The 115,343-nt window shown below is 36.3% G+C and carries 106 protein-coding genes, 1 other RNA gene, 1 pseudogene, 1 CRISPR repeat array, 1 riboswitch and 1 other annotated feature (1 of these 111 running past the window's edge); of the genes and pseudogenes, 91 read left to right on the forward strand and 17 right to left on the reverse strand.

The features are described 5' to 3' along the window. From ACG72T_RS08435 to ACG72T_RS08490, 12 genes are all read left to right on the forward strand, one after another. The coding region (locus ACG72T_RS08435) for a hypothetical protein (protein ID WP_395265768.1) at positions 1-191 on the forward strand (191 nt) is incomplete at its 5' end. Between the two features lie 37 nt (positions 192-228). Further along, complete coding sequence (locus tag ACG72T_RS08440) at positions 229-3,036, forward strand: MucBP domain-containing protein (RefSeq protein ID WP_395265769.1); 2,808 nt, start codon at positions 229-231, stop codon at positions 3,034-3,036. Positions 3,037-3,540: 504 nt separating this feature from the next. Further along, a complete protein-coding gene (locus ACG72T_RS08445) occupies positions 3,541-3,924 on the forward strand; it encodes a type III toxin-antitoxin system ToxN/AbiQ family toxin (RefSeq protein ID WP_395265901.1) in 384 nt (127 codons plus the stop codon). Between the two features lie 1,990 nt (positions 3,925-5,914). Then, positions 5,915-6,400 carry a hypothetical protein gene (locus ACG72T_RS08450; RefSeq protein WP_395265772.1) on the forward strand — a complete coding sequence of 162 codons (486 nt, stop codon included), beginning with the start codon at positions 5,915-5,917 and terminating at the stop codon, positions 6,398-6,400. Positions 6,401-6,492: 92 nt separating this feature from the next. Further along, the gene (locus ACG72T_RS08455) at positions 6,493-7,278 is read left to right on the forward strand and encodes a DNA methyltransferase (protein ID WP_395265773.1); all 786 of its coding nucleotides are present in this window, start codon (positions 6,493-6,495) and stop codon (positions 7,276-7,278) included. 1 nt (position 7,279) lies between these two features. Continuing rightward, complete coding sequence (locus ACG72T_RS08460) at positions 7,280-8,734, forward strand: hypothetical protein (RefSeq protein ID WP_395265774.1); 1,455 nt, start codon at positions 7,280-7,282, stop codon at positions 8,732-8,734. Between the two features lie 315 nt (positions 8,735-9,049). Then, complete coding sequence (locus ACG72T_RS08465) at positions 9,050-9,442, forward strand: DUF956 family protein (protein WP_395265775.1); 393 nt, start codon at positions 9,050-9,052, stop codon at positions 9,440-9,442. A gap of 142 nt (positions 9,443-9,584) precedes the next feature. Beyond that, positions 9,585-10,118 carry a hypothetical protein gene (locus ACG72T_RS08470; RefSeq protein ID WP_395265776.1) on the forward strand — a complete coding sequence of 178 codons (534 nt, stop codon included), beginning with the start codon at positions 9,585-9,587 and terminating at the stop codon, positions 10,116-10,118. A 221-nt stretch (positions 10,119-10,339) separates the two neighbouring features. After that, positions 10,340-11,218: an ABC transporter ATP-binding protein gene (locus tag ACG72T_RS08475; RefSeq protein WP_395265777.1), complete on the forward strand. Its 879-nt coding sequence runs from the start codon at positions 10,340-10,342 to the stop codon at positions 11,216-11,218. Between the two features lies 1 nt (position 11,219). Next, the gene (locus tag ACG72T_RS08480; protein ID WP_395265778.1) at positions 11,220-11,981 is read left to right on the forward strand and encodes an ABC transporter permease; all 762 of its coding nucleotides are present in this window, start codon (positions 11,220-11,222) and stop codon (positions 11,979-11,981) included. After that, positions 11,978-13,093 carry a sensor histidine kinase gene (locus tag ACG72T_RS08485; RefSeq protein ID WP_395265779.1) on the forward strand — a complete coding sequence of 372 codons (1,116 nt, stop codon included), beginning with the start codon at positions 11,978-11,980 and terminating at the stop codon, positions 13,091-13,093. Before ACG72T_RS08480 ends, ACG72T_RS08485 begins: the two co-directional genes overlap by 4 nt. Beyond that, positions 13,086-13,691, forward strand: coding sequence for a DNA-binding response regulator (locus ACG72T_RS08490; protein WP_395265780.1), 606 nt, complete (start codon positions 13,086-13,088; stop codon positions 13,689-13,691). The genes ACG72T_RS08485 and ACG72T_RS08490 overlap by 8 nt, the downstream gene beginning before the upstream one ends. 73 nt (positions 13,692-13,764) lie before the next feature. On the opposite strand, the gene ACG72T_RS08495 is transcribed toward ACG72T_RS08490, so the two are convergent. Continuing rightward, complete coding sequence (locus tag ACG72T_RS08495; RefSeq protein WP_395265781.1) at positions 13,765-13,905, reverse strand: hypothetical protein; 141 nt, start codon at positions 13,903-13,905, stop codon at positions 13,765-13,767. 259 nt (positions 13,906-14,164) lie between these two features. On the opposite strand from ACG72T_RS08495, the gene ACG72T_RS08500 reads away from it, so the two are divergent. Continuing rightward, positions 14,165-14,905 carry a lysostaphin resistance A-like protein gene (locus tag ACG72T_RS08500; protein WP_395265782.1) on the forward strand — a complete coding sequence of 247 codons (741 nt, stop codon included), beginning with the start codon at positions 14,165-14,167 and terminating at the stop codon, positions 14,903-14,905. Positions 14,906-15,046: 141 nt separating this feature from the next. On the opposite strand, the gene ACG72T_RS08505 is transcribed toward ACG72T_RS08500, so the two are convergent. Further along, complete coding sequence (locus tag ACG72T_RS08505; RefSeq protein WP_395265783.1) at positions 15,047-15,775, reverse strand: DUF5067 domain-containing protein; 729 nt, start codon at positions 15,773-15,775, stop codon at positions 15,047-15,049. 195 nt (positions 15,776-15,970) lie between these two features. Between ACG72T_RS08505 and ACG72T_RS08510 the strand changes: the two genes are divergently transcribed. The 5 genes from ACG72T_RS08510 (at position 15,971) to ACG72T_RS08530 (ending at position 20,660) form a co-directional block, all read left to right on the forward strand. Further along, complete coding sequence (locus tag ACG72T_RS08510) at positions 15,971-16,183, forward strand: hypothetical protein (protein ID WP_395265784.1); 213 nt, start codon at positions 15,971-15,973, stop codon at positions 16,181-16,183. A gap of 99 nt (positions 16,184-16,282) precedes the next feature. Further along, complete coding sequence (locus ACG72T_RS08515) at positions 16,283-17,161, forward strand: cation diffusion facilitator family transporter (protein ID WP_395265785.1); 879 nt, start codon at positions 16,283-16,285, stop codon at positions 17,159-17,161. 64 nt (positions 17,162-17,225) lie between these two features. Next, the gene (locus tag ACG72T_RS08520) at positions 17,226-17,900 is read left to right on the forward strand and encodes a 2,3-diphosphoglycerate-dependent phosphoglycerate mutase (protein WP_395265786.1); all 675 of its coding nucleotides are present in this window, start codon (positions 17,226-17,228) and stop codon (positions 17,898-17,900) included. Positions 17,901-18,210: 310 nt separating this feature from the next. Further along, positions 18,211-19,068, forward strand: a complete 858-nt coding sequence (locus ACG72T_RS08525) for a GRP family sugar transporter (protein ID WP_395265787.1) — start codon at positions 18,211-18,213, stop codon at positions 19,066-19,068. A 788-nt stretch (positions 19,069-19,856) separates the two neighbouring features. Then, positions 19,857-20,660 (forward strand): HAD family hydrolase, encoded by an 804-nt coding sequence (locus ACG72T_RS08530; RefSeq protein WP_395265789.1) that lies wholly within the window; start codon positions 19,857-19,859, stop codon positions 20,658-20,660. Positions 20,661-20,705: 45 nt separating this feature from the next. Here ACG72T_RS08530 and ACG72T_RS08535 read toward each other — a convergent pair whose 3' ends face one another. Further along, positions 20,706-20,981 (reverse strand): hypothetical protein, encoded by a 276-nt coding sequence (locus ACG72T_RS08535; RefSeq protein ID WP_395265790.1) that lies wholly within the window; start codon positions 20,979-20,981, stop codon positions 20,706-20,708. Positions 20,982-21,221: 240 nt separating this feature from the next. Between ACG72T_RS08535 and ACG72T_RS08540 the strand changes: the two genes are divergently transcribed. Further along, positions 21,222-21,743 (forward strand): hypothetical protein, encoded by a 522-nt coding sequence (locus ACG72T_RS08540; RefSeq protein ID WP_395265791.1) that lies wholly within the window; start codon positions 21,222-21,224, stop codon positions 21,741-21,743. Between the two features lie 65 nt (positions 21,744-21,808). Here ACG72T_RS08540 and ACG72T_RS08545 read toward each other — a convergent pair. The 5 genes and pseudogenes from ACG72T_RS08545 to ACG72T_RS08565 form a co-directional block, all read right to left on the reverse strand. After that, a pseudogene (locus tag ACG72T_RS08545) lies at positions 21,809-23,893 on the reverse strand (KUP/HAK/KT family potassium transporter). A 124-nt stretch (positions 23,894-24,017) separates the two neighbouring features. Further along, positions 24,018-26,441 (reverse strand): Xaa-Pro dipeptidyl-peptidase, encoded by a 2,424-nt coding sequence (locus ACG72T_RS08550; protein WP_395265792.1) that lies wholly within the window; start codon positions 26,439-26,441, stop codon positions 24,018-24,020. Between the two features lie 225 nt (positions 26,442-26,666). Next, the gene (locus tag ACG72T_RS08555; protein WP_395265793.1) at positions 26,667-28,010 is read right to left on the reverse strand and encodes an aminopeptidase C; all 1,344 of its coding nucleotides are present in this window, start codon (positions 28,008-28,010) and stop codon (positions 26,667-26,669) included. A gap of 15 nt (positions 28,011-28,025) precedes the next feature. Further along, positions 28,026-28,715 carry a ribose-5-phosphate isomerase RpiA gene (gene rpiA / locus ACG72T_RS08560; RefSeq protein ID WP_395265794.1) on the reverse strand — a complete coding sequence of 230 codons (690 nt, stop codon included), beginning with the start codon at positions 28,713-28,715 and terminating at the stop codon, positions 28,026-28,028. Beyond that, positions 28,716-29,018 (reverse strand): GNAT family N-acetyltransferase, encoded by a 303-nt coding sequence (locus tag ACG72T_RS08565; protein WP_395265795.1) that lies wholly within the window; start codon positions 29,016-29,018, stop codon positions 28,716-28,718. A gap of 90 nt (positions 29,019-29,108) precedes the next feature. On the opposite strand from ACG72T_RS08565, the gene ACG72T_RS08570 reads away from it, so the two are divergent. The 45 genes from ACG72T_RS08570 to ACG72T_RS08790 all read left to right on the forward strand — a co-directional run bounded on the left by ACG72T_RS08570 (position 29,109) and on the right by ACG72T_RS08790 (position 67,500). Continuing rightward, entirely contained in the window at positions 29,109-29,693 is a 585-nt protein-coding gene (locus ACG72T_RS08570) for a dUTP diphosphatase (protein WP_395265903.1), read from the forward strand. Between the two features lie 18 nt (positions 29,694-29,711). Further along, the gene (gene radA / locus ACG72T_RS08575) at positions 29,712-31,085 is read left to right on the forward strand and encodes a DNA repair protein RadA (RefSeq protein WP_395265796.1); all 1,374 of its coding nucleotides are present in this window, start codon (positions 29,712-29,714) and stop codon (positions 31,083-31,085) included. 14 nt (positions 31,086-31,099) lie between these two features. Continuing rightward, positions 31,100-32,395 carry a PIN/TRAM domain-containing protein gene (locus tag ACG72T_RS08580; protein WP_395265797.1) on the forward strand — a complete coding sequence of 432 codons (1,296 nt, stop codon included), beginning with the start codon at positions 31,100-31,102 and terminating at the stop codon, positions 32,393-32,395. Further along, positions 32,376-33,872, forward strand: coding sequence for a glutamate--tRNA ligase (gltX, locus tag ACG72T_RS08585; RefSeq protein ID WP_395265798.1), 1,497 nt, complete (start codon positions 32,376-32,378; stop codon positions 33,870-33,872). Before ACG72T_RS08580 ends, gltX begins: the two co-directional genes overlap by 20 nt. Before the next feature lie 78 nt (positions 33,873-33,950). Beyond that, positions 33,951-35,360: a cysteine--tRNA ligase gene (gene cysS, locus ACG72T_RS08590; RefSeq protein ID WP_395265799.1), complete on the forward strand. Its 1,410-nt coding sequence runs from the start codon at positions 33,951-33,953 to the stop codon at positions 35,358-35,360. Further along, positions 35,353-35,766, forward strand: coding sequence for a Mini-ribonuclease 3 (locus tag ACG72T_RS08595; RefSeq protein ID WP_395265800.1), 414 nt, complete (start codon positions 35,353-35,355; stop codon positions 35,764-35,766). Before cysS ends, ACG72T_RS08595 begins: the two co-directional genes overlap by 8 nt. Beyond that, entirely contained in the window at positions 35,747-36,514 is a 768-nt protein-coding gene (gene rlmB, locus ACG72T_RS08600) for a 23S rRNA (guanosine(2251)-2'-O)-methyltransferase RlmB (protein ID WP_395265801.1), read from the forward strand. The genes ACG72T_RS08595 and rlmB overlap by 20 nt, the downstream gene beginning before the upstream one ends. A gap of 124 nt (positions 36,515-36,638) precedes the next feature. Then, the gene (locus ACG72T_RS08605; protein WP_395265802.1) at positions 36,639-37,202 is read left to right on the forward strand and encodes a sigma-70 family RNA polymerase sigma factor; all 564 of its coding nucleotides are present in this window, start codon (positions 36,639-36,641) and stop codon (positions 37,200-37,202) included. A gap of 76 nt (positions 37,203-37,278) precedes the next feature. Beyond that, complete coding sequence (rpmG, locus tag ACG72T_RS08610) at positions 37,279-37,428, forward strand: 50S ribosomal protein L33 (protein ID WP_075887434.1); 150 nt, start codon at positions 37,279-37,281, stop codon at positions 37,426-37,428. Between the two features lie 13 nt (positions 37,429-37,441). After that, the gene (secE, locus tag ACG72T_RS08615) at positions 37,442-37,627 is read left to right on the forward strand and encodes a preprotein translocase subunit SecE (protein WP_395265803.1); all 186 of its coding nucleotides are present in this window, start codon (positions 37,442-37,444) and stop codon (positions 37,625-37,627) included. 94 nt (positions 37,628-37,721) lie between these two features. Further along, a complete protein-coding gene (gene nusG, locus ACG72T_RS08620) occupies positions 37,722-38,267 on the forward strand; it encodes a transcription termination/antitermination protein NusG (protein WP_395265804.1) in 546 nt (181 codons plus the stop codon). A gap of 119 nt (positions 38,268-38,386) precedes the next feature. Then, on the forward strand, positions 38,387-38,809 hold the full coding sequence (gene rplK / locus ACG72T_RS08625) for a 50S ribosomal protein L11 (RefSeq protein WP_025085249.1): 423 nt from the start codon (positions 38,387-38,389) through the stop codon (positions 38,807-38,809). Between the two features lie 104 nt (positions 38,810-38,913). Next, complete coding sequence (gene rplA, locus ACG72T_RS08630; protein WP_395265805.1) at positions 38,914-39,594, forward strand: 50S ribosomal protein L1; 681 nt, start codon at positions 38,914-38,916, stop codon at positions 39,592-39,594. A gap of 34 nt (positions 39,595-39,628) precedes the next feature. Beyond that, positions 39,629-39,748, forward strand: a sequence feature (ribosomal protein L10 leader region). Between the two features lie 50 nt (positions 39,749-39,798). Then, complete coding sequence (gene rplJ / locus ACG72T_RS08635) at positions 39,799-40,305, forward strand: 50S ribosomal protein L10 (RefSeq protein ID WP_395265806.1); 507 nt, start codon at positions 39,799-39,801, stop codon at positions 40,303-40,305. 41 nt (positions 40,306-40,346) lie between these two features. Then, positions 40,347-40,715 (forward strand): 50S ribosomal protein L7/L12, encoded by a 369-nt coding sequence (gene rplL / locus ACG72T_RS08640; RefSeq protein WP_395265807.1) that lies wholly within the window; start codon positions 40,347-40,349, stop codon positions 40,713-40,715. A 70-nt stretch (positions 40,716-40,785) separates the two neighbouring features. Then, positions 40,786-41,388, forward strand: coding sequence for a class I SAM-dependent methyltransferase (locus tag ACG72T_RS08645; RefSeq protein ID WP_395265808.1), 603 nt, complete (start codon positions 40,786-40,788; stop codon positions 41,386-41,388). Between the two features lie 43 nt (positions 41,389-41,431). Further along, a complete protein-coding gene (locus ACG72T_RS08650) occupies positions 41,432-41,746 on the forward strand; it encodes a hypothetical protein (protein ID WP_395265809.1) in 315 nt (104 codons plus the stop codon). A gap of 2 nt (positions 41,747-41,748) precedes the next feature. Then, the gene (locus ACG72T_RS08655; protein WP_395265811.1) at positions 41,749-42,225 is read left to right on the forward strand and encodes a nucleoside deaminase; all 477 of its coding nucleotides are present in this window, start codon (positions 41,749-41,751) and stop codon (positions 42,223-42,225) included. Positions 42,226-42,268: 43 nt separating this feature from the next. After that, an RNA gene (ffs, locus tag ACG72T_RS08660) (signal recognition particle sRNA small type) lies at positions 42,269-42,351 on the forward strand. Positions 42,352-42,434: 83 nt separating this feature from the next. After that, complete coding sequence (gene dnaX, locus ACG72T_RS08665; protein WP_395265812.1) at positions 42,435-44,159, forward strand: DNA polymerase III subunit gamma/tau; 1,725 nt, start codon at positions 42,435-42,437, stop codon at positions 44,157-44,159. A gap of 35 nt (positions 44,160-44,194) precedes the next feature. Then, positions 44,195-44,503: a YbaB/EbfC family nucleoid-associated protein gene (locus ACG72T_RS08670; RefSeq protein WP_395265904.1), complete on the forward strand. Its 309-nt coding sequence runs from the start codon at positions 44,195-44,197 to the stop codon at positions 44,501-44,503. Further along, a complete protein-coding gene (recR, locus tag ACG72T_RS08675; RefSeq protein WP_395265813.1) occupies positions 44,503-45,102 on the forward strand; it encodes a recombination mediator RecR in 600 nt (199 codons plus the stop codon). Before ACG72T_RS08670 ends, recR begins: the two co-directional genes overlap by 1 nt. A 1-nt stretch (position 45,103) precedes the next feature. Further along, complete coding sequence (locus ACG72T_RS08680; RefSeq protein ID WP_395265814.1) at positions 45,104-45,391, forward strand: YaaL family protein; 288 nt, start codon at positions 45,104-45,106, stop codon at positions 45,389-45,391. Between the two features lie 777 nt (positions 45,392-46,168). Continuing rightward, positions 46,169-46,819: a dTMP kinase gene (gene tmk / locus ACG72T_RS08685; protein WP_395265815.1), complete on the forward strand. Its 651-nt coding sequence runs from the start codon at positions 46,169-46,171 to the stop codon at positions 46,817-46,819. Between the two features lie 2 nt (positions 46,820-46,821). Next, positions 46,822-47,148, forward strand: coding sequence for a cyclic-di-AMP receptor (locus ACG72T_RS08690; RefSeq protein ID WP_395265816.1), 327 nt, complete (start codon positions 46,822-46,824; stop codon positions 47,146-47,148). A gap of 1 nt (position 47,149) precedes the next feature. After that, positions 47,150-48,103, forward strand: a complete 954-nt coding sequence (locus ACG72T_RS08695; RefSeq protein ID WP_395265817.1) for a DNA polymerase III subunit delta' — start codon at positions 47,150-47,152, stop codon at positions 48,101-48,103. A gap of 11 nt (positions 48,104-48,114) precedes the next feature. Beyond that, the gene (locus tag ACG72T_RS08700) at positions 48,115-48,477 is read left to right on the forward strand and encodes an initiation control protein YabA (RefSeq protein ID WP_395265818.1); all 363 of its coding nucleotides are present in this window, start codon (positions 48,115-48,117) and stop codon (positions 48,475-48,477) included. A gap of 14 nt (positions 48,478-48,491) precedes the next feature. Continuing rightward, entirely contained in the window at positions 48,492-49,364 is an 873-nt protein-coding gene (rsmI, locus tag ACG72T_RS08705) for a 16S rRNA (cytidine(1402)-2'-O)-methyltransferase (protein ID WP_395265819.1), read from the forward strand. Beyond that, positions 49,364-50,107, forward strand: coding sequence for an acyl-[acyl-carrier-protein] thioesterase (locus tag ACG72T_RS08710; RefSeq protein ID WP_395265820.1), 744 nt, complete (start codon positions 49,364-49,366; stop codon positions 50,105-50,107). The genes rsmI and ACG72T_RS08710 overlap by 1 nt, the downstream gene beginning before the upstream one ends. Before the next feature lie 61 nt (positions 50,108-50,168). Beyond that, positions 50,169-50,263: riboswitch (THF riboswitch) on the forward strand. A 58-nt stretch (positions 50,264-50,321) separates the two neighbouring features. Further along, positions 50,322-50,846 carry a folate family ECF transporter S component gene (locus ACG72T_RS08715; protein WP_395265821.1) on the forward strand — a complete coding sequence of 175 codons (525 nt, stop codon included), beginning with the start codon at positions 50,322-50,324 and terminating at the stop codon, positions 50,844-50,846. Between the two features lie 64 nt (positions 50,847-50,910). Further along, positions 50,911-51,633, forward strand: coding sequence for a tRNA (adenosine(37)-N6)-threonylcarbamoyltransferase complex dimerization subunit type 1 TsaB (gene tsaB / locus ACG72T_RS08720; RefSeq protein ID WP_395265823.1), 723 nt, complete (start codon positions 50,911-50,913; stop codon positions 51,631-51,633). Further along, positions 51,617-52,147 (forward strand): ribosomal protein S18-alanine N-acetyltransferase, encoded by a 531-nt coding sequence (gene rimI / locus ACG72T_RS08725; protein ID WP_395265825.1) that lies wholly within the window; start codon positions 51,617-51,619, stop codon positions 52,145-52,147. Before tsaB ends, rimI begins: the two co-directional genes overlap by 17 nt. Beyond that, the gene (tsaD, locus tag ACG72T_RS08730; RefSeq protein WP_395265905.1) at positions 52,119-53,180 is read left to right on the forward strand and encodes a tRNA (adenosine(37)-N6)-threonylcarbamoyltransferase complex transferase subunit TsaD; all 1,062 of its coding nucleotides are present in this window, start codon (positions 52,119-52,121) and stop codon (positions 53,178-53,180) included. Before rimI ends, tsaD begins: the two co-directional genes overlap by 29 nt. Positions 53,181-53,298: 118 nt before the next feature. Next, complete coding sequence (gene cas9 / locus ACG72T_RS08735) at positions 53,299-54,981, forward strand: type II CRISPR RNA-guided endonuclease Cas9 (RefSeq protein ID WP_395265826.1); 1,683 nt, start codon at positions 53,299-53,301, stop codon at positions 54,979-54,981. A gap of 2 nt (positions 54,982-54,983) precedes the next feature. Further along, positions 54,984-56,675, forward strand: a complete 1,692-nt coding sequence (cas9, locus tag ACG72T_RS08740) for a type II CRISPR RNA-guided endonuclease Cas9 (RefSeq protein ID WP_395265827.1) — start codon at positions 54,984-54,986, stop codon at positions 56,673-56,675. Between the two features lie 189 nt (positions 56,676-56,864). Beyond that, the gene (gene cas1 / locus ACG72T_RS08745) at positions 56,865-57,773 is read left to right on the forward strand and encodes a type II CRISPR-associated endonuclease Cas1 (protein ID WP_395265828.1); all 909 of its coding nucleotides are present in this window, start codon (positions 56,865-56,867) and stop codon (positions 57,771-57,773) included. Between the two features lie 11 nt (positions 57,774-57,784). Next, entirely contained in the window at positions 57,785-58,093 is a 309-nt protein-coding gene (cas2, locus tag ACG72T_RS08750) for a CRISPR-associated endonuclease Cas2 (protein WP_395265906.1), read from the forward strand. Further along, positions 58,090-59,112, forward strand: coding sequence for a CRISPR-associated protein Csn2-St (csn2-St, locus tag ACG72T_RS08755; RefSeq protein ID WP_395265829.1), 1,023 nt, complete (start codon positions 58,090-58,092; stop codon positions 59,110-59,112). Before cas2 ends, csn2-St begins: the two co-directional genes overlap by 4 nt. A 24-nt stretch (positions 59,113-59,136) precedes the next feature. After that, positions 59,137-61,088: direct repeats of the CRISPR family, unit length 36 nt; unit sequence GTTTTTGTACCTTCAAAGATTTAGAAACAGTAAAAC. Between the two features lie 264 nt (positions 61,089-61,352). Continuing rightward, positions 61,353-62,063 carry a hypothetical protein gene (locus ACG72T_RS08760; protein WP_395265830.1) on the forward strand — a complete coding sequence of 237 codons (711 nt, stop codon included), beginning with the start codon at positions 61,353-61,355 and terminating at the stop codon, positions 62,061-62,063. 100 nt (positions 62,064-62,163) lie between these two features. Next, a complete protein-coding gene (gene sufC, locus ACG72T_RS08765; RefSeq protein ID WP_395265831.1) occupies positions 62,164-62,955 on the forward strand; it encodes a Fe-S cluster assembly ATPase SufC in 792 nt (263 codons plus the stop codon). Positions 62,956-62,970: 15 nt separating this feature from the next. After that, complete coding sequence (gene sufD, locus ACG72T_RS08770; RefSeq protein WP_395265832.1) at positions 62,971-64,134, forward strand: Fe-S cluster assembly protein SufD; 1,164 nt, start codon at positions 62,971-62,973, stop codon at positions 64,132-64,134. Then, on the forward strand, positions 64,103-65,332 hold the full coding sequence (locus tag ACG72T_RS08775) for a cysteine desulfurase (RefSeq protein WP_395265833.1): 1,230 nt from the start codon (positions 64,103-64,105) through the stop codon (positions 65,330-65,332). Before sufD ends, ACG72T_RS08775 begins: the two co-directional genes overlap by 32 nt. Next, positions 65,329-65,775 (forward strand): Fe-S cluster assembly sulfur transfer protein SufU, encoded by a 447-nt coding sequence (gene sufU / locus ACG72T_RS08780; RefSeq protein WP_395265834.1) that lies wholly within the window; start codon positions 65,329-65,331, stop codon positions 65,773-65,775. Before ACG72T_RS08775 ends, sufU begins: the two co-directional genes overlap by 4 nt. Continuing rightward, positions 65,768-67,159, forward strand: coding sequence for a Fe-S cluster assembly protein SufB (sufB, locus tag ACG72T_RS08785; RefSeq protein ID WP_395265835.1), 1,392 nt, complete (start codon positions 65,768-65,770; stop codon positions 67,157-67,159). The genes sufU and sufB overlap by 8 nt, the downstream gene beginning before the upstream one ends. An 11-nt stretch (positions 67,160-67,170) precedes the next feature. Continuing rightward, the gene (locus ACG72T_RS08790) at positions 67,171-67,500 is read left to right on the forward strand and encodes a metal-sulfur cluster assembly factor (protein WP_395265836.1); all 330 of its coding nucleotides are present in this window, start codon (positions 67,171-67,173) and stop codon (positions 67,498-67,500) included. A 53-nt stretch (positions 67,501-67,553) separates the two neighbouring features. On the opposite strand, the gene ACG72T_RS08795 is transcribed toward ACG72T_RS08790, so the two are convergent. Continuing rightward, positions 67,554-68,408: a DUF368 domain-containing protein gene (locus ACG72T_RS08795; RefSeq protein WP_395265837.1), complete on the reverse strand. Its 855-nt coding sequence runs from the start codon at positions 68,406-68,408 to the stop codon at positions 67,554-67,556. 105 nt (positions 68,409-68,513) lie between these two features. After that, on the reverse strand, positions 68,514-70,436 hold the full coding sequence (locus ACG72T_RS08800; protein ID WP_395265838.1) for an ABC-F family ATP-binding cassette domain-containing protein: 1,923 nt from the start codon (positions 70,434-70,436) through the stop codon (positions 68,514-68,516). 136 nt (positions 70,437-70,572) lie between these two features. Here ACG72T_RS08800 and ACG72T_RS08805 point away from each other — a divergent pair, with 136 nt between their 5' ends. From ACG72T_RS08805 to ACG72T_RS08815, 3 genes are all read left to right on the forward strand, one after another. Next, complete coding sequence (locus ACG72T_RS08805; RefSeq protein WP_395265839.1) at positions 70,573-71,223, forward strand: redox-sensing transcriptional repressor Rex; 651 nt, start codon at positions 70,573-70,575, stop codon at positions 71,221-71,223. A 21-nt stretch (positions 71,224-71,244) separates the two neighbouring features. Continuing rightward, positions 71,245-72,213, forward strand: a complete 969-nt coding sequence (gene manA, locus ACG72T_RS08810) for a mannose-6-phosphate isomerase, class I (RefSeq protein ID WP_395265840.1) — start codon at positions 71,245-71,247, stop codon at positions 72,211-72,213. A gap of 248 nt (positions 72,214-72,461) precedes the next feature. Next, positions 72,462-73,742 (forward strand): cation:dicarboxylate symporter family transporter, encoded by a 1,281-nt coding sequence (locus tag ACG72T_RS08815; protein WP_395265841.1) that lies wholly within the window; start codon positions 72,462-72,464, stop codon positions 73,740-73,742. 76 nt (positions 73,743-73,818) lie between these two features. Here ACG72T_RS08815 and ACG72T_RS08820 read toward each other — a convergent pair whose 3' ends face one another. Then, a complete protein-coding gene (locus tag ACG72T_RS08820) occupies positions 73,819-74,445 on the reverse strand; it encodes a lysostaphin resistance A-like protein (protein WP_395265842.1) in 627 nt (208 codons plus the stop codon). A 131-nt stretch (positions 74,446-74,576) separates the two neighbouring features. On the opposite strand from ACG72T_RS08820, the gene groES reads away from it, so the two are divergent. Together groES and groL are read left to right on the forward strand one after the other, a co-directional pair. Further along, complete coding sequence (groES, locus tag ACG72T_RS08825; protein ID WP_395265843.1) at positions 74,577-74,861, forward strand: co-chaperone GroES; 285 nt, start codon at positions 74,577-74,579, stop codon at positions 74,859-74,861. Between the two features lie 51 nt (positions 74,862-74,912). Beyond that, a complete protein-coding gene (gene groL / locus ACG72T_RS08830) occupies positions 74,913-76,544 on the forward strand; it encodes a chaperonin GroEL (RefSeq protein WP_395265844.1) in 1,632 nt (543 codons plus the stop codon). An 84-nt stretch (positions 76,545-76,628) separates the two neighbouring features. On the opposite strand, the gene ACG72T_RS08835 is transcribed toward groL, so the two are convergent. Then, complete coding sequence (locus ACG72T_RS08835) at positions 76,629-76,910, reverse strand: iron-sulfur cluster repair di-iron protein, ric (RefSeq protein ID WP_395265845.1); 282 nt, start codon at positions 76,908-76,910, stop codon at positions 76,629-76,631. A 79-nt stretch (positions 76,911-76,989) separates the two neighbouring features. Next, positions 76,990-77,496 carry a 2'-5' RNA ligase family protein gene (locus tag ACG72T_RS08840; protein ID WP_395265846.1) on the reverse strand — a complete coding sequence of 169 codons (507 nt, stop codon included), beginning with the start codon at positions 77,494-77,496 and terminating at the stop codon, positions 76,990-76,992. Between the two features lie 128 nt (positions 77,497-77,624). Here ACG72T_RS08840 and ACG72T_RS08845 point away from each other — a divergent pair, with 128 nt between their 5' ends. Then, positions 77,625-78,188, forward strand: coding sequence for a hypothetical protein (locus ACG72T_RS08845; protein ID WP_395265847.1), 564 nt, complete (start codon positions 77,625-77,627; stop codon positions 78,186-78,188). A gap of 345 nt (positions 78,189-78,533) precedes the next feature. On the opposite strand, the gene ACG72T_RS08850 is transcribed toward ACG72T_RS08845, so the two are convergent. After that, positions 78,534-81,149, reverse strand: a complete 2,616-nt coding sequence (locus ACG72T_RS08850) for an isopeptide-forming domain-containing fimbrial protein (RefSeq protein WP_395265848.1) — start codon at positions 81,147-81,149, stop codon at positions 78,534-78,536. A 511-nt stretch (positions 81,150-81,660) separates the two neighbouring features. Between ACG72T_RS08850 and ACG72T_RS08855 the strand changes: the two genes are divergently transcribed. From ACG72T_RS08855 to ACG72T_RS08880, 6 genes are all read left to right on the forward strand, one after another. After that, positions 81,661-82,356 carry a DUF554 domain-containing protein gene (locus tag ACG72T_RS08855; RefSeq protein ID WP_395265849.1) on the forward strand — a complete coding sequence of 232 codons (696 nt, stop codon included), beginning with the start codon at positions 81,661-81,663 and terminating at the stop codon, positions 82,354-82,356. 135 nt (positions 82,357-82,491) lie between these two features. Further along, a complete protein-coding gene (locus tag ACG72T_RS08860; RefSeq protein WP_395265850.1) occupies positions 82,492-83,085 on the forward strand; it encodes a DUF1819 family protein in 594 nt (197 codons plus the stop codon). 2 nt (positions 83,086-83,087) lie between these two features. Beyond that, entirely contained in the window at positions 83,088-83,663 is a 576-nt protein-coding gene (locus ACG72T_RS08865; protein WP_395265851.1) for a DUF1788 domain-containing protein, read from the forward strand. Positions 83,664-83,675: 12 nt separating this feature from the next. Continuing rightward, complete coding sequence (gene brxC, locus ACG72T_RS08870) at positions 83,676-87,329, forward strand: BREX system P-loop protein BrxC (RefSeq protein WP_395265852.1); 3,654 nt, start codon at positions 83,676-83,678, stop codon at positions 87,327-87,329. A 16-nt stretch (positions 87,330-87,345) separates the two neighbouring features. Beyond that, positions 87,346-90,480, forward strand: coding sequence for a BREX-1 system adenine-specific DNA-methyltransferase PglX (pglX, locus tag ACG72T_RS08875; protein ID WP_395265853.1), 3,135 nt, complete (start codon positions 87,346-87,348; stop codon positions 90,478-90,480). Positions 90,481-90,516: 36 nt separating this feature from the next. Beyond that, a complete protein-coding gene (locus tag ACG72T_RS08880; RefSeq protein ID WP_395265854.1) occupies positions 90,517-90,831 on the forward strand; it encodes a hypothetical protein in 315 nt (104 codons plus the stop codon). 55 nt (positions 90,832-90,886) lie between these two features. Here the strand turns inward: ACG72T_RS08880 and ACG72T_RS08885 are convergent, their stop codons facing one another. From ACG72T_RS08885 to ACG72T_RS08895, 3 genes are all read right to left on the reverse strand, one after another. Then, a complete protein-coding gene (locus ACG72T_RS08885; RefSeq protein ID WP_395265855.1) occupies positions 90,887-91,975 on the reverse strand; it encodes a tyrosine-type recombinase/integrase in 1,089 nt (362 codons plus the stop codon). 514 nt (positions 91,976-92,489) lie between these two features. Next, positions 92,490-94,199, reverse strand: a complete 1,710-nt coding sequence (gene pglX / locus ACG72T_RS08890; protein WP_395265907.1) for a BREX-1 system adenine-specific DNA-methyltransferase PglX — start codon at positions 94,197-94,199, stop codon at positions 92,490-92,492. Between the two features lies 1 nt (position 94,200). Next, complete coding sequence (locus ACG72T_RS08895) at positions 94,201-96,018, reverse strand: DUF262 domain-containing protein (protein WP_395265857.1); 1,818 nt, start codon at positions 96,016-96,018, stop codon at positions 94,201-94,203. A gap of 165 nt (positions 96,019-96,183) precedes the next feature. On the opposite strand from ACG72T_RS08895, the gene pglZ reads away from it, so the two are divergent. From pglZ to alaS, 15 genes are all read left to right on the forward strand, one after another. Further along, positions 96,184-98,703, forward strand: a complete 2,520-nt coding sequence (pglZ, locus tag ACG72T_RS08900) for a BREX-1 system phosphatase PglZ type A (protein ID WP_395265858.1) — start codon at positions 96,184-96,186, stop codon at positions 98,701-98,703. Positions 98,704-98,824: 121 nt separating this feature from the next. Then, a complete protein-coding gene (locus ACG72T_RS08905) occupies positions 98,825-99,628 on the forward strand; it encodes a TIGR00282 family metallophosphoesterase (RefSeq protein ID WP_395265859.1) in 804 nt (267 codons plus the stop codon). Positions 99,629-99,641: 13 nt separating this feature from the next. Then, entirely contained in the window at positions 99,642-102,287 is a 2,646-nt protein-coding gene (gene mutS, locus ACG72T_RS08910) for a DNA mismatch repair protein MutS (protein ID WP_395265860.1), read from the forward strand. A 15-nt stretch (positions 102,288-102,302) separates the two neighbouring features. Beyond that, entirely contained in the window at positions 102,303-104,234 is a 1,932-nt protein-coding gene (gene mutL, locus ACG72T_RS08915) for a DNA mismatch repair endonuclease MutL (protein ID WP_395265861.1), read from the forward strand. Positions 104,235-104,237: 3 nt separating this feature from the next. Continuing rightward, on the forward strand, positions 104,238-104,828 hold the full coding sequence (ruvA, locus tag ACG72T_RS08920) for a Holliday junction branch migration protein RuvA (protein ID WP_395265862.1): 591 nt from the start codon (positions 104,238-104,240) through the stop codon (positions 104,826-104,828). Between the two features lie 13 nt (positions 104,829-104,841). After that, complete coding sequence (gene ruvB / locus ACG72T_RS08925; RefSeq protein WP_395265863.1) at positions 104,842-105,879, forward strand: Holliday junction branch migration DNA helicase RuvB; 1,038 nt, start codon at positions 104,842-104,844, stop codon at positions 105,877-105,879. Positions 105,880-106,624: 745 nt separating this feature from the next. After that, positions 106,625-107,662 carry a tRNA preQ1(34) S-adenosylmethionine ribosyltransferase-isomerase QueA gene (queA, locus tag ACG72T_RS08930; RefSeq protein ID WP_395265864.1) on the forward strand — a complete coding sequence of 346 codons (1,038 nt, stop codon included), beginning with the start codon at positions 106,625-106,627 and terminating at the stop codon, positions 107,660-107,662. Between the two features lie 9 nt (positions 107,663-107,671). Further along, a complete protein-coding gene (gene tgt / locus ACG72T_RS08935) occupies positions 107,672-108,814 on the forward strand; it encodes a tRNA guanosine(34) transglycosylase Tgt (protein WP_395265865.1) in 1,143 nt (380 codons plus the stop codon). Positions 108,815-108,911: 97 nt separating this feature from the next. Continuing rightward, positions 108,912-109,394, forward strand: a complete 483-nt coding sequence (yajC, locus tag ACG72T_RS08940) for a preprotein translocase subunit YajC (protein WP_395265866.1) — start codon at positions 108,912-108,914, stop codon at positions 109,392-109,394. 96 nt (positions 109,395-109,490) lie between these two features. Beyond that, positions 109,491-109,622, forward strand: coding sequence for a hypothetical protein (locus ACG72T_RS08945; protein ID WP_395265867.1), 132 nt, complete (start codon positions 109,491-109,493; stop codon positions 109,620-109,622). A gap of 165 nt (positions 109,623-109,787) precedes the next feature. Then, positions 109,788-111,227 carry a glucose-6-phosphate dehydrogenase gene (zwf, locus tag ACG72T_RS08950; RefSeq protein WP_395265868.1) on the forward strand — a complete coding sequence of 480 codons (1,440 nt, stop codon included), beginning with the start codon at positions 109,788-109,790 and terminating at the stop codon, positions 111,225-111,227. A gap of 15 nt (positions 111,228-111,242) precedes the next feature. Next, positions 111,243-112,379: a DNA polymerase IV gene (gene dinB / locus ACG72T_RS08955; RefSeq protein WP_395265908.1), complete on the forward strand. Its 1,137-nt coding sequence runs from the start codon at positions 111,243-111,245 to the stop codon at positions 112,377-112,379. After that, the gene (locus ACG72T_RS08960; RefSeq protein WP_395265869.1) at positions 112,372-113,328 is read left to right on the forward strand and encodes a bifunctional oligoribonuclease/PAP phosphatase NrnA; all 957 of its coding nucleotides are present in this window, start codon (positions 112,372-112,374) and stop codon (positions 113,326-113,328) included. Before dinB ends, ACG72T_RS08960 begins: the two co-directional genes overlap by 8 nt. Then, positions 113,329-114,675 (forward strand): DEAD/DEAH box helicase, encoded by a 1,347-nt coding sequence (locus tag ACG72T_RS08965; RefSeq protein WP_395265870.1) that lies wholly within the window; start codon positions 113,329-113,331, stop codon positions 114,673-114,675. A 247-nt stretch (positions 114,676-114,922) separates the two neighbouring features. Continuing rightward, positions 114,923-115,343: the 5' portion of an alanine--tRNA ligase gene (gene alaS / locus ACG72T_RS08970; protein WP_395265871.1), read on the forward strand. Its footprint extends 2,216 nt past the window's final position; 421 of the gene's 2,637 nt are visible here — the first part of the coding sequence; its start codon is at positions 114,923-114,925; the stop codon falls past the right edge of the window.

A 115,343-nucleotide genomic window follows, 5' to 3' on the forward strand; every position in this document is an offset into this window, starting at 1 on the left:
GTGAAGAAGAGAAAATAGATTTTCAAAGTAAGCATGAAATGTTACTAGGATTCATTTATGTAAATATTTTTTTGATTTTATTTTGTTTGACTATTTTTCTTTTTTTTGAAGTTTTAAAAGTGAACTTAGATTTTGTGATTTTAATTGGTTCAACAGTCATGATATTTGCCTGTTATATTTGGAGATTATAAAAATAAACTAAACATTTGAGCGAGGGGTAAAAAGAAGATGAATTTTAAGAAGAAACGTCTAAATAAAGCACTTGAGGACAAGACTTATCGTGTGAAATTAGTACATTCGAACAAGGGTTGGTTAACTGTAGGTTTAACATTTATTACATTGTTCAGTGCTACTATGTTAAGTCAAAAAACTGTTGATGCATCTGCTGTAAACAACGTTGCAACAGCTAATTCAACAACAAGTAGCTATGTTCAACTTTATAACAGCGTTACAAGTAATGACATGCATAAAGCAAATCGTGGCCTTGAAAATGGTACTAAATGGAAGACTGCTAAGGCTGTTAAGGGTGTAGATGGTGAGACTTATCTACTCGTAGGCGGTAATGAATACGCTAATGCTAAGCAAATGGATTTAGCTGATGAAACATCAACACAAAATCTGACTGGCGTTGTTCGCGTAGGTGAAGGTAACGGCACATATGTAAGATTATATAGAAACCCTATGACTGAGGGAGCTCAACTAGTTTCTAACCGTGCATTAGCATCAAACACTGATTGGAAGACAGACCAAAAAGTTGTTGTAAATGGGGTTACATATTACCGTGTTGCTACTGATGAATGGGTAAAAGCTAACGATGCTAACTTAACTAGTGAATCATCAAGAAGTGAGAAGACATATACAAAGAATGCACCTGATGCTGAAACTACTGAACAAGAAGGTAATGGTTCAACTACTACACCAACTGACCCTGCTGATGAAACAGCTACTGTAACTACTAAGTTTGTTGATGAAAACAACAAGGAAATTGCTGACGCAGAAACTCAAACAGCCAAAGTTGGTTCTGATGTAACTGTTAATGCTAAGACTATTGAGGGTTATACTCTTACAAATGAAGCTACTCAAAAGCAAACTGTAAGTAAGGACGGCAACACAATTACCTTTACTTATAAAGCTAAAGAAACAACACCAACTGTTGAGAAATCAGATGTAACTGTAAACTATCTTGATTCAGAAGGTAACGTTCTAAAACCTGCTAAGACTGTTTCAGCTCAAGAAGTAGGTTCAACCGTAAGTGAAGATGCACCTGCTATTGAAGGATACACAGCCGATTCTGCAACTAAGACTCTAACTGTTGCTAAAGATAACAATTCAATCACATTCACATATACTAAGAATGCTACAACACCAGTTGACCCTGTCGTTACTAAAGCTAACGTAACTATTAAAGCAGTTGACGAGAATAACAAGGCTATTGAAGGGGTACAAGATACCGTACTAAAAGACCAAGAAGTTGGTAAAGATGTAGAAGTATCCGCACCAACAGTTGAAGGTTATACAGCTACTGAAGCTACTAAGACCGTTACTGTTTCTAAAAATGGTAATACAGTAACATTTAAATATACAAAAGATACACCAGTTATTTCAAAGGCAGATGTAACAATCAAGGCAGTTGACGAAAATGGCAAAGCTATTGAAGGGGTACAAGATACTGTACTTAAAGACCAAGAAGTTGGTAAAGATATAGAAGTATCTGCTCCATCAATTGAAGGTTATACAGCTACTGAAGCTACTAAGAATGTAAATGTAGCCAAAGAAGGTTCAACTGTAACATTCACATACACAAAGAATGCTGTTGCACCTAAGACAGCAACTATTACTATTAATTATCTTGACGCAGATGGTAATGTACTACAAACTGCTAAAACTGATACAGCTGATGTAGATTCAACTTATAAAGCTGATGCACCTGAAATCAAAGGTTATACCCTAGATGGTGATGCCAGTCAATCAATTACAGTAAAAGCTGATAGTAATGTAATCAACTTTAAGTACACTAAGAATGCACCAGTTGTTTCAAAGGCTAATGTAACAGTAAATTACTTAGATGCTGACGGCAATGTATTACAATCTGCTAAGACTTTAACTGACCAAGTTGTTGGTTCAACTGTAACCGAAACAGCACCAGCTATCAAAGGTTATACAGTAGACCAATCATCTAAATCATTGGAGGTTGTTAAGGATAATAATGTAATCAACTTTACATATACAGAAGATGCACCTGTACAAACAGTTGATACATTAGCTGTTGCAAATAAGGTTATCTCATTAGTAAATAATTACAGAACTGCTAACAGTTTATCAGAACTAAATGTTGATAGTAATTTAACCGCAGGAGCTTTAGCACGTTCCCTCACTGAAAAGGGACACGTTGACGCCAGTGGCGACATCAACTCCGCTAACCACGATGAGTTTATGGCTCAAACTCAAGCAAACTTGCAACAATACGGTTCAACTAATATGGCTGAAAACTTGGCCGTCACAAACGGTTCAACTGCCGATGAAGTAGCTCAAAACTTGTTTAATCAATGGAAGGAATCACCAGAACATAATGCTACTATGTTAGATAAAGGTATGACTGACATTGGTGTAGGTGTACAACAACTTGAAAATGGTATGTTTGTAGGTATTCAAGACTTTGGTGGAAAAGCCACGACAGCCAATTGGGATACAAGCAGATTTAATACCACAACGGCTGACACATTTGGTTTAACTACAGACCAAATTAAAGACCAATTTGTCAAGAATAGTGGTTATAACTTAGGTACTAACTACTATGTATCAGACCATATCTTTAAAACAAAGAATGATTATTTAAACTTTTTGAATGCAGGATTTGATAATCCAGACCCACTGGAAGGTTCAATTTGGGACTCAGTAGGTGCTAGTGGTAAAGCCACAGGTATGTTAGTCTATGATGGTAAGGGTAACGCTGTAGGTTGGGGTCTATGTTTGATGGAAATGGATGAACCAGTTTCAACATATACAGACCAAGGTTTAACAACATGGATTAAATAATCCAATAAATTACGTTAAGTAGATGATTATTAGAAGAAGGGTTGGCCGTAAGGTCAGCTCTTTTTGTGTATTACAAAAAGAATCTTTTTAACTTTATGAGATAGGATTCTGTGACATCACTTTCAGATTGAAATAATTGTAAATAGGGTGTAGTTAGTTATAATACAATCTGTAATAGTAGTAATTAGCAGTTATTATTTACAAAATAACTTAAAGATGTTATATTATATATGCAAGAGAGGTGGAACCCTACCTGCCTAATGGTCTTTGACTAATTAGGTTATCGAATAGAAGTGGGTATGATAAATTTAGTAATAAACCACCGCCATCGTATGATGGCTTTTTTTATGGGGATAACATGAGTAAAAAACAGCGATTTAGAATTGTGAGTATAGATGATGAATACATTGATTTTTTATATTCTATAGATAATCGTGTTATGCATCAAGGTAGAAAATATGGTTATCAAACTGACCGTAATTATATAGGTGGTTTAATTACTTTATCAATAAGAAATATTTTATTCCTCTTTCAGGATATAGTCCTGAAAAGGAAGCTATGTTATGTCGTCATGCTGAACCTGTATTTCCAATTTATGAGGATGTTGATAGACCGCCATTATCGTTTCTTAGGATGGCATATATGATTCCTGTTCCTGACCATATTTATCACTATGTTATCCCTGATGGAAAAGATAAGAAAACATGGTTAATGTATAATAAGATGAATTATATAAATAAGGTGGCAAATAAAGAATTGCTTATGACTAAAGTAAGTGATGTGTATACTCAATGGATGTCTGGAGATAATAAATTAAGACGAACGTGTGTTGATTTTACAAAAATGGAAGAAGCATATAATAATTGGCTAATGGAGCATAAGAAGTAGGATTAGGTCATTTAGACTTAATCTTTTTGTTTTAGGATTATCTGGTCGAGGTATGAAAATGTATTTGCTAATTTAGGTTTATCATTTGTATGATACCAAAGGTAACGTTGTAGGTTGGGCATTATACTCAGCTGATATGGATATGGGTATTGATGAAGCAACTGCTGATGGTTTAACAACATGGATTAAATAATCCAACAAATTAACGTTAAGTAGATGATTATTAGAAGAAGGGTTGGCCGTAAGGTCAGCTCTTTTTCTTTATAAAAGAATCTTATTTAATCTCTTTAAAAGAAGATACTTACAGACATAAATCTGCATATTAATTAAAGTATGCTATTAACAATTACTCATGTTGTATGTTGCTAAGTTGAGTATTCTCGTAAGTTCACAATCAGCATTGCTAATATTTAACTGAAGAGGCTTGATAGCTTTCGTGACAAGCATTACAAGAGCATTTAAGTGTAATTATACTCAGTTAAATGAAGAGCTTGAAGAAAGCTGAAGGTTCTCATTACGAATTAATTTATCAATCTTCAAACTAAGTTTCTCATTATTAGCGACAGTCCTAAGATTCAATCTCCAATAATTTTTTTTGCGAAATTGATAATAATCTTCAACATCTCATTACGAATGACGTTAATATATAGAAGATAAAAAGTTAGCTGTTAAACAAAAACAACTAATCAAAGCAAAAATAGATAGTTCAATCAGCGATAGTGTGACCTGTATGAATAATGTGATAGTCATACAAGAGAGATTCCAAGACTGATTGATACTATCAGGTAGTATGGATTACAAGACAAAGGGGCATCCTATTATGTGAGGGTGTCTTTTTATTTGTCTTGATTCATATACTTACAGGTTAAAGAGGATAGTTACAAACATAAATTGATGCGTTAATTGAGGAGTTTTAGTAAATCAATTTTAATTTAACATATGTGACTGACGACCAGTTTTATTATTGCAAGACAGTATAATATTTTGTCTTGATTAATATGTGTAAGGTATAAAAGAGGATAGTTACAGACATAAATTGATGTGTTAGTTAAGCAGTATTAGTAAACTAAATTTAAGTTAGTATGATAGCTGAGTTATCTCTTATGTAAAATGAATCCTTCAGCAGTTCATATCTTATCGAAGAAGCTTGATAGCTTACGTGACAAGCAATACAGAAGACTTTATGTATAATTATGTTGACCATTTGAAGAGCTCTTAAACTATCAAAATGGCTCATTACGAATTAATTTATCGATACATTATTCCGATTTTCATTTCTAGCAAGACTACTAAGATTAATTATCGAAAATAATTTTGGGAAATTGATAATAATTATCAATAATGTGATACAGAAGCTGTTAATATAAAGACATTGGAAGGTTGCTGTTAAACAAAAACAGTTAATCAAAGCAAAAAAAGATAGTTCAATCCAACTGTAGGATATCAATGTAAGTAGGATGGTTAAATGGATATGATTGAAGATTGATTAGCAGTATCAATAATATGCAAGACCAACAAGGGACATCTTATGACTAAGAGGGTGTCCTTTTACTTTGCTCATATTTTAATAAAAGAGGATGCTTACAGACATAAATATGTGTGTTAATCAAACTGCTATGACGAGCCATTCTTTACCATTGTTAGGTCGACTAAAGTATTACTGATAATTTACTGAAGTGTCTTGATAACTTACGTGACAAGCATTTCAAGAGTTATTACGTGTAATTATATGTGTAAAATTGAAGAGCTTGAAGAACGTCGAAGAAAGCTACTACGATGTCCACTCAAAATAACTTAACTTAAGTTGATTAGTATCAGTTATATAAGTAGCAAGAAGAGCGCGATAGCGCCATCAATCAGTCCTCCATATTAATTATTCATCGTTAGGGAAAATGGATAACATATCAGACACACTGCTTACGAATGACGGTATCATGTTGAAGACAATTGAAGGTTGTCGAATATTAGATATCGTAGGGGGTACAGTCGTATGTTATTAACGGAAGATGAAGATTTCAATCAAGAGAATATCGATTATAAAACTACTAAGTTACAAGATGATGAAAAAGAGATTGTCAAAGTTAAGGTTGATAGTGAGGAAGCTTTAAGACTAGTGATAGAACTTTTGCAACGTACAAAGTTATCTTTGAACTTTAAGAAAATTCAAGATTTTTTAAAGTCTGATGGCTATGATATTACCGAGGGTCAAATTTTGAATATTCAGAATAAGGTTAAAGCTAATAAAGTCGAAGAATTGAAAATTACCCATGATGAGAAAGGTCATATTTTACTTATGGCAGGGTCGGTTGGTGATGTTGTATACAAACAAGTTGTGTCTAATTTTGCTAAAATCATAAGTAGTGCTGTAAGAAATATTGATGAGTTAAATGATGATGACAAACAAAAAATCATTGATATTCTGACTGAATATACTGAAATATTAGTTAAGAGGTTGAAGACTGCGAAGCAGTCTTGATAATCGTTATTTAATCTAAAAAAGAGGATACCTACAGACATTTATTATTGATATACTTATATCGATAAATAATGATTGTAGGTGTCCTTTTTATGTCTCAAATTCCAGGTAAATATATAGATAAAATTAAATGTATGAGCTATCAAGACTTACTTGAAGATATCCCAAACTCTAGTATTGACGTGCTTTTGACTGACCCGCCGTATGATATAAAAATTGCAAATTGGGATAGTGGTTTTAATCTTGAAGATTGGTTAGATACCGTACTACCCAAGATTGCGATAGATGGGATAGTTATGATTTTCAATACTAAAGCTAATATTGATAGAATCATCAAACCCAAAATTGAGAATTTTTATGATAAAGACCATGATTTCACAGTGGTAGATACAATTGCTTGGGGTAAGACCAATCCCCGAAAAAATATTGATACTGTAAGACAATTCGAGTTTTTATTGATTGCATATAATAACTACAATACTAGTAAGAGTGATAGATATTACAGTGGTGATTTCGACCCATTATTTAGTAATGAAGAATGGGAAACTGCTAAAGAATTGAAGATATTTGCTCCCGATAAAGAGGACAAGGCAACTGTTAAAGAAGATAAAGATAAGGACGCTACTAAGAAGGATGATGAGCATCCTGACCCAAAACCAATTCGACTTTTAGTTAATCTTATTCGTAAGTACACTAGAATAGACGACATCATAATCGATAATTTTAGCGGTAGTGCATCAATTGCCGTTGCGTCTTACTATATGTCCAGACAATTTGTTGCGTGTGATATTGAACGTAAATACGTAGACCGAGGTAATAAGCGCTTAAGTAAGATTAAGAAGACTTTACCCAGGACATTATTTATAGAGGATATTTAGTATGAAGGTAGATAAATGTGGTGACATTAACTTAGATAATATAGATAAAATAACTGATTTTGGTTTTGATGACAACGTATATACGACTGATATTTATAACAATGAACTAATGAACAGTTTAAACGATGTTTTTGTCGTAGGGGATACAGAAGACAAATTTACGTGTGCTGTTAGAGCATTGCATAAATATGAACTAAATGAAGACTTAGATAGTAGAGAACAATTAATCATACAATTGTTTACTGAACAGCAGAGATTAAATATATTTGAATTCTTTGAGTTAAGAAAGAATATTTCTGATGATGTAGATGACGATAGTACTAAAAAATGGGTATATGATGACTCAATATTGTTTAGTGAGTTGGGTAATACAGCTGTTCAACTAAATGAATATTCTTCGGGAGAAACTCAACATGAGCTTAAAGAAGTAATCAAAGTTAATCTAGAAGACTTCAGCAAAGTGAGTGAAGATAACTTCACTATGCTAAATGACAAGACTGATGAGATTATTGATTCATTAATTAAGTCCAGTAATGAAGTGAATATGCGTAATATTCTTAAAGTATTTCAACAATATTTAAGCTTTTTGCATGTTAAATTGGAAGACGACATTGTTACTCATTATTGCAATTACAAAGGCTGGAAAATGATAGCCATTTTAAGGCAACAAGAGTCTTATAAGTTTAGAAAGGCTCTTGAAAATAGAGCTGTTAATTTGACGACTGATTATAAGATTTCTCGTTTCTACTATTCTAAGAATGTTATTGACCGAAATGTTTTCTATGATTCGCTGTTAGAAGACTTAAAGAAATATGAGCGTTACGTTATGAACTGTTATATCGATAAAAGTCCCCAGTATTATGAAGACTTGTTAAGTAGTTATTATGAAATAGTATTGACTGCTTTAACATTAAGAGATAATAGTATCGATAAATATATGTCTATGGTTAATAGTGGTTATTACAATAGCAAGACTAATGAAAAGTATTTGCGTAAGTCTATTAAGTGTGTTTATAACAAGAGAATTGAGGGGAATCTAAAGTTAGATAAACTAGATATTATATGTAAGAAACTACATATTACTACCGCGCGTGCACAAGAATATGATTTAAGATTTATGATGTTGCATACAGGATTATCGCAATGGATGAAGAGCAACTTAAAGTCTGATAATCAATCGAAGAAGAAGTCACTTTTAAAAGCCAAGTGGTGTCGTGAATCATATGAGAAGGGTAGATTAGCTTGGAAATATCATATTAAAGATAAGAAGACTTTCAAACAGATTGCTGATGAAAGTTTGGTGAATTTAAAGGACAGGGAGCTTATATCAAAAAAATATTACTTCTACATAAAAGAAGAGTTTGTTAAACGTGATTTAAGTGAAGAGCAATATAATGATTTTGCAGATGAAATGAGTATAACACTTAATCAATTTAATAAGCATGTTTTAAAATAATCTAGATGATAGCGTGAATGATAGTATATAAGTCAGTCTAGATGATATGAATGATATGTGTGAGTTCAAACAATTGATTACTACTAGAATAAATATGAAAGCGATTGATTATTTATTCTGTCAATGATAAGGTAAATGATAGTATTTTTACTGAAAATTGTAGATTTATAAGAATATCTTCATGCTAAAACGTTGTTATAATAGCATTTGTGCGTGATAAAAGAGGACAGACGCTCCAAAAGAGTTCCACCTCTTTTTTGATAATAGATAAAGACGTATAATACTTTTTATAAAGAGATAAAGGGGTTAGTTTGAATGGTTCAATCATTAAATACGAAGTCGGATTTGGTCATGGATGCAACTTCTCACTTAGGAATGACAGATTACGGTAAGATCATGGTCGGAGATAAGGGCTTCGAATTTTACGATGATCGGGATGCCAGTAACTATATCCAAATTCCTTGGACAGAAGTACGTTTGGTAATTGTTTCAGTTGTTTTTGGTGGTAAGTGGATTCCTCGCTTTGCCATCGAAACGAAGAAGAATGGAACATTCAGTTTTTCAGCCAAAGATCCTAAGAAAGCTTTGCGAGCCATCCGAGTTTATATCAAGCCGGATCACATCGTTAAGTCGTTAGGATTTTTCCAAGTTATCAAACGGGCTTTTACAAGAAATCCAAATAAGCAAGCTAAAAAGAAGAAAAAATAATTTAAAACTACGACAATATCCTACAAAATTGTCGTAGTTTTTTTATAATTTGACAATGAGGACAATTTAAGTGTTATTTTTGTCAATGTCGTCAAAAAGAGATTATTTTTAAGATGGTCATAGAATATACAGGGTGATTAAGATGGAACAGGAATTGAGCTTTGCCCGAAAAATCAACTTCGAACCATTATTGATCAGCATCTTTTTTGGAATCGTTGTTGCAGCCATTATTTACTCAATGGTTCCTCAATTACCATTAATTTGGATTGTTTGCGGTATATTAGCTTTTGCAATTGATAGTATGTTAATTTATCCAGTATGTTTGTCGGACTCTTATGGTTATTGGAAGCTCGATGACCAAGGAATTTACTACTATGACTACAGCGACTGGAAGAAAAAAATTCAAGCTATTTTTTTACCGTTTGCGAAAAAGCCGATTGAAGTGCCATATTCAGCTATCAGAGATTTTTCAATTATTGAAGGTAAATCCATCCTCAACAGTCAATATCCGCTAGGCGGGCCCTTAAAGGTTCCTCTATCTCGAAAGATCCATTATTTGGTAATTCAAACGGATCATAGTCAAATTAAATTGAATTGTGCTTGGAAATCAACTGGGATTCCGACGACTGATGATGATATCAAAAGATTAGTCGAAATCATTAAATCAAAGGTGTGAAATCAATTGAGGTAAGCTTTTAACTTACCTCTTTTCTATGTCTAGAATTGTAAATTCAAGGCCGAATTATATATATATTTAGAAAACTCTAACGAAATGATAGTTTTTCATTGTTTTATGACAAATGTCATACCTAATTCGTGACATCGCACACTTACTGATATGACGTGATAATCTTATGCTATATCCATAATAAATTTTAAGTTTATGAGGAGAATCCTATGGATAACGTTATTGATGTTAGAGACGTGAATAAGTCATTTGGGAAGAAAATAATTTTAAATCAGATTACCTTTTCAGTTCCAAAGGGGCAAATAATTGGATTGTTAGGTGAAAATGGGGCTGGCAAAACTACGTTGATTAATATCATGCTTGGACTGATCAAAGTGAATTCCGGTTCTATCTCAATCTTGGATAAAAGGAATACCTCAGCTAAAGCTTTTATGGGTGTGATGATGCAAAAAGATATTGCTTTAAAAAGGATAAAGGTCAAAGAAATTATTCAGTTATCACAAAGTTATTATCAACAGCACCTCTCATATCAAGAGATAATTACGTTGGCTCAATTATCTGACCAGGAAAATTTGTTTCTGAAACAATTATCCGGTGGTCAAATGAGACGTTTATCATTTGCGCTCGCAATGGTTGGCAATCCACAAATTTTATTTTTAGATGAACCAACTAACGGAATGGATCCAAGCAGTCGCAAAAGATTTTGGGAAGAAATTTTGAAGCTAAAGATGTCTGGAAAAACTATTTTTGTGACCAGTCATCACTTGGATGAATTAGAAAATGTCGCGGATCGTTTCTTAATTTTACGAGACCATCAAATTATCTTCGATGGTGATTTAATGCAACTTCGTCATAACACTGGAAATGCACAAATAGATTTTGATAGCGAGATTGATCCAACAATCATCACTAAACTTGTTGGAGCTGATCCGATTCGACATTTAGGAAATCACTTCATGATCGTAACCAATGATACTAATCGGATTCTCTCCGCTTTAAATCCGCTCTTGGCCGATATTAATAACATCAAGATTTCACAAAATTCATTGGAGAGTATCTTCATCGATCTCAACCAAAGGAGAAAATAATATGTCAGAATTTATCTATCAAACTAAACTTAACTTTACCAGAATCGTATTGCGTAATCTGAATTTTTTCTTTTTTGATTTAATGTTGCCGGTAGTATTTTATTTGCTTTATACCAAAGTATTATCGTCAGGTGTTCCCAATGACACACTTAAACAATGGAACGTTGCCTATCTGGTTAGTATGATGGTTTTTAGTTCCTTACTCGGATCAGTCATCACTGTTGCCAATACTTTACTGGAAGAACACACTAGCCACTTTGATCTTTTCGTTGATATTACACCAGAATCCAAAGTTAAATATTATGGTTCATTGATTGTTGTTTTTTTAACATTAAACTTAATTTCACTGCTATCTATCGGTGCTATTGGTGTGTTCGTTAACCACATCTCACTTGCTCTTCCAAAAATGATACTAGTTATTCTTACATGTTTAGCCGGATCCTTCGTTCTTATTTTCATTGGTATTGCCATTTCACTATTTAAGAATCCTAGTTCAGTCAATCTGGTTACGAGTTTAACAGTTTTTCCAATGGCAATGTTAAGTGGCTTGTGGTGGCCACTCCAAACACTGCCAAACTGGCTACAAACAATTGGTAAAATGATGCCAACTTACTCAATTTCTGCCATTTCAAACGATATAATCTCAGGTAATAATTTTCAGTTCAGTAATTTATTTAATTTTGTCATTTGGTTAGTTATACTTATTCTTGTTATTGTAGTTGGATCAAGATTGATGGCCACTAAGGAGCTCGAAACTGAATGAAAAATTTCTTAAAAAAACAATTCTTGTTTGATAAGGCATACGGATCGTTGCCTTATTTTTGGACTATTGCCTTGGCATTTTTTTCCGTTCAAATAGTCGGCTCCGTTAAAGGAACTTATCCACGTATCGGAATTACTGTTCTATTGCTAATTTACGCCAAGTTTTATCACGATTCGTATGAATTACCAACTGCTCGTTTCTTTAAATTGGTAATTCAGTTGGTTATCAGTTTAATAGTTGCGGCATTCTCCAATTATGGAACACTGTATGTTTTTACGGCCTGGCAAATTGGTTCAATGAACCTCAACAAAAAAACTTTTTATCGGTATACTGCTCTATACTTACTTGTCGCAATATTTGGAATTACCATGTCTGAAATGTATGATCCTAATCAAACATTTTATTCCCTTTCAATCGCCTTATTTTTTGCAATTGGATCCCCCTTTGCAGCTTATTCATTAAGACAAACTTATCGTCGTCGTTCGCAATTAAGTCAGAGTAATGAACGTCTTGAATCATTGATTCGCCAGTCAGAACGTGGACGGATCGCCAAGGACCTGCATGATAATTTAGGCCAGTCGTTTTCACTGATCACCTTAAAAGCAGAGCTGGCTGAAAAACTCATGTCAAAGGATCAAGAAAAGGCAGCAAAAGAACTCCAAGACATTGCTCAAACTTCGCGCGATAATCTCAGTTTAGTTCGTGAAATTGTCACCAACTTGAACAAAAAAACTATCGCCGAGGCCATGATTATAGAAGAAAAGAATCTCCAAACTGCTAAAATTTTTCTTTCGACGACCAATGAAAATGATTCAGTCAATTGGCCCGATAACGTTCAAAATGTCTTGTCTGCAGTCATAAAAGAAGCTGTGACTAATATCATTCGTCATAGCAAAGCTAATCAAGTTAACTTAATTTTTTCATCAGATAATCAAGCCTTTAAGCTAACAATTAAGGATAATGGCATAGGCATTAAAAATAAACGAAATAATAGCTTCGGCATGACTGGCATGCAGCAACGAATCAATTCCTTAAACGGTATAATGGAAGTATTTTCTGATCACGGAACAATAATCGATATCTCAATCCCGAAGGAAGTAAAAAATGACTAGTATTTATTTAGCTGAAGATCAAGAAATGTTGAATACCGCTTTGGCGACCCTGTTAGGCTTAGAGGATGACTTGGAAGTCGTCGGCTCTGCCACTGATGGAATGACTGCTTTTAATGAAATTATTAAATTACAACCTGAAGTAGCAATACTTGATATTGAAATGCCTGAATTGACTGGATTAGAAATTGCCAAGCAGCTGAGATTATTGAAACAACCAATCAAAATTATTATCTTGACGACTTTTGCTCAAGAAAGTTACTTTGAGCAAGCTGTTAGGTATGATGTAAATGCTTACCTATTAAAGGACAATCCAACTGATCAATTGATTGAAACTATTCATGCTGTCTTAACTGGGAAGACAATTTTTTCACCCGAACTAGTCAAAACTGTTATCAATTCCGAAAAAAATCCACTGACTCCACGGGAAATTGATATCCTAAAACTTATTAACACCGGTGCAAGTACCAAAGATATCGCCAAATTGGCCTTCTTATCCGAAGGGACCGTTCGAAACTATATCTCTTCTATCTTGAGCAAAACCGGTTGCAAGTCTCGGATAGAAGCACTCAATATTTCTAAAAATAACAAATGGATTTGATCATCCAATTAAAAAAGAGCCGATAAATGTTAGGAAAAACTGATATTTATCGACTCTTTTGTTTTAAATAAACTTATACTTGAGCGGTATCTTTTTGGAGCTGATTGTAATACTTCCTCCGACTTTCCATAATTCTGATTACCGTTTCCAAACCATTACCTGCAAAGTACCCTCTACAGACAGCGGGGTTGACAGTCAATTCATTTACATCCATGACTGTTATTTTCTCCTCGACATACGCCTCATTGTATTCCTCAGTTGAATTGTAAATTCAAGGCACAAAAAAAGCCCACAAAATGGGCTTGAACAAATTAATGTGAAATACTATTTGAAGGGTAAGCCATGAAAAAACATGATCATTTTTTTCTTAACTGGGCTTTGTATCTCAACAAGTAGATATTAGTTTATCGAACGCGTTTCATGTCAAGGTAAATAATAATATAATATAAATAAATATTATTCTAGGAGGATATATGAAATTTTTCCGAAATGATCTGACCAAAATAGTTGTCGCCAGTTTGATTTTTCCAGCGGTGCTCTTCCTTTTCCCACTTGTCATACACGTCCATAAAGCATCAGCCACCAGTCTCTGGCAAGCGGCGGCAGATTTGGTGATCTTTTTAATCGCTTTGGGATTAAATTATTTTTATTTTAAACAGAGAGTCTCTTGGTTCAATGATCGAAATTTGTTTGAGCAGTTGATGACAGCAATGCCGGCAATTATTATCATTGGTTTACTCGACTATCCAGTGTTATTTGAAGCTGACTTTCAAGTTAAAATAAGAGCCATCGTCATCTGCTTACTAGTAGGGCTTGCAGAAGAATATGTTTTTCGGGGGTTATTGATAGCTTTATTCTTAAAATTGACTCAGAATCGAGCCTTTTTGACAGTTGTTGTCAGCAGTTTAATTTTTGGCTTGATTCATGTGACGAACTTGAAGGCTTTACCGATTGGCTATGTTTCAGTGCAAGTGATTTTTGCAGCGGCAATAGGTATTCTCTTCGGCACGATCTATTTAAAGACTAAAAACCTCACTTTGGTCATTGTTTTACATGCATTGCGTGATATGTTTCCAATGTTTTCCAATAAACTAATGGGACAAATGGGGCAAACACAATTCTCGATGGCCATTTTATACATTATGGTAATTTTTTTACTAATAACTTTAGTAATTGCCAGATCTCAATTAAAGAACTTTGTGGTTAAAAAATGATCTTTCTAATTAAAGTTAAAGTCTGTGACATAATTACTAATTTCTACAATCACGTGACAAAATAATATCTCTGTTCTTAGCGTCAAAAAGAACCTGATTCAAAAATTCGAATCAGGTCCTTTTTTGGCACATTTTTCTAATTTAGTCTAACTTGAGAGGTTGAGTTGTGTCGAGCAAACCTTGGGTTTGGATGTTTTTAAAGTACATTGTAACTTCAGAAGTTGTATTGTTAACTTTAACTAGCAAGGCTCCGTCGAAACTCTTGCCCGGTTGGACTTGAGTTGAGTTGCTGCTATTAATAATACTAGCGTTATCGCCACTAGTACCAGTCGCAGACAGTTGTTTGCCATCTTGTTTCAAGATGATCGCTGTATTTTGAACTTGCTGAGGTATCTCAGCGGTAGAGGTCTTGTTTGTATAATTGTATTTCACTAAGAGTGCTGCGTCACCATTTGTATCCTTGATCAATTTAACTTCATTTGAGATCTTGAAGGTATACCAATCAATGTCATAAGTTAAGTCATTGTAGGAACCTGGATTAGTAAATGTTTTGGCGGCAGGTTTTTGTTCCGTATCTTTTTGAACCTTTTGAGCTGGCTGTTCTTTGGTAGTTTCCTTTTTAGCGGCAGTTTTTTTGGTAGCTTTTTTTGTAGTCTTTTTTGGTTTTACAGCCTCAGTTTTGTGTGATGGCTGAGTTGAGGTAGTCTGCTCTGAAGAACTGACTTTCCAAAAAACAAATATACCAATTAAAATAATTATGATTAAAATGGTCGGAATAATGAACGATTTTTTCTTGTAAAAAGGTAATCTTTTTCTACGTAATGCCATCCGACTCATGCGACTTTGCAGTGCGTTATTTTGTCTTTTCATAACGTTACTCCCCTATGAGTATTTCGTTATGACCATAATATCATATTAAGTTCGACGGAATTAATTTACTAAAAAATGCTTAGTCTTTCTTAAAAAAAAGTATTTTAAAAATTATGTTGAACTGATCTTTGAAAAGTGGTATAAATATCTGGTCGAAGTTAATGAGATAGTTATTATGCATAGAAGGGGGTCACAATGATGTTGTTTTTTGGTAATCATGGCGATTACGAAGTTACTTGTAATTTCTGGAGCAAGGAAGGCCAAACAATTGCTAAGAAGCGCATTTGTCACAACGTTTCTAAGAAAGAAGCTCGTGACGGTATGAGAGACTATATTACAAATAGATTCTCTGATATCATTGATGTAGCTCATCCCATTAAAGTTGTTGCTAAGCAAACAACTAAATAGAAGGATATATAAGGGTCAAAAAGATGGAACTTAAAAAAGCTCCATCTTTTTTTATTTTTCAGTAAAGATTGGTATGATAGTCCTTGAGGAGGTGGTGTTATGGAACGTGAAAAAGTTACTGGTAGACGTTTCTTCTATATCACCATACTGAATGTCTTGATTACCATTATTGAATTTATTGGTGGGTTTTTCTCAGGTAGTCTGGGATTGATCTCCGATGCTTTTCATAATTTAGAAGATTCACTTTCAATCATAATTTCTTATGTGGCCAATGTAATTGGTCGACGTAAAAATAATACTAAGAAAACCTTTGGATACAAACGGGCTGAGATATTGGCAGCTTTCGTTAATTCAATCGTTTTAGTCGTCATTACTTTGATGATGGTAGTGGAATCATTTCGGCGCTTGTCTCAGCCCCAGCATATCAATGGTGGACTGATGATGATCGTGTCTTTGGTCGGATTAGTAGCTAACTTTGTTTCCATGTTATTGTTGATGACAGGTTCAAAACACAACTTAAATATCAAAGCGACCTTTCTACATATGATGACCGATGCCTTGTCATCAGTTGGCGTTTTTGTGGCCTCAATCTTTGTGATTCTCTTCAATTGGAATTGGATCGATCCACTAATTACAATTGTTATTGCCATTTGGCTTTTAAAAGAGGCTTACACGGTCGTTTCTGAAACAGTTAATATCTTGATGGAAGCCAGCCCAAAAATCGATCTGGACGCCGTACAGGCTGAAATCCTAACTATTCCCGAAATTGTCAAAGTTCATCACGTCCATGTTTGGATGATCGATGAAAACCATATCATGTTGGATGCTCATATTAACGTCAAAAGTAATTGTAATATGATCGAGTTAGATGGCTTGTATGATCAAGCTGATAAATTGTTGAAAGATAAATTCAATATTAGTCATGTCACCCTACAGGCAGAGTGTTCTCGAGGTTTGGATAATTCACTGATAGATTAATATGACACTGCAATTGTGCTAAGATTAATAGGTAAGTCTTTATGAAAGTTGGGAATGTTGTAAGATGGTAAAACTTGTCATGGTCAGACATGGGGAAAGTATTGCTAATGCTTTGAATCAATATACAGGCTGGAACGACGTGGGTTTAACTCAGCAAGGAGTAGTACAAGCCCATTTGGCCGCCGAAAAATTAAAAGGTTTCTATTTTGATCATGTCCATACGTCAGTATTGAAACGAGCTATTATCACAGCTTATATAATTCAAGATGATCTGCATTTAAATTATTTGCCAGTCACCAAAACTTGGCGTTTGAATGAACGTCATTACGGAGCATTGCGGGGACAAAATAAAGATGCAACTAGACGTGAATTTGGAGCGGAACAAGTTCATCAATGGCGGCGAAGCTTCTATTCAGTCCCACCTAAGTTGCCTCAAGCCGATGGCAATATTGGCCCTTACAAGTATTTTGATGCCGATATCATGCCACTTGCTGAAAGTCTCTATCAAGCATATCAAAGAATTGTTCCATATTATGTTGATCACGTGGCACCAGGTTTGCTGGATGGCAAGAATCAATTGATCGTAGCTCATGGCAGCACTATCCGTGCTTTGATCAAGTACATCGAAGGAATCAGTGATAAAGACATCGATGGCGTTGAAGTAGCTAATGGCAAACCAATTATTTATGAGTTCGATCAGAAACTTCAAATAGTTAATAGTAATCGCGGAAAAAAATAAATAATTTTGTAAGAAAATGAAAGTAACGTTCAGATTAAGGAAAATTTTGAATGCACTTTCATTTTTTTTCGTTTTTTGAAAGAAAATGCTTCCATTTTATTCAGAATGAGTTAAACTATTAAAATGGTCTAGATAAGCGACGACATTTTCATGCCAAAAATGCTTATTTAGATAATTTATTGTAATAATGTTCGTAAATGCATAGCAAAAAGAGTTTATTTTAAGAAAAACATTCAGTTTTATAGATAAATCAAACATGCCACGTTAAAAATTATTACTCAGATTTATTTAATACAGAAGGAGCTTCATAATGAATATTTTAATTGCTTTAATTCCAGCCCTAGGTTGGGGTTTCATGCCAATCATTACTGGTAAAGTCGGCGGTTCACCAGTCAACCAAATGTTTGGTATCGGTGCGGGAGCAACTATTGTCGGTTTAATCTCATTTTTAATAACACAACCAAGTGTTAGTGCTCAAGCATTTTGGTTCTCAGTTCTCTGTGGTTCCTTGTGGACGATCGGCCAAATTGGTCAATTTATTTCTTTCAAACGAATCGGTGTTTCCGGAACAGTTCCACTTTCAACCGTATTTCAGCTCGTTGGTAATTCAATCATCGGTGTTTTGATTTTTGGTGATTGGGCCGGAGTTCATGCTAAAATCGTTGGTTTCATCGCTTTAGCCATCGTAGTTATCGGAGCTTTGTTAACTTCAGTTAGTGACAATGCCTCTGGTCAAAAGATGCAACTAAGGGATGCCTTGTTCCTACTATGTACTACAGTAGGATTTTGGATCTATTCATCATTTCCAAATATGCCTATCGTTAAGGCAGAAAGTCCTACCGGAATATTCTTGCCAGAAATGTTAGGTATCTTATTAGGATCAATTATCTACGCCTTATTTACTGATAAGAATTCCTTTAAAGAAAAACAACAATATCAAAATATTATTGCCGGAGTTGCTTGGGGAATTGCAGCCTTTGCTTACATTTTCTCAGCCAAAGCCAACGGTAATACATCAGCATTCATCTGGACACAATTAAACGTTGTGATTGGAACATTTGGTGGTATTTTTGTACTTCATGAACAAAAGAGCCACCGCGAATTAACCTTTACAATTTTAGGAATTATTTTGATTGTTGTGGGTAGTGTCGCAACTTCATTTGCATAAGGAGTACAATCCAAAAGGGGTTGTACTTTTTTTGGTTGTTTTTGTTAAACGTTTTCATTTATAATTTATTGGTGATGATTTTTGGAGTGGTATTGGTTCACTGCCGTCATCCGCTCCAGTTCTGGGGGATATGGAACGTGGTGGGCCGACTTGGAGCCCCTCAGCAAGCTGACGGTCTTCAAGCTCGACCTTTTACTAAATTGGCAAAAACCGCCAATTAAGTAAAATTTCACCACTGATATCCCCCAGAACTTCCGCTCCTGACTAGAGTTACTGCATAGTTTATTTGTTAGTGATATATATGAGAACTCTACATTTTTGATTGTGCTTAGTAGGAGTGGAAGCTGAAAAAACTCGGTGCTTAAGGGTAAAAGATAGAGGATAAGACAAAAAAATGTATTGAACTGATATATTCATATCAATTCAATACATTAGTAGTTATTAAAAACCTCAGTTCGTTTTGCTTTTAGGCTTTTAAGTTTTTGACCTTATTCTTTGCCTTTGAACTGGATTTATCTCTTGAACTTGTTCACTTGAGGGATATCCAAATATGTTTTAACAACCTAGGCTGTAGTGAGAGCTCTGAGGGGTCTAAGCCATGAAATTGTTCTTAGTGGGCGAAGCACACTTAGAACAAGGCTCGACTTTGAAACAATTGTGCATTTCAATTGGTTCAAAGCGATGCCCATGGCGTTCCAGACCCCTCAGAGCCGAACGGAAGCCGGCAGTGAACCCAACACCCAACCAACCTACTAATCAACAAATCCAAGAAAGAAAAGGAAACCAACATGATTAAGCATATTTTTTCAGACATGGATGGAACACTTTTACAAAGCAATTGTAAAATTAGTGAAAATAATGTCAAAGTAATTAAAGAAAGCCAAATTCCGTTTACATTAGTTTCAGCACGATCACCAATGGAAATGGTGGAAACGATTGATAAGCTTGAGTTAACAGAACCACAAATAGCTTTTAACGGCGGGTTGATTTTTCAACCTTTGGATCAAGGCTTAAAAGTGTTGCAGAAATCAACTATTGATCTAGCTAACTTAGAGCAAGTCTTGTTGACGTTGCAAAAAGAGTTTCCAGACGTTAGTTGTTCACTTTATGATCGAGATCATTGGTTAGTCGAAAAAATCGATCAGGGAGTAGAATATGAGGCTAAAGTAGGGGGATACCATCCAACTTTGACTAATTTTGTTTCATTATTAAAACAACCAGACCTCGAAATTTACAAAATCATGTTGATTTCCTTTGATTTAACAGAAATGAAAGCTCTAAATGAAAAACTCAGTGGCTTAAATCCTGATTGTTTATCTGTCACCCAGTCAGCCGAAAATTACTTGGAAATTACCAGTCATGCGGCTAAAAAGTCTATCGGTATCAAATATATTCAAGATTTAGAAAAACTCCGTAAAAGCGAAATGGCGGCTTTTGGCGATGGGTACAATGATTTAGTGATGCTCCAACAAGTCGGAACGCCGATCGTGATGGACAATGCTTTGCCAGGAGTAAAGGATTATGCAAAATATATTACAAGAGATAATGATACTGATGGTGTGGCTTACGGGATTCAACAATATTTGCAATAATTTATCAACTAAAAAAACACTGATATTCTCAGTGTTTTTTTAATACTAAGCTTTGAGAGCTTTGTATAATTGGTGAATTAGCGATTGACTTTCGCCATATCCAGTATAGATAAAGGAATATTTTTTATCTTGATAAGTGAAACTGACGCAATCAGTTCCATAATAATCTTCAACGATTAAATTTGTGATTTTAGCGAATGGAATGTCGATATGTTGTAAAACGTGCATGCCTCTGACTTTTGTCATGGACAATTTATCGGCAACTATTTTATAAATGACATAACCTTTGAAGATTGTATAATCTTTGTCTGCGATTTCCATATATGTAAACATAATAATACGATCTTCTTTCTAATAAAATTTAGTCATCAGTAATATTAAAATTATTGATTAATGCAAATTATATTTAATGCCGTATGGGAATAAAATTGGTAAGCCTTAATCCTGACGAATCGTCAAACTTGAGCTACTTCGTTGCCTTAATTTTGTAAATACGATAACTTTAGTGCGAAAAAATATTAATTTTATAATATTTTGGCTATCAGAAGGTGGCGATTGTGTATGATCGAAAAAAGCTTTGCCAGAAAATTAAGTGGGAAACCATTATTCAATAGTTTGGTCTTCGGTGCCGCAATTGGAGTGTTCATTTTTATTGTTTTTAGACAGGATATTGCAGCTGGTATCATTTGGGGTGAGACAGCTTTTTTGATTCTGAGCGGTTTGATTTATCCGCGCTATCTGCCAAGTCTTTACGGTTGGTGGAAGGTCAACAACGGGGCAATATCTTATTATGATTACAGTACCTGGTCTAAGCGGATCAAGTCGATTTTCTTTCCTTTTGCCCAAAAACAAAAATCTGTCAATTTTGAAAATATCTTATCTTATTCCTTAGTCCTTTCTAAGAAAAATGACCTCTGGACGCCACATTATATCCTGCTGAAACTCGATGACGGTCATGATGTTGCTTTGGACGTATCGTGGAACTTGTTAAAGTCTGGAGCCCCTCAAAAGGATGTTGAGTGGGTAGTGGACTTTATTACTTCAAAACTTAATCAAAAAACTGTTCAAATTTTACAAGTATAAAAAAAGCCATCTGATTTTGAAATCAGATGGCTTTAATTTTTTTAAAATAATTTTTAGTAGACTAGTTAATCTTCGTCATCGTCATCAATTTCTTCGTCAACTTTAATATCTTTCAAAGCTGAACGATCTTTTCTGACTAGACGTAAACGATTGAGTGAAACTTTTCCAAGTACCAATGGCACTCGTTCTTCGACTACATCACTGTATGATAAACCGAACCAGTTGGCAGGTGAAATAAATTTCTGGAGGAAGAAGCGCATGTGAATGACACTCTTCTTCAAGTTGCTGATTTTGGTATCTGGAGAGAGGACTTCTTTGATAATTACGAATGAGAAGTCGCCGACATCACGATCAGGAATCGTAGTATATTTCTGTGGCTGTGGTTTGATTTCGCCGTTAGACATCATATCGTTGACCACTTGCCGCAAATAAACATTAACCTTTTGATCAACTCTAAAGCCTAAGTATAGTTGTACACTGACCATATAATCAGTATCAAAAGTTTCCACACTGTAAGCAGCTGTATAAGGTTCATCAGTAACGTTAACAGTTACGAACCAATAGACTTGAGCTCGTTTGGGCCGTTTATCAAGAATAGAATAAAGAATATTTTTCTTGATGCGATAGCCATCGTGGATCTTAGTTAAGTAAACCAAGTTGGTTGTGTAAAGTGGATAGCTTGGGTCCTTACGAAGATCATTCAATTGATGTTTAAAAGCTAAGAGTGACACGAAGTGACTCCGATAAGTATTGTCATCTTTGAGACGTTCACCATATCTCCAAACGAACATAACCAAGATAAGTAAAGCAGCGATGAACATCGTAATGTAAGCACCATGGATGAACTTACTACTGTTGGTTACAAAGAAGATACTTTCGATGATAAAGAAGAAACTGATGATTACTGTGGTAAAGACTCGGTTAGCTCGTTACATCAATAACCATTGATGTAACAGGATAGTTGTCATCAACATGGTGATGGTGATTTCAAGACCGTAAGCATTAGACATATTTTCTGAAGTTTTGAAATAGAAAACAATGAATAAACAAACGACCCAGATAATTGAGTTAACTGTTGGAATATATAACTGACCTTTGAAATTAGTAGGGTAAAAAGTCTTTAATCTTGGGAAGATACGTAATTTAGTTGCTTCAGAGACAAGTGTATAGGAACCAGAAATTAAGGCCTGAGAAGCGATAATAGCAGCCATTGCCGATAAGAAAATTCCAAACAGTCTAAAGTCAGCTGGAATCGATTGATAGAACGGATTCATGGCTGAACCCATATTTTGCAAGGCGTGATTATCTTTAACGCTTAAAATCCAAGTAGCTTGTCCTAAGTAGCTGAGTAATAGACAAATTTTGACGAAGGGCCAACTAGTATAAATATTAGGACGGCCCACGTGTCCCATATCTTAATAGAGAGCTTCCGCACCAGTAGTGGCCAGGAAGATACTACCAAGGATGAAAACTCCTCTGATGTTAATAGGACTACGTAATAGTTCAAAAGCATAGTATGGATTCAAAGCTCTTAACATAGTCCAATCATGTGAAAGGTTCATGATACCCATTAAGCCTAAGAAAGCAAACCAGACTAACATGATTGGTCCAAAAGCACGACCGATCAATTGCGTTCCGAATCTTTGGATAAAGAAGAGTGTCGATAGAATGATCAGTGTCACGATAATTACTTGATTCTGAGTACTGATCAATACCGTATTATTAAAGGCAATTCCTTTTAAACCTTCAATGGCGGCTGTAACAGTAACCGCAGGTGTCATCATACCATCAGCTAAAAAGGTTGCCCCACCGATCATAGCTGGAATAATGAGCCATTTTGCACGTTTTCTAACCAAGGTGTAGAGGGCAAAAATACCACCTTCACCGCGGTTATCAGCTCGCAAAGCGATCAAAACATATTTAATTGTCGTTACTAAAGTCAGTGTCCAAAAAATTAAGGAAACACTGCCAAGAATAAAATCAGTGGACATCTTCTCTAGTCCACCGTTACCAACCATTAAAGAGTGCATAACGTATAGAGGCGATGTACCAATATCCCCATAAACAATTCCCAATGCAATTAAGAATCCAGCAATGCTTTTCTTTGAATGGGGGTTATTCTTTAATGAATTTAGTTGTGTCTTTTCCATATAATAATCTCCAAAAAATAAACAGTTCAACCGCGATTATAACATTCAAATTGATAGTATGAAACCACATTATTTTGGTATAGTGATTTATCGCATAGTCGTCAGCTGTTTGAAGTAGTTGGTATTAATTTGGATTAATAGGAACTAACAGAGCTGATTCATTTGCTTGAACTGTGTATTTAATATTTTGGTTTCCACGTACGGTCATTCCAAAGTCAGTTGCATATACAATTAATCCCAAACGGTGACCACTTAACAATTTGTAATAAGTGGGCTGTAACTCTACATCAAGATTATAGAAGACATTTGGTTCTAGTTCATCCACTTTATAATTGTTTTCACGGTTTTGGAGATTGAGATGACCTTTAGTTATCATTTTAAAAGGTGAGCTGGCAGCAGAAGTAAATTCACGTAAATCATCTTCACGCCAATCATAAGTTCCGGCTAAACTATTTTTTGAAAGGAGAGTTGGAGAAACAGTGAGGCGTTTTGCTTTTCCATAATCAATCAATTGAAAACTCAATAGACCAATATCCTGACTTGACGATACCTTCAAGTTGACTCTGGCCTTGCCATCAATAATCAAATCATTTTTGAGTGGCTCTGTTTGATAAGTTAAGTGATGTCCGGCTAGTTTAGCGTCGCCGGCAATTAAGTCATTTTCCCATGTGGCGTTATGCTTGGCATAATTGTCAAAGTCAATTTGAGGTAATTGATCATCAAAACTTTGAGTTGCTTCAGTAACTGGTGATGTAGTTAATTTATCATTCGATAAGTTGTACTTAACTTGTTGATTATCTGCATTAGACCAGTCTTTTTTGGCAGTCCAATTTTCTGTCTTAGTGTTGTCTTGAATGATGACATTAGGGATGATTTCCTTTGCCTGATTGTCTACTCCTAATAGTTCATAAGTTAACCAAAGATTGATAATATCGTTATAGTCGATTGAACGAAAGGCATTGATATAAATGTGTTGTCCTTGGTGAAGAATCAATTTCTGCGTAACGCCGTTATCCTTGATTCCATTCCAAAGTCTTTCCACATTTCTAGGCTTAACATTCCAATCGTTGAGACCGTGTACCATGAAAACATCAGCTTTAATATTTTTGAAGTTTTTATGATAGTTGCGGGCGTCCCAAAAACGATTGTAGTCTCCGGTGGTACGATCTTGACCAGTTTCAATTTGGTCGATTTGTTTGTCCCATTGGGATTTGATTTGGTGAAAATCACCTGGCTGTAGTCGCCGACTGAAAGTCTCTTCAGCTAATACATCGGCATCTTCACCTGGAAATCCTCCTGGGGCTATTACTAAGCCACCATCACGATAGTAGTCATACCAACTTGAGATAGCGGCTTCTGAAATAACTGTCTTTAAACCATCCACACCGGTAGTTGCGGCTGCAGTAGCTAAAGTACCTAAGTAAGAGCGGCCAGTCATGGCAACTTTTTTATTCGACCACCAAGCTTTGATTTCAATGTTATCAGTGCGATTAGTGAAGGCAGGTAATTGACCAGTTAACCATTTGATGATGGCAACGGTAGAAGTAGTCTCTTCGGGATCACCAGTCGTTCTGAAACCGTCAGAATCTTTGGTTCCAATACCTGCCATATAAACTACGGCAAATCCGCGGGCTAAGAAATAATCGTTAAGAGTGTAAGAACTTTCGCGTGAAAAGCTTTGTTCAGCTTTTTTGGTTTCACCATTGACCGTTCGAGGTTCTAGAATCTCAGCTGCCTTATCTTTGAATTCGATATCTGAGTACTGAAGTTGGTTTGGTTCTTTGCGTGTCAGTGGAACATTCACATTGTGAGTCAACTTTTCGCCAGTCTCATCATTAGTCCCTTGATTATATGGACTAGCAGTGTAAAGCACGGGAACTTTCAATCCGTTTTCAGTTTCGTAAGGACGCAAGATCTCGGCTTTTAAGAGGTCTCGTTTGCCATCATGATCACTGTCTTGTGGAGATTCAACATAAACGACTTCACGAATCAATTTGTGAGGATCGAAAACAGGTAAAGTTTTACCATTGAAGAGCAGTGGATGGGAAACCTTGCCATAAAACTTTGTGAAATAGCCTTTGGCTGCCAAAAAATCAATATAGGTTTGGCCAACTTTATTGTGAGTTGCTAACAGCCAATACCAAGCTGATTTTAATTCATCAACTGTAAAGAAGTCACCGTTATGGTCAGCAATCATCAATTGAATTTTTTTCATGGCCGAAATTGGATCATCAAACGTGAAATCAACGTCGGGATTGAATTTCAAAAGCTGTAACGCAACGTTATAAAACGCCGTTACGGATACTTGGCTAGCAGAATCAAGATAGTCGCTCAAGTTTTGATCAGTAGTAGCCATGTACGTTTTCAAGGCTTCGTCAAAAGTCGAAGAGGTTTTGTCTTCTAAGAAACTCTTGCTGAGGAAACTGATCCAAACTTGGATCGGATTAGTTTCAGCTTCATTGTCTTTATCGAGAAAACCAATTTCTCGCAACTCTTTTATTTGAGTATCAAAATCTGTTGGACGAATCGCAAATTGATTATTTTTCATACAAAGAACTTCCTTTCATGTTGGCTATATTATAGTGCAATGGGAGTGATTATTTCCACGTATATAAAAGAAGCCTGATAACTCGTTTAGCGTACGCTAACTTGGAGAACCAGACTTCTTGTATTGTGTTTGTGGTACATGAGAGTTAATAAAATTAAAAAGGCGAGTATAATTCGTGAGATTAGGCAAATGCTCGAAATCTAAGCGTCGTCTTCCGCTCTCTGATTATGCAAGTGCTCCCATTGGGTCCCATGGTGCTAAGACTTTTGGATCTTTTGATTCTTTATCGAAGGTTTCTTTGAGATCTTCTGGTAAGTACTTCTTGTTGATAACTAGTTGATAAACGAATTCGTTGAACCATGAATCGCTCATGACGAAGTAACCTTTGGTACCGACTTTTTCACCCCATGAATTTTCAACTTTCCACTTCAATGGATTGCCGTTTTCATCGAGATCAACACCGGTAATGACCATTGCGTGGGTCATCATACTTTCAATGTAATCAAGGCGTTGGGCTTTGGTCATCTTGAGGTCAGTGTTCAAGAGGCCTTCGAGGTCATAAATGTTAGTATCCATAATACCGATCTTACGGTCAGAACTTTGGCCAACATCACTACCGAACCAAACTGTTTCGCCGGCTTGTAGTTGTTTGACAGCTAATTTCTTGAAGTCATTGATTTCAAGGTTTAGGTGACGAACTTGGCGGCCGCCGACAACGTTTCCTAACATTTCAACTGTATAAACGTGATTGTATGGCTTATCAGCAGTTGGAGCATTGATAGTTGAGATATAGCTATCTAGGTCCCAGCCAACATATTTCTTAAAGAATTCTTGTGGTGTGATACCAGTTTCTTTGTGATAGTTCTTGTCGTCATCACGATAAGCCCAGTCGAATTTAGTAGGTGGAACACCAACTGTATAAACTAGGATCTTGTAAATTTCACTTAGTAATTCATTTTTCTTACGTTCAATATCTTCCTCAGATTTATTGTTGTTGACTAAGTCACGCAAGATGATAGCGTCTTTACGTAATTTCTTATTGAGGACGTTATTGAGTTCAGAGGAGTTTGTACGACTGAATGTATCTGGCATAACGGCCTTAGGAACGACACCATATTTTTGAACTAGAGCCATGACCATATCCCATTGACCACCGTCTTGTTGAGGGGTTGCCATTAGGAAGTCAACTTTACGGTCGCCAGTTGGCAATGCTGCTGTGTTAATAACATTTTCAAAGAAATAATTTGATTTCTCTAGTTTGTCCCAAAAGAGCATGTAGCCTTGTGACAATTCAAAGCCCTTGATCTTAAATTCCTTTTGAAGAGGGTGTCTCATCGTATTTAAGGCTGCAAAGACCCAGCAAAGTCCTGATTGCTTTTGATCGGCTACGCTACCAGTATCGATTTCAACTGAAAAAGTTGGGTCCATCGCTACTTTAGAAGCAATAGTTTCACTTGATTTAAATAGACCATTGTTGGCTACAGCGTTTTTAATAGCCGAAGAGCCAGGTGTGTTTTCGAATGCAGTTTTAAAGTTATCTAATTCTTGTGAAGTAATTTCTTTTGTCATACAATATATTCTCCTCTATCTGATATTATCGATTACTTTTGGTCCATCTGGGTAACCGACGATAATAGTATTAACTATATCAAGAAATAGGCCGTGTGCAACAATTCCGACCTGATGATCTAACCAATCGGCTAGTAGGTGAGGATGTTTGATTTCACCCATCTTTAAATCAATGACGTAATTTTTATTGTGCGTCAAGACACGTTCACCATTATCGTCCAAACGAAATTCTGGTTGAAGATTTTCTCTTTGCAAGTCTGTGAAAGTTTTTTCGCAACCGAACGGAATCACTTCAAGTGGCAAAGGAAAACTTCCCAGACTGTCAGCTAATTTAGATTGATCGACGATCCAAATATTCTTGGTGGAGTTGATGGCAACCATCTTTTCCAATAAGTGTGCTGCACCGCCACCTTTGATACCTTGATAATTTTTGTCGATTTGATCAGCACCGTCAATCGTTAGATCAATATGATCAACATCGTTTAAATTTTTAGTAGGGATGCCTAGCGACTGTGCTTGCTTTTCTGAACGTGATGAAGTCGTTACGGCAACGATATTTTTGATTTGTCCTGCTTGGTATCTTTTACCTAATTCCTCAATCATATAATAAACCGTTGAGCCAGTACCAAGGCCTACGACTGAGTCACTTTGGATAAAGTCGACTGATTTAATACCAACCGCTTGTTTCAATTCATTTTGATCCAATTACTTTTCCCCCTTGAGCAATTCTTGGTAATTTTCAGTCAATAAAAACCTGATTTTAGGGTCTCTTTCAAAGGCTGCTTTAGCATATTCGCATACTGGCACGATCTTGAGACCTTTCAAGTCGGCAAAGTCTAAAGCTGCATTCAACAGTTTACCGGCGATGCCTTGTCCACGATAAACATCATCGACATAAGTATGGTCAAGCGAGATAACACCATCTTTCACTTTGGAATAAGTGATCTCACCGACTAATTTGTCGTTTTCTTCATAAAAGAAACGGCCATCCTCATGTTTTAATTCCATAAAAATTACCTCCTGCTTTTTTATTTTAATCTTATACTACCCTATTATAAGAAGAAAGTCAGTGGAATGAATAGTTTTATAGCGTCTAAAATGCTATCATTTTACTTATCTAATGCTGAAGGAGTTTTCGATTTGACTAAAAAACGTGGATTTGAAATTGTAAAAAAATACGAGGATAAAGGAATCAATTTACCAATTCGTCAAACTAAAAATGCGGCTGGCTATGATATTGAAAGTGCTGAAGATTTCGTGGTCCCTTCCATTTGGAAATTCGGTGTGCTCAATGTTTTGAAATTTATTTTGAATAAAGGCAAAATGGACGACGATAAAATTGCAGAAGTTCAGAAATCAATTAAGCCAGTATTAGTACCGACTGGTATCAAGGCCTTTATGCAATCGGATGAAGTTTTGATCATTGCTAGTCGTTCAAGCAATCCACTAAAGCGTGGTTTATCGATCCCGAATGGTATTGGAGTAGTTGACGCTGACTATTATAATAATGATGGTAATGAGGGCGAGTTATTTGTGCAGTTGATCAATTTCTTCCCTGTCGATTACAAAGTTAAGAAGGGCGAACGTTTAGCTCAAGGTATTTTCTTGAAATACTTAACAACTGATGATGATGAAGGCGGATTAACGAAACGTCATGGAGGATTTGGTTCTTCAGGAATATAATAGAAAGGAACTGTTTAATTGGCAAAAGCTAAAACAAAATTTGTATGTCAAAATTGTGGCTACGTTTCACCTAAGTATTTGGGACGTTGTCCTAATTGTGGTGTCTGGAATCAGATGGTTGAAGAAGTTGACCGTCCAGAAGCCATTAAAGCTAGTGCAACTCCTAGTCGACGGGTCAGTGATCTAGAGGCTAAACCAGTTAAGTTGGGCGAAGTTTCATTTGAAAAGGAGCCTCGTGTTAAGACTGATTTAGGTGAATTGAACCGTGTGTTAGGTGGAGGAATCGTCCCTGGTTCACTGATTTTAATCGGTGGGGACCCGGGAATTGGAAAGTCTACTTTACTGACGCAAGTATCCGGTCAGTTGGCCAAAGATGGTAGTAAGGTGCTCTATGTTTCTGGTGAAGAGAGTGCTTCTCAGATCAAGATGCGGGCAGATCGCTTAGGTATCACTGGTGATAACTTGTACTTGTATCCACAGACAGACATGAGTTACATTCGCCAGACGATAGATGAAATGAAGCCCAATTATTTGATCATCGACTCAGTTCAAACAATGGATGAACCAGAAATCACCTCAGCAGTTGGTAGTATTTCTCAGATTCGTGAGGTTACTGCTGAATTGATGAACATCGCCAAGCAACAAAATATCACGGTTTTTGTCGTTGGTCATGTGACTAAAGGTGGAGCAATTGCTGGTCCAAAAATTTTGGAACATATGGTGGATACTGTTCTATACTTTGAAGGGGACACTCACCATAGTTATCGAATTTTACGTTCGGTTAAAAATCGTTTTGGATCAACTAATGAGATTGGTATCTTTGAGATGCGGACTAAAGGTTTGGTAGAAGTTGCTAATCCATCAGAGATTTTCTTAGAGGAACGGCTGGTGGATGCCAATGGTTCAGCCGTTGTCGTTTCAATGGAAGGTACTAGACCGATTTTAGTTGAGATTCAGTCATTGATCACGCCGACGATTTTTGGTAATGCGAAGCGGACCGCTACTGGCCTAGATCATAATCGTGTCTCCGTGATCATGGCGGTTTTGGAAAAAAGAGGCAATTTGATGTTGCAGAATCAAGATGCTTATTTGAAATCAACCGGTGGTGTAAAATTAGACGAGCCGGCAATTGATTTAGCATTAGCAATGTCGATTGCTTCAAGCTACAAAAATACTGGTATTGCTGGAACAGATTGTTTTGTCGGTGAAGTTGGCTTAACTGGTGAGGTCAGAAGAGTCAATCGTATCGACCAAAGAGTTAATGAAGCTGAAAAATTAGGCTTCAAACGAATCTTTATTCCTAAAAATAATTTGGGTGATTGGTCCAAAAATAATAAGATTAAAATAATCGGTGTCAGCACAGTTTTAGATGCAATGAATAAGATTTTTTAAATGAGGAGGTTTTTATGCGAAAGATTGTAATTAATATTATTTTCGCACTCTTAGGTATTGCGGTTGGGATTACCGTTTTACCAATTTTGTGGGAATTATCAGGTTTAACAGGAATTGCCTTTATCAATAACAACTATTTTGACGGACTTATTGGATGTATCATTTTTTATTTCGTGTCGTTTTTATTTGTTAAACCAATTTTAGATTTAAATAAGCAGATCGAACGTTATCTTAATTCGAGATCACCAGGATGGATCATTTATGGTTCAGTCTTTCTGATTGGAGGATTGGTATTAGCTAATATTATCTCGATTCCGTTTTATATGATGCACAACATGTTTTCTAATGTTATTCCCGTCATCTTGATGATTGTTTTCGGTTGGATCGGTTTTCGAATGGGAACTAGCCGCCGAAGCGATTGGAGTAATTTTTCACTTTCAAAGCGTAGCAATGCAAGTAAGTCAGAATCAAAGAGCGATGAAATAGCTTCTGAAGGTCAAGTTACTCGTAGATCAGCCAAGAAGGATTTTTATCCTTACAAGATTCTTGATACTTCAGTTATTATTGATGGCCGGATTCATCAATTAGCTCAGACTGGTTTTCTTGAAGGAAAATTAATGATTCCAGATTTTGTGGTGCACGAATTGCAATTGATCTCGGATTCAAGTGATAATCAAAAACGTGAGCGTGGTCGTCGTGGACTAGATATTTTGAATGAAATCAAGATGGATCAGACGATTCGCTATGAAACAACAACTAGAGATTATGATAATATTCCAGAAGTAGACATGAAATTACTTAAATTAGCCAAAGAAATCGGTGGTGCTGTCATCACAAATGATTATAATTTAAGTAAGGTAAGTGAATTTCAAAATGTTCAAGTACTTAACATTAACGAGTTAGCCAAAGTTTTGAAACCAATGGTTTTGCCAGGAGAAACGATGACTGTTAAAGTTATTAAAGAGGGTACTGAAAGAGAGCAAGGTGTTGCATACCTAGAAGACGGTACGATGGTCGTTGTTGAAGAAGGTAAATACTTCATTAACAAGGACATCGAAGTTATCGTAACTAGTGCATTGCAAACTGATGCTGGTAAAATGATTTTTGCAAAGCCTAAGCATTCAATGCATGGTATCCAGGAAAAGAGTAGTGCCAAGGAGAATTCAACAAACCATAACAGTAACAACAGCGGAAACAGCAACAATGGCCGCAATAACAACCGTAACCGCAACAATGGTAACCGGAATTCGAATAAAAACAACTCAAGAAACAAAAGGGGAGAACAAAAAAATGGCAAAAAAGTCAGATAATAAAATTCGAGTAAGATATGCACCAAGTCCAACAGGACATTTACACATTGGTAATGCTAGAACAGCTATCTTCAACTACTTGTTTGCACGTAGCCACAAGGGAACATTCGTAATTAGAATTGAAGATACTGATACAAAGCGTAACGTCGAAGGTGGAACAAAGAGTCAACTAGAAAACTTAAAGTGGCTCGGCGTTGATTGGGACGAAGGTCCAGATGTCGGTGGTGACTATGGTCCTTATCGTCAATCAGAAAGAAAAGATATCTACCAAAAGTATATTGATGAGTTACTCGAAAAAGGTTTAGCTTACAAATCATATCTGACTGAAGAACAACTAACAAAGATGCGTGAAGATCAGGAAGCTCACGGACAAATGCCTCATTACGAATATGAATTCGAAGGTATGTCTGAAGAAGAAAAAGCTGCCAAAATCAAGGAAGCTGAAGATGCTGGTTTACAACCAGTTGTCAGATTCCACGTGCCAGTTGGTAAGAACTACGAATGGGACGATATCGTAAAGGGTAAAGTTTCCATTGGTTCAGATACTATCGGTGGCGATTGGGTTATCCAAAAGCGTGATGGTATGCCAACTTACAACTTTGCCGTTGTTATTGATGACCATTTGATGGAAATCTCACATGTTCTTCGTGGTGATGACCACGTTGCTAACACACCAAAACAATTGATGATTTACGAAGCACTTGGTTGGGAAGCTCCTAAGTTCGGTCATATGACACTGATCATCAATACTGAAACTGGTAAGAAGTTAAGTAAACGTGACGAATCAATTCTCCAATTCATCGAACAATATCGTGAACTAGGTTACTTGCCAGAAGCTATGTTTAACTTCATTACATTACTTGGCTGGTCACCAGTTGGTGAAGATGAACTCTTTACAAGAAAACAATTTATCAAGATCTTTGATGAACATCGTTTGAGCAAGTCACCTGCTAAGTTTGATCAAAAGAAACTTGAATGGGTCAACAACCAATATGTCAAATCCGCTGACGTTAGCGAAATCACTGACTTGGTTTTGAACAACTTGATTGAAGCAAAACGAATCGAGGCTAACCCTTCAACTGATGAGATCCAATGGGTTCGTCATTTGACAGAACTATACATGCCACAAATGAGTTATACACAACAGATCGTTGAATTGTCAGATATTTTCTTCAATCAGCCAGAACACTTGACGGATGATGAACAAAAAGAATTAACAGATGACGATTCCAGAACAGCTATCGAAGACTTGAAAGGTAAGTTAGAAAAACTTGACCGTTTCACTGCTTCACAAATTATGGCTGCGATCCAATCAGTTCGTGCTGATACTGGTGTCAAAGGTAGAAAGCTTTATATGCCTGCCCGTATTGCCACAACTAGAACTATGCATGGTCCAGCAATTGCTGAAACAATTGAATTGTTTGGTAAAGAAAAAGCCTTGGCAAACATCGACAAGACTTTGAAAGAAATGAAATAGGCTCAAATAAAAATAAAAGTTAAAAGAGGTTGAAGGAAAACTTAGTTTGCCTCCAACCCTTTTTTATAGGTGAAGATTATGTTGAAAATTTTTAATACCTTAACGCGTCAAAAAGAAGAATTTAAACCAATAACACCTAATCAAGTCAATATGTACGTCTGTGGTCCCACTGTTTATAACTATATTCATATCGGTAATGCCCGTTCAATCGTAGCCTTTGATACAGTTCGCCGCTACTTGGAATTTTTAGGCTATCAAGTTAAATTCGTCTCTAATTTTACCGATGTTGACGACAAGATGATCAAGGAAGCTAAGCGTGAAGGAATCACTGTTCCGGAAGTGGCTGACCGTTTCATCAAAGCTTTTTATGAAGATATTGATCAGATCAATGTACAAAAGGCAACCATCAATCCTCGGGCAACTGATAATATCGCGGAGATTATTGATTTCATTAAAGATTTGATTGAGAAAGATTATGCCTATGAATCAGATGGCGATGTTTTCTATCGAGCTAGAAAGTTCAAGCACTACGGTGAATTGTCTGACCAAAATATCGACCAATTGGTAGAAGGTGCCAGTGAACACGTTGGTGATTCTGAATTCGATAAGAAACAAGATCCAATCGATTTTGCCCTTTGGAAAAAAGCTAAGCCAGGTGAGATCAATTGGGATTCGCCTTGGGGTGCAGGGCGTCCAGGTTGGCATATCGAATGTTCAGTTATGTCAACGAAATACTTAGGTGATACTTTTGATATTCATGGTGGTGGTCAAGATTTGGAATTTCCTCACCATGAAAATGAAATCGCTCAAAGCGAAGCTAAAACAGGTCAAAAATTTGTAAATTATTGGATGCATAATGGTTTTGTGACCGTTGAAAATAACGAAAAGATGAGTAAGTCTTTAGGCAACTTTGTGACTGTACACGACTTGGTTAAGACGGTTGACCCACAAGTTTTGAGATTCTTCCTTTCATCAACCCATTACCGTCGACCTTTGGAATATTCACAATCGAACCTGCAAAAAGCTGACGATAATTTGAGTAAGATCAAAACAGCTTATAACAACTTGAAGTTCAGATTGGACAATGCTGACGAAGACGACGATGACAGTGGTATGTTTACCAAAGTTGCTGTGATAGTTGACGCCTTCAAAGCTGCCATGAATGATGATTTCAACGTTCAAAATGGCCTTACTGAGATTTTCAATTTAGTAAGCTTAGCTAACAGCTATGCTACCCAAGATATAGTTGCGAAAAATAGTGCAAATGTTATCCTAGAAGCTATGGTTAATTTGACAAGTATTTTGGGTGTACAACTAGATAGTCAGCAAGACTTATCAGCTGAGATCCAGAAGATGGTCGATGAACGTGAGCAGGCTCGGGCAAATAAAGATTTTGCCACGAGTGATAAATTGCGTGACCAACTAAAAGATATGGGTGTGATCTTAGAGGATACACCACAAGGAACACGGTGGCATATTAATGACTGATGTTAAAAAATTTAATGGTGTAACTTTAGCTTATTTAGGGGATGCCGTTTACGAAGTTTTTGTGCGTGAACATTTGCTTTCTAAAAATATTGTTAAAGTCAATGAACTCCAACACCAAGCCAAACATTACGTTTCCGCCAAAGCTCAAGCTTCATTGATAACTTTGATGCTGGATAAGGATGTTTTGACAGAAGAGGAGATTCGAGTTTACAAGAATGGTCGCAATGCTAAAAAGCAAACAAAGGCCAAAAATACGAGTGTTGTCACATATCATATGTCGACTGGTTTTGAAGCCGTCTTTGGTTATTTAGATATTACTGGTGACAAAGAACGCGTTAAAGAACTGGCACTTTGGTGCATAAATGAAGTGGAGACAGGAGCAGCTGATGACAGACAATTCAAATAATACAGAAGCAAAAGAACTAGTATATGGTGTCCATTCCGTAATGGAACTACTAAAGTCGGCTACGGCCAATCAAAGGGTCAATAAGGTCCTAGTCCAAAAGGGACTATCAAGTGAGCACATTGCCGAGGCTATTAAATTGGCTAAACGTGACCGTTTGATCGTCCAAGAAGTTCCGAAGAATAAGCTAGATGATATTAGTGAAGGTGGCAACCATCAAGGAATGGCAGCTTATATTGCCCCTTATCAATACGCAGAAATGGACGATATCTTTAAGAATGCTGAATCTAAAGGTGAAGATCCATTTATTCTAATTTTGGATAAGATTGAAGATCCTCATAACTTAGGTTCAATCATGCGAACGGCTGACGCTGTTGGTGTGCATGGAATTATTGTTCCTAAGCATCGCTCAACTGGACTAACTGCTGTCGTAGCCAAAACTTCGACAGGTGCAATTGAACACGTCCCAGTAGTCCGAGTTACTAACTTGGTCAATACTATCAAGGACTTGAAGAAACGTAATATTTGGGTTTTTGGTACCGCTATGGAAGGTGACAATTACCGTAACTGGAATGCCAAAGGAGCTGTGGCTCTAATTATTGGTAACGAAGGTAAAGGCATTTCACCACTTGTGCTTAAACAAGCAGATCAAACTTTGAATATTCCCATGGTTGGACACGTCCAAAGTTTGAACGCTTCAGTGGCAACGGGTATCTTGTTGTATCAAGCTTTTGCCTCACGTCATGCTTAAAAAATTATTAAACGAATGATTAATTTTCATTCGTTTTTTTTGTAAACAAATGTTCGCTATTATTTGAAAAATAAGTCAGGTAAGCTGATATTTATAAGGTTGCTGTCCGTAATATATTGAAATTATGTACTACGAAGACGAATTGCTTTTGGTTGAAGAAGTAAGAAGAAACGACGATTCTGAGGCTTTGGCTCAACTGGTGGAAAAGTATCATCCAATGATTGACAATTTGGCTAGTGAATATTTCATTACTAGTTTTGACCGTGATGATTGGTATCAAGAGGCCTTTATTACTTGTTTTGATGCCTGCAAAATTTTTGATGGCTCAACCGGATCAAAATTCGGTAGTTTTTTCAAAATGAAATTTAAGCATCATGTGATCGACTTAATCAGATACGAGAATGCCACCAAGCGGAAGGTAAATGGAATGACGGAATCGCTTGATGAAGTGGATCAATCGACAATGGTCAGTCCCAGTCAAAAAAATATGATTGAATTTGTGGAGCAAGTTAGAAAAGCTGCAGGTAAGATGAATCATAGTGAGCTAGTAGCTTTACGCTTTACCTTCGGCAATTTGAATCTTGATGAGGCTTGTAAGCAAGCAAAATGTTCAGATAAGAGCTTACGGTCAGCAGCTTCCAAGTGTAAAAAGAAAATCCAAAAGGCTAACGAAAAAGATTTGTCATAAGATTGCAATGGACAAAATATCCCACAGAGTTTACAATTAATAAGATTAAGATATAAATTGGACTTTGGAGATAAACATGGGATTAAGAAAAGTTGCCCTTGCTTGTACAGTTTGCGGTTCACGTAATTACACAATTACTGAAAACCCTAATCGAACAGAACGTCTAGAAGTTAAAAAGTTCTGCAAGCACTGCGGTAAACATACATTACATAAAGAAACAAGATAACCTGGAGGAACAAATGAAACTATTTAAATTTTTTGGTAGTGTCAATAAAGAAATGAAATTAGTTGTTTGGCCTACATTTAAAGAAAACAGACGTGATACATGGACTGTTATCGCAACATCACTAATGTACGCAATCTTCTTTGCTTTAGTTGATTGGGGTATCATTGCACTATTGCAACACTTTATCATGGCTAAATAGATTGTAAGAACAATAAAAATTTGCTATGATATGAGTAATGAGAGAAAACTTCGACTTGTTCGAAGTTTTTTTATTTTGAATTTTGGAGGAAATTATGGCTGAAGCTGGCGCAAAACAATGGTATGTATTGCATACCTATTCAGGATACGAAAATAAAGTTAAAGAAAATCTCGAGTCACGTGCTCAATCAATGGGTATGGAAGATTACATTTTCCGTGCAGTTGTTCCTGAAGAAGAAGAAACAAAAGTTAAAAACGGTAAAGAAAAGAAAGAAATGGAAAAGACTTTCCCTGGCTACGTTCTTGTAGAAATGGTTATGACTGACGAATCATGGTTCGTTGTTCGTAATACACCAGGTGTTACCGGATTTGTCGGCAGTCATGGTTCTGGTAGTAAGCCAGCACCACTATTACCAGAAGAAATTGATAACATCTTGAGCGAATTTGGTATGGATGCTCAAAAGCCATCTGACTTTGAAGTTGGTGAAACAGTTAAGATCACTGACGGTGCTTTCTCAGATATGACTGGTAAGATCACCGAAGTAGATGATGAACACAGAAAACTTAAAGTTGACGTTGATATGTTTGGTCGTATGACTTCAGCAGAAGTTGACTTTACAGCTGTTGAAAAGCAAAATTAGTTATTGTCAGAACTAGTAGACCGTGCTACTATATAACGGTATGTTTTTGAGACATACATGTGGGAGAGAAAATTTATATTCTCATCATGACCACATCACGGAACAAGGAGGTATGCACCGTGGCTAAAAAAGTTGCTAACGTAGTAAAATTACAAATCCCTGCTGGACAGGCTACTCCAGCTCCTCCAGTTGGTCCTGCTTTAGGACAAGCTGGTATTAACATTGTTGCCTTTACAAAGGACTTCAATGCACGTACACAAGATCAAAAGGGTATGATTATCCCTGTTGTTATCTCAGTATACGAAGACCGTTCATTCGATTTCGTTACAAAGACACCACCAGCTGCTGTTCTATTGAAGAAAGCTGCTGGCGTTGAAAAGGGCTCTGGCGAACCTAACACAAACAAGGTTGCCACAGTTACTGAAGACCAAGTTCGCGAAATTGCTGAAACCAAGATGAAAGACCTAAACGCTGCAAATGTTGAATCTGCAATGCGTATGGTTGCTGGTACTGCAAGAAGTATGGGCTTTGAAGTAAAGTAAAAGACTAGATTTAAGCAGGTTACAGGGATGTGAAAACATTCTTAACAAGTGGGAGGAGAAAATCTTATTCTCCGCATAGACCACAAAGCAAGGAGGAACTTAGCATGGCTAAGCATGGAAAGAAATATACTGAAGCATTAAAACAAGTAGATAAAAACAAAAACTATACTGCTGAAGAAGCTGTTGAGTTATTAAAGAAGGTTGACTTTGCTAAATTTGACGCAACTGTTGAAGTTGCTATCAATTTATCTGTAGATCCAAAGCAAGCTGACCAACAAATTCGTGGCGCTATCGTACTACCTAATGGTACTGGTAAGACACAAAAGGTTATCGTCTTCGCTGAAGGACAACAAGCTAAAGATGCTGAAGCAGCTGGCGCTGATGTTGTTGGTTCAGATGATCTTGTTGAAAAGATCCAAGACGGTTGGCTAGACTTTGACGTTGCTGTTGCAACACCACCAATGATGGCTAAAGTTGGACGTTTAGGTCGTGTTCTTGGACCTAAAGGTTTGATGCCTAACCCTAAGACAGGTACAGTTACAATGGATGTTACAAAGGCTGTTAATGATATTAAAGCCGGACAAGTTACATATCGTGTTGACTCAAACGGTCTTATCCACGCACCAATCGGTAAGATTTCATTTGATACAAACAAGATCACTGAAAACTTTGACACATTCTACAATGCTATCTTGAAGGCACGTCCTGCCTCACTTAAAGGTAACTATGTAACAAGTGTTAACATGACATCTACATTTGGACCTGGTCTAAAGATCAACGCTTAATTAGTGTTGACTAACTACCAAAATAATGATAGATTAATATAGTTGATTTCTACCGAAGACTCAGGTGATGAAAGTCTTAATATCCTGCCGAGGCCAGAAGATTATTTCACTTAATCTCTGTGTCCCTTGGGCACAGAGATTTTATTATTTTTAAGCCGAAATTTGTAGATATTAACTAAAAAATTGTGGAGGTGAAACGTAATAATGAAGCAAGATGTATTAGCAGCAAAACAAGCACAAGTTGATGAAATTGCTAAACAACTTACAGGCGCAAAGTCAGTAATCGTTATCGATTACTTAGGTCTTACAGTTGAACAAGCAACTGAAATGCGTGCTGAATTACGTGAACAAGGTGCTACAATGCAAGTTATCAAGAATACTATCTTGAGACGTGCAGCTGAAAAAGCCGGTGTTGAAGGCCTAGAAGAATACTTCGTTGGACCTACAGCTATTGCTTACTCAGAAACAGATCCTGTTGGACCTGCTAAAGTAGCAGCTAAATTTGCCAAAGATGTTGAATCCGTTGAAATCAAGGGTGGAATCATCGAAGGTAAAGCAGCAACTCTTGATCAAATTCAAGAACTTGCAACATTACCAGACAGAGATGGCTTGCTATCAATGTTGGTATCTGTATTACAAGCTCCAGTTCGCGACTTTGCTATGGTTGTTAAGGCCGTTGCAGACTCAAAAGACGACGAACCTGCCGCTTAATTAATTAAAAAAATAAAACTCAATATTTGGAGGATACAATAATGGCTTTAGATACACAAAAGATTATTGATGATTTAAAAGATGCTTCAATTCTAGAACTTAACGACCTTGTTAAGGCTATTGAAGAAGAATTTGACGTTAAGGCTGCTGCTCCAGTTGCTGCTGCCGGTGCTGCTGGTGGCGATGCTGCTGCAGAAAAAGACTCATTTGACGTTGAACTTACAGAATCAGGTCAAGAAAAGGTTAAGGTTATCAAGGAAGTTCGTGGTATCACAGGACTTGGCTTGAAGGACTCAAAGGACCTTGTTGATGGCGCTCCTAAGGTTATCAAGGAAGGCGTTGCTAAGGCTGACGCTGAAGACATGAAGTCAAAACTAGAAGCTGTTGGTGCAACAGTTACATTGAAGTAATACACTTTAATGATAAAATTAATCCTCGTAAGAGGGTTTTTTTTTACCCTCAAAAGGATAGGTGGAAATTATGGCTAATCAATATTTTGAAAATGATCCTAATTTGGAACATGAACTAAAGAACTTTAATTTCACATTACGTACGCACAATTTTGACTTTATGTCTGACAGTGGCGTCTTTTCCAGACAAACGATCGACTACGGTTCACGTGTCTTGATCGAAGCGATTGATTTTCAAAATATCCCAAACGGCAATATTCTTGATGTCGGTTGTGGATATGGTCCAATCGGTTTAGCTTTAGCAAAAGACCAACCTAAACGCCTTGTTACCATGGTCGACGTTAATTTAAGGGCTTTAGATTTAGCAAAGAAAAATGCTTCTAATAATCAAGTTACTAACGTTGAAATCTATGAGTCTGACACGTATAAAAGCGTTACAGGCAAGTATGCACTGATCGTATCTAATCCACCAGTTCGGGCAGGAAAAGAAGTCGTCACATCAATTTTGGCCGATTCAAAGGATTATTTAGAACCTAATGGTGAATTGTGGATTGTCTTGCAGAAGAAACAAGGCGCACCGTCTGCAAAGAAATTGATGGATCAGACGTTTGGCAATGTTGAAGTTGTTACTCGTGATAAAGGATATTACATTTTGAAAAGTAAATTGATTTAAAATATTTTGCAATGTGTTATATTCATATTGGAGGCGCTTGCAGATGAAAAAGAAAATCGTAATTGTCACAATATTATCGTTAGTTTTGGCAGGAGTACCGTTGGCAATCTATGCCGCTGTCAAATTCATGAAGAATAAGAAAATCAACAAAGAACGGGCAAGACTCGAATCTTATGTTGAAAAATATTTACATGGAAATGAAAGTTTAATGGAATTCGTGGGAACTTTGTCAGATGAGCAAGTTAAAGAATTATTGGATATTCTTGACAAGATTCAAAAAGAACAAAATCAGCTCAAGCTCAAAGCTCCAGTTTTCCCCAAATACTTAGAAAAGAAAGTAACCAATTTAATTAGTTAAAAATGATATTTTCAGAAGAAAAAATAAATGAATATATGGACTTAGCACTTGCTGAAGCTAGAGAGGCTGAGAAAAGGCGAGAGGTTCCAATTGGTTGTATCATCGTCGACAATCAAACCGGTGAAGTAATTGCTCATGGCTCTAATGAACGTGAGGAAACACAAAATGCCATCAAACACGCAGAAATAATTGCGATTGAGGCAGCTTGTGAAAAAGTCGGTAGTTGGCGTTTAGAGCATACTAGCTTATTTGTGACACTCGAGCCTTGTCCAATGTGTGCTGGTGCGATTATTAACAGTCGCATTGAAGAGGTTATTTATGGAGCCTTCGATCCCAAGGCTGGATCAGTTGGTTCAATCAATAATCTCTTGGCAGAAACCCGTTATAATCACCAGCCAGAAGTCTTAAGTGGTGTCAAAGCCGAGGAATCTGCACAACTTTTACAGAATTTCTTTCGAGAAATTCGACGCAAAAAGTAGCATTTTATAGAATTTTATAGTACTATAGTTATTGCCGTAAGGCCTTAGGGCAATGGTGCTCTTGTGAATCGTGTCAGGTTCGGAAGAAAGCAGCACTAAGTAAGGTGTGCCATGTGCCTTTTGTTATGTATATTAGCCTCCTAATCTGTTCAGGATTAGGAGTTTTTTTGTGTTAAAATTTATATATCAGTTTTTTTGAAGGAGTAAAAATGGCATATCAAGCACTTTATCGAGTTTGGCGTCCCCAAACTTTTTCTGATGTAATCGGTCAAGATGTCATCACCCAGACACTACGAAATGCCGTGGCTAGTCATATGACCAGTCATGCTTATTTATTCAGTGGTCCTCGTGGAACGGGAAAGACATCCTGCGCCAAAATTTTAGCCAAAGCTGTTAACTGTTTGAACCCGCACGATGGCGAACCTTGTAATGAGTGCGAGATTTGTCAGGCAGCTAATGAAAATCGTTTGAATGATGTGATCGAAATCGATGCCGCTTCAAATAATGGTGTCGAAGAGATCCGTGATATTCGTGACAAAGTTAAATATGCACCGACTGAAGCCAAGTTTAAAGTTTACATTATTGATGAAGTCCACATGCTTTCACAAGGGGCTTTCAATGCCCTGTTGAAAACTTTGGAAGAGCCACCAGCTAATGTCATGTTTATCTTGGCCACAACTGAACCGCAAAAGATCCCAGCGACGATTATTTCTCGAACTCAAAGCTTTAATTTCCGTCGCATCTCGTCGCAAGATATTTTGGACCGCATGGTTTATATTTTGAATGATAAACATATCAAGTATGATGAAGAAGGGCTGAATATTATCGCAGCCTCGGCTGAAGGTGGAATGCGTGATGCTTTAAGTATCTTGGATCAGGCGTTATCATACGGCGACGATGAATTGACGCTCAAAAATGCTCAAGAAGTTACAGGTGCTTTGAGTAATGAACAGATTGTTTCGTATATGACTGCAATTGCCGATAATAAACCTGACCAGGCGCTGACTAGTCTGTATCAAATTTTAGCTAGTGGTCGGTCAGCGTTACGTTTTACGGAAATGTTGATTCGGGTATGCCGTAATTTGATCCTGTATAATTCCAATTCAGATTTATCAAAGCAGATGGATGGTTCGGTGATGACTAAGGATTTATTGGCGATTGCGGATAAGTTTGACAATAGTCGCTTATTTTATATCGTCGATCAAGTCAGTGCCACGCAAAAGAATCTCAAGAATTCTAACCAAACTGATATTTATATGGAAATTTTAACTGTTAAAATTAGTGAACCAGCAGTTGTGAGTGCTTTGACCCAATCAAGCACTGAAAGTGATACCGAGCAGACGAAGGTCGAAAATATTGAATTAGATAAGCTGCGAGATGAAGTGTCGCATTTACAAAATGAAGTCAAAGATTTGTCCGCGGGAACGATTAAACCGACAGCTACGACTAAACCGAAGACTCGCCGCCGTGCAAACAACAATACCCGTTTGAATAAGACTGCGATTTATAAAGTCTTAGGTAGTGCAACCAAAGATGACTTAAATTCTGCTAAGGATATTTGGCCCGATTTAATGAGTATGCTTTCTATCTCACAACGTGCTATGATGAAAGTCTCAGAACCAGTTGCTGCTTCGGCAGATGGTATCGTAGTTGCCTTTGATTACGCCTTGTGGTTCGAGCAAGTTCAAGAAGATAGCAAGTTTTTGAATGAGTTGACTGACAATGCCAGCCGGCTTTTGAAAAAAGATTGCCAAATCGTCTTGGTACCAAAAAAAGATTGGCCTAATATTCGTAAAGAATATATTGCTAATAATATTGATTCTAAACAACCAAAAAATGTAAAATCAAATACAGAAACTAAAAAGACTAATCCCACCGTTGATGAAGCTCTTAAACTGTTTGGTGACGATATAGTTGATGTTAAAGATGACTAGGAGGAATTTTTACAATGAGTAAAGGAATGCCAAATATGGGCGGAATGGGTGGCAACATGGCCAACATCATGCGCCAAGCTCAAAAGATGCAAAAAGAAGTTCAAGCTACTACTGAAGAATTGAACAAGACTGAATATTCAGGAAGTTCAGTAGATAACTTTGTCACAGTTAAGGTTACTGGTGACAAGAAAATAGCTGACTTAACAATCAGTGAAAAGATCATTGATCCGGATGATCCTGACACTTTACAAGATATGTTAATCGATGCTTTAAACAATGCCTTTGAAGCCGTAGATCAAGATAAGCAAGCTAAATTAGGTAAATACACAAATGGGTTGATGTAATGAAATATCCAGAACCAATTTCTAAATTAATTGATAGTTACATGATGTTACCAGGTATTGGCCGCAAGACTGCTACCCGGATGGCATTCTTTACGCTTGGGATGGATAAAGAACAAGTGCAAGAGTTTGCCAACAATTTAATTTCCGCTAAAACTGACCTGAAATCATGTCGAATTTGTGGAAATATCACAACTGAAGAGATTTGTCCGATCTGTAGCGACAAGAGCCGTGATCAATCGACGATTTTAGTTGTTGAACAAGCCAAAGATATCATGTCGCTTGATGATACTAATGGTTACAATGGTTTGTACCATGTACTTGGAGGCGTCCTTTCACCAATCGATGGTGTAGGTCCAGAAGATTTGAATATCAAGTTGTTGTTGAATCGCTTGAAGGAGAACAAGAACGTCAAGGAATTGATCATCGCCACCAATGCGACTCCAGAAGGTGAAGCAACGGCTCAATATTTAGCCAAATTAGTTAAGCCAGCCGGAATAAAAGTAACTAGACTAGCACATGGATTAGCCGTCGGTTCAGATATCGAATATGCTGATGAGATGACTCTAAAGAGTGCCGTTCTAGGACGCAGGGAGATTTAACATGTTTGGTAGAAAAAAATTAACCGTGCAAAAAAAAGAAGACGATCGTCTTCTCAGTAATATCCATGTGATCCAACAACGGATCAGTAATACTCAAAGGATGATCAACAATTCAGTGGATGTTGATGATCAAACTAGACTTCATTTGAAACTTGACAAGCTCAAGTATCAGTTTTTGTATTTGGAAGCTAGGAGACGAAAGGCTCAAGCTAAGTCAACGACCAATATTATTTTCGGTGATGAGGATACTTTTTTGAAGCAGCCTAGTCGTGCGGAAAAGCACTGGTAAACCACTAATCTGATAATTTTAATTGGTTGTGTGTGGGTTCACTGCCGGCTTCCGTTCGGCTCTGAGGGGTCTGGAACGCCATGGGCATCGCTTTGAAACAATTGAAATGCGCAATTGTTTCAAAGTCGAGCCTTGTTCTAAGTGTGCTTCGCCCACTAAGAACAATTTCATGGCTTAGACCCCTCAGAGCTCTCACTACAGCCTAGGATGTTAAAACATGTTTGGATATCCCTCAAGTGAACAAGTTCAAGGGCAATAGCAAGTTCAAAGGCTAAAGATTAGGGTCAAGAACTTAAATCTTAAAAGATAAAATGAACTGGTGTCTTTAAATGAATTAATATCTTTAATAGAAATTAGAAAATGTATTGAATTGATATGATTATGTCAGTTCAATACATTTTTTGTCTTATCCTTTATCTTTTTCCCTTAAGCACTAAGGTTTTCCAGCTTCCACTCCTACCAAGCAAAATAAGCAATGGAGGATTCCTATAAATATCACTAACAAATCAAATATGCAGTATCCTAGTCAGGAGCGGAAGTTCTGGGGGATATCAGTGGTGAAATTTTACTTAATTGGCGTCTTTTGCCAATTTAGTAAAAGGTCGAACTTGAAGACAAGCGGTCTTCTTGGCTCCAAGTCGGCCCACCACGTTCCATATCCCCCAGAACTGGAGCGGATGACGGCAGTGAACATACACCCCCGTCTCTTCTTCTATAATCTTTCATTTATTTGAATTTTCAAGTAAAATAGTAGTAATCATTAGGAGAGATTAACTTATGTCAGGAATTTTTATTTCGTTTGAAGGACCAGATGGAGCAGGCAAAACAACTGCTTTGAAGAAACTTATGCCACTATTGCAGGCTAAAACAAAACGTGAGGTTGTGCTTTCTCGTGAACCTGGGGGTAGTCCCATTTCTGAAAAAATCCGCAAGATTATTTTGGATATTCATGATGAAGAAATGGACTCCCGAACTGAAGCTTTATTATACGCTGCGGCAAGAAGACAACACTTGATCGATGTGATTTTACCAACTTTGGAAAAAGATAAGGTTATGTTGAGTGATCGCTTTGTCGATAGTTCTATTGCCTATCAAGGCGGTGGTCGTGAAATCGGAATGAAAGCGGTCGGTGAAATCAATGATTTTGCCATCGATGGTCATTTACCTGACTTGACGATTTACTTTGATGTTACTCCAGAGGTGGGCTTAGCTCGGATCAGAAAAGACCATGAAGGCGCTATGGACCGTTTGGAGAAGGAAGCTATCAGTTTCCATCAGCGGGTCTATGACTCATATATGACAATCGTCAAGGCTAATCCAGAGCGTATTAAGGTAATCGATGCTCAGCAGAGTCCGGACCAAATTGTTGCTGAGACGTTAGATATCATTGTTAAAAAGTTTCCAAATATTTTTAATCAAGGAGAATAATCATGAAACTTATTGTAGCCATTATTCAATCAAAAGATAGTCAACAATTACAAGCAAATCTTGTGAAAGATAATTTTAGAGCTACCCAATTGTCATCAACTGGTGGTTTTCTAAAGGCCGGTAACTGTACATTCTTAATCGGTGTGGAAGAGGAAAAAATCGATGATGCTTTGGCAATCATCAAGAAAACTTGTCACACAAGATCTCAATTCGTTACACCAACATTTCTTATGCCAGAAGCCGCTTCTAGTTTGAGTGAACCAGTTGAAGTTCAAGTCGGTGGAGCAACGTGCTTCATCTTGCCTGTTGATAAATTTGTGAGATTTTAGAATGGAAAAAATTATTGAAGAGCAACCTAAGGTTGTTCACGAATTTCAAAAAATTATTTCTGCCAAGATGTTGTCACATGCTTATTTGATCGACAATGCTTCCTCTAAAATTAGACAACAAATGGCAATTTGGTTGGCCCAGAGTCAGTTTTGCGAACATTTGCAAGGTGGACTTCCTGACCAAACGTGTCAAAAATGTCAGACGATTGCTCTTGGGGATAATCCTGATGTTTTGGAGATCAAGACCGACAAGCAGAGTATCGGTGTGGATGACGTGAAGTTTTTCAAAAAAGAAGCCAATATGGCCGCTACCCAAGGTAATCGACGAATCTTGATCATTGATGAAGCTGAGAAGATGACAGTGCAAGCTGCGAATAACTTGTTGAAAACGATTGAGGAACCAGAAGGTAACTTGATGATTATTTTATTGGCCGATTCATCTAAACAAATTTTGCCAACTATTTTGTCGCGTGTGCAGATTTTTCACCTATCGAATCAGAGTAATAGCGATGAAATTGCTAGTTTAGTTGAGCAAGGTTTTAAAGAAGAACAGGCACTGCGTGCTTTGAAGAGTTCGGATATAAAATATTTAGAAGCTATAACTGGTGAAAAATATCAATCGTTAACTACAGCACTCACCAATTGGTTGAAAGAAGTTAACAATCAAAAAATAAATTGTTTTGTCGACATACAGACTGATGTCATGCCATTAGTCGAGAATAAAGATCAACAACATTTGGTTTTCGACATGTTGAATCAAATATTTAGTGATATATTATCAATTAGGTACAATTTAGAAAAATCGATTTTAACCAAAGTTGATCTCTTGAGCCAAAAGAGCATACCACAATTGGTTAAAATGTCCGATGAATTATTCACAGCTGAACAGATGTGGAAAAGTAACGTATCATTTCAAGCTATTCTAGAAGATTTATCATTAAAATATGTAGATTAGTAGGTGAAAATATGGCAGAGAAGGATTTATATGATGAATTTGAGACGATTACTAATCAATTGAATGATATAAGTAAAAAAGTTTCTTTGCTAAAAGAGGAGCTATCTAAGACTCTTGAGGAAAAGGAAGAGTTGAAGATTGAGAACCAAAATCTTCGTAAGCATTTGGAAAAAATGGGTTATGAGGATAAAGATGTTAAAGGAAATGAATTGTCATACTCACGGTTAAACTTAGAGAGTTTATATCGCAAGGGATTCCATGTATGTCAGCAATTCTATGGGACCCATCGTAAAGATCAAGAAGAATGTATCTTTTGTACAAATGTTCTTTATGGCAGTAATGACAAGGGTCACAAAAAAGTTAAAATTAGATAAGGGGAGCTATTTGAATGAAAGAACAAAGGAGTTTTGTTGATAATTCGAAGGGCTGCCTTTTTTTAGTGCCAACACCAATTGGTAACTTAGAGGACATGACTTTTCGGGCTGTTAACACGCTCAAAGAAGCAGATTTGGTAGCGGCAGAAGATACCCGTAATACCAAAAACTTATTAAATCATTTTGAAATATCAACAGAATTAATAAGTTTTCATGAACATAATACTGCACAGAGAATTCCAGAATTAATAGAAAAAATGAATGCTGGTCAAAAAATTGCTCAAGTCAGTGACGCAGGTACGCCTTCAATCAGTGATCCTGGTAAAGAATTGGTCAAAGCAGCTATCAAGGAAAAAATTCCAGTCGTGCCTTTACCAGGAGCTACTGCCTCGGTGACAGCATTAATTGCATCAGGAATTGCTCCACAGCCATTTTATTTTTATGGCTTTTTGCCTCGCAAGGGTAAGGAAAGAACTGCAGTGTTAGTTGATTTGGCTCAGCGTTTCGAAACAACGATCGTGTATGAATCACCTTATCGTGTGAAGAAAACGATCCAAGATTTAATCGAAAACTTTGGTCCTAAGCGCCAGATAACCTTAGCTCGTGAGTTGACCAAAATTCATGAGGCCTTTTTACGAGGTACGCTTGAACAGGTGGCTGATTATTATCAAGAAAATGATCCTAAAGGGGAGTATGTTTTGATTATTTCTGGGAAACCAGTTGAAGCAATCAAGGCAGAATCAGATTCTGATTTAGTTTCCGCAATCGACGATTTAATTGAACAAGGCCAAAAGCCTAACAAGGCTATTAAAGAAGTCGCTTTGCAAAATGGTTTGAAAAAGCAAGCGGTCTATAATCTTTATCACGGAATTGGAGAGGAAGAATAGTGACTGAGAAACAAACATATTCTATCGAAATGGAAGTACCATATTACTTCGTTAACTTTTCTGGCGAGATGCGTCTATCTGCTTTGATCGACATCATGCTCTTGACTTCAGAGAAGCAATTACATCAGTCTGACGTTGACAGTACTGAAATGGTTCAAAACGAAGGTCTTGGTTGGGTCGTCGTCCAATATCACATGGATATCGAGCAAATGCCTAAGCTAGGACAGAAACTGAAAATTACTACTCAAGCAACTAGCTATAACAAATATTTCTTCTACCGAAACTTTTGGATCGAAGATGAAACTGGTGCAACGATTGTAAAGGCTGAGAGTGCTTTTGTTTTGATCGATATCAAGGAACGTAAAATCGTCAGTGCTGCTGACCGATTGGCTGATAAGTTTGGTGCCGAGGAAACAAGCAAACTGAAGCGGTTTAATCGTTTGAAAGTTCCAGACAGCTACGACTTTGAGCAACCGCAACATATCGGTTACTACAATATTGATGTTAATAAACATGTTAATAATTCATATTATTTCGATTGGATGGTTGATACCTTAGACTTCGATTTTATCGGCAGTCACAGCTTAAAGAGCATGGATATCAAATATGATAAAGAGTTAAATATGGAGAGTGAACCAGTGGCTTATGCCAAAATTGATAATACGAATAATAAATCTATTCATTGGATTAAGGATGGGGACGTTCTGAACGTTGTAGCACAATTAGAGTGGAAAAATAAATAATTTCCGAAACTAATCACTTGTCAGTGTTCAAAAAAGTGGTATTATTTACGAGTAATAAAAATTTGGGGTAGGATTCAAGGCGTTAAGTGCTGATGGAACGGAATGTGAACATCGGACAAAGAGTTTTCTCGCGATCTTGTTTCCGCATTCGCCACTTTATATATGTCTCTTTTTGCCTATATCTGGTGGCAGCTCCGTTTAGGAGATGTCGATTATGAACAGTAGAAGTACAAGTATTAGTGTGCAAGAAGTTACCTGGATGTCGTTGTTGATCGCTTTACAGATCGTCTTGTCGCAATTAACATTTGGAAGTAACATCTTGAAAGTAGGGTTTAGCTTTCTTTCAATTGGGTTATTAGGGTATTATTTTGGACCTTTTAAAGCAGCTTTGGCAAATGTGTTAGCTGATATTATCAGTAACGTAGTGTTGCCTTCAGCCGGTGGTTTCTTTATTGGATTCACCTTTTCGGCTTTAGTAGCAGGTTTGATTTATGGCTTGGTGCTTTACAATCACAAAGTAACCGTCTTAAGAACTTTCTTAGCAGTTTTCTTAATTGTTTTGATTGTAAATACCGGAATGAATACAGTTTGGATTCACATGATGACACATGTTCCATATCCAGCATTATTGGTACCAAGGCTTCCTAAAGAGGCATTCAGTTTGATTTACCAGACTGGTATCTTATATATCATCCTTAAGTGGATCGATAGTTCAAAGTTTAGTAAGATCGGCCGTTAAGGTCGGTTTTTTTTTGTGCAAAATTCTGTGTTAAAATAGGTCTTATGAAGAATGAGGGATAATTATGAAAATATTAGCATTTGATACATCTAATAAGCCGCTATCCGTTGCGGTCGTAGTTGATGGTAAAGTTTTAGCTCATTTGGAGTCGACCGAAAAGAAGACTCACAGTATTACTATTTTGCCAGATATTAAAAAGGCTTTGCGTGAAGCCAATTTATCAGTGAATGATCTTGATATGATTGCCGTAGCTAAAGGACCAGGTTCTTATACCGGTGTTAGAATTGCTGTGACAGTCGCCAAGACACTAGCTGATACCTTAAATAAAAAGCTAGTTGGCGTTTCCAGTTTGGAACTCTTAGCTGCCAATGGCGATAAAGCTCATATTTTAGTGCCATTAATGGATGCTAGAAATGACAATGCCTTTGCTGGAGTTTATCAAAATTCACGTGATAAATTCGTCAGCATTGTTGGTGATCATCACACTTCAATGGCAAAGTTGTTTGCCCAATTGGAACAGTATAATGAAGATCAATTAGAGTTCATTAATGCAACGCCAAGACTCCAAGAATTAATTCAAAATCAATTTCCGAACGCTAAGATCCTTACAACTGAAGATTCATTGCCTGATGCAGCTAAACTTGCCCAGTTAGCTGAGTCGAAGAAACCAGTCACTGACATTGATAGCTTTGTACCAACTTACCTTCGTTTGACACAAGCTGAACATGATTGGTATGAACAAGGACATAAGGACAATGGCAATGTTTCTTATGTTGAAGAAGTTTAAAAATTTTTTCTCTAATAAAAAAGCGAAATTTGATTTTGAAGAACAACAAGTCCGTTTAGCTGACCAGCATTTTATCTTAAGAAAAGCAGTTCAAAAAGATGCGATTCAATATATGAAAATCCAAGAGACTATTTATCCGATACCTGTTCCTTGGCCAGTTGATATTGTGGAAATGGAAATAGATAATCGCAATGCACTTTATTTGTCGCTAGTCGATCAAGCTAAAGTGATTGCCTTTATTGGTGTTTCCTTGAGTGATAAAAAAGAAGCTCATATTACAAATTTAGCGGTCCATGCAGATTACCATAATTTAGGAATCGGTCATTTACTGTTGAATCAAGTTTTCAAGTATTGTCGACAACGCGAATATCAAAAAATGTCTTTAGAAGTAGATGTTACTAATAGTTCAGCTTTAGCCTTATACGATGCTTTTGGCTTTAAAGTACGGACTGTTCATAAAAAGTATTATTTGAGAAATCATCATGATGCGTGGGAAATGGTGGTTGATCTGTGAGGAGATTATTGTGAAAAAGGATACCTTAATATTATCGTTTGAAAGCAGCTGTGATGAGACTTCAGTTGCAGTCATCAAAAACGGTAACGAGATTTTAGCAAATATTATTGCAACACAAATCAAAAGTCATCAACGTTTTGGGGGAGTGGTTCCAGAAGTCGCTAGTCGCCATCATGTTGAAGAGATTACTAAGTGCATCAATTTAGCTTTGGATGAAGCTAAGGTCGGATATAATGATTTAGATGCCGTTGCCGTCACTTACGGACCTGGATTAGTAGGTTCACTTTTGATCGGTATTATGGCCGCCAAAACGGTCGCCTTTGCTCATGAACTACCTTTGATCAAGGTCAATCATTTAGCAGGCCATATTTATTCGGCTAATTTTGTGACAGAATTAAAATATCCATTCATGTCACTGTTAGTTTCCGGAGGTCACACCGAATTAGTCTTAGTTACTGCACCAGGAGTTTTTAAGACCCTAGGCGATACACGAGATGATGCCGTTGGTGAAGCTTATGACAAGATTGGTCGGGTACTTGGTATCAACTATCCAGCTGGTAAAAAAGTCGATCAGATGGCTGCTATTGGTCAAGATACCTTTGATTTTCCTCGGGCTATGGTTCAAGAAGATAATTTGGACTTTAGTTTCAGCGGTTTGAAGAGTGCTTTTATCAATACTGTTCACCATGCCGATCAAATTCATCAAGAGTTGAATAAAGATGATTTGGCAGCAAGTTTTCAAGCAGCAGTTTTAGATATCTTAACGAATAAGACCTTTAGAGCTTTGAAACAACACCCCGTTCAGCAACTTGTCGTCGGTGGTGGAGTTTCAGCTAATCAAGGCTTGAGAAAACGACTGGCAGAAGAAATCAAGAACCGTCATCTAGATATGGAACTAGTCTTCCCGCCACTGAGACTTTGTGGCGACAATGCGGCAATGATCGGTGCAATGGCACAGATTCAGTATGATAAAAAAGACTTTGCTGATTTAGATTTGAATGCTGACCCTAGCTTAGATTTTGATATGGAATAAACCAAAAATGTCCTGCGATTTTTTAATCGAGGACATTTTTTTAATAACCTACTAAATTCAATAATTTTTATGATATATTTTACTTATAGCTTATAAAAAATTGTTGTTAGAGGTTGATATGATGGGAGATAGAATCAGTTTAGGGTTAGATATTGGCGTGGCTTCAGTTGGTTTTAGCGTATTGAATATTGATCAAGGAAAGGTAGTTGAATTAGGCGCTAGATTGTTTAACGCTAAAATTGCTGAGGGTAACCAAGATCGCCGTAGTATGCGTGGTTCCAGAAGGCTTTTAAATCGTAATCGTCAACGTCGCCTAGATACTTTGAAGCTCTTTAAAGAAGTAGGCCTAGTGGATGAATTGACTAATAATAATGCTAATCCTTATGCCTTGAGAGTTAAGGGATTGTCTGAACAATTAGCCAAAGAAGAATTAGCTGAAAGTTTATATCAAATCGTCAAGCACAGGGGCATTAGTTATGATTTGAAAGATGCTGATACGGATTTCGACGGTACTGGCACGGATTATTCAAGTAGTCTAAGATTGAATAATCAAGAATTAAAAACTAAAACGCCTGCTGAAATTCAATTGAAACGGTTGAATGAGCTCGGTGAAGTTCGTGGCAAAGTAGTTGTCAATCAAGATCTTGATTCTCAGAAAGTATTACTGAATGTTTTTCCAACTGCTGACTATGAAAAGGAAGCACGTCGGATTATTTCCAAGCAAAGAGAATTTTATCCAGATATTTTAACAACTGATTTTGAGGATCAATATTGTGATATTTTGACACGAAAACGTGATTATTTTGTAGGACCGGGTAGTGAAAAATCAAGAACAGATTATGGAATATATAAAGAAGATGGCCGAACTTTAAAGAATTTATTTGAGGAATTGATTGGTCATGATAAAATTTTCCCCGATGAATTGAGGGCTTCAGGTGCCTCATACACCGCCCAGCTATTTAATGTTTTAAATGATTTAAATAATCTACGAATCTTAAGTTATGAGGATGAAAAACTTACACAGACAGATAAAGAAGATATTATTGATGAATTAAGACATAACACTACGAGTGTAAATATGATAAATTTAATTCGAAAAATAACTGGCTGTGAAAAGGATGATATCAAAGGATATCGAATCGATAGTCAAAATAAGCCTGAAATAAGCTCAATGAAGATTTATCGAAAGGTTCATAAGGACTTTCTCAAAGCTGATGTTGATGTAAATAAATGGCCAGTGCAATTTATTGATGAACTTAGTCCTATTTTGACTTTGAATACAGAAAATGCAGAAATTCGTAAACGAATCAATCAAGAATTAGTTTCAAAATATGACTTTTTGGATGAGAATTTGGTTCAACTTATTGTTGATAATAAAGCTAGTTTTGATGTTACTACGAATAATAAATGGCATCGTTTCTCATTGAAGACAATGAATGAGCTGATTCCAACGATGCTGTCACGACCAGTTGAACAAATGACGCTATTAAATGAATTGGGATTAGTTAAAAAAGATACAAAGAAATTTGCTGCAAATAAGTATTTACCTTATCGACAAATTGCTCGTGATATTTATAATCCTGTGGCTGCTAAGGCTGTTAGAGAGGCTTTAAAAATAGTAAATGCGGTTTTGAAAAAATATGGTCACATAGACTATTTGGTTGTCGAAATGCCTAGGGATAAGAATTTAGACGATGCGAAAAAGCAAATTGAGACATTCCAAAAAATAATCGAGTTGCCAAAGATAAGGCATATGAAGCTTTCGTATCTGCTGTTGGTGATGAGAGAAAAGTTAAGATAGCTTTGAGTAAGAGTAGAAAGCTACAAACTTCTATTCGATTGTGGTATCAACAAGATGAAATTGATCCTTACAATGGAGAAACAATCAATCCAGTTGAAATGATCGATAATCCAGACAAATTTGAGATTGACCATATTATTCCACAATCGATATCTTTTGATGATAGTCTGAGCAATAAAACTTTATGTTTCTCCTCAATGAATCAAATCAAGGGTCAAAAGACTCCGTTTGAATTTCTCAATGAAGGTCATGGTGTTGGTTTTGATAAATTTAAAGCGATTGTTTCGGGTAATCCTCGATTTGATAAAAATAAACGTCATAACTATTTGTTTAATGAGAATGTTAGTGATATCGAGACCAGAAAGCGATTTATAGCTAGAAATTTAGTCGATACTCGTTATTCCTCCAGGGTTGTACTGAATAGTTTGCAAGAATTCTTTAATGAGAAGAATGAAGAAACTAAGGTTACCGTGATTAGAGGAAAATTTACTTCTAATATGCGTAAACATTGGCATATTGATAAGACAAGAGAAACTTTCCATCATCATGCTATTGATGCTTCAATAATTGCTGCGACTCCATTCTTGAGAATGTGGAAAAAAGGTGCCAGCATTTTTCCAGTTAAAGTTGGAGAAAAATCAATCGATATTGAAACTGGAGAAATACTAGATGATGAAGAGTTTGATAAGGCAATGTATGAGCAGCCATATAACGGTTTTGTTTCTGAAATTATGACAGCTGATGAACGTATCAAGTTTTCACATCAAGTTGATAAAAAAATGAATCGTAAAGTCAGTGATGCAACGATTTATTCCACTAGAATGGGACAACTTTCTAAGGATAAAAAATCGGCAGAATATATTGTCTCCAAAGTAAAAGATATCTATTCGGTGGATGGATTTAAGAATTTCAAGAAAGTTTACGACAAAGATAAAACAAAGTTCTTGCTCGCTAAATATGATCCCAGAACTTTTGAAATGATAGAACAGATTCTAGTTGATTATCCAGAAAAAATTGATCAAACCCAGCAAAATGGCAAGGTCAAATCGGTAGACATAAGTCCATTTGAATTGTATCGACAAAATCATGGATTATTAAAAAAGTATTCCAAACATGGTAACGGCCCCGTGATAAAGCAACTCAAGTACCTAGATAAAAAATTAGGCTCTCACATTGATATCACACCTGAAAATGCTAGAGGCAAACATGTTGTTTTACAATCATTAAAACCTTGGCGAACGGACGTATACTTTAATCATGCAACTAATGAATATGAAATAATGGGTATTAAATATTCAGACCTTAAATTCAATAGTCATGAAGGATATGGCATCAAGAAGAATAAGTACCTATCCATTAAGAGACATGAAAAAGTCTCTGATGATTCAGAATTTATGTTCAGCTTATATCGTAAGGATCGGATTAAAGTTGAGAATATGGAAACAGGTGAAGCAGTTGAGTTACTGTTCTGGTCACGTACAAAGGACGCTCAAAAGGGCTACGCCGAATTAAAACCTGTGGATCGGATGGATAATGAGGATACAAATTGGCCAGTATATGGAAATGCAAAAAAACAGATTCAGAAAAGATTAGTTCCTAAAAATTGTAAAATTTGGAAAATTAATACGAATATTTTAGGTGATCCATATTATCTTGAGAAAGAGTCCGAAAATCCTAAAGATATCCTTGATTAATTGTTTTAAAATTGATAATATTATTGGCGTAAGGGACGCCTTATATGTTTGAACGTTCATTCGACTTAGATTTAGTTTTACTGTTTCTAAATCTTTGAAGATCTACAAAAATAAGGATTTATTCCGAATTTACCATCTATTTGAAAAAATAGATGGTTTTTTTTTCGAAAAAATCTGGAGGTGATTGCTTTGGGATGGAGAATAGTTCATGTAAAAGAAGGAGATATTTTAAGGTTGCGCCTAGATAACCTGGAAGTTAGAAAGAAAGAAACTAAGGTATATATTCCTTTGTCCGATATTACAATGATTGTTTTGGAAGGAAATCGCACCTTGATTACGACCAAGCTATTATCTAGTTTGAGCCAAAATAATGTTGGTTTAGTAATCTGTGATGATAAATATTTGCCAGTAGGAATATATTTACCTTATGGACAATATCACCATTATTCTAAGCGTGTAATTAAGCAGGCAAGTTGGACCGCAGATTTAAAAGGAATGATTTGGCAAAAAGTAATTGAACAAAAAATGAACAATCAGGTTGACTATGCGAGATATTCAGGAGTTGAAGCGAGCAGATTACTTTTGATGGAAGATTTAATCAAGGATCTTTTAGTTGGAGATACAAGTAATCGTGAAGGTCATGTCGCAAAAGTTTATTTTGACTCATTGTATGGGAAATCGTTTACCAGGGATGATGACAATGTGATTAATGCTGCTATGAATTTTGGCTATGCGATTGTTAGGTCCTGCATGGCTAGAATCGTGGTTGGAAATGGCTTAGTCACCATGTTAGGAATTTTTCATCGAAATGAATTTAATAGTTTTAATTTAGTGGATGACTTGATGGAACCGTATCGTCCGTTAATGGATTATTGGATCAATGAATTTGTAATTACTGATCAAGATTATTTGAGTTATGAGTCGAGACTAAAGATCATCGAATTTATGAATCAAAAAATTAAGATTCAGAATAAAAAAATGACAATTGATAATTCAATGCAAGAATATGTTGCAAGTTTCATTGAATCAATGGAGGAACACGATCCAGAACTTTTAATTAAAATTGATTTGAATAATTTTGTGGGTGAAAGAAGTTGAAATATCAAAATATGAGAATGCTATGTATGTTTGATTTACCTGTTGATACACCAAATGAAAGAAGACAGTATCGAATCTTTAGAAAAGAACTCATCAGAAGTGGTTTCACAATGTTGCAGTATTCTGTTTATTATCGAGCCATTCAAAATCGGGCAGCCAGTAAAAAGTATGAAAGAAATCTAAAACAATTTCTTCCAGTTCATGGTGAAGTCAGATTAATAGCAGTAAGCGAAAAACAATTCAATGATATGCAGATATTGGTTGGAAGTCGAAGTAAGCAAGAGGTCCTTGTTGGAAATAAGGAGCTGGTTAGTATATGAGATTAAAAATTGAATTGGAAGATGGTCATTTTCTGGATATTGATTTTGATGACATCATTTATATCGTTGGAATGGATCAGTTAAAGTTATGGCGAGTCTTTCGTAGCTTTTATTATTATTTCAATAAGGATCCACAGTTATTGGAAAATGTTTATGGAGAAAATTCTATTGAATTACTCGTAGATGAACAGCCAATTTCAAAGAAGAACAACACTGTTTATTTCTTAAACAATAGAGAAAGCATTTATCATCAGATGATTTATAAGAAAGAGTCATTATTGTTTGATCTTTTGAATAGCCTTGATAGCAATCTAGAAGTTGATTATTCAATTGAAAATATTAATAACCAACAACTTAAATTGGAAATAGCTGTACAAAAATTGTTAGAAACATATTCTAATAACCTGAGAATTGAGTTTAAGAACAATACATATTTGGAATTCTTAAAAAATAATTTGTTGATTAGTTATGAAACTAAATCTGCCAGTTATCCATTGGAATTAATGGATACCGAAGTGTTATTAGATGAATTTCTCAATTTTTTGAAGTTCAAATTACAGGATAATGGGACACCAGTTTGGTTGATTTTATATAATATGGATAGTTTTATTTCAAAGTCAGCCCAATTCGATTTTATGAAACGTATTCAAAACTTGGTTGATCAATATGATTTAAAAGTTGTTTATCTTGGCAACAATTTGGACTCAGTACCGATTGGAGCTAGTGATCTTGAAAAAGTGGTAATTGCTAGTAAAGATTTTCATCAATTATTACCCAATCCAGAATTATTTAATTCTGTTAAAATGCATTATCCTAATGAATTGTTGCAAACAGAAAATCAATTTGTTAAATCTATGAAAAGAATAGTGCCATTCGTAGGAAAAGATAACCAAGTGTTTATTTCTAATAAAGATTTGGTATTATTAAAGGTGATCAATGAAATTTTAGGTTACGAGACGTCGTATGACCTAGATTCACAGTTGATTTCTGATGCAGAAACTAAATATTTGAAGGATTGATTTTGTTGATTTTTTTAATTTGAGGTTTTTGTACCTTCAAAGATTTAGAAACAGTAAAACGAGCAAGTAGCACGAGTTTTAAACCTATAGGTTTTTGTACCTTCAAAGATTTAGAAACAGTAAAACTTATGCCAATATGACCAGTTAGTCCATACAGTTTTTGTACCTTCAAAGATTTAGAAACAGTAAAACGTTACTGTCCTCATCTTGATAGACAAGCATGTTTTTGTACCTTCAAAGATTTAGAAACAGTAAAACCAATTGCCAAGTCTTTATAACGGTCGCCTAGTTTTTGTACCTTCAAAGATTTAGAAACAGTAAAACAAAGTCTGATGGTCAAGTAACCGTCAGTAAGTTTTTGTACCTTCAAAGATTTAGAAACAGTAAAACCAATCAATGCGCTGCATGAGATACAAGCCGAGTTTTTGTACCTTCAAAGATTTAGAAACAGTAAAACAGAGTTAGACAAAATAAGAAAATGGTTTTTGTTTTTGTACCTTCAAAGATTTAGAAACAGTAAAACAGCATTATTTGCAACTGATAATAAAGACCTGTTTTTGTACCTTCAAAGATTTAGAAACAGTAAAACAGAAAATGGGTTAGCTTCAAAACTGACAAGGTTTTTGTACCTTCAAAGATTTAGAAACAGTAAAACTTTCCAACGTCTCCATCTGGAAGGTCCGATGTTTTTGTACCTTCAAAGATTTAGAAACAGTAAAACTAATGCAAGCATTTTAATAATCGTTTGCTGGTTTTTGTACCTTCAAAGATTTAGAAACAGTAAAACTGATATGTCTTCTACTGCCGACATGTCCATGTTTTTGTACCTTCAAAGATTTAGAAACAGTAAAACAAATATTAATACTGATTGGACGCCAGCCCCGTTTTTGTACCTTCAAAGATTTAGAAACAGTAAAACGATTGAGTCTGAATCTGAAAAGAACGAGAGGTTTTTGTACCTTCAAAGATTTAGAAACAGTAAAACATTCACTGCTGATGATTTTATCAATGGTGCGTTTTTGTACCTTCAAAGATTTAGAAACAGTAAAACTACTGATTATAATTTTACAGATCCAGAAACGTTTTTGTACCTTCAAAGATTTAGAAACAGTAAAATATTGTCGTGTGCTAATTTGCTTCGTTCCTTGTTTTTGTACCTTCAAAGATTTAGAAACAGTAAAACATCAAATAGTGTCGTTGAATTATTTGTCGTGTTTTTGTACCTTCAAAGATTTAGAAACAGTAAAACATGTATGAACTAGCGAATGTGCTAGCAATTGTTTTTGTACCTTCAAAGATTTAGAAACAGTAAAACACAGTGCCTTACGAGTTTATAACAGCGAATGTTTTTGTACCTTCAAAGATTTAGAAACAGTAAAACCTCAGCTGAAGACAATTTATCCAGTGTCGCTGTTTTTGTACCTTCAAAGATTTAGAAACAGTAAAACAGGGCGAATGACTAAGCGTACTTTTGCTTGGTTTTTGTACCTTCAAAGATTTAGAAACAGTAAAACACTTTTTCGATAATCAGCGATTCGAAACAAGTTTTTGTACCTTCAAAGATTTAGAAACAGTAAAACGTTACATGAAGGCTTAAATTCCAAACTTTCGTTTTTGTACCTTCAAAGATTTAGAAACAGTAAAACCATGAGCATTAGCAGTATCAGTATCTATTAGTTTTTGTACCTTCAAAGATTTAGAAACAGTAAAACAAATATTAATACTGATTGGACGCCAGCCCCGTTTTTGTACCTTCAAAGATTTAGAAACAGTAAAACGATTGAGTCTGAATCTGAAAAGAACGAGAGGTTTTTGTACCTTCAAAGATTTAGAAACAGTAAAACGGACTGTTTTAATGATCGAGCCATCGAAGTGTTTTTGTACCTTCAAAGATTAAGAAACAGTAAAACGATTGTGCTGGCTAACTATTCGTTGTTCCTGTTTTTGTACCTTCAAAGATTTAGAAACAGTAAAACTCAAAGCCATTACAAAATACCTAAGTATCGCCCTTCGTACGATTTAAGTAAATATACAAACATCCAAGTAAGATAATTCCAATCGATAAAAACATCTAATCCACCTATCCAAAGTTATAACAACTTTGGTTTTTTTATTTTCTAACTATTAAGATTCTAACTAATTTTTCCTCAGGAATAGTTTTTTCATTTTCAAAGAATTATAATTCCAATGAGTGTGTTTCAAATATATAGCGAATCGTTTAATATGTGGTAGGTGTATTCATGAAAACAAGTACGAAAATTTCTTACGTAATTTTGAAGTATGACGATCAAACTGATAATATTTATACCAAGACTTCTAACAATGAGCATCATGTTTATGAAATTCCAGCGTTTAATTTTATTCAAAAACGTGATGCAAAGCTTTCGGATATTAAAACTTACTTGTTAGAAAAAATCGTTGATTTTGATACTTTTATTGATGCCAATCATATTTTTATTCCTTTTGTTAAGGTGTCATTTTCCAAAGATTCGATAATTTATAATTACGTGGCGGTAATTTTTGAATCAACGCAGGATGCTTTTTCATCGTTGAATTATGAATCTTGGCATCGTGTGAAGTACGATCGTCAATTGAAGTTCTGGGAATTGAATTGGGGCAGCGGCTTGACTGATCCGACTGATTTTAAGTTTCCCGATGTGTCTGTGAATGATTTTGTCGCAAATCCTAAAAATAGCGATGAAATAACTTTCAATAATGTCATGCACTTTATCTTCAATCAAACGGATGATTTTCCTATTCTGGGATTAATGTCAGGCAATCAATTTACGATGAAACAAGTATTTCACTATCAGGACCTATTAGGGATGGAGACGCTGAAGGCTGGTAACAACGCAACGTTTGAAAGTCAGTATTCGCGTTCAATTCAAATAATTGACGACAATCGGTTAACTACTTCCTATAAAATTAAAAATAGTTTTTTACAAAAATAAATAGTCATGAATAAATCTAGAATGGTTTATTCATGGCTATTTTAAGCTAAGCGTTTGTAATAGAATATTTATATGACGACTTACTAATAGGAGAACAAAAATGGGCGAATTATTGATCAAAAATCTTCACGTTGAAGTTATCGATGAAGAGAAAAAAACTAGTAAAGAGATCTTAAAAGGGGTCAATCTGTCGATGAAGACGGGCCAGATCCATGCGATCATGGGTCCAAACGGTACTGGTAAATCGACGCTTTCCGAAACGATCATGGGTCAAAAAAACTATCACGTCACTCAGGGCGATATTATTTTGAACGGTGAAAGTATTTTGGATATGCCTGTCGACCAACGTGCTCGAAAAGGGCTTTTCTTAGCGATGCAATATCCAGCTGAGATACCTGGTGTCACTAATGCCGAATTTTTACGGGCAGCGATCAATGCCCGCAGACCAGAAAATGACAAGATCTCGGTGATGGATTTTCTTAAAGAACTCGATAAGAATTTGGCCTTATTAGATATGAGTGAAGCGATGACGGAACGTTATCTCAATGAAGGATTTTCTGGTGGCGAGAAAAAGCGTAATGAGATCTTACAATTACTGATGATCAAACCTAGTTTTGCTTTACTAGACGAGATCGATTCAGGACTTGATATCGATGCTCTAAAAGTTGTCTCAAAAGGGGTCAATTCGATGCGGGGCAGTGACTTTGGAGCTTTGATCATCACGCATTATCAACGATTATTGAATTACATCAAACCTGACGTCGTACATGTAATGATGGATGGTCAGATCGTTAAAACTGGTGATGCCACATTGGCCGAGAAGCTGGAAGATGAAGGTTATGCTGGTTTGCGAGATGAATTAGGACTAGATGTTAATTTGATCGATGATTAAGGGGATATTATGACAATGACAAGTAATGAACCGGCTTGGTTTGCTCAAAAAAGACAGTCCGCAAAAGCTTTGATCGAGCAATTACCCATGCCTCAAATTCAACGATTCAATTTTCGTAATTGGCAATTGACGCCTGAAACTAACGGTCAGATTGCTACAAAAGTTTCATCTGACCACCAAGATTATGTTTTGATGGATCTCTTCGAAGCACTTTTAGTTTATCCAGATTTGATCAAGCAATATTACATGGAAAAAGTCGTCAAGTTTGATGAAAATAAACTGACTGCTTACCATACCGCTTATTTGAATCAAGGTATCTTTCTCTATGTACCAAAGGATACCGTGGTTGAACAACCGATCGAGGTCAATTTACAACAAGATTCTGATCGGACCAATGTCGCACATGTTTTGATAATTGCTGGTGAAAATTCGAAGTTTTCTTTCATCCAAAAGACAACTACTCGTGGCGAAACTAAGAGTGTCACCAATAGTATCGTTGAGATCATGGCCATGCCTAATAGTATCGTTAAATATGCGGCAGTCGATGAACTTGGTGAGAATGTGACTTCCGTTATTAGCCGTAGAGCTTATGTCGATCGTGATGCCTATGTTGACTGGTCGATTGGTTTGATGAATTCAGGCGATACGGTGGCTGACTTTGATACGGATCTGTATGGCGAAGGTGCTCATTCAGAGATCAAAGTTGTTGATATCACAACTGGTCGCCAACAAGAGGGCGTAAATACTCGTGTGACTAACTATGGCAAACATTCAATCGGCAATATCAATCAACGGGGCGTGATCATGGATCGTTCCAGACTGATCTTCAATGGGATCGGCCATATTATCAAGGGTGCTTCTGGTGCTAACGCCGAACAACAAAATCGAGTGATGATGATGTCATCCAAAGCTCACGGTGATGCTAATCCAATCTTATTGATCGATGAAAATGATGTTTTAGCTGGTCATGCCGCTAGTGTCGGTCAAGTTGATCAAAAGCAGCTCTACTATTTGATGAGTCGGGGGATCGATCGGAATACGGCCAAACGGATGGTCATTCGAGGCTTCTTAGGAGATGTCTTAATGTCGATCCCTTCCCAGACTATTCGGGAACAATTAATTGAAACGATTGAGAGGAAATTAGCTGATGGACAAACAATTTCAGACAATACGAAGTGATTTCCCAATTCTTGATCAAACCGTAAACGATGAACCATTAGTTTACTTAGATAGTGCTGCGACCAGTCAAAAACCAAATCAAGTGCTCGATGAATTGATGCACTATTATAAAAATGACAATGCCAACACTCATCGAGGCGTTCATACTCTAGGACAAAGAGCAACTGAAGCATTTGAATTAGCTCGAAAAAAAGTCCAAAAGTTTATCAATGCCAAAGAGAGTAAAGAAATTATTTTTACTAAAGGTGCCACTGATAGTTTGAATTTAGTCGCTAGTACTTACGGACAAGAAAATATCCACGCTGGCGATGAGATCGTGATCACCTATATGGAACATCACAGTAATTTAATTCCATGGCAACAGCTGGCAAAACGTAAAAAAGCGGTGTTGAAATATATCAAACTGACTGCCGATGGACAGTTAGATATGAACGATGCAAAAGATAAGATCACTACTAAGACGAAGATCGTTGCCGTTGCCCATGCTAGTAATGTTTTAGGTGTCACAAATGATATCAAGCAATTGGCCGCTCTAACGCATGAAAATGGTGGGGTGATAGTCGTAGATGGTGCTCAAGCAGTTCCCCATTTGCCAGTAGATGTTCAAGCACTAGACGCTGATTTCTATGCTTTCTCTGGACATAAGATGTTAGCACCGATGGGTATTGGTGTCTTATATGGCAAAGCTCAACTTCTAAACGCGATGCCGCCTTATCAATACGGTGGTGAGATGATCAATTTCGTCGAGAAATTTCAGAGTTCCTGGGCCGATATCCCTTGGAAATTTGAAGCGGGAACTCAAAATGTGGCTGGTGCGATCGGTTTAGGACAGGCCATTGACTATCTGGAAGCAATCGGTATGGACAAGATCGTCGACTATGAACAAGAGTTAGTCAGTTACGTTTTACCTAAACTGTTGAATATCGATGGTTTAACCGTCTATGGCCCACATGATCCTCAATTACACAGTGGCGTTATTTCCTTTAACCTAGCTGATCTGCACCCACATGATCTAGCCACAGCGTTAGATATGGAGGGAGTAGCCATTCGAGCTGGCCATCATTGTGCTCAGCCTTTGATGAAGTATCTGGATGTGACGGCCACGGCTAGAGCTAGTTTTTATATTTATAATAATAAGCAGGATGCGGACACATTAGTTCGGGCAATCTGTGAGACAAAGGAGTTCTTTAAAGTATGAGTTTAAAAGGTTTGAATAATTTATATCGAGAAGTTATTTTGGACCACTCAGAACATCCTCATCACAAACAGAGCTTACCTGAAGCGACTAATAAAATAACTTTGAAAAATCCAACTTGTGGAGACGTGATCAACTTAGAATTAAAAGTTACCGATGACACGATCACCGATATTGGCTTTACTGGTGAAGGCTGCACGATCAGTCAATCTTCAGCTAGTATGATGACTGATGCAGTCTTGAATAAAACTAAGGCACAGAGTTTGGAGATGGCCCATATTTTTTCCGATATGGTCATGGGCAAAGAACACTCACAAGCTGAATTAGATAAACTAGGTGATGCGGCGATCCTTTCGAGCATCATGCAATTCCCCGCCCGAATCAAATGTGCCACTTTGTGTTGGTGGGCTTTACGAAAAGCGTTAGGAGATGAGAGCGATGATTGATCTAAATGATTCTGATTATGAATATGGTTTTCATGATGATATCAAGCCTAAATTCTCAACTGGTCGTGGTTTAAGAGAAGAGACAGTCAGAGAGATCTCAGCCGCTAAAAATGAACCTCAGTGGATGTTAGATTATCGCTTGAAGTCATTTGCGGCCTATCAAAAGATGGCCATGCCACCGTTTGGACCAGATCTATCGGATTTAGACCTTGAGAATATGCTTTATTATCAAAAGATGACCGATAAAAAATATCGTGATTGGGACGATGTACCTGACAAGATGAAAGAAACTTTTGACCGCTTAGGGGTCCCTGAAGCTGAACGGAAGTATCTAGGCGGCTCTTCTGCCCAGTATGAATCAGAAGTTGTCTATCACAACATGCGTGAAGAATTTGCCAAATTAGGGATCATCTTCACCGATACTGATACTGCTCTAAAAGAGTACCCAGAGTTATTCAAGAAATGGTTCGGTAAATTAGTCCAACCGACAGATAATAAATTTGCGGCCTTAAACGGTGCTGTTTGGTCTGGTGGTTCCTTTATCTATGTGCCAAAAGGCGTTAGAACTGATATCCCAATCCAGTCGTATTTCCGCTTGAATTCAGAGAACTCTGGACAATTTGAACGGACGTTGATCATCGTTGATGAGGGAGCTAAAGTCGATTACGTTGAAGGCTGTACTGCTCCTAACTATTCTTCGGATAGCTTGCATGCGGCAGTAGTAGAAGTTAATGTTCAAAAGGACGCTTATTGCCGTTATACGACGATTCAAAACTGGTCGGATAATGTTTATAGTCTAGAGACTAAACGAGCCGCAGCCGAAGAGAACGCCACCATGGAGTGGGTCGATGGTAACTTAGGTTCCAAAGTCACGATGAAGTATCCCAGTGTTTATTTGAATGGTGAAAATGCCCGAGGAACGATGCTTTCAATCGCCGTAGCTAGTAACGGTATCCATCAAGATTCTGGAGCTAGAATGATTCATAATGCCAAGAATACTTCTAGTTCGATTGTTTCCAAGTCAATCGCTAAAACTGGAGGTTCAGTCGATTATCGTGGAACAGTGCGTTTTGGGAAACATTCTGATGGCTCCAAAGCTCACGTTGAATGCGATACGATCATCATGGATGATCAGTCATCATCTGATACGATCCCTTATAATGAAATCGATAATGCGAATGTTTCGATGGAGCACGAAGCTAGAGTCTCGAAGATCTCAGAGGAACAGCTTTATTATCTGATGAGCCGTGGTATTTCGGAAGCTAAAGCTACCGAGATGATCGTGATGGGCTTTGTGGAACCATTCACCAAAAAACTGCCAATGGAATATGCCGTAGAATTGAACCGTTTGATCAGTTATGAAATGGAAGGTTCGATCGGCTAGAGGATATTATTATGACAGAGAAAATGACAGAAAAAGAAAAACTGGTCATGGAAGCACTGGAAGATGTGATCGACCCGGAACTAGGAATTGACCTAGTTAATTTAGGGTTGATCTATGGTGTAAAAGTTGAAGGAAACAAGGCAACTGTAACCATGACCTTGACGACAATGGGTTGTCCCTTGAGTGACATGTTAGATGATGCGATCAAAGAGGCCAGTGAATCAGTCGATGGTATCGATAAGTGTGTAGTGGAACTAGTGTGGTATCCAGTCTGGGATATTTCAATGATGAGCCGGTATGCGAGAATCTCATTAGGAATACCGGGAAACTTAGGCAATTAAAAAAGCACTGCGTTTATTCGAAAACTCGAGTAAATACAGTGCTTTTGCTTTGATTAGCTTTTAGCCATATTTTCAAAACGGCTCATCAATAAACCTAAGATGATTCCAATCAAGAATAAAACTAGGCCAATGGTCCAATCGATCAACGAGGTATTTTGATAGGATATACCACCATTGATATAAGGATTAGGTACCAAAATTAAAATCGTACTAGCGATGACGATACCAAGGATAAAATGGTATACCCGTGAGTGATGATGGCGGATAATACTTTCCATAGCTTTGGAAAAGGTCAAAACGGTAATCGCTCCACCAATGGCGATTGGTAAAAAGACTCCCAAGTCAAAGTTCTTAAAGCCTTTTAACATTGGTCCATATAACCCAATAATCAGAAGAAGGTTGGAAGAACTTAATCCGGGCACTAATACTCCTAAAGCAATCAGAGCCCCAGCAACGATAAAACCGAAGAAATTGGCAGGAATTGTGCCTAAGATCTCACTAATGAAGAATAAGAATATTCCGCCACCAATCAGCATGGAGAAGAACCAAAGCAGATCGATTCGGTCTCGTTTAGTCCGTGAAGTTGATTCAATTACCAAGGTTGGCAAGGTTCCAAAGATGATCCCGGCAAAAGCCCAGAGAACAACCATTTGGTGATTCTCTAATAAATATTCTAAAGGATTTGATAATAGGCCGATACCGACGATTCCACCGATACCAATAGGAACGAAGTAGAGAAAATCTCGTCTGAAGTTGTCGCGGACATGAGCCATAAAGGTCAGCATCCGTTCATAAACTCCTAAAATTGCGGCTAAAGCGCCCCCAGAAACCCCCGGAAGAATGAATCCTAAAGCGATGATCACACCCTTAAAAAAGCGAATGATAAAGTTATCTCGTTTTGTTTTCATAGGTCCTCTTTATTAATATAATTTTATTCACAATATCAAATTAAAATTGTTATAGCAAATAAAAGTCATCGTTCAAAGAATTTATTTGTTGGTAATGATTGTAATTTATTCTTGATCTTTGAAATCTTCCAATTCAATCGACTTTTCAGTCCATTCTTCTTCAATCTGATCTTGTTTAGCCGAGACTTCATCCAACTCTTTTTGCAGATCAGCTAATTTACTGTACGAAGTGATATTTTCTTCTTTAGTCATTTCGGCCTGAATAGCTTTAGTTTTATCTTCTAGTTCAGTTAATTGTTGTTCCAAATCGTCAACTTGTCGACGCAACTTCCGTTCTTGTTTTTGTTGCTCTTTTGATTGTTGATACTCAATTTTTTTCTCACTAACGTTGTTGGAAGCTTGAGCTGTTTGAGTTGGAGCAGCTTGTTCAGTCGTTTTTTCCAGATAATAATCATAATCACCCAGATAAATTGTACTGCCGTGAGGGCTAATATCGACGATCCTGTTGGCTAAAGTGTTCAAGAGGTAACGATCATGTGAAACGAAGAGGACGGTGCCAGGGAAGCTCTTTAAGGCATCTTCAAGCACTTCCTTGCTATCAATATCTAAGTGGTTAGTTGGCTCATCCATAATCAAGAAATTATTGTTTTCCATCGACAACTTAGTGAGCGTCAAACGTGCTTTTTCACCACCAGATAGTCCCGCGACAGGTTTCAAGACATCGTCGCCACTGAATAGAAAGGCACCTAATTTATTGCGGATAACTTGTTCATCGAGACGTGGGTATTGATCCCAGATTTCGTGCAACACGTCTTTTTTAGGATCTAGGCCCTTCAAATTTTGATCGTAGTAACCGACTTGAACGTTGGCGCCGAATTGGCTAGTACCCTTGATTAAAGGTATCTTATTCAAAATTGATTTGAGAAAAGTTGACTTGCCGATTCCGTTAGGACCAATGATACCAACTCGTTCACCTTTTTTTACATCCAGATTGATTGGCTCAGACATGATCTGATCATCATAGCCAATGGCTGCATCTTTAACCAAAAGCACGTCATTACCACTTTCTTTATCGATATTGAATGAGAAGTGGACTGAGCCTTGGTCACTGCCAGGTTTTTCCAAAACATCCATATGTTCCAACTTTTTACGACGACTTTGAGCCATCTTAGTAGTTGATGCACGAACGATATTTTTTTGAATGTACTCTTCGGCCTTCTTGATTTCAGCCTGTTGCTCTTCATAATGTTTCCAAGCAATGTCTTGATTCTTTTTCTTTTCTTGCAGGTAGAAACTATAATTGCCGGAATAGTGAGTTGAGGAATGCTGATTGATCTCGACGATCTCATTGGCGACCTTATCTAAGAAGTACTGGTCATGAGAGACGATGACTAGAGCACCTCGATAGCCCTTTAAATAATTTTCTAGCCATTCAACCGTGTTGATATCCAAATGGTTGGTCGGTTCATCCAAGAGTAAGATATCGTGGTGTTCCAAGAGCATTTTAGCCATCGCTAAACGTGACCTTTCACCACCAGAAAGCGTCGAGACTTTATTTTGCCAAACTTCTTCCTCAAAACCGAAGCCCTTTAGGACACTGCGGATTTCTGATTGATAACCGTAACCATTTTCTTGGCGAAAAGTATTTTGTAGTTGATCATATTGTTTTAAGATATCTTCGTAATCATCAGCATTAGGATCAGCTAATTTTTCTTCAAGTGCGTGCATCCTTTTTTCTTGTTCTTTGAGGTAGTCAAATACCTTTTCCAATTCTAAGAAAATTTGATTATCGCTGTTCAGACCTGAATCCTGTGCTAAATAGCCAATATTGGTGTCTTTTTTCAACGCAATATTGCCGCTGTTATAACTTTCTTGATCTGAAATGATCTTCAGCAAAGTAGATTTTCCAACGCCGTTACGTCCAACTAAACCGATTCGGCTATTGTCTTGGATTTCAAAACTGACATTGGAAAAAAGTTTTTTGGTACCAAAATTTTTCGTAATGTTCTGTGCTTGTAATAAAATCAAAATATAACTCCTTTATGTCTTCACAATTTTATCATTAATTAATAATTTGTGCCTTTATAGGTTTAACGTATTGCGTTTTTTTGGATTTTTATTTACTATAAATGTTAGTGAAATGACACACATATGGTGGTAAATTATGACAAAAACAACAGTTCCAAACGCAACAATAAAGCGTTTACCAATTTATTATCGTTACTTTCAATTTCTCAAGGATGAAGGCACAAAAAAAATCTCCTCTGGCGAATTATCAGAAGGGGTCAAGATAGATAGTGCTACAATTAGACGTGACTTCTCATATCTAGGTGCACTTGGGAAACGTGGCTACGGTTACGATGTAAACGATTTAGTGGCTTTCTTTAAGAAGCTCTTGAATCAAGATAAACGAACCAACGTCGCATTAGTGGGAGTTGGTAATTTAGGTAACGCCTTACTAAATTATAACTTTTCTCGGACTAATAATGTGCGAATTGCGGCAGCTTTTGATATCAATAAGGAAATTGTCGGTACAGTTAAGAGTGGCGTACCAGTTTACTATATTAGCGAACTGAAAGAACAACTTAACTTGCAACAGATCGATGTCTGCATTTTGACAGTTTCATCTAACGCTGCCCAAACGACCGCTGATCAGTTAGCCGAGGCTGGCGTTCGCGGTATCTTAAACTTTACACCGGTTATTATCAATGTACCAAGTAGTATCCGCGTTCATTATGTCGATTTGGCAAATGAATTGCAGACGTTGATCTTCTTCTTAGACCGTGATAAGTCAATGACAGAAGAAACAAATTAAAATCCTTTGGGGGGAATTATAATGAGTGAACCATTATTCTTGAAACCTGTCTTCCACGAAAAAATCTGGGGTGGCAGAAAATTAGCAACTAAGTTTGGCTATGATATTCCTGATGGCACGATTGGTGAATGTTGGGCAATTTCTGGACATCCACATGGTAGATCACAAGTCGAAAATGGCGAATTTGCTGGACAATATGTTGATGACCTTTGGAAAAATCACAGCGAATTATTTGGTAATCCAGAAGGCAAAGTTTTTCCTTTGTTAACTAAGATCTTAGATGCTGAAGCCAGTCTTTCAGTTCAAGTTCATCCAGACAATGCCTATGCAGCTGAGCATGAACATGAATTAGGTAAGACAGAATGCTGGTATATCATCGATGCTGAGCCTAATTCATATTTGATCTATGGTCACAATGCTAAGAATAAAGCTGAACTTGACCAAATGATCGAATCAGGCGATTGGGATCATCTTTTGAGAAAAGTCCCAGTTAAGGCGGGCGAATTCTACTATGTACCAAGTGGAACGGTTCATGCCTTAAATAAGGGGATCATGGTCTTAGAAACCCAACAAAGCAGTGATACAACATATCGTTTGTATGACTATGATCGGGTTGATAAGACTACTGGAAAGAAACGTGATCTACATATCAAACAATCTGAGGATACTATTACCGTGCCTCATAAAGATCCTCAACTTGATATTGAATCCAAACAAGTCGGCCAAAACAAGTTCACAACCTTTGTTCAACCACCAATTTCACCATTCTTCTCAGTTTATCACTGGGAGATCAAAGAACCTGTTGAGCTTCACCATCAAATTGGCAAATACACTTTGATCTCAGTTCTAAATGGTACTGGTAAGATTACAGTTGATGGCCAAGATTATGATTTGAAGAAGGGTATCCACTTGATTGTTCCAGCCACAGTTGATGCTTGGACTTTGTCAGGTGACTTGGATATCATCGCTTCAGAATCTGGCGAAAAGTAAACTCAATTTTAAGAAAAAAACTAAAAATCGTTCATCAATACAGAATAGCGGAAAAATAAATCCGTATATTCTGTATTTTTTTAATGAAAATTTAAGCAAAAGTAGAACTATCTTGGTAAAGACTATTTATTTAGTTCGTACATTTTAATAAAATAAAAAAATATTTAATTTGGAACCGTTAACAATTCCCCATTCTTTAAAAAGTCATCTATAATTAAAATTAAGATTTCAAAAAAGGGGACTTAAAATTGCAGAAACAACGATTTTTTCGAGTCAGTTTAGGGTGGCAAATTATTATTGGCCTGATCTTGGGAATTGTCTTAGGACAAATTTTTTATCAAAATAAAGCCGCCATTCAAGTAATGCAGAACATTGGGACTATGTTTATCTCAATGATTCAAATGATTGTTTTGCCAATTGTTATCTCCTGTTTGACCGTGGGTATTGCCAATATGGGCGATATCAAAAAATTAGGTCGGATCGGTTTAAAGACTTTAGTTTATTTTGAGATTATGACAACATTAGCGATCATTATTGGTATTTTAGTTGCTAATGTTACGCATCCTGGTACATATATTGATATTCACAGCCTAAAAGGTTCGGATATTAGTCAATATGCTGCTACTGCCAAAACAGCTAAACATTCGGGAATTTGGTCGATTCTCATGAGTATTATCCCAACCAATATTTTTGCATCACTCGGTAAGGGTGACATGTTACCAATTATTTTCTTCTCAGTTCTGTTTGGATTAGGAACAGCTTCAATCGGCAAGCAAGGTCAAATTATCACCGATACGCTGAATGCCGTTGCCAATGTTATGTTTAAAGTTACTAACTGGGTAATGCGTTTAGCACCGATTGGTGTCTGTGCTTTGATTGGAGTTACAGTTGGAGAAATGGGCTTCAATTCTTTGAAACCTTTGGCACTTTTTATCGTGATAGCTTACGCAACGATGGCATTCTTTGTCTTTGTGATAATGGCTGCCGTAGGACACTTATTCCACGTAAGATTTTATGAATTATTTAGGATCATCGAAAATGAAGTTATGTTAGCTTTTACTACTGCCAGTTCGGAAGCTGCTTTACCAAAGATGATGAAAAAGATGCAAGACTATGGATCATCAAAGGGAATCGTATCTTTCGTTATTCCGACCGGATATACTTTTAATTTAGATGGTTCTGCTATCTATCAATCTTTAGCCGCTTTATTCTTAGCTCAAGCGTATAATATTCACCTTTCTTTAGGGCAACAAATTACCCTTGTGGTGGTATTGATGTTAACATCTAAGGGGATGGCCGGAGTTCCTGGAGCATCGTTTGTTGTACTCCTAGCCACAGTATCGACTATCGGTGTACCAATGCAAGGTTTGACCTTCATTGCGGGTATCGACCGTCTCGTAGATATGGGACGTACTGCCGTTAACGTTGTCGGAAATTCACTTGCGACCGTCATTATTGCCAAAAGTGAGAAGGAATTTGACGAAGAAAAACGTGCCAAGTACGTTGCAGCTTATACACGTGGGGACTGATGAGAAAACTCCGTGTAGTTAGAAACAATTTAAACACACACAAAAAGCCCGCCGAGAAAAATCGGTAGGCTTTTTTTTAGATGATCTGCAAAGTTAAAACAATTGCATTCATAACGATATGGCTGCCGGCACTGATATAAATATTTTGAGATTTGTAGTAAACATATGAGAACCAAAGTCCCATACAGACATATACTAAGAACCGAGTGTCTTGATGCATAAAAGCAAAGAGAAACGCAGCGATAATCGCAGCAACGTAAATATTAGTTGGTTTGATCAAGTTAGCAAAGAAGACGCGCCGGAAGATGATCTCCTCCATGATAGGGGCGGCAATCATAACGTAAAGAAAGTAATATGGATAAGCTTTGACCATCAATAACAAGTTGAGCGTATTTTGTGATTCTGTACTGACGTGAAAAATTAATTTATCCGCAAAGCCAATTCCAAATTGAACGACCAATGCCCCCAAGGTTCCGATAATTATCCATTGGAGAGCATGATTCAGGTCAGTTTTTTTCTCAAACTCTAATGGACCACTTTGTTTGACCAAATACATCATGATTCCAGTAACGACCAAAGCCGCAACGGTGATTGTGGCAAAATATGCTGTGCCAGTTATTTTGAGGATCGATAAAAAACTACCAACTGACAGCAACAAAATATAGGCCAGCAATGTGAAAAACTGATTTGTACGATAGGACATAATTTCCTCCATTTTTTTAAAGGTAAATACTTGCAACTTCACAATATAATGTTAATATAAAACTTGTGATTAGCACAACAGATAGTTGAGTGCTAAAAAAACATTAAGGTAATATATTGGAGGTATTTAAATTGTTAAAACCACTTGGAGATAGAGTCATTGTAACAGTCGATAAAGAAGAAGAAAAGACAGTCGGTGGCATTGTTTTAGCAAACAACGCTAAAGAAAAGCCTCAAACAGCAGAGGTTGTTGCCGTTGGTGAAGGCTTAGTTGCTGATAATGGTACTAAGTTGCCAATGAACGTTAAAAAGGGTGACAAAGTTCTTTTTGACAAGTACTCAGGCTCAACAGTTAAATACGAAGATAACGAATATTTGATCCTTCATGAAAAAGATATCATGGCAATCGTTGATTAATCGAAATTAAACAAGAAAAAATATATTTTAAATTATGGAGTGTGAAAATTAATGGCTAAAGAAATTAAATTTTCAGAAGATGCACGTTCAAAGATGCTAGATGGTGTTAACAAACTAGCTGACACAGTTAAGACAACAATCGGACCTAAAGGTAGAAACGTTGTTCTTGAAAAGAGCTATGGTTCACCAGAAATCACAAATGATGGTGTAACAATCGCTAAGAGTATTGAATTGGAAGACCACTTCGAAAACATGGGTGCTAAGTTAGTTTCCGAAGTAGCTTCAAAGACTAACGATATTGCTGGTGACGGTACTACTACAGCTACTGTTTTAACACAAGCAATCGTTAAAGAAGGTATGAAGAACGTTACAGCCGGTGCTAACCCTGTTGGTATCAGAACAGGTATCGAAAAGGCTACAAACGCCGCTGTTGACGAACTTCACAATATTTCACACAAAGTTTCAGGTAAGAAAGATATTGCTCAAGTAGCTTCAGTTTCTTCAGCTGACCCAGAAGTTGGTAATTTGATTGCCGACGCTATGGAAAAAGTTGGTAACGATGGTGTTATCACAATTGAAGAATCAAAAGGTATTGATACAACACTTGACGTTGTTGAAGGTATGCAATTCGATCGTGGATACATTTCACAATACATGGTTACAGACAACGATAAGATGGAAGCTGACCTTGATAACCCTTATATCTTGATTACTGACAAGAAGATTTCAAATATCCAAGATATCTTGCCATTGCTACAAAAGATTGTTCAACAAGGTAAAGCACTTTTGATCATTGCTGATGATATTGAAGGTGAAGCTTTGCCAACACTTGTATTGAACAAGATTCGTGGTACTTTCAACGTTGTTGCTGTTAAGGCTCCTGGTTTTGGTGACCGTCGTAAGGCTCAACTAGAAGATATCGCTACATTGACTGGTGGTACAGTTATTACTTCTGATCTTGGCCTTGAACTAAAAGACACAACTATGGACCAATTAGGTCAAGCTGGTAAAGTTACAGTTACAAAGGACAACACAACTATTGTTGAAGGTTCTGGTGACAAAGATGCTATCAGTGAACGTGTTGAATTGATCAAGAAACAAATCAGTGAAACAACTTCAGACTTTGACAAAGAAAAGCTTCAAGAACGTCTAGCTAAATTAGCTGGTGGTGTGGCCGTTGTTAAAGTTGGTGCTGCTACTGAAACGGAATTGAAAGAACGTAAGTACAGAATTGAAGATGCCCTAAACGCTACACGTGCCGCTGTTGAAGAAGGCTACGTTGCTGGTGGTGGTACAGCTTTGATGAACGTTTTGGACAAGGTTAACGCTCTTAGCGAAGAAGGAGACGTTCAAACAGGTATCAACATCGTTGCCCGTGCTCTTGAAGAACCACTTCGCCAAATCGCTGAAAATGCCGGTATGGAAGGTTCAGTTATCGTTGAACATATCAAGAATGAAAAGAACGAAATTGGTTACAATGCCGCTACGAACAAGTGGGAAAACATGGTTGATGCCGGAATCATTGACCCAACTAAGGTTACACGTTCAGCCTTACAAAACGCAGCCAGTGTTGCTTCATTATTGTTGACAACTGAAGCTGTTGTTGCTGACAAACCTGACGAAAATGCACCTGCTGCACCTGCTGCTAACCCAGCTGCTGGTGGTATGGGCGGAATGATGTAATTCGTTCCCTTTAAAATAAATATCAATAGTAAAGAGCAGTCGATAAAATCCAGATTGGAAATTATCGACTGCTCTTTTAGTTTTTTATACAACCAGATGGTTCATTTCTGAAAGCATTTGGTAGGTTGCCTGAAATACAGGGCAAACATCATTAGGTATGGCAAAGTTATTTGTGACATCAGTTAAGCGATTGAAGTCAGCGGTTAAGTTTTCATCGCCGTGAGCAATTTTTTGTTCGATGTTGACGAAGATATCTCTCACTTCGAAGACTTCCGGATGATTCTTACCATGAGCTCGAGTGATTGCTGATGTAAATGTATCCAATTGATCTTTGTTTTCGGTTAAGTAATCTTTGATTTGTGACATGTCCTTTACCTCGCTTTTAATTGATAAACTGAGTATAAAGTAACTTGGAGAGTTATTAATTGATTAATATCAAGTATGTTCAATCTTTTAGCGATTGGCGAAAAATGATTTTGGAATCATTGTTATCTAAAATAGTTTCGATTTCTACTTGGTCGATATAAGTAGAGAAGGTTAATTCTTTGATTGCTAAATTAGCGAGTATTTGGGCACTTTGAAGTGGATCAACTTTTCCCAAGGTGATGTGAGGGATGTATTTTAAGTCAGTCTGTAAAAATGGTTTCAAATTATCATCTTGATAGAGTAAGTCATGTAATTTAATTAAACGTTCTTGACCGTGACTAGCCTCCAACCAGATATAACCATTGCCATCAGAACCTAACTTGTCAAAAGTAACTGGAAATGATTTTGTGCCTTTTATTCGTTGAGTTACGATTTGAGCGAGGTCTTCATTAGTTAAATTACTTTCAAGAGGAAAGACTAACGTGATATGGGGATGAATATTTTCGGATAACGGATCAAATTGCTGTCTGACTTTTTGAATTGCTTCGTAGTTATACATTTCGGGGAAAATTAAAATTGAGCGCATGCGATTGCCACCTTTAACTTAAATTATCTTTCTATTATATCTAAATTGGCATTTTTATATTTCCAATCGAGCTTTGAAAAGTATAAAATTATACTTTAGCAAACAATTATTAGAAGAGAGAATTATTAATGGATAGGATTGCCTTTGGTCGAAAGATCAATAATGTACCAATGATAGTTAGTTTAGCTATCGGATTAATAATAGGAATCGTAGTGTTCATATTTACCAAATTAATGCTCTTAGCCGTGATTTTAGGTGCTGCAGCAGTAGTTATCGTGGCGTCGCTGTATGCACGTAGTATGGTCGATTATTACGGATATTGGGATATCAATGAGGAAGAGATCCGTAGTTTCAATTATCAAAATTATAGCGTTAGATTGCAGTCAGTTTTATTCCCCTTTAGTGAGAGTCAGGAAAGCTTCAAATTAACTGATATTAAAAGCGCAACAGTGGTTGTGGGTCAGGAGATGAATGCGCCGGCTAATATTCTTGGCGGATCGTTCAATGCTCCAACTAAAATTATGTTTCATTTACCAACACCTTATTATTTAGATGTATCTTTGCAGGATGGACGAGAGGCTTATCTTGACCTTTCTGCTGATTGGGATGATAGTGAGACGATTGAATATGTCATCAACTTGATTTCTTCTGAAGCTGAAATTAATGTTGATATGGTGAAACAGGCAAACTAAAAATTGGTTTACACTTTATCGTGTTGGTAGATTATTTTATCGACACGTTTTTTTTTACCACAAAGTTACGATCGAAGTTCAAAACATAATTGAATAAAAAATATAGTAGGTACAATTACTTAACAGCCAAGAAAAGTAAGGGGGGTACCAGCTCTGTACAATATTTTTTTAAAGAATCAATAGAAAAAGCAAGTTACTAAAGCGTGGTCATTTTGAGTTTAAGAGTCGAAGACATTTTTTATATGAATTCAATTTATAAGGGCGAAAAAAAAGAATCATATCAATTAAGGCATGATTCTTAGAAATGGTTCTCATCAACACGATTTGATTTAGGCCCTTTTATTTTTAAAGCGAGTCAGCAATCCCCCATGTAATTGTACCATTGTACTGTCCCGCACTAGTTCCAGCTGGAACTAGTAATTTCCATTTACCAGTATCGATATATTGGGTTAAATCTTCTTGATTAACCGAGCCTGAGAAACCATCAGATTTAATTGGAATACCAGTAGTGGAAATTGGAGTCCAATTTTCTTCATAGTTATTTCTGTTTTGATTGAAATATAGAGCATCGTTATTAGTTTGAACAAGTTTCTGTATGATATCACCATTGGAATCATGGGTAGCTATAGCCGCACTGCCATCATTGTCATAACCTACAGTGATTTGGAATGGTGTGTCACTGGTATGAGTGACCACTAACCTACCGTTAGTTTTTATGTTTGATAACATTCTTTTTGGCCCATCCGAATTGATACTACCAAAATCAATGGATGACGGAAAATCGTCAATTGACATAGTTGGTGCAGTTTCAGTGATATTTAACACTGCAGCCTTTGATTCATAATTATTGTATGATAAGCCAGAACTAGTTTTGATATTGTCTAGGACCGCAATATTAGAAAAGGTTGTTTTTTTGACACTCGTGACTGTAGCTTGAAAATCGATGGTAATAGGAGAACTATATGAGCTTAAATTGAATGATAATGAACTTGGAGTTTGAGTAACAATACCGTTATTAGTTACTTTAATTGATCCATCATTTAATTTAAGACTTTCTGGCAAAGTATCACTAAAGGTGGCACTCTTTAAACTATCAGTACCAGTATTTGAGAGTTGAATTCTGTAATCAATAACATCGCCTTTTTTAGCAGTAGCTGCAGTAGTAAAAGAACCATTAGGATTAGTTGTGTTATTACGTAAAGTTTTTATAAACTTTGGAACGTAAGTAGAAGAAGCAATTGGAATCTTAACGCTATCGGTATAATTTCTATTATTATCAACATTAGTTCCATTAGTATTCTTATTGTTACCGGTGAAAGTTGCGGTGTTGGTCAAAGCGCCATTGGTCAAATTGCTGAGAGCATCTAGGGTAACTGTAGCATCGAAAGTTACTGTATATGTCCCTTTATCATGGATTATCGCATTTGGGGTAATATTCAACTGACTTGTTGAATCGTTAATAAATGAACCAGAAGGACCATCTTTCATAATATCATGCTGATTATCACCCGAACCTGTAGTTCCAGAGAAGTAAGTTGAACTAAATTTAACAGAACTTGTATCTAACTGTAGTCCAGCGGGTAAATTATCAACTAGATTATTAAAAGACCAATTTGAATTTAAGCCTTGATTATTGACCTTTAGTTTAAAGTGAAGGGTATCACCAACATGATTGAGTCCATTTTGTTGTTTGGTATTGGTATAAGTTTTACTTACAACTGGTATAGCATATGGAGAAATCGTTGAACCTATGGTTGATGAAAAATGCATAGTTTCTCCGGACGCCATACCATTTACAGCTGGCCATCTTAAAAGGTAGGCGGAATTTTGTTTTCCATTCTCATCAACAACTGGGAAGATTGCACTGTTAGCAGAAGTTTGACCATAAAGCAAAGGAGTACCAGCTACTTTATCGGTATCACCATTTTTATCCGGATCATCAGGATCATGATCTCCGACTTTCAGGGTAGGATGGGAAATAAATCCGCCACCTGATGATTTAGATTGTTTACCTTTTTCATACCATCTATAAGGATTGGCAAAAGCTAATCCCATAAAATCTTTGAATCCATCCGCTACATTATTAGTAACAAATAGCTTTGATTTAATGCCATTACTGGATGCGGAACTATTTATGTATAATCCTTGTCCACCACCAATAGCGTATAATGGTACATCGTCACCATTAGTGAAATCTGTAGGGTTTTGAACATTGTCATAGATTGAACTGTCAGAAGTCATTGCAGTATCTTCACCAAAGAAAGTTTGAAACTGAGTAGTTTTAGAATTATCAGCTTTATATACATAAAGTTCTCTTTGAACTATTGGGGCGCCAGTAGCAGAGGGGCGTAAAAGAACCTCTGCATAGACCCCTTGCTTTTGTAAATAGCCACCTATTTTCAATACTCTGCGACCATTTTCTGTACCGGAGAATAAAACCTTAGGACTTAAGTTGAGCAATACTGAACTTGAAATATATGAATCTGATTGCCCATAGGGGAGGCTAAAGTCTATTGAAGTGTCAGATGCTCTTTCAGGATTTGAAGAAATGTAGGAATTTTTACCTTGATGTACGATACTATAATATTTACCGTTATAATTTATGAAAACATTTATTTTTGAATAATAACTATATCCAGCACCATAACCAGAATTTAGGTTGGTATTGGTTGTAGTGACGGTTGGGTCACCACTCATAACATTACCGGAACTGTCACGCGCTGATCCAAAAGTATAGTCCAATGAGACATTGTCACTGATAGGGATAGATCCAATTATATTTTTATAAACAGGGCTCCAGTTAGTTACGCCGTCATCAACGTAATAACCGAGGTTATTAATAACATCACTCTCCGAAACAGCTTTAACGGTAAGTGAATTATTATTAAAAACTAGGAAACAAAATAATGCTATAAAAAATATACCAAAGAATTTTTGGATACATTTGTAAGAGTTCAACATTTAATACTCCTCCCCCCTAGAAATATAAAATGATGCTAAATATTCAATTAACAAGTATATTATACCTCATAACAAATAAAATAATGTATCGATAATTAATTGTTTTTTTATCTAAAATTGAACATAATATTCCCAATAAGATTCAGAGAGGTATAGAATCGAGAAATTATCACAATTGCACAGGTATCGAGTTTTTTTCGAATAAGAATACTTATCATCTGCTATTACGATGAGATAGGCTTGTTGAAGCCAGCAAAGATTAACTCAGATAATAATTACCGATGTTATTCAACTGAATAATTTGAACGGACAAATGTGCAAATTGCTCAGGTTGGGGATGCAGATGCTATCATTTTGAATTGATTTGGTATGGTATTACGGATGGATCTAACCAAGTATGCTACCGAAACAAGAGTAACTGTACAAATGAGTAATAATTTTTTTGACCCTCTAGTAGTTTGAGAGTTTATAATTTTTAATTAACAACATAATTTTAAATATGGAGGATCTTATGATAGGTACATTTTTTAATGTGGGAATGATTTTAATTGGGAGTTTTTTAGGAAGCTATTTTAAAAAAGGTATCAAAGCAGAATATAATGCCATTTTGACACAGGCCCTGGGACTTGTTGCTATAGCCGTTGGTATAAATGCGGTCGTTCAATATATGCCTAAAAGTCACTATCCCGTATTGTTTATTGTTAGTCTGGCCGTGGGAGGACTGTTTGGTCAGTGGCTTGATCTGGAAAAACATTTTGATAATTTAGTTGCGAAGTTTTCTAAACCTTCTGCAAATGGAGAAGCAAATTTAGCTGAAGGGTTAGCAACTGCCGTCTTGTTGTATTGTATTGGTTCATTGTCGATCTTAGGGCCGATTCAAGCAGCCTTGAATAAGGACTACACTTTTTTGTTCACTAATGGGATGCTCGATGGAATTACTTCAATCGTGTTGGCCTCAACGTTTGGTTTTGGAATGGCTCTAGCAGCAATCGCAGTATTTGCTTGGCAAGGTAGTATTTATTTGATAGCTATGTTGTTACAAAATTCAATCAATAACAACATGATCACGGAATTGACGATTGTCGGTGGAATTTTGATTTTTGCCTCAGGATTAGGACTGTTGAATATTAAGAAAATCAAAGTTTTGAATTTGTTGCCGGCTTTGTTGGTACCTATTGTGGCGATTGCAGTTATAGGGTTGTTTTAAGAAAAGAATTGTATAAATTTAAGCCACTCACGTTGCAGAAACTCGACGGAGTGGCTTTTCTTATGTCTAAATAAGCAATTTATAATATATACTAAGGAGTATAGCTTCGAAATTTGTTTTAGAAAGAGTGGACGAATGAAAAAGTACAGTGCCGGAATGGTGTCGCATTCTTTTTGGCAAGATGAATTTTCTCAATATATTGATTTGTTAAATAATGGCTTAACCGCTGATGAAATAAGAAATAAGAGTATTAATGATAACTATTTTCATCAAACAAGTGAAGCCAGATCGAGGGACTTGAACAATGTTTTAAAAAGAAGAATTGCAAAATTAGATTCGAGTTATATTGAAATTTATCCTTCATTACTGTTGGCTGACAAGAAGCTAATCAATTTAATGTCGATTCTTAAATTGAACCCGCTATTCGAAGATTTTATGTACGAAACATATCGAGATGAATTAATTGTAGGGGATGCAAAACTCTATGATTATGAAGTTGCTGGATTTTTCAATCGCAAGCAGCAAGAAAGTGTACAAATAGCAAATTGGACCGATCAAACAATTAAAAGATTGACCGGGATTTTTAAAACATTTATTCGTGAAGCCGATCTAATGAAAGATCAAGGTGAATATGATGAAGTGATCCGTCCAATCATGGATTATCGATTGGAAGATTTAATGACGTCTAATAATGACAATAAGATATTAGCCATCTTTTTAGGGAGATAAAAATGAGCTCAACAGTAACCAAGTTAGAACATTTACGAAATAAGTTAAAAAATAAGGATTTTCAACATAGTCAAGGACTATCAAATGAAGTGTCTTATTATATATTGGCATATGATCCTAAAGATTATCCAATCTTGCGTAGGGAGATCGATAGTATTGAACGAGATTATAACGTGGAAACTATCGGCCATGAGATTAAAGAATTTAATCTTTATCGCATTATGTGGGAATTACTTGAAAAGAGAGGTATTAAAGAAGCTGTTTTTAAAATGGAAAAAGATGACGGAATTGAATATCTCTCTGAACAAATAAATAATGTTTTGAGAATGACTAGTTCTGACAATGAGCTAGTTAAGTATATTAAGGAACAAATAAATGCTGATACAATAGTCTTTTTGACGGGAATAGGTCAAATCTATCCATTAATAAGGGCACATAAAATATTAAATACTATGCATCAAATTATTTCAGATGTACCTGTGGTATTATTTTACCCAGGAAAATATGATAGTTTGAGTTTGAGTATGTTTGGAGAACTAAAAGAAGACAACTATTATCGTGCATTTCAAATAAATTAGGGGAAAATAATAATGATTATCAGAGATATATTTGCTAAACCAATTGATCGTAACATTAAAGGTGTTATCACGATTGGTGATGAAAAAGATAATAATATTAAGCAGGAACTTGAGGAATATGTTGTTACAAGAGAACTAAAAGGGCATTTCAAGGATTTTTTCGAGGCATATGCCAATAGTATTGGTAATAACACCACAAATATGGGGGTTTGGATATCTGGTTTCTTCGGATCAGGTAAATCTCACTTCTTGAAGATTCTTTCATATCTCTTAGAAAACCGTGAAGTCAAAGGTAAAAGAGCACTCGATTATTTTACCGATGATAATAAAATAACCGATACGGAAACTATCAGTAATATGAAGAAAGCTACAGGAATTGATAATGAAGTCATGCTATTCAATATTGATTCCAAAGCCCGGGATAACAATAAGGAACAAAGAAATGCAATTCTGAATGTCTTTCTACAAGTCTTTAACGAACAGTTAGGGTTATCTGGAGAAAGTTTTTGGTTGGCCGATTTAGAAAGACGAATGATTAATGATGGCCGTTATGAGGACTTTCAAGCAGAATTTAAACGACTTAATGATGATCATAAGGAGTGGATTGAAACAAGAAATGGCTTTGCCTTTATGAAGGGGACTATTAAAGAAACTTTAGTTAATATTGATTACATGTCAGATGCCGATGCTCAGGGATTCGTTGATAGTCTTTCTTCAGATTATTCAATCAGTGTTGAAGAATTTGCTAAAATGGTTAATCAGTATATTAAGAAACAATCTAATGATTATCATATGATCTTTTTAGTCGATGAAATTGGTCAATACATTGGTGATTCACAGCAAAGAATGTTGAATTTACAAAGTATTGTTGAGGACTTAGGTACTTATACTCAAGGTAAGGCGTGGGTGATTGTAACAAGTCAACAAGCAATTGATAAAGTAACTAATAATATCAATGGCCAAGATTTCTCAAAAATTCAAGGACGTTTTCATACTAGAATTTCAATGTCATCAGCTAACGTTGATGAAGTTATTAAAAAGCGACTTTTAGCTAAAACAAATGAAAGTCAAAATCTTTTGGAAAAAACATATAATGACGAACGACATTCTATTAATAATTTGATTGATTTTGATGGGGATGTCGAGCGCAAAAAGTATGATGACGCTCAAGCGTTTGCAAGTGTTTATCCATTCGTACCATATCAGTTTGTATTGTTGCAGCAAACCCTAACGGCCATTCGTGAGAACGGATCTGACGGTAAGCATCTTGCCGAAGGTGAACGTTCGATGTTGGCAGTATTTCAAGAGTCAGCTCAATATTATGAGAATAAAGATACTCGAACTTTGATTCCATATAGTGTTTTCTTCAGGGGATTGGAACAATTTTTGGATCATACGCATGCGATTGTTATTCAACACGCAATCGATAATGAGAAAATCAATCCTAATAATGAACCAAAGCCATTCGCTGTGGAAGTTTTGGAAACTTTATTTATGGTGAAGTATGTTAAAAACTTTGATGCCACATTGAATAACGTAACAACTCTAATGATTAATTCAATTGATACTGACCGAATTGAATTAGAAAATAAAGTTAAAAAGGCTCTAGCTATTTTGATTAATCAAGAGTTAGTAGAAAAAACAACTCATGGTTACGAATTTCTAACAGATGCTGAGCAAGATATTAGTAAACAAATTTCTAAACAAAATGTTGATCCAGGTGAAATTTCAGAGAATATTGGTAATCAATTATTTACAACTAATAATATTTCTAAACGCTTTGTTTATCCTAAATTGAACAATCAGTATACATTCTCCTTCAATACCTACGTTGATGATTATCCGGTTGGAGCCACTAATAATGAAATGAGCATCAAGATAAATACACCTGAAAGTGATTATCATCAAGATGAGACAGAACTAATTAGATTGTCGATTGATCCCACGCAACCACCAATTATTATTGATATGCCTGAGGAGAGTTCATATATCGATGATATGCATCAAATGCTAAAAATCCGTAAATTTGCACGGGATAATAATAATCAGTCAAACGATGCACGATCTCGTGAAATAATAAGTGTGAAGGTTTCAGAGAGTGGCACTTTGGCAAACAATTCAACGAAAGAGTTGATGGAAGCATTACAACAAGCTGACATTTATATTTCTGGTAAGAAATTGGCCAACAATGGAAAAGATTTTTTCAAACGTTTAAATGACGCAGAAGTAGAATTAATCGATGAGGTCTATCGGAACCTTAGCTATATTGAAGTTACAAAAAGTGAAAAAGATATTGTGACTCTGTTTAAGAAAAATGACCTTAAAATTAAAACTGATGAAAATAATCAGGCTACTCAAGCTCTTATGGACAGTATTACTAGAAGTTTTGATGGTCGAAATAAGATATCATATAAGTCGATTTTGGATAAGTTTAGTAAGATTCCATACGGTTATAAAGATATTGATATTAAATGGCTGGCTGCAAAGTTGTTTGTTGATGCTAAATTAAAACTATATGTTAACAATGCCTCAATAAGTTGGAGTTCAGAGACTGATCCTTTGACAATTTCACAATATTTTACTAAGAAGTCATATATTGACAAGGTTCAGTTTGAACCACGACGTGAAATTTCAGCTGACAAAAAACGTGATGTGCTTGAAATTGCTGATGAAGTCTTTAACAAACTTACATTCTCAAATGATGAGGATGATACAGTTATGAGTGAATTAAAGGAAAAGATTAAATCTAATATGCTTATTTTAAAGAGAAATAATTCGATGCCTAATTATTATCCTGGTAAGAATCTTCTTGAAAAAGGCAGTGCAATGTTCCAGAGACTCTATGATATTAGTGATGCTGATAATTTTTATGATTATGCAAGCAAGGAAAAAGATGACTTACTTGATTGGCATGACGATATGGAAGATGATGGGATTATTGAATTCTATAATAGCGAAAGTCAACAAGGTATTTGGGAAAATGCCCAAAAGATGTTAAATATCTACAATAATTCAGATGCATTTATATCAGGAAGTGAAGTACCAAGAATAGTTGCCGATATTAAAAAGATTCTTTTGTCCAATAAACCCAATGGACAAGTGCATCGATTAAAGGAATTAAACGAAAGTTTTAATAAAAGCTACAACATAGAGTTTGATAAACAACTTGAAAAAATGAAATCGATTATTGAAGTTGAAAAAGAAAGTGCACTTGATTATGCTCGCGCTAATGGATTTGCTGATGAAGTGGAAGCGGGAATCAATAAAGATTTTGAAAGAATAACTCAAGAAGCCATCGATTCAGTCGATTTAGATAAACTGATGGTTATGGATAATAAAGCTTCAGTTTGTGGTAATCGTTATAAGAGCTTAGTTGATAAGCTTGGTATAAAGAGAAATCGGGCTGAACGTGAACAAGCTGAAAAAGAACGGAAATTAAGAAACAAGCATGAAGATGCTAATACTGGTAATGAAAGAGAAAAGTCAGATGATGAATCAACTCCAACCGAAGAAATAACACCAACACATTTGAATTTGAAATCACTTGGTGTTGCTAAAACTTGGTATATCAATGATGAATCAGACATTGATAGAGAATTAGATAAATTAAAGAAGGTTCTTGCTGATCAACTTAAAGAGAAGAAGAAAATTATTTTAGAATTATAATAGGAAAGGTATTCAGATGGATAAGAATGCAATAAAAAAGTTTGCCATAAATTCCAGAGAAAACTTACTAGAGATGGTAAGGCAACGAGCAGGATTATTTGGAATAACTAAAGACGGTATCAGTGACAAGCTGGAAATTTCAACTAATGAAATCGAATATTATGTTGATGATAAGGTGCCATTGGTTGGCAAAGATATTCCAAAACGTCGTAAGTTAGTTGAAGAATTAAAAACTCGTGCCAAAAAGAGTGATTATCAAACCGCCTTTACAGATTTAACTGAAGAAGTTGCTTACACTTGGTTTAATCGAATTGTGGCAATTCGGTTTATGGAAGTTAATGATTACTTACCAAGCAGAACTAGGGTTTTATCAAGTACACAGAATCGTAACGAACCAGATATTATGATTGATCCATTGAGCTTAGAAGCTGATCTAGGGGCATTTTCCGATGATGATAGACAATTGATCGATGATGCCTGGGAAACTGAAGATCCTCTTAAAATGGATGATCTGTATAAAATGTTGTTTATTAAACAAGTAAATGCTTTGAACAAGAACCTACCATATTTGTTTGAAAAGACTAACGATTATGCAGAATTATTGTTCACTCCAAACTATAATCGTGGGGTTATTAAGTCCATCGTAACCGATATTGATGAAGCTGACTTTGATGTTTCTCAAGGTGGTCAAGTTGAAATTATTGGGTGGATTTATCAGTATTACAATACAGAACTCCATGATGAAGTCGTTAATATTAGTGGTGGTGCTGTTAAAAAGAGCGACATACCTGCTGCTACACAACTTTTTACAACCGATTGGGTAGTTCGCTATATGGTTGATAACTCATTAGGAAAGTATTGGCTAGAACGTCATCCTGATAGCAAAATTAAAAATGATTTGAAATTTTTACTCCCTGAAAAATTGGATATTGTGCCAAATAGTAATGAAGATATTCAAGATATTAAATTAATGGATAACGCTATGGGTTCAGGGCACATTTTAATTTACGCTTTTGATATCTTTATGAAGATATATCTTGAAGAAGGTTATTCTGCTCGTGATGCCGCGGTAAATATTATCACTAAAAATTTGTATGGTTTGGAAATTGATCAACGAGCTTTCCAATTAGCCTCATTTTCTTTAATGATGAAAGCTAGAGAGTATAATCGTAGAATTCTAAGAAAATCTGATATTAAGCCTAATCTTCACGTATTCGTCGAAAGTGACGACATCAATCCAGAATTCTTTGATCGTGTATCAACCGAAATCAAGGATGATTTACAATACTTGGTCAGTCAATTTAAAGATGCCAAAGAATTGGGATCTATCATCAGAATTGATAAAAAGTATGATTTTGATCAGTTGAGAACTGCAGTTGAAAATATTCCCGAAACTGGAATTGATCTTTATGGAATTCAAGAAGCAAAAAACACTGTCCTAAGGATTCTTGATTTAGCTGAAGATATGAGCATCAAATACAACGTAGTTGCGACTAATCCACCTTATTTGAACAAGATGGATAAGAACCTAAAGGCTTACGTTAAAAAGAATTACGCTGATTATGCAGGTGATCTATTCTCTGTATTTATTTATAACAATACAACGTGGCTAGCTCAAAATGGCTACTCTGCCTATATGACTCCTTTTGTCTGGATGTTTATTAAGACTTATGAAAAGTTGCGAACTTATTTAGTTCAAAATAAAAAAATTTCAAGTTTGATTCAAATGGAATATTCTGCCTTCGAAGAAGCCACTGTGCCAATTAACACCTTTGTAATTAAAAATACGCCATCTGATAATACTGATGGTGTATACGTTAAGTTATCTGACTTTAAAGGTGGTATGGAAGTACAGAAAGAAAAGACGCTTGAAGCCATCGAAAATCCTGAATGTGGTTATCTTTATCGAACTAACCAAGCGAACTTTAGTAAGATTCCTGGTAGTCCTATTGCTTATTGGACAAGTAGTAACGTGTTTTCTATTTTTCAAAAATCTAAAAAAATTAGTGATTATGGTTACTCAAAAAAAGGACTCGATACGGGCAAGAATGCTCTATATTACAGATTTTGGCACGAAGTTTCTAATAATGTTGGTTACTGGATTCCTCTGAATAAAGGTGGCAATTTTAGAAAATGGTATGGCAATCAAATATATATCATTAACTGGTTAAATGATGGTTATAGAATAAAGAATAATGGAAAAGCAAATATTCAGAATGAAAAATTCTATTTTAAACCAAATTTAAGTTGGACTGACCTAACTTCAGGATCTTTCAGTGCGAGATATACCCCTCGTGGATTTATTTTTGATGCTTCTGGTCCGAGTTACTTTGGTAATAACCTTAATGAAATGTTAGCGTATTTGAATTCCACTGTATTTAATTACTTGGCGAAGTTAACAATGAGTACAATGCATTATACTAATGGCCAGGTTGCAAAAATGCCATTTAAAGATTTTGATAATGGAGATATTAATTCAATAGTTACAGTGAATATTTCTATATCAAAAAAAGACTGGGATTCCTTTGAAACTTCATGGGATTTCCAACAACATCCATTCCTAAATCACATCGCTGATGATAAGCGAACAGAAGTCGATGGAAAGGTAGAAAATGCTTTTAATATTTGGAAGTCAGAAGCTCAAGATAGATTTAATCAACTGAAGTCCAATGAAGAAGAGTTGAACAAGATTTTTATAGATCTTTATGGCTTACAAGATGAATTAACGCCTGAAGTTGCTGACAAAGATGTATCGGTACGATTAGCTGACAAAGAACGCGATATCAAATCATTTCTCTCATACTTTATCGGTGTAGTGTTTGGTCGTTATTCATTGGATACTGATGGTTTAGCATTTGCCGGTGGTGAGTGGGACGCATCTAAATACAAAATGTTTGTGCCAAATGACGATAATTTATTAATGTTGAACGATGCCAAATACTTTGATGATGAACGTGATATTATCAATCGGTTAAAAGAATTCTTGACCGTTACCTTTGGCAAAGAAACGTTGTCTGATAATTTACAATATATAGCATCCGTTGTTGGTAAAAAAGCTGATAGTGATGAAGATTCAATTCGAAGATACTTTGTGGAAGACTTCTTTAAGGATCACAAAAAGATATATCAAAAACGTCCAATTTATTGGTAATTTTCAAGTGGTAAAGCAAATGGATTCAAGGCTTTGATGTATCTACATAGATATGATGAAAACGAATTAGCTATGATCCGGAGCAACTATTTGCATCCATTGCAAGGTAAATATGAAACTAGTCTGAATCAATTAGAGCAGTTCATAGATGTCGAAACTGTGATCAAGACAAAAAAGAAATTAGAAAAAGAACTTGCACATGTGACAAAACAATTATCTGAAATTAAAAAATATGATACTGTTATTCAACATTTGGCCAACGAAAAGATTGCACTTGATTTAGATGATGGTGTGGTTGTAAATTATGAAAAATTACAAAATGGCGAGAAAATTTTGTCAAAATATAACTAAATAAAAAGGCCCTTCCAAGTGGGAGAGTCTTTTATTGTGCCAAAAAAAGTGCCAACTATTTTGTGACAGTATTTAAGATGGAAACAATCTTATCTTGGTCCTGGGATTGCAATTCTTTGATGATATGAAGGTAGGTAGATTGAGTAGTTGTAATATTACTGTGGCCTAATCTTCTTGAAACTGAAAGTACGCTAACACCTTTGTAGAGTAAGACTGAAGCATGCGTGTGTCTTAATCCATGAAAGGTTATTCGGGGGATATTTAATGATTCAAGTTTATTTGTTAATGACTTATTTATCTCAGCACTTACCATAATATGCTGATTTTCGTTCATGAATATTGGTTGTTGTTTCTGAATAATATGTGAATTTATAAAGCCCCTTAACTTCATAATTGTTTGGTCATCGATAGCTATTTTTCTAATTGAAGATTTAGTTTTAGTTTTCATAAAACCTGTTTTATATTTATAATCCCAAGTTTTATTTACGCTGATATAGTCATTTTTGAAATCAATATCTTTACTTGTTAAACCGACAATTTCACCGTATCTCATGCCGGTAACAGCCGCAATATAAATAATCATTTCGTCGGCTCTGTTAGTATTTAGATTTTGAATTAACTTTGACCAATTTTGATAACTTAAAAATTTATTGGTTTTAGGTCGCTCAATTCCAGTAATGACTGCCTTTCTAGTCGGATCCGTAATGATAATTTTTTCGTCTAGAGCCTCTAACAAGCAAGCTCTAATTTGTTTATGAAAGCATGATACAGTGCGCTTTGCATGAGTTTTGGCAAAAGTATTTAACCCTTCTTGATATCTTATTTTAGTAAGATCTTTAAGTCGCATTTCGCCAAATATTTCATAAATATGGTTAGCAGTATTTTGATATTTGTTATATGTTATTTTTGAAACAACATTTTTTTTGAATATATTGATCCATCTTTTGTAGTAACTGACTAAAGGCTCTTCGCTTGATTTTGCACTAGATAAATTAGGATGCTCGATTTGGATTTGACTGGCTGCTAAGATAGCTTCTGATTTGTGTGTGAAGCCTGATTTGCGGAGCTTTTTATATTTTCCAAATTGATCTTTATACGATATTTCGTACTGCCAAACGTTTCCTCTTTTACGATAACTGACCATTATTTGTGCCCCCCGAACGGAACAGTTGTCACAATTTTGGCACATACGTAACTATATTCCAATAATTTTGTACTGAATAATTGTTTATCATCAGCGATGTGATTTAGGAATGGATGTTGTTGGAAATCCCATGACCATTCGGATGAATTATAATCTAGTTTTGATAAAATTATAGAGCTTTTAATAATATTAATAGTATGTTCTAAGTTAACATTATTATAAATGAACGGAATATTTCGTATTGCCGTGGGATTGTAGTCTAGTGTTGGTGATAAAACATTTAGAATATAGTCACTGACTTTTGAATTAAGCAGGCCTAATAAATAATATATTTTTTTTGTAAATATCATTGGTCCTTTACTATCAAAAATGAAACCATTTTCAGAATATCTGAAGGATGGAGACCCTGAGCTGAGGGAAGACCATGTGATTCCTTCTTTAAAGAGATACTGCGGATTTCTAAGCCCAAATTTGGGGAATTTTTTTAATTCTTCACCATCATTAAACCAATTTATTACGTAGTCCCTATTTCCAAACCATTTATGGTATTCACCACCCTTATTATACGGAAACCATTTTTTTGAGACTTAACAGAAGTTGAAGCATCTTTAATATTGAATCCGATATTGTTACTAGTCACTTCCGTCCATCTTCTTAAAAATCGATTATTATCGCCTGTGAAACTCCCCTTCTTTACATCAGCAATATCTTCAACTTTTCTATAATTAATGTATAAATCAAATATCGAATTTTGTACCCAATAGCCAATAGGACTACCAGGAATCTTACTAAAGTTCGCTTGGTTAGTTCGATTAAACCTATTTCCAGGAATTGGAACCGATGTAGGAATTTTATTAGATGCGTCTGCTGTTTTGATTTGGTGATATGTTCCGATGAATTTAGGTATTTTAGTATTTCTGATAACAGCGACTGCTGTGCCAAATGCAATTCCCATAACATTATTTTCCATGTGCATAAGATTGGAAATTGTGTAATTTTCCAACAGATGGGTCCTCATCTTTTCAAAACTGGATAAAAACATCCATGATTGCATGGTAACCATACAATTATATCCACCAGGAAGGATGGATTTATTCCAACGTTCGATGAACATTGAGAATAAATCTGATTTTGAATTAGGATAATACTTTTTAGAGAAATCACTTAATGATAGATCCATTCTTGATGATCCCATATAAGGTGGATTGGTTATTACGACATGATAATAAGAACCAAGTAGTTTGGAAACATTAATTAACATTTCCACTTGATGTAAAAGAGGAATTATTTCAAACGATAATTGATCAATATTAACTTTATTTAGATCATTAGTAAGGCTTAAATAATCAATATTTTGAGTTTGAATAAGAGATCCCAAATCATTACCATTTTTGAATAAGTTAACTAATGATCTTATGGAATCAATAGAATCATTTGATAATTTCTCAAACAAAGGCTCAAAATCATCAATATTGGTCTCATTTGTCTCAGGGACGTCATAAATATTGAGTTTGATATTACTTGATAATGCACGTCTATTGTATTGTCTTAACTTCATGTAAACAGCGAAGTATGACAACTGGAATGCACGAGTGTCAATATCTAAGCCATGTAAATTATTTGAAACAATTAATTTTGATGCTTCTCGTTCAGAATATCCTTCTGATTTGTAAATTTGCATTAATACATCGAAGGCATATACCAAGATATGACCAGATCCCATGGATGGATCAATCATTTGAATATCGGTTGGTTTAATATCTTTAAGTGGTTCATCAATATTCTTTAACGCTATAACTACGTTATCTGGTTGTTTTGCTTCTGACATGTAGTATTTCCAATTAAAAGTGGATGCAATTTCTTCCTCAGTACGTGAATCATCTTTTTCAATCAACGATTTTATCCAAAGTTTACCCAACGAATTTTGAACCATGTATTTGACAATCCAATCAGGGGTAAAGATTTGGGTCACAGAAGCAATTTCAGTATCTCTAAATTTATGTGATTTAGGGGATGAAATTGCTTTTTCTTTATTGTCTGTATTGTAATACTGATAAATCCACCCAATGATCTCAACTTGACCACCCTGAGAAACATCGAAGTCAGCTTCATCAATATCGGTTACGATGGACTTAATAACCCCTCGATTATAGTTTGGAGTGAACGATATAAGAGAAAATAAAAAAACGTTCAGAAATTTTCTGAACGTTGGTATAACAAGAATTTTACATAGTTAGAAAGGCTTTTCTTGAATCGTCATTGTCTTCTTTGTGGAACATTTTGATGAAACTCTTGTAATCATTCAATCGTTCACTAGGAATATTGATCAAAGAGGCTGTGGATGTAGGGGTATTTAAACCCCAGGAGAAGAGTAAATCGGATAATTCATTTGAAATTCTAAGATCACGTTCTTGAATTTTTTCAATTCCCCAATCATTGTTGGATTCAGATAATTCAAGTAGGATCTTGATTTTAGATTTTTGATAACTAATTTGTTTCTTTTGAAAATAACCGTTACTAGCGGTAATATTCAATTTTTTTTCAAATGGAATTTTGTTGCCTATATGTTCAATCAATCTTTTTACTTCGTTATCAGAAATTTTAGTAAAATAAGTTGGTTGAAATTTTTGGGGTAAAATGTGTTCAATTTCCCATTTTTCTGGTAGTAGTTCTTCTTGTCGCTGATAAGCCAAAATTTTTAAGATCATTCGAACGGTATTTCGATGTGCATTCTTTATGTCTTCTTTTAATTCATCTCTATCAACAGGGCTAAAATCAAATTTAGGTGTAGGTGAATTTATGATTTCAGCATTCAAATTTAATATACCAGTTTTAACAGCATTGATAGTTGGAGTAATGACGTAACGGGCACATAAAACGGCTAGAAGGTGATGAAGGAAATCTAAAAATAGCTCTTCGAAGTTTGTTTGGTCATGATATTTAAGATAGTAGATTACCACTGGATATTTCCAAAATTCGTTAGGATATGATGTTAGTGAATCAAGAGTTTGACGGATTTTAATGTTATTTGACCATGGTTCTGAAATTGCTGTTTTAGTATTAATAACAACCCATAAATTTAAAATGGTTTTTAGATTGCTCATAACATTCTTCTGATATATCTTTTCGAAGTTGTTTTTTGAATAGTATTTTCTAATACCAGGAGTAGTCGTCTTTCGGTCGTTTTCCAGGGCACGTAAGTAGAACATGTAGTAATAGAATAATTTTTGGATACTTTCATTCGCTGCTGTAGCATCGTCATTCAATTGTTGCCAGTCTTCAATAAAATCATCTTTCGTAGTGCTATCAAGATGGTTATATATCTTTGCTTTGAAAATATCTGCGTCTGATAAGGCTAATCCTCGATCATTAAGGGTTGAAAAGATAGTCAAAGCCATATCTTGAGAATCAGCTGTAATAGGTAGCAAAATAGCTCTGTTAAGAACGTTACTTATAAACCAATAGAATAACTCTGGCTGTTCTTTAGCATATTCTTCAATCAGATTTGTAAATAAATTGTAGTTTAGTGAATAGTTGTCGTTTGCGTTGGAAGAAGTTTTACCGGTTACCAAAATATCAGTAAATGTTTCGTTACCTTCGTCGCCCATAACTTTGGACACGATCAAAGTCTTGTTATAATCTACTTCGGCTGTCAATAAGTCCTGTTGCCAAAGGGCCGATTCAATTTGTGCTTTAAAGTTTTTAGATTTAGGTGTTTCCGTCATTGACTCTAATTTAGTATAAATAGCACGCAATAAAAGGAATAATGAGGTTATTCGCTGTTGGCCATCAATAATTTCTTGTTGTTTCTGATCATTTTCATACGCAACTATGGTTCCTAAAAAGTAAGTACTTTCATCGCTTTCATCAGATTCATCGTTGTGTTCTTGCGTATATTCGACTAAGTCATCAAATAAGGTTTGAATTTGTTCATCGGACCAGGCGTAAGGCCGTTGATATTCTGGAATTACGAACTTTTTGGTTTTGCCGCTTGCTAATAGTTGTTTGACATTCTTTTTATTTACTTCGATCGACGTTGCCATATACAAATCTCCCTTTTGTATTCTTGTGAAAATTATAATGATATTTTATCACAAGGAAAATCTGCGGTTTTTTAAAAAATTAAAATTATTTATTATTGGAAGGTCAAAATTAGAGTATGGATAAGGTATTATATGTAATTAGTAAGAGTGAAAAGAGGCACTAGCATGGCTGATGTCAAAAATGACCAAGTTATCGATAATTTAAAAAGAAAATTTAAAAAGGGTAGTCATATTATTTTTTGGTATGACGATAACGCAGAATTTACTGATGAGATAGATAATATCAAAGCTGAATTGAAAAATTTAGCCCAAGTAGTGATATTGCATACGGGGGAACAACTAAAAGTTAAATTGCAATTGTTGGATGCCCCAGCTGATGAAAACTTTTTAGTTTATTCACCAGAAAAACAACCAGTTATTAGTGATAATCATCTTAAAGATATAATTTTGTATTCAGATACCTTTACGGCAGATGCTCAAGAGATGATTCGTCGCGACTTAGGGTTACCTGAGCAATTAAGAACGTTTGTTAAAACTCATGCAAAATTCTTTGCAAATAAGAATCGAAGAAATAAATTCTCCAAATATGATGTGAATAGCTATTTAAAAAATCCTGAACTTGGGATTTTGGCAACGTTAGTTAATTCTAATCGCATTATTGTAAGTTTCTTTGATATTTTACAAATCGTGTTAAGCAATGGAATATACAAAAAGGATCTTTTAGATGAATTTGCTAGATATAATGTTTTAGGGAGTTTTTGGAAGTATACCAGTAGAATATTTGGTTATGACGAAACAAAAACTGACTTGCTGGATTTATCTTCAGCCTTGTTTATTACAGAAGCATTTAATCAAATGGAAGTGACTATACCTAAGAGAATTAGTGAATTCAATCTGTCATCCAAGTATGCCAATGTAAGTACTTTTATGAGTCAATTCAGTAACAGTAATTTTAATGATGAAGATAAATTTGAAGAAATTGCCGATGAAGTTTGGGCCCAGTGTGGAGATAAGTATGCTTTATTAAAAGATATCAGTATCGATCAGTTGGCAAAATCAAGTACCTTCAGTATTTTTGACCGTAAATTAATGCTATGGGAACAAGGTAGGCTATTATTATCAGACTACGATAGTAGAATTGATGGTTTAACATTCCCCGAACTAGTTAGACGCCGTTTAGAAATGCACTATGGTCATGAATATCGTGTGTTATATCAGATGCTTCTTAATGCGTGGAATTTGTTGTCGTCAATTGGTCGAAAACCAGCCAATACCACAGATGGAATGATTAATGCCTATGTCAAAGATGGTTATTTGGTTGATACTTACTACAGACGTTTCATCTTGAGTTATCAAAAATCTGGAATGATTGAAAGCTTTGTCAAAACAAAAGAATTAGTTGAAAGGGCTTATGCGGATGATTATTTGAATTCTTTTGATTTTACATGGACTGAGAAGCTCAATTATAAAAACTTGCCTAGTCGAAACTTACAGAGAAATTTCTATAGAAATTACATTGAACGAGAACAAAATAGAATTGTTGTAATAATATCTGATGCTTTTAGATTTGAAGCGGCTAAAGAATTAGAAAAAGAACTCACAATGGATGACCAAGTTACTGAACAAAAAATGGATTATTTAATTTCTGGATTACCTTCAGTTACTTATATGGGGATGCCTGCTCTATTGCCAAATAATAATTTGAGATTAGAGGGCAAGGCACTGTTAGTCGATGGAAAAGAAGCAACTAATCGTGAAAAACGATCACAGATATTGATTGAAAAAAATGTTAATAGTGCTGCTTATGCACTTGATGATATAAAAGGCGCTACCACTAAAGAGATAAAAAGTCTTTTTGTTGGTAAAGAAGTTGTATATATTTATCATAATCAAATTGATGCTATTGGTGATAATAAAAAAACTGAGGATGATGTCTTCAAAGCCACCGCAGATGCAATTAAAGAAATTAAAAATGTGATTAATCGATTAAGAACTAATAATATAAATCATTTTTATGTGACGGCAGATCATGGATATATTTATCGTGATGGAAATCTGACTGATACTGATAAGATATCTGAAGAAGTGGATCAGGGTGATCTGAAGTCGCAACGTTACATCGTGACTGATAGGCGAATTGACGAACCCGGTGTTGGTAAGCAAAGTTTAGCTGATATTTTGAATAATGATGATCGGCGTTTGGTTTATTATCCACAAACCGCAAATGTTTTCAAATCTGCTGGAACGGTTAATTATGTTCATGGTGGAGCATCACTTCAAGAAATGCTAGTACCCTTGTTAGAAGTAAGAACAACTTCAAATAAATCCCAAGCTGTAGACGTTGAATTACAATTGATGAGCACAAATAGAAATATCACTTCTCTTGAGGTACCAGTACGCTTGTTGCAGGCTAAACCTATTGATCAAATTAATAGACCAACAACTTATAAAGTTTATTTCCAAAATTCTAATAATGAATTGATTTCTGCAAAAACTGTTATTAATGCAAATTTAGCAGCAACCAAAGTTGAAGATAGAATGATGGATTTGTCGATTAATTTAATTGATAAGCAATATGATAAGGATAGTAAGTACTATTTCGTAATTGAAAACACCAATACTGGTGATGTAAGTAAAACTGAGTACAGCATGGATATAGCCACTTTTGGGGACTTTGATTTTTAGTTAGGATTATATAATTATCTAGAAAAATTTATGATAATATACGACCAGATGTTCGTCTGGTCTTTTTAATTTTCTTCAAAATTGATACAATATCAAAGTAAAGATTGGGGATAAAAATATAATGAAAATACTCTTCGTGGGTGATGTCGTAGGTTCTATCGGCATTAAGGCAATCGAAACGTATCTGCCTGAAATTAAGAAAAAGGTTAAGCCACAGCTGACGATTGTCAATGGCGAGAACGCTGCTGGTGGTAAAGGTACGAAGGAACCTGACTATCAAAAGATTACTCGAGCTGGTGCAGATGTCGTAACCGGAGGGAATCATACTTGGGATAAGCGTGAGATTCTTGATTTTATCGATGATCCAAAGAAAAATATTTTACGTCCATATAATTTCTCTGGGGACAATGTTCCTGGACGAGGTTTTTTGAAGATAAAAGTTAATACTAAAGAAGTTTATGTGATCAATATGCAAGGGACCGCCTTGATGCAGCCATTGGATAACCCTTTTTTGGCAGCCGATAAGTTGATTGCTAGTTTGGATAAAGATGCAATCAAGTTTGTCGATTTCCATGCTGAAACAACCAGTGAAAAGATTGCTTTTGCTAACTACATGACCGGCCGCGTTTCAGCTGTCTGTGGAACGCATACCCATGTCCAAACAAACGATGCACAAGTTATCAACAAGCAAACAGCTTACTTAACTGATGTTGGGATGACTGGTTCTTACGATGGTATTTTGGGTGACAAAAAAGAACCGATCATCAACCGTTTCTTGACTCAACGTCCGAATAAGTTTGACGTTGACGAAGATGGTCGGATGCAGATTGGTTTTGCCGTAATTGATATTAATGATCAAACAAATAATGCTCGTAGCATTAAAAACTATGTTATAACACCAAACAATCAATCATTTTTGAATTAAACGGAGGGAATTCATGCCTCAAAAGACTAAAGAAACACCAATGATGGAGCAATATCTGGAGTATAAGAAACAATATCCGGATGCTTTTTTGTTATATCGTGTTGGTGATTTTTATGAAATGTTCTACGACGATGCTGTCAAAGGCTCGCAAATTTTGGAATTGACTTTAACATCCCGCAATAAAAAAGCTGATGAGGGTATTCCTATGTGTGGTGTGCCTCATCATGCGATTGAAAGTTACATCGATACACTTGTGGATAAAGGTTATAAGGTTGCAGTCTGCGATCAACTGGAAAATCCTGCTGACGCTGAAGGCAAAATGGTCAAACGTGGAGTTACTCGGGTTGTAACACCAGGAACGATCATGGACAAAGCTGATCAAGGGAAAGATAATAACTACATCACGGCTATCACGTCTGATAAGGGCGTTTTTGGTTTAGCTTATGCAGATTTATCCACCGGTGAGGTCAAAGTTACTTCTGTTACCAGTCAATTAGATTTGACGAATGAATTACAGAACCTTGATACCAAGGAAACGGTTGTCTCAGGTAGTTTTCCACAAGCTTATTTGGAACAATTACATAAATATGGCATCCTCGTGTCTAAGTTGGATGAATTGGATCAAAATTATAGCTTTGATTTCTCAAAGATCACTTCTGACGCCGAAGTAAATACGGTTAAGTTGTTGATAAGTTATTTGATCAAAACGCAAATGCGGTCGCTCGATCACTTGAAGGCTGCCGAATCATATGAAACTTCTTCCTATTTATTGATGGATCATTCGGCTCAAAGTAATTTGGAACTGTTTAAAAATATTCGGACTAATAAGAAGTCTGGGACATTATTGTGGTTGCTAGACGAGACGAAAACAGCGATGGGGAGCCGTTTGTTAAAACAATGGTTAGCTCGGCCATTGCTCAGTGTCGACAAATTATTGGCAAGACAACATTTCGTGCAAGTCTTTTTGGACAATTATTTCCAAAGATCATCATTCCAGGATTACTTAACTAAAGTCTATGATTTGGAACGTTTGGCCGGAAGAGTTGCTTATGGAACTGTCAATGGACGAGATTTGATTCAATTACGAACATCGTTGGAACAAGTTCCTGAGATTAAATCGATTTTGTTAGATATTGGTGACGATGAATTAACAGCCTTTGTGGAAAAAATCGATGAAGTAGCCGATATCCGTGAATTGATTGATAAAGCTATAGTTGAAGATGCGCCAATTTCAGTAACTGGTGGTGGATTGATCAAAGCCGGCTACAACGAACAGTTAGATAAGTATTTGGACGCTTCCAAAAATGGTAAACAATGGCTCGCCACTCTGAAGGCCAAGGAACAAGAACTAACAGGTATCAACAACTTGAAGATTGGTTACAACAAGGTCTTTGGTTACTATATTGAAGTCAGTCATGCAAATACCGATAAGGTTCCGGAAGATCGTTATCAAAGAAAGCAAACTTTGGTCAACGCTGAACGTTACATCACGCCGGAGTTAAAAGAAAAAGAGAGTTTAATTTTAGAGGCGGAAGAGAAGTCGAAGAGTTTGGAATACCATCTATTCGATGAAATTCGTAAGAAAGTTAAGCGCCAGATTCGTCGCATTCAAGCTTTGGCAAATATTTTGTCACAACTAGATGTCTTACAAAGTTTTGCAGTGGTCAGTGAAGAATACCACTACGTTGCACCTGAATTTGTGGATAAAAACGAATTAGATATTACCAATGGTCGTCATCCCGTTGTGGAAAAGGTTTTGAGTAACAACAGCTATATTCCTAATGATGTCCATTTTGATGATCAGACTGATATTCTCTTGATCACTGGTCCCAACATGTCTGGTAAGAGTACCTACATGCGGCAGATGGCATTGACTGTCATCATGGCTCAAATTGGGTGTTTTGTGCCGGCTGACTCAGCGAAGATGCCAATTTTTGATCATATTTTCACTCGAATTGGTGCTGCAGATGATTTGATTTCTGGGGATTCAACTTTCATGGTCGAGATGCGTGAAGCAAATGATGCTTTGAAAAATGCTACGCCTAATAGTTTGATTATTTTTGACGAAATTGGCCGTGGTACAGCAACTTATGACGGAATGGCTTTAGCACAAGCAATCATTGAATATATCGACAAGAATGTGAAAGCAATGACGCTTTTTTCCACGCACTATCACGAGTTGACGGAACTAGAAAGTCAATTGCCAGGGTTGAAAAATGTGCATGTAGATGCTTCCGAGGAAAATGGCGACTTGGTCTTTTTGCACAAGGTTTTGCCAGGACCTGCGGATAAGTCATACGGAATTCACGTTGCTAAGTTAGCCGGTTTGCCAAATGATGTTTTGACTCGGGCACGTAAGATTCTTAGCAGCTTGGAAGAAAGTTCAGTTCACACTACGACTTCCGAATCGATTAACGAACCAGCAGCCGTTTTGAATGCACAACCTGAATCAGAAACCGTTACGGAATCAAAAATGGTCACTGATATTTCGGGCGATGAAAAACAATTGTCACTTTTCCCCGAAGTAAGTAAGCCAACTAAAAAGTTATCAACTAAAGAGTCACAAGTATTGAAAGAATTGAACAATCAAGATTTAATGGGAATTACACCAATTGAAGCCATCAATTTACTTTACAAATGGCAAAAGAAACTTAAATAAAAGAAGGTGGAAAAAATGGGTATTATTCATGAACTGCCAGTTGAACTTAGTAACCAGATTGCGGCTGGTGAAGTTATTGAACGCCCAGCATCAGTCGTTAAAGAGCTGGTGGAAAATTCCATCGATGCGAAGGCTACGCAAGTATTGATCACTGTCAAACAAGCGGGTTTAAAATCAATTGAAGTTAATGATAATGGAAAGGGGATTTCAGCGGATGACGTTGAAGTCGCCTTTTTACCGCATACGACTAGTAAAATCAGTAATGATCACGACTTATTTAACGTCAAAACTTTAGGCTTTCGTGGTGAAGCTTTAGCCAGCATTGCTTCAGTTTCTAAGTTGACGGTTGTGACAAGTACTGATGGTAAGTCAGCGGTTAGAGCCAAGTTCTCTGGTAATGAATTACTCAAAAAAGAAACTTTTGCTCGCTCAAAGGGAACCACGATGACGGTGGAAGATTTGTTCTTTAACACCCCAGCTCGGTTGAAGTATGTTAAATCACTCCATACCGAATTGAATAAGATTGTTGATATTGTTGATCGTCTAGCCATGGGACATCCAGATATATCGTTTCGTTTGATTCATGAAGGAAAAGATTTAGTCTGGACTTCTGGTAACGACAACTTGCAACAGACAATTGCAGGGATTTATGGACGAACGATTGCGAGTCATATGTTGGAATTTGAGAATTCTGATCCCGACTATGAGATCAAGGGTTATTTTTCAAAACCTGATACGACTCGGTCTAATCGTTCTTATATTTCAATTATTCTAAATGGACGCTATATTAAGAATTTTCAACTGACGAATGCCATTATTCGTGGGTATGGTTCTAAATTAATGGTTGCTCGTTTTCCAATTGCGGTGATCAATTTACAGATGGACCCAGGGTTAGTCGACATCAACGTTCACCCCACTAAGCAAGAAGTTAGACTGTCCAATGAAGGTCATATTGGAGATCTAATCAGTGAAGGTATCAAACAACGCTTGTCTGGACAAAATTTGATTCCCGATGCAGTTAAGAACCTTGGTCGGAAAGATTCTGATCAAACAGTTGATACGTATCGTCCCGAACAGATCAGCCTGGATGATATTGTCTCAATCGATAAGATCAATGAACCATTGACTAATGCGACAATTGACGCTGTATCGGATGACGATGAGCCTGCTTTGCCACCAACAAACAGTGTCAATCGACGGGTAGAGACTCCGATGACAGGGATGCCAATTTTTAATGATCCAGAGCATCTGCACGCTTGGGATTTACGAATGCAAGCTGAAACGGCTAAGAATGTCAAAGTGATCGACTCAAAGGCTCAAGATACGTCAACGACTTCAGATTTTCCCGATTTGCGTTATATCGGTCAAATTCATGGAACGTATCTTGTGGCAGAGAGTGAAGACGGTTTTTATTTAATCGACCAGCATGCCGCACAAGAGCGAGTTAATTACGAGTATTATCGTAAGGAAATAGGTAAAGTTTCGACTGACCAGCAGAAATTATTAGTACCGATCGTGTTAGATTATCCAAATGCGGAGAGTATTCTGATCAAAGAAAAGAAGCCGTTGCTTGAAAGTATTGGCCTATATCTAGAAGACTTTGGACAGAATAGTTTTGTCGTCAATACTCATCCAACTTGGTTCGTTGCCGGTCAAGAAGAGTCGACGATTAAAGAAATGGTTGACTATGTGTTGAATGATTCTAAAATCAGTGTAGCGGCGTTTCGTGAAAAAAATGCCATTATGATGAGTTGTAAACGGGCAATTAAGGCCAATCATCACATTACTGACCAAGAGGCTCATCAGTTATTAGAGAATCTAACAAAGGCTGAGAATCCTTACAATTGTCCTCATGGCCGCCCAGTATTAGTCCAATTCAGTAATAAAGATCTCGAAAAAATGTTTAAGAGAATTCAAGATCCACACGATACAAGAGAGAGTGAATAAATTATGTTTGAATATTTAAATGGTTTAATAGCAGCAGTAACCCCTTCATATATTGTGGTGGATGTCAAAGGTGTTGGCTATAAAGTTCAAGTAGCTAATCCTTATCGTTATCAGGAAAATGAAACAGCAACGGTCTATGTTGAACAGGTCGTTCGTGACAATGAGCAAGCTTTATATGGCTTTTATGATTTGAATGAGAAAAATATCTTTTTACATTTAATCAGTGTTTCTGGAATTGGGCCTAAGAGTGCTTTAGCAATTTTAGCCGGCCAAGACTTGCAAGGATTGATTCATGCCATCGAAAATAACGATGTTAAATATTTAACTAAATTTCCTAAAATCGGTAAAAAGACAGCTCAACAAATTATTCTTGATTTGTCAGGTAAGTTTACAGCTGAAGGTCAAATGACATTAGGCGAAGCTCCGGCAGAATTCAGTACAGGCAATCAAGAATTAGAGGATGGATTGGCCGCTTTAGAGTCTCTAGGGTATTCACCTAAAGAAGTTACAAAAGTTAAGTCGCAATTGGAAAAAGAACATTTATCAAGTGCTGATGAATATCTTCGAGCCGGCTTAAAATTATTGAGCAAATAAAATATAGAATGGAGTGTCCAAAATCGAGTCTAATGAAAATCAAGATGAACGATTGACCGATGCCGATTCACTCGACAATATCGAAGATATCGTAGAACAAACTTTACGACCACAAAGCTTTGATCAGTATCTAGGTCAAGAAAAAGCCAAAAAAGAATTGGCAGTTTATATCAAAGCCGCTAAACAACGGCAACAAACCTTAGATCACGTCTTGTTATACGGACCTCCAGGGTTAGGTAAAACAACCTTAGCCATGATCATCGCCAATGAAATGGGGGTAAATATCCATACCACTACTGGACCTTCCATCGAAAAATCTGGTGATTTGGTAGCTGTTTTAGATGAACTTGAACCCGGTGACGTGCTGTTTATCGATGAAATCCATCGTATGCCTAGAGCCGTCGAAGAAGTTCTCTATTCAGCTATGGAAGATTTTTATATCGACATTATCGTTGGTCAAGGCAGCGAATCCCGTTCCTTGCATCATCAATTAGTACCATATACCTTGATTGGTGCTACCACCGCAGCCGGAAAATTATCCGCACCTTTGCGAGATAGATTTGGAATTGTGGAAAGAATGGAGTACTATACCATAGACGAATTGTCGAAGATTGTTTTTCGTTCTGCCAACGTTTTAAATATCAATGTTGACGAAGAAGGCGCTCATGAGATTGCTAGACGATCACGAGGAACCCCTAGAATCGCCAATCGACTTTTAAAACGAGTCCGAGATTTTGCCCAAGTCGCTAACAAAGATACGATCGATTATGAAATGTCCGAGTCCGCTTTGAACCAACTCCAAGTTGATGATGCCGGATTAGACCATATCGACCGCCGTATCTTAGAGATGATCATCGAATTGTACAACGGAGGCCCAGTAGGGCTAAAAGTAATTGCCGCTAACATCGGTGAAGAACAAGAAACAATCGAAGAAGTTTATGAACCTTATCTAATGCAAATGGGATTCCTAAAAAGAACCGCCAAAGGACGAGTAGTCACAAGAAAAGGTTATGAACACATGGGGATGCCATACCCTGATGAAAACGAGTAAAGCAATTTACTCGTTTTGGCGTATCTAAGTAGAGATAACAGGGTGGTTCACTGCCGTCATCCGCTGCAGTTCTGGGGGATATGGAACGTGGTGGGCCGACTTGGAGCCAAGAAAACCGCTTGTCTTCAAGCTCGTCCTTTTACTAAATTGGCAAAAACCGCCAATTAAGTAAAATTTCACCACTGATATCCCCCAGAACTTCCGCTCCTGACTAAAGCTACTGCATACTTTATTTGTTAGTGATATATATATGGGTCCCACATTCTTGATTGCGCTTGGTAAGAGTGGAAGCTGGAAAACCTTAGTGCTTAAGGGCAAAAGATAAAGGACAAGATCAAGACCAAAAAATGTACTGAATTGACTTATATTTATATCAATTCAGTACATTGATAGTTATTAAAAACCTCAGTTCGTTTTGCTTTTAGGCTTTTAAGTTTTTGACCTTATTCTTTGCCTTTGAACTGGGTTTATCTCTTGAACTTGTTCACTTGAGGGATATCCAAACATGTTTTAACAACCTAGGCTGTAGTGAGAGCTCTGAGGAGTCTCAGCCATGAAATTGTTCTTAGTGGGCGAAGCGCACTTAGAACAAGGCTCGACTTTGAAACAATTGTGCACTTCAATTGGTTCAAAGCGATGCCCATGGCGTTCCAGACCCCTCAGAGCCGAACGGAAGCCGGCAGTGAACCAATACCATAATCCCCACCACAACTAAAAAAATTTAAAAATAAAAAGGAGACAAACCATGTCACTATCAACAGAAGACTTCGATTACGATTTACCCGAAGAACTAATTGCTCAAACACCAATCAAGAACCGCGACCAATCAAGACTGCTAGTTCTTGATCACCAAACCGGTGAATACCAAGATAAACACTTCTATGATATCCTAGATTACTTAAACCCTGGTGACGCTTTAGTAATGAATAACTCAAGAGTTTTACCAGCCCGTTTATACGGAACTAAAGAAGATACCGACGGTCACGAAGAAGTATTGTTATTGAACAATATCGAAGGCGACAAGTGGGAAGTTTTAATGAAGCCTGCTCGTCGTGCTAAAGTCGGAACGAAGGTTCAATTCGGTGAGGATGGCGAACTAGAGGCTGAAGTGATCGAAGATTTGGAACACGGTGGTAAGATCATTGAGTTCCATTACCAAGGAATCTTTATGGAAATTTTGGAGAAGTTAGGTGAAATGCCACTCCCTCCATACATCAAAGAAAAATTGGACGATCCTGATCGTTATCAAACTGTCTATGCCAAAGAAAATGGCTCCGCTGCTGCTCCAACGGCAGGTCTACATTGGACGAAAGAATTGCTTCAAAAGGTTGAAGACAAGGGTGTTAAATTAGTTTACGTGACATTGCACGTTGGTTTAGGAACTTTTAGACCAGTCACGGAATCAGATGTTGATAAACATGTTATGCACTCCGAATTTTATCGTTTGGATGAAGAATCAGCTAAGACGTTGAATGACGTGAAGAAAAATGGCGGTAAGATCGTCGCTACGGGTACAACTTCAATCAGAACTTTGGAAACGATTGGGACAAAGTTTGACGGTGAAATCAAGGCTGATTCTGGTTGGACGGATATCTTCATCAAACCAGGTTATGAATGGAAAGTAGTTGATGAATTCATCACTAACTTCCATTTGCCAAAGTCAACTTTAGTTATGTTAGTGGCCGCATTTACTGGCCGTGAAAATATTTTGAACGCTTATCGTCACGCCGTTGAAGAAAAATATCGTTTCTTTAGTTTTGGCGATGCAATGTTCATTAAGTAGAGGGAATTTATGGAACCAGCTGTTAAATACACATTATTAAAGAAAGAAAAACATACTGGTGCTCGTTTGGGATTATTGGAAACACCTCACGGGACCTTTGAAACGCCAATCTTCATGCCAGTAGGTACCGAAGCTTCGGTTAAAAATATGGCTCCGGAAGATTTGGAAAAGATCGGTGCAACGATTGTTTTGGCCAATACTTATCACTTATGGTTACGACCTGGTGAAGATATTGTCAAAGAAGCTGGCGGCTTGCACAAATTCATGAATTGGAACAAAGGCATCTTAACTGATTCTGGTGGTTTCCAAGTCTTTTCGTTGGCTAATACTAGAGATATTACTGAAGCTGGGGTGCACTTCAAGAATCATTTGAATGGCCGCCGTGAATTTTTATCGCCTGAAAAAGCCATTAAGATCGAAAATTATTTAGGACCAGATATCATGATGAGCTTAGATGAGTGTCCACCATTCTTCGAAAGCTATGACTACATCAAGAAGTCAGTTGCGAGAACGAGTCGTTGGGCTGAACGTGGCCTTAAAGCACACCGTAATCCCGACTGGCAAGCATTGTTTGGTATCGTTCAAGGTGCCGGTTTTGAAGATTTGCGAAAAGTAAGTGCTAAAGACTTGGTCAGCATGGACTTCCCAGGTTATTCGATCGGTGGATTATCAGTTGGGGAATCAAAGGATGAAATGAACCGAGTACTAGACTTTACAACGCCACTGTTACCTGAGGACAAGCCACGCTATTTGATGGGTGTGGGTACAGCAGATTCATTGATCGATGGGGTAATTCGAGGAATCGACATGTTTGACTGTGTCTTGCCAACTAGAATCGCCAGAAATGGTACTTGTATGACTAGTCATGGACGTTTGGTGGTCAAAAATGCCAAGTATGCTCGAGACTTTGGTCCGTTGGATGATAACTGTGATTGCTACGTTTGTCGTAATTATTCCCGAGCTTATATTCGTCATTTGATCAATGCTAACGAGTTATTTGGAACTCACTTAACTAGTTATCATAATCTTTACTTCTTGCTGAACTTGATGAAAGGTGTTCGTCAAGCAATTAGGGACGACAATTTATTAGAATTTAGAGAACATGTTTTTGAAGATTATGGTTTCAATCAAGAAAATGCAAAGAATTTTTAAAAGATTTTTGTTTTAGAGAAACAAGTTGTCTGGAAACAAGCACAGATATTTGTTACTCTATACTTATGCAAATTATTAAGAGGTGGAAAATTTGAATATGCTTACATTAGGCGCAGCTAGCGCTGGTGGAAATATGACATTATTGATTTTCGTTGTGATTATGTTTGTGGGAATGTATTTCCTATCAATTCGTCCCCAAAAGAAACAACAACAAAAGCGTCAAGAAATGTTGAAAGAAATGAACGTCGGCGACAAGGTCGTTACCCTTGGTGGGATTAAAGGTAAAATTGCTTCAATCGATCGTGAAAATAAAGAAGTCGTAGTTGACTGTGATGGAATTTATTTAACTTTTGATTTGAACTTCATTCGTCGGACAACTCCAGCAGATGTTGCTACAACTGATGCTGTTAAGGATACTAAAGCAGCAAAAGAAACAACTGAAGCAACAAAAGAAGATGCCAAAGTAGAAACAAAAGAAGAAACAACTACTGATGATGCAACTACAGATTCAGCTAAAGTCGAAGATGACAATCCTGAAGAAACAGCTGCAGATACAGAAACACCAAAAGACGAAAAATAATTATTTAATTAGTCGGACTGATGGTCTACTAAGTTAAAATTAAAAAAGCCACTAATTCACTTTCGAGTTAGTGGCTTTTAAAGAATTGGAGAAAAATTGACTGATAAAAAGGAAAATGATCCGATTGCTGCTGATAAATTAAGCCGACAATCGCAACAGAAACTGGAAGAAATTCGTCAACAGCAAGGATTTTCAACAATTGAGGAAACGATTAAGTATTTAACATGATTCTTTGAGAAAAAAGGGCATTGAAAGTTCAATGTCTTTTTACTTGCCTTAAAGTATGCTCTAAGGTCTAATATTTTTAATGTAAAAATAATAAGTCAATAATGAAGATGTTTAATAATTCATGAGTTAAAATATAAATACATGATGACTTCAAAGGAGTTTAAAATGGGTAAAGAGAAATCAGCAATTTTTATAATTTTTGGAGGTTCAGGTGATCTAGCTCACCGCAAATTATATCCTTCACTATTTCGTCTATATAAATCAGGATTCTTAAAGGATCACTTCGCTGTTATCGGTACGGCTCGTCGTCCTTGGAGTGATGATTATTTTCGTGAAACTGTTGTCACTTCTTTGAAAGAAACATTTGAGAATGATGATGAATCAATTATGAAGGAGTTTTTTCAACACTTTTTCTATCAATCACATGATGTCAATGATTCAGAACATTACATTGCTTTGAAGAATTTGGCTGCAAAATTGGACGACCGTTTCGAAACTGATCACAATCGGGTCTATTACATGGCAATTGCTCCACGTTTCTTTGGAACAGTCGCAGAACATATCAACTCTGAAGGTTTGAAAACTTCAGGTTATAACCGACTAGTGATTGAAAAACCATTTGGCCGTGACCTTGAATCCGCTTGTGAACTAAACGGTAATATTTCTAAGGCCTTCCCAGAAGACGATATTTACCGTATCGATCACTATTTAGGTAAAGAAATGGTTCAAGATATTCCTCATATTCGTGCGAATAATCCTAAATTTGAAGCAGCTTTGAATAATCAATATGTTTCTAATATTCAAGTAACTTTAGCTGAATCACTTGGGGTAGAAGACCGTGGTGGATATTATGAAACTGCCGGGGTTTTACGTGATATGGTTCAAAACCATATTATGCAAATAATTGCTTCTTTGGCTAGTGACGATCCTGAAGCAACAAAATCTAAAATTATCCACGAAAATCGAACCGAAATTTTTAATAGTTTGAAGTTGTTAACTCCTGAAGAAGTTGACCAAGATTTTGTTCGAGGACAATATGACACGGATAAGCTTGGTGATTTAAAAGCTTATCGACAAGAAGACAAAGTCGCTGAAGATTCACAAATTGAAACTTTTACAGCTGGTAAAATTCAATTTGATTCTGACCGTTGGAGTGGGGTACCATTCTACGTTCGTTCAGGTAAGAGAATGCCAGCCAAGTCTTCACGTATCGATATCGTCTTCAATGAAAAGGTTGAAGAATTGGGTATCAGACCTAATACAGTTGTGACAATATTGATTGAAAGAGTCAATGGTCAAAGTATTTTGATCAATGGTATTAATTACAAGGATTCAGGCCAAAACTTCATTAAGTTCCCTGAAGAAGCTGAATTTGACACTGCTCGTGAAGCTTATGAGAGCTTGATTATCGATATCTTATCTGGTAATAGAATTCACTTTACACTGTGGAATGAATTGAGAAGTACTTGGAAGTATATTGATGTCATTAGACAGCGTTGGGATAGTCAAACACCTGATTTTCCTAATTACCTTAGTGGAACAATGGGACCAGATTCTGCGGAAATGCTTTTGGAACGTGACGGCAATTCATGGGTCTGGGATTAAAGGCGGTGTCGTCTTATCTTTTTACAAATACCGATAAAAATTAATGAAAATCGAAAGATCATCCATGTTGACATGGATGCTTTTTTCGCTTCCGTCGAAGAACGGGAACATCCAGAATATAAGCAAAAATGTTTGATCGTGGCTCAAGATCCTAGAAAACATCAACATCACGGAGTTGTGACAACTGCCAATTATAATGCCCGCAAGTACGGTGCTCATTCAGCTATGCCAGCTCAAGAAGCGGTTGATCTGATTCCTAAGAGTAAGTTAGTTATTACCCCGCCCAATTTTGAACTATATCGTAGTGTTTCTAATCAAATTCACGATATTTTTGGCGATGTGACTGATAATTACCAAACAGTGGCACTGGATGAAGCTTACTTAGATGTGACTGAAAATAAATTGCATGAGGTCAATACGATCAAAATTGCCAATTACATTCAACAGCGGATCGTCAAGGAGACTGGTTTAACTTGTTCAGTGGGAATTTCCTATAATAAGTTTCTCGCCAAGATGGCGTCTGATTATCGGAAACCATTTGGAAGAACGATTATTTTAGGTAAGTATGCTAAGGAATTCCTCAAACCTATGCCGATCGAAAAGTTCAATGGTATTGGTAAAGCCATGCAGAAGAAATTACATGAGATGGATGTTTATACTGGTGAAGATCTTCAAAAAATCGATCAAGATGAATTTTTGAAGAACTTTGGCAAAATGGGCTACATAATTTATAAACGTGTCCATGGAATCGATGACGCTCCTGTTGAAGGACATCGCTTGCGTAAGTCGATTGGCCGTGAACGTACTTATAATCGTAATTTAGTTACGGACGAACAAATCGATGCGGAGTTACATTTTTTGGCAGAGAAAGTTAGTCAGGATTTAAAGAAACAACGCCAGCATGGTAAAACCGTCGTCCTCAAGTTACGCAATTCAGAATTTGAAACCATCACTAAACGGATGAGTTTTCAAGACTATGTTCAAACAAAAACTGATATTTATCGTGTTGCAAGGGATATTTATGATAAATTAAAGGTAACAGATCAAAAAATTCGTCTTTTGGGGATCACGATTACCAATTTGGATCCGTTATCGTTTGAAGAGGTTTCTTTGAATTTGTCTTATAAGGAGGACGACTACTATAATGAATAGCTTTGCTGAAATAATTGCAACAATCAAAAAATATGATAGAATTATCATTCTACGTCATCAAAATCCCGATCCTGATGCTTTGGGATCCCAAGCTGGTTTAGCTGTGACAATTCGTCAAGCTTTCCCAGATAAGAAGGTCTTAATTGGTGGAAATAATACTGAAGGTTTAAAGTGGCTTTCCACTGTTGAAGAAGTTAACGATGAGGACTATCAAGGTGCCTTAGTCATTGTGACAGATACAGCTAATCAACCACGAATTGACGATCAACGTTTTGATGATGGAGATTTCTTAATTAAGATCGATCACCATCCTAATGATGATGCATATGGAGATCAACTTTTTGTTAACACGGACGCTAGTTCCAGTTCAGAAATCATTGCCGACTTAATAGATAGCAGCGATGAATTGCAGTTGACCAAAGAAGTTGCTTATTATCTATATGCTGGAATCGTTGGAGATACTGGACGTTTCTTGTATCCTTCGACGACGCAACACACGATGGAAGTAGGTGGTCGTTGTATTGCTTTAGGGGTGGATACGGCCTCGATCAATAACAAGATGAATGAGATCACTTTACAACAAGCTAAGTTGCAAGGAGTCTTATTCGATAACTTGATAATCGATGCTTCAGGAGCTGCTTATGCAATCATCGATCTAGATTTAATGAAGAAATTAGGCATCAATCAAGAGCAAGCCAATTCAGTCGTTTCAACGCCAGGACGTTTAAAGGAAGTCTGCACCTGGATGGAAGCTGTTCAAAAAGATGATGGAACTTTTAGAATGCACTTACGTTCTCAAGGCCCAATCATCAATGAATTAGCTAAAAATCACGATGGTGGCGGACATCCACTTGCTAGTGGAGCCACAGCTAAGGACGTTGCTGAAGTTAAACAAATGTTTGCCGAACTCATAGAAATAGTCACGGAATACAATCAGAGGGGTGAATAGATGACTAAATTTTCACAATATAATTTTAACGAGGCAATCAATAAGTCGTTGAAAGAAATTAATTTTGACGAGCCAACGCCAGTTCAAGAAGCAGTAATTTCACTTGTTAACAAGAAAAAAGATATTATCGTGCAATCAGAAACTGGTTCTGGTAAAACACATGCTTTCTTGTTGCCTTCAATGAATGCTTTAACAGACGAACAAGAAGTTCAATTGTTGATTGCTACGCCAAGTAGAGAGTTAGCTTACCAAATTTACGAAGATACTCAAGCAATTTTAAAGAATTATCCAGAAGAATATAATGCCTTTATCTTTGTTGGCGGTTCAGACCGTGAACGTCAAAAGAAAAAGCTAGAAGCACACCAACCACAAATTGCGATTGGAACTCCAGGTCGACTCTGGGATCTGATTCGTGAAAATGATCTGCATGTCGAAAATGTGCAAATATTCGTCGTTGATGAAGCGGATATGACATTGGATATGGGCTTTTTGGACGATGTCGATCATATCGCTAATAAGTTGCCCGAAGACCGGGAAATGATGGTCTTTTCAGCTACCATTCCTCAAAAATTAGAGCCATTTTTGAATAAATATATGCATGGCCCTCAACGAGTAGAAATCAAAAACGACAGTGTTATTCCTAAGAATGTGGATAACTGGTTGATGTCTAGTCATGGTCGTGACAAGAAACAATTGATTTATCAACTAGTAACCTTAGGCGAACCATACTTGGTTTTAATTTTTGCCAATACGAAGAAGACTGTTGATGAGATTTACCAATATCTCCGTAACCAAGGTCTAAAAGTGGCTCGAATTCATGGTGGTTTAACGCCACGTGAAAGAAAACGGGCGATGAAACAAGTTGAAAATATGGAATTTCAATATGTCGTTGCAACTGACCTAGCAGCTCGTGGAATTGATATCAATGGGGTTTCACACGTTATCAATGCTGAAATACCAGACGATTTGGACTTTTTCATCCATCGTGTTGGTAGAACTGGTCGTAATAAGATGTCAGGAACGGCAATTACGATCTATGATCCAGGCGAAGAACACAAAGTTGATGAGATCGAACATTTAGGCATTAAGTTTGAACCCAAAGATATCAAACATGGTGAAATTGTCGATGCAACTGAACGTGACCGTCGGACTAATCGTAAAGCTACACAAGAAAAGCTTGATACTAAGTTAGTTGGCTACGTTAAGAAGCAAAAGACTAAGAGAAAACCAGGCTATAAAAAGAAGATCAAACAGGCGATCAATGAAGAACATCGTCAACAAAGAAAGATTCAAATTCGTCAAAATAGACGACAAGAACGAGAAGCAAGACGTAATAAAAATAATTAGTTAGTTTCTTTAAACATTGACAATTTTTAATCTGATGGTTAATATTTTCCTTGGATATATCTTGTAACGAATATTTTCAGAGAAGGCTAGTCGGTGGGAAGGCCTAAGTATTCGCTATGAAGATGCTGCCAAATTAAATTGTATATAAAAATGTTGAGAGGCTAACGAAAATCGTTGCAAACAAGGTGGTACCGCGCAGTGGCGTCCTTGAAATTGCAGCGATTTTTCGTTTTTTTAGGGAGATAACATGAAAGATTTATCTAGTGCAGAAATAAGAAAAATGTTTTTAGACTTTTTCCAATCAAAAGGTCATATGATTGAGCCTAGTGCTTCATTAGTGCCACATGACGATCCAACTTTGTTATGGATTAACTCTGGTGTTGCTACGATGAAGAAGTACTTCGATGGAACTGTCGTTCCTAATAATCCTCGAATTACAAGTGCTCAAAAATGTATCAGAACTAACGATATCGAAAACGTTGGTAAAACAGCCCGTCACCAAACTTTCTTTGAAATGATGGGTAATTTCTCCGTGGGTGATTACTTTAAGAAAGAAGTCATTCCTTGGGCTTTTGAATTCTTAACAAGTCCAGAGTGGATCGGGATGAACAAAGATCGTCTTTACGTAACGACTTATCCTAAAGATACTGAAACTCAAAAGCTATGGG

This window comes from Companilactobacillus sp. FL22-1 (assembly GCF_043951805.1).
Classification (GTDB): Bacteria; Bacillota; Bacilli; order Lactobacillales; family Lactobacillaceae; genus Companilactobacillus.

Bases quoted from the DNA above. Each gene is read 5' to 3' on its own strand.
- rpmG (WP_075887434.1), top strand. From the start codon at position 37,279: ATGGGATTAAGAAAAGTTGCCCTTGCTTGTACAGTTTGCGGTTCACGT.
- ACG72T_RS08495 (WP_395265781.1), bottom strand. From the start codon at position 13,905: ATGGATGTAAATGAATTGACTGTCAACCCCGCTGTCTGTAGAGGGTAC.
- tgt (WP_395265865.1), top strand. From the start codon at position 107,672: ATGGAACCAGCTGTTAAATACACATTATTAAAGAAAGAAAAACATACT.
- ACG72T_RS08460 (WP_395265774.1), top strand. From the start codon at position 7,280: ATGAAGGTAGATAAATGTGGTGACATTAACTTAGATAATATAGATAAA.
- ACG72T_RS08865 (WP_395265851.1), top strand. From the start codon at position 83,088: ATGAGCTCAACAGTAACCAAGTTAGAACATTTACGAAATAAGTTAAAA.
- ACG72T_RS08835 (WP_395265845.1), bottom strand. From the start codon at position 76,910: ATGTCACAAATCAAAGATTACTTAACCGAAAACAAAGATCAATTGGAT.
- ACG72T_RS08475 (WP_395265777.1), top strand. From the start codon at position 10,340: ATGGATAACGTTATTGATGTTAGAGACGTGAATAAGTCATTTGGGAAG.
- ACG72T_RS08650 (WP_395265809.1), top strand. From the start codon at position 41,432: ATGAAAAAGAAAATCGTAATTGTCACAATATTATCGTTAGTTTTGGCA.
- ACG72T_RS08480 (WP_395265778.1), top strand. From the start codon at position 11,220: ATGTCAGAATTTATCTATCAAACTAAACTTAACTTTACCAGAATCGTA.
- ACG72T_RS08690 (WP_395265816.1), top strand. From the start codon at position 46,822: ATGAAACTTATTGTAGCCATTATTCAATCAAAAGATAGTCAACAATTA.
- queA (WP_395265864.1), top strand. From the start codon at position 106,625: ATGTCACTATCAACAGAAGACTTCGATTACGATTTACCCGAAGAACTA.
- ACG72T_RS08530 (WP_395265789.1), top strand. From the start codon at position 19,857: ATGATTAAGCATATTTTTTCAGACATGGATGGAACACTTTTACAAAGC.
- ACG72T_RS08465 (WP_395265775.1), top strand. From the start codon at position 9,050: ATGGTTCAATCATTAAATACGAAGTCGGATTTGGTCATGGATGCAACT.
- ruvA (WP_395265862.1), top strand. From the start codon at position 104,238: ATGTTTGAATATTTAAATGGTTTAATAGCAGCAGTAACCCCTTCATAT.
- ACG72T_RS08895 (WP_395265857.1), bottom strand. From the start codon at position 96,018: ATGGCAACGTCGATCGAAGTAAATAAAAAGAATGTCAAACAACTATTA.
- ACG72T_RS08855 (WP_395265849.1), top strand. From the start codon at position 81,661: ATGATAGGTACATTTTTTAATGTGGGAATGATTTTAATTGGGAGTTTT.
- ACG72T_RS08605 (WP_395265802.1), top strand. From the start codon at position 36,639: ATGTACTACGAAGACGAATTGCTTTTGGTTGAAGAAGTAAGAAGAAAC.
- ACG72T_RS08455 (WP_395265773.1), top strand. From the start codon at position 6,493: ATGTCTCAAATTCCAGGTAAATATATAGATAAAATTAAATGTATGAGC.
- ACG72T_RS08845 (WP_395265847.1), top strand. From the start codon at position 77,625: ATGGATAGGATTGCCTTTGGTCGAAAGATCAATAATGTACCAATGATA.
- dnaX (WP_395265812.1), top strand. From the start codon at position 42,435: ATGGCATATCAAGCACTTTATCGAGTTTGGCGTCCCCAAACTTTTTCT.
- ACG72T_RS08550 (WP_395265792.1), bottom strand. From the start codon at position 26,441: ATGAAAAATAATCAATTTGCGATTCGTCCAACAGATTTTGATACTCAA.
- nusG (WP_395265804.1), top strand. From the start codon at position 37,722: ATGGCTGAAGCTGGCGCAAAACAATGGTATGTATTGCATACCTATTCA.
- ACG72T_RS08670 (WP_395265904.1), top strand. From the start codon at position 44,195: ATGGGCGGAATGGGTGGCAACATGGCCAACATCATGCGCCAAGCTCAA.
- csn2-St (WP_395265829.1), top strand. From the start codon at position 58,090: ATGAGATTAAAAATTGAATTGGAAGATGGTCATTTTCTGGATATTGAT.
- ACG72T_RS08565 (WP_395265795.1), bottom strand. From the start codon at position 29,018: ATGGAATTAAAACATGAGGATGGCCGTTTCTTTTATGAAGAAAACGAC.
- ACG72T_RS08760 (WP_395265830.1), top strand. From the start codon at position 61,353: ATGAAAACAAGTACGAAAATTTCTTACGTAATTTTGAAGTATGACGAT.
- ACG72T_RS08510 (WP_395265784.1), top strand. From the start codon at position 15,971: ATGATGTTGTTTTTTGGTAATCATGGCGATTACGAAGTTACTTGTAAT.
- ACG72T_RS08645 (WP_395265808.1), top strand. From the start codon at position 40,786: ATGGCTAATCAATATTTTGAAAATGATCCTAATTTGGAACATGAACTA.
- cysS (WP_395265799.1), top strand. From the start codon at position 33,951: ATGTTGAAAATTTTTAATACCTTAACGCGTCAAAAAGAAGAATTTAAA.
- ACG72T_RS08655 (WP_395265811.1), top strand. From the start codon at position 41,749: ATGATATTTTCAGAAGAAAAAATAAATGAATATATGGACTTAGCACTT.
- ACG72T_RS08700 (WP_395265818.1), top strand. From the start codon at position 48,115: ATGGCAGAGAAGGATTTATATGATGAATTTGAGACGATTACTAATCAA.
- ACG72T_RS08775 (WP_395265833.1), top strand. From the start codon at position 64,103: ATGGACAAACAATTTCAGACAATACGAAGTGATTTCCCAATTCTTGAT.
- rimI (WP_395265825.1), top strand. From the start codon at position 51,617: ATGTTGAAGAAGTTTAAAAATTTTTTCTCTAATAAAAAAGCGAAATTT.
- pglX (WP_395265853.1), top strand. From the start codon at position 87,346: ATGGATAAGAATGCAATAAAAAAGTTTGCCATAAATTCCAGAGAAAAC.
- ACG72T_RS08535 (WP_395265790.1), bottom strand. From the start codon at position 20,981: ATGGAAATCGCAGACAAAGATTATACAATCTTCAAAGGTTATGTCATT.
- zwf (WP_395265868.1), top strand. From the start codon at position 109,788: ATGGGTAAAGAGAAATCAGCAATTTTTATAATTTTTGGAGGTTCAGGT.
- ACG72T_RS08960 (WP_395265869.1), top strand. From the start codon at position 112,372: ATGAATAGCTTTGCTGAAATAATTGCAACAATCAAAAAATATGATAGA.
- sufB (WP_395265835.1), top strand. From the start codon at position 65,768: ATGATTGATCTAAATGATTCTGATTATGAATATGGTTTTCATGATGAT.
- ACG72T_RS08580 (WP_395265797.1), top strand. From the start codon at position 31,100: ATGCGAAAGATTGTAATTAATATTATTTTCGCACTCTTAGGTATTGCG.
- ACG72T_RS08440 (WP_395265769.1), top strand. From the start codon at position 229: ATGAATTTTAAGAAGAAACGTCTAAATAAAGCACTTGAGGACAAGACT.
- ACG72T_RS08490 (WP_395265780.1), top strand. From the start codon at position 13,086: ATGACTAGTATTTATTTAGCTGAAGATCAAGAAATGTTGAATACCGCT.
- ACG72T_RS08905 (WP_395265859.1), top strand. From the start codon at position 98,825: ATGAAAATACTCTTCGTGGGTGATGTCGTAGGTTCTATCGGCATTAAG.
- secE (WP_395265803.1), top strand. From the start codon at position 37,442: ATGAAACTATTTAAATTTTTTGGTAGTGTCAATAAAGAAATGAAATTA.
- ACG72T_RS08450 (WP_395265772.1), top strand. From the start codon at position 5,915: ATGTTATTAACGGAAGATGAAGATTTCAATCAAGAGAATATCGATTAT.
- recR (WP_395265813.1), top strand. From the start codon at position 44,503: ATGAAATATCCAGAACCAATTTCTAAATTAATTGATAGTTACATGATG.
- gltX (WP_395265798.1), top strand. From the start codon at position 32,376: ATGGCAAAAAAGTCAGATAATAAAATTCGAGTAAGATATGCACCAAGT.
- ACG72T_RS08515 (WP_395265785.1), top strand. From the start codon at position 16,283: ATGGAACGTGAAAAAGTTACTGGTAGACGTTTCTTCTATATCACCATA.
- ACG72T_RS08795 (WP_395265837.1), bottom strand. From the start codon at position 68,408: ATGAAAACAAAACGAGATAACTTTATCATTCGCTTTTTTAAGGGTGTG.
- manA (WP_395265840.1), top strand. From the start codon at position 71,245: ATGAGTGAACCATTATTCTTGAAACCTGTCTTCCACGAAAAAATCTGG.
- tsaB (WP_395265823.1), top strand. From the start codon at position 50,911: ATGAAAATATTAGCATTTGATACATCTAATAAGCCGCTATCCGTTGCG.
- tsaD (WP_395265905.1), top strand. From the start codon at position 52,119: ATGCGTGGGAAATGGTGGTTGATCTGTGAGGAGATTATTGTGAAAAAG.
- rlmB (WP_395265801.1), top strand. From the start codon at position 35,747: ATGACAGACAATTCAAATAATACAGAAGCAAAAGAACTAGTATATGGT.
- ACG72T_RS08840 (WP_395265846.1), bottom strand. From the start codon at position 77,496: ATGCGCTCAATTTTAATTTTCCCCGAAATGTATAACTACGAAGCAATT.
- mutS (WP_395265860.1), top strand. From the start codon at position 99,642: ATGCCTCAAAAGACTAAAGAAACACCAATGATGGAGCAATATCTGGAG.
- ACG72T_RS08505 (WP_395265783.1), bottom strand. From the start codon at position 15,775: ATGAAAAGACAAAATAACGCACTGCAAAGTCGCATGAGTCGGATGGCA.
- cas2 (WP_395265906.1), top strand. From the start codon at position 57,785: ATGAGAATGCTATGTATGTTTGATTTACCTGTTGATACACCAAATGAA.
- pglZ (WP_395265858.1), top strand. From the start codon at position 96,184: ATGGCTGATGTCAAAAATGACCAAGTTATCGATAATTTAAAAAGAAAA.
- cas9 (WP_395265826.1), top strand. From the start codon at position 53,299: ATGATGGGAGATAGAATCAGTTTAGGGTTAGATATTGGCGTGGCTTCA.
- ACG72T_RS08525 (WP_395265787.1), top strand. From the start codon at position 18,211: ATGAATATTTTAATTGCTTTAATTCCAGCCCTAGGTTGGGGTTTCATG.
- ACG72T_RS08695 (WP_395265817.1), top strand. From the start codon at position 47,150: ATGGAAAAAATTATTGAAGAGCAACCTAAGGTTGTTCACGAATTTCAA.
- ACG72T_RS08965 (WP_395265870.1), top strand. From the start codon at position 113,329: ATGACTAAATTTTCACAATATAATTTTAACGAGGCAATCAATAAGTCG.
- ACG72T_RS08850 (WP_395265848.1), bottom strand. From the start codon at position 81,149: ATGTTGAACTCTTACAAATGTATCCAAAAATTCTTTGGTATATTTTTT.
- mutL (WP_395265861.1), top strand. From the start codon at position 102,303: ATGGGTATTATTCATGAACTGCCAGTTGAACTTAGTAACCAGATTGCG.
- ACG72T_RS08500 (WP_395265782.1), top strand. From the start codon at position 14,165: ATGAAATTTTTCCGAAATGATCTGACCAAAATAGTTGTCGCCAGTTTG.
- tmk (WP_395265815.1), top strand. From the start codon at position 46,169: ATGTCAGGAATTTTTATTTCGTTTGAAGGACCAGATGGAGCAGGCAAA.
- ACG72T_RS08715 (WP_395265821.1), top strand. From the start codon at position 50,322: ATGAACAGTAGAAGTACAAGTATTAGTGTGCAAGAAGTTACCTGGATG.
- ACG72T_RS08555 (WP_395265793.1), bottom strand. From the start codon at position 28,010: ATGACAAAAGAAATTACTTCACAAGAATTAGATAACTTTAAAACTGCA.
- sufC (WP_395265831.1), top strand. From the start codon at position 62,164: ATGGGCGAATTATTGATCAAAAATCTTCACGTTGAAGTTATCGATGAA.
- ACG72T_RS08595 (WP_395265800.1), top strand. From the start codon at position 35,353: ATGACTGATGTTAAAAAATTTAATGGTGTAACTTTAGCTTATTTAGGG.
- ACG72T_RS08820 (WP_395265842.1), bottom strand. From the start codon at position 74,445: ATGTCCTATCGTACAAATCAGTTTTTCACATTGCTGGCCTATATTTTG.
- ACG72T_RS08885 (WP_395265855.1), bottom strand. From the start codon at position 91,975: ATGGTCAGTTATCGTAAAAGAGGAAACGTTTGGCAGTACGAAATATCG.
- ACG72T_RS08860 (WP_395265850.1), top strand. From the start codon at position 82,492: ATGAAAAAGTACAGTGCCGGAATGGTGTCGCATTCTTTTTGGCAAGAT.
- ACG72T_RS08485 (WP_395265779.1), top strand. From the start codon at position 11,978: ATGAAAAATTTCTTAAAAAAACAATTCTTGTTTGATAAGGCATACGGA.
- sufU (WP_395265834.1), top strand. From the start codon at position 65,329: ATGAGTTTAAAAGGTTTGAATAATTTATATCGAGAAGTTATTTTGGAC.
- ACG72T_RS08680 (WP_395265814.1), top strand. From the start codon at position 45,104: ATGTTTGGTAGAAAAAAATTAACCGTGCAAAAAAAAGAAGACGATCGT.
- ACG72T_RS08470 (WP_395265776.1), top strand. From the start codon at position 9,585: ATGGAACAGGAATTGAGCTTTGCCCGAAAAATCAACTTCGAACCATTA.
- ACG72T_RS08790 (WP_395265836.1), top strand. From the start codon at position 67,171: ATGACAGAGAAAATGACAGAAAAAGAAAAACTGGTCATGGAAGCACTG.
- rplL (WP_395265807.1), top strand. From the start codon at position 40,347: ATGGCTTTAGATACACAAAAGATTATTGATGATTTAAAAGATGCTTCA.
- ACG72T_RS08805 (WP_395265839.1), top strand. From the start codon at position 70,573: ATGACAAAAACAACAGTTCCAAACGCAACAATAAAGCGTTTACCAATT.
- yajC (WP_395265866.1), top strand. From the start codon at position 108,912: ATGCTTACATTAGGCGCAGCTAGCGCTGGTGGAAATATGACATTATTG.
- rplA (WP_395265805.1), top strand. From the start codon at position 38,914: ATGGCTAAGCATGGAAAGAAATATACTGAAGCATTAAAACAAGTAGAT.
- groL (WP_395265844.1), top strand. From the start codon at position 74,913: ATGGCTAAAGAAATTAAATTTTCAGAAGATGCACGTTCAAAGATGCTA.
- ACG72T_RS08880 (WP_395265854.1), top strand. From the start codon at position 90,517: ATGTATCTACATAGATATGATGAAAACGAATTAGCTATGATCCGGAGC.
- rsmI (WP_395265819.1), top strand. From the start codon at position 48,492: ATGAAAGAACAAAGGAGTTTTGTTGATAATTCGAAGGGCTGCCTTTTT.
- brxC (WP_395265852.1), top strand. From the start codon at position 83,676: ATGATTATCAGAGATATATTTGCTAAACCAATTGATCGTAACATTAAA.
- ACG72T_RS08520 (WP_395265786.1), top strand. From the start codon at position 17,226: ATGGTAAAACTTGTCATGGTCAGACATGGGGAAAGTATTGCTAATGCT.
- ACG72T_RS08540 (WP_395265791.1), top strand. From the start codon at position 21,222: ATGATCGAAAAAAGCTTTGCCAGAAAATTAAGTGGGAAACCATTATTC.
- ACG72T_RS08570 (WP_395265903.1), top strand. From the start codon at position 29,109: ATGCTATCATTTTACTTATCTAATGCTGAAGGAGTTTTCGATTTGACT.
- sufD (WP_395265832.1), top strand. From the start codon at position 62,971: ATGACAAGTAATGAACCGGCTTGGTTTGCTCAAAAAAGACAGTCCGCA.
- rplJ (WP_395265806.1), top strand. From the start codon at position 39,799: ATGAAGCAAGATGTATTAGCAGCAAAACAAGCACAAGTTGATGAAATT.